Genomic DNA, 112415 nt, shown 5'->3' with positions numbered 1-112415 from the left:
CACAGACCAAGATCGACATAGTGCGGATTCTGGTTCGCCGGGATGTGCGGATTGCGCGGCACGCCCAGCGCCTCGTACTGCGTGTCGGTGAACAGCGGCGGCAGGCGGTCCCGGGTCGGCTGGTCGAGATGGCAGGCGGCGCAGTCGGCCTTGTGCACGTCGTTGAACGCCAGGTAGCCGCGCATTTCACGCGGCGTCAACCGTGCCTTGCCCTGCAGCCAGGCGTCGTACTTGCTGGTGAAGGCGTGAAAACTCGGAGCTTCGATCTGATAGCGGGCGATGGCGAACAAGGCTTCGGCCACCGCCTGCTTCGGGTCACCGAACACATTGGGGCCGAACAACTGGAGGAATTGCGGCGCGTAGGCCTGATGCTGCAGGATCGCGGCGACGCGCTGCGGCGTGCCCGCGTCCATCTCCACCGGATTGAACAAAGGGCCGTCGGCCTGTTGCTGCAGGGTGTTGACCCGACCATCCCAGAACAGGCCGCCCGTGGGCACCAGGTTCTGCGCGGCCTGGGCCGTGCTTTGCGCGGTCTTGGTGGCCCGCTGACTGTCCTGCCCCAGCGCCACGAGCTGCTGCAGGGTGATGGTTTCGTTCTCCTCGTTGTCCGGGCCGATGGAGAAGGGCTGCTGGCGGTAGAGATAGGCCAGCGACGGCGGCGGGCGGAAGCCGGGCGAGCTGAGATGCGGCCCGCCCAACATCACCGGCCCGCTGCCCGGCGGGGGGTTGTACCCATTCGCCGGATCGTGGCAGGACGCGCAGGACTGCTTGCCCGAGGCCGACAGCGCCGGGTCGAAGAACAACTGCCGCCCCAGTTGCGCCACGGCCGAGAGGGGCTGTTGCGGCGGCAGCACCAGCTGCACCGGATGCGGGTTGCCGCCCAGCGCGTAGGTGATGCTGTCGACCGGATGCGTGAGCCAGGCTAGGGGCGCAATCGAGGGCTGCGCGTGCATCCCAAAAGCCAGACCAGCGCTTGCACAGGCCAACAGCAGGGTCGCGCCAGCCGCGATGCGGCGAAGCCTTTTGTGCCGCGTTCTCCCCCACCCTGCCTCCCCCACGCGTGAGGGAGGGGACGATGGCGTCGCCGCCACCGATGGTGCTCCCTCCCCACCCGTGGGGAGGGCTGAAGTCCGGGACTCCATCAGCTCTGCTTGGTGAAGAGCGACACGTTGAAGGTCGGCGCGGTGCTGCCGGCCGGGGGCTGGCTCAGCACGGTGCCCTGCGCCGGGTCGATGAAGACCTTGGTACCGGCCGACTTGCTGAAATCGAACAGGCCCATGATGGAACCCGCCGTGGCATCGAACGAACCGCCACCCAGGCGCTGGCCACCCAGCCAGTTGTCTTCGATGAAGCGCACGATGGACGCTTGGCTGATCGGGGTGTCGCTCACGTAGTTGGCCTTGGCCCAGGGCGAGATGACCAGGAAGGGGATGCGCGTGCCCGGACCGCAGCGGCCGTTGACCGGCTTGCCGTTCACGCCATTCATCGGCGTGCCGCTGCCGCAGACGCCGGCGCCGCCCAGCTGGTCGGCCTCGGCATCGAAGGACGCGCTGGTCGTTGTGGCAAAAGCGTGGTCATACCAGCCATCGGAATCGTCCCAGGTGACGATCACCGCGGTGCTGCTCCACTGCGGCTGCTGCTCCAGGAAGTTGACCACCTGGGCCACGAAGGCCTGCTCGTCGAGCGGATCGGAATAGCCGGCATGGCCGTCCTCGAAGGCCGGTGCCTTGAGGTAGGCGACCGCGGGCATATTGCCGGCCTTCACGGCGGCGAAGAAGTCCTGCAGGCCGTATTCGTGGTTGGCCGGATCGGTGGTCTTGTTGTCGGTTTCCAGAGTGTGGCCGATGGCCAGGGTCGAGCTCGGGCGGGCGTGGGTGGGGTTGGCCGTGCTCTTGTAGTACTGGAACCAGTTGTGGTGCTGGATGTAGTCGGCGACGGTGGAATTGACCACCGGCGAGAAGGTGCTGCGCTTGCAGCCGGTGGTGCCGTTGGGATTGGTCACGCTGAGGTTGAACCCGCCCATGAAGCCGCCCCAGGAGATGTTCTTGCCGTTGAGCAGATCGCCGATGTTCTTGCCCGACATGGCCACTTGATCGGTGGTGCTGGAGCAGATGTCGCCCGCAGGATCGACGTCGTTGATCATCGTGTAGCCGCCCTGCCCGTCGTTGATGTAATACGAGTAAGTCGCCATGGTGAACGGCTTCTTGCTGGTGGCACCGATGATCATGCCGTTGGTCTGGCCGCTCACCGCTTCGAGCGCGCCGGGCGTGGACGGGCCGTAGGTGTCGGTGTAGGCGTCGTCGCTCATCGCGAAGTTCTGCGCGTAGTTCCACAGCGCGGTGACGGTGTTGCCGTCGTAATAGCCCATGACCTGGCCGGTGGTGCCGAAGGCACCTACCCCGCCGGTCGAGCCCTTGCCGGTGTATTTGGGGAACAGGTCGGCCTTGCCGCCGTCGTAAGCCTGCTGCTCGGCGGTGTAGGCGTGGTTCTGGTCGGCGGTGGCGGCCTGGGTGCGGTCGAGGCGGAAGGGTTCGGCCGCACCTGCGCCGTTGGCGGTGTTGGTGGAGTTGGGGTTGTTGCTCAACAGATTGGCTTTGACCAGATTGTTGGGCGTGGTCGTGCCCGCCTTGGCCGTGAACGCGGGCTCACCCGTGGGATTGGTCGCGTTCGGATAGGTGGCGTAGTAGTGGTCGAACGACACGTTCTCCTGGTAGAGCACAACGACGTGCTTGATCGGCGTGGCGGTGGCGAGCGCGCGGGCCGCGGTGTAGCTGGTGCCGGGCACGGTGGCCACGGCGTCGGAGCCGCCGCCGCAGGCGGCCAGCGTGATGGCGGCCACGGCAACCGCCGAGGCCAGAAGGGTTTGGCGCAACATGGTGAACTCCCTGAATGCTCTGTCGAAGAATGAGGATCGCGTCCCGGGAACCGTCCCCGTGTCCGCAACGCCAGCGATTCTTAGAAGCGCAAATGTCGGTTCCGTGACCATGCAGCGCACAGCAACATCTTGTTGCACAACCTACAAACTGATGACAGTTTGTCGCAACTTGACATGCTGCGGTGCCCTGCCGACGGCTCAGCGCGCGAGGTTTTTCAGCGCCTGGCGAATGCCGTCATCGACGCCGCAGCCCTCGGGCAGCGTCTTGATGGCCGCGGCCGCTTCCCGCTCGGAATAGCCCAGCGCGATGAGCGCCTGCAACACGTCGGAGGTGCTGCCGGCTGCCGCTGTCGCGCCAATGCCCAGATCGGCGCCGAGCTTGCCCTTGAGTTCGAGCAGCAGACGCTCGGCGGTCTTCTTGCCGATGCCCGGCACCCGGGTCAGGCGGGCGGTGTCCTGCTGGGTCACGGCCTGGGCGATGTCGCTCACGCTCAGGCCGGAGAGCACGGCCAGGGCGATGCGCGGACCGATGCCGCTGATCTTGAGCAACTCGCGAAACGTGCCGCGCTCGGCCGCGGTGGCGAAGCCGTAGAGCAGGTGGGCATCCTCGCGGATGACGGTGTGGATGAGCAGGGTGACGGCCTGCCCCACGGCGGGGAGGTCGTAGAGCGTGCTCATGGGCACGTCCACCTCGTAGCCCACGCCGCCCACGTCGAGCAGAAGCTGCGGAGGGGATTTGTCGAGCAGGGTGCCGTGCAGTCGTCCGATCATGGGCAGACTTTAGCAGCGCCAGGAGTCTGCCGGGCTTGAGTCGCGTAGAGAGAAATAAGGGTGGGGGGGCCCGGTGGTGGCGGCTTTTTGCAGTACGCGACCTTCAAGCCCGGCGGGCTCCTCCTATTGATCCGGCCTGGAGAAGGAGGAACGGGTCATGGGCCTCGCCTTGCAAGCGTCTCCCCCTCCCAACCTCCCCCACGCTGTGGGGGAGGAGAAGACTGCGCTGCGCGTGATCTGCGTAAGCCCTCCCAACCTCCCCCACGCTGTGGGGGAGGAGAAGACTGCGCTGCGCGTGATCTGCGTAAGCCCTCCCAACCTCCCCCACGCTGTGGGGGAGGAGAAGACTGCGCTGCGCGTGATCTGCGTAAGCCCTCCCAACCTCCCCCACGCTGTGGGGGAGGAGAAGACTGCGCTGCGCGCGATCTGCGTAAGCCCTCCCAACCTCCCCCACACTGTGGGGGAGGAGAAAACGGTGCTGCGCGTGATCTGCGCAAGCCCCTCCCGACCGCCCCTACGCCGCGGGGGAGGCGTGTTGGCTCCCTCTCCACTTGTGGGGAGGGTTGGGGTGGGGTGCCGTTTCAGACTTCAACGTGCCGGATCAACAGGGCGACCAGCCGCTAACATTCGCGGATTGTTCTGCGACGACTTTCCATGACCCGACCTTCCTCCTACAGCCAAGAAGACCTCATCGCCTGCGGTGAGGGCCGCCTGTTCGGCCCTGGCAACGCCCAGCTCCCGCTGCGCGAAATGCTGATGATGGACCGCATCACCCGTATCGCCGACGAGGGCGGCACCTATGGCAAGGGGGTGATCGAGGCCGAGCTCGACATCCGCCCCGATCTCTGGTTCTTCGGCGTGCACTTCCAGGGCGATCCGGTCATGCCCGGCTGCCTGGGGCTGGACGCCATGTGGCAGCTCGTCGGCTTCTACCTTGGCTGGATGGGCGGGCCGGGCCGTGGCCGCGCGCTGGGGGTAGGCGAGGTGAAGTTCACCGGCCAGGTGCTGCCCACGGCCAAGCTGGTGCAGTACCGCATCGACCTCAAGCGGGTGATCAACAGCCGTCTGGTGATGGGCATCGGCGACGGCGCCATGATCGTCGATGGCCGGGAGATCTACACCGCCAAGGATCTGCGCGTCGGGCTGTTCACCTCCACCGACGGGTTCTGAGCCGAACGGCTGGTCCGTTCCGCAAGCAGCCCGATATTGCTGACTTGATGCCGGAACGAGACCATGCAGACACACTCCCCCGAAACGAGCGCCGAGCGCGATACGGAGCCGGCCGATTTCATCGGCGGTCTGCGGGACGTGGTGTTCCGCACCCGCGGCAAGACCTTCTGGTCCTATCTAAGCCCGGCCTGGACAGCGCTGACGGGCTATACCGTCGAGGAATCGCTGGGCCGCAACATCCTCGACTTCGTCTACCCCGACGACCGCCCCGCCAACAGCCTGCGCAAGCAGCAGCTCGAATCCGGCGAGATCAGCGCTTCGCGCCACACCAAGCGGCTGCTGCGCCGCGACGGCTCGTTCGTCTGGATCGAGGTCGATCTGCGCGTGCTGTACGACGACGAGGGCGCCTTTCTGGGCAGCGTCGGCACGATCCGCGACATTTCAGATCGCATTGCCCTGGAGCAAGCCGTCCGGCATGAGCGCGAACGCGCCAGCGTCACGCTCATGGCCCTGTCCGACGGGGTGCTGACGCTGGACCCGGCGCTTCGCATCGAATTTCTCAACCAGGCCGCGGCCGATCTGCTCGGCCTGAAACACGCCTCCGAGACGCTCGACCTGCCGGTCGACACCGTGCTCGCACTGGCCTCGCACGACCTGTGCGGCGTGCTGCATGACGCCCGCACCTCCGGGAGGACGCGCACCCTGGCCGACCGCTGCCGACACCCCGGCACCGAGGCCGACTGGGTCGAGGTCGATCTCACCCTCATTCCGCTGAGCGCGGCGCAACAGGGTTGCGTCATCGTGCTGCGGGACGTGCGCGAGCAGCGCGCCTTGCAGGCCAGGCTCCACCACCAGGCGCGGCACGACGCGCTCACCCAGACACTCAACCGCACAGGCATGCTCGACGAGTTGCGCCACGCCCATGCCACCTTTGCCGGCACAGGCGCGACGTTCAGCCAGATTCTGGTCGATCTCGACCATTTCAAGCTGGTCAACGACCACCACGGACACGCCACGGGCGACGAGGCCCTGCGGCAGGTCGCGCAGGCGATTCAGGGCGTGCTGCGCGCCGACGATCATCTCGCCCGATGGGGCGGCGAGGAATTCCTGTGTCTGCTGCCGCACACCACGCTCGAACAAGGCTTTGCCATCGCCGAGCGCATCCGCGGGGCGGTGCAGGCGCTGGAGCTCCGACATGGCGGCCAGCCCATTCCCTTGAGTGTCAGCGCCGGGGTGAGCGCCGCCTCGGCCGACCGTCAGGACACTCTGGAACAGGTGCTGCAACGGGCCGATTTCTCGCTCTACGAAGCCAAACAGGCCGGGCGCAACTGCGTGTGGCACGAGCGCATGGCCGGCCAGGGCGTGCTCGATCTGGTGAGCCAGGTGCAGGAGGCGCTGCGAGCCGACCAGCTTGAACTGGTGTATCAGCCCATCGTTTCGCTGGCCACGGGCGAGCGGGTCGGCCAGGAGGGCTATGCCCGCATCCGGCTGCGCGATGGCGTTGAAATCAAGGCCGCGCGCTTCATTCCGGCGCTGCAGCAGATGCACCGTGCCTACTGGGTGGACGAAAGAGTGATTCCGCGAGTGCTCGATGACGGCCTGCAAGGGCGCCTTCGGGGTGACAGCTTCGTCAACCTCTCCGCCGACCTGTTGCGCCGCCCCACCGTGATGCACGCCTTGCTCGACGGCTTTCTGCGACGCGCCGGGCGCGACTCCGGCGCGCGGCCGCTCGGGAAGCTCGTGCTCGAACTCGGCAATCGCCCGCTCCAGCTCGACGTCGCCGCCGTGCGCGCGGCGTTGCAGCCCTGGCTGGATGCGGGGGTGCGGCTGGCGGTCAATCAGTCGGGCTCAGGCCTGTCGACGATGGCGTATTGGACGGAGTTGCCCATCCACTTCCTCAAAATCCACGCCACCCTGCTGGAGCGTGCGGCTTCCACACCCAAGGCGCGCCTCATTCTGTCGTCCATCGTGCAACTGGCCAGGCAGCTCGACTGCGTGACCGTGGCCGAGCAGGTCGACCAGCCCGCCCTGGTCGACGTCGCCCGGGATCTGGGTCTCGACTGGCTGCAGGGCGATCTCACTGGCAAGGCGCAACACGGCCGCTGACACGCTCGGGGCAGACGGCCCCGACGCCCTGCGGGGGGCCGTCTGCCCGGACGGCGTTGGGGAATCCCCCGGGAAACACTTGCCGCGAATCGGGAGGACAATATCAATTTGTATCCAAATGTACCGAACGCCATGACTGCCGATCGCCTCTCCTCGTCTTCTCCCCTCGACACGCAACGCCGCAGACTGCTGGGCTGGGGCCTGGGTGCCGCCGGGCTGGCCGCCCTCGGAGCCGCCGCCCCTCATCTGGCCGCCTTCGCGGCCGATGCGGTGGACTTCATCCGCGGCCCCAAGGTGCCCGACGTGCCGTTCACCCAGGTGTCTGACCATGTCCACGTGATCTACGCCGCCGACGGCTTCCCCACCGAGAGCAATCAGGGCATGATGAGCAATATCACGGTGGTGAAGACGGCCAAGGGCCTGGTCGTGCTCGACACCGGCGCGTCGGTGCAGATCGGCGAAATGGTCATCCGGCAGTTGCCCCAGGTCAGCCAGCAGCCGGTGATCGCGGTCTTCAACTCCCACTATCACGGCGACCACTGGCTGGGCAACGATGCCTTCGTCAGCGCCTACGGGCAGGATCTGCCGGTCTACGCCATGCCGCAGACCCGCGAGCAGATCGAAGGCGCCACCGGCAGCGAATGGCAGCAGGCCATGCTCAAGTGGACCAACCAGTCCAGCGCGGGCACCCGCATCGTCGCCCCCAATCGCAACGTGAACCACGGCGACCTGTTCGATTTTGGCGATGTCACGCTGCGCGCGCACCACTACGGCACCGCGCACACCCCTGCGGACGTCTGCATCGAAGTGGTGCAGGACAAACTCACACATGTCGGCGACGTGATGATGAACCGCCGCATCGCCAATATGGACGACGGCTCCTACCCCGGCTCGCTGAACTACATGGACAAGCTGGCGCAGAACATCCCGGGCAGCAACTGGCTGCCCGGCCATGGCCATGCGGGACAGGAGGTGATGGTCTGGCAGCGCGAATTGTTTGTCGCGATCTGGGAGCACGCGCAGAAGGCCGCGCACGACATGGCGGGCCCTGAAGCCGCCATCGCCGCCGCCAAGGCCGATCCGCGCGTGGCGTCCAAGGCCAAGGACACGGCGGGCTGGGACAACAACATCGGCAAATACATCAGCCTGGCCTATCTGGAAGCGGAGCAGAGGGCCTGAGCGGGGTATTGACCAGCAGAATCTCGACACTGGCGACGTCGCTCGAACCGGCCTGAAGCTCAGCCGAGATCGCAGCCGCGGTGGCCGACATCTGCCGCGATCGCGCCTCGATCCGCACCCATTCGTCGGCCTGCACCGGCCGCCTGAAACTGCATTTGCGCACCCCTGCCAGCACCCCCACATGCGTGCCGCGCATGCTTTGCGCCTGCCGGTCGCCCACGAGCATGCCGGCGCCTGCCACCTGGGCCACGGCCTCGATCAGCAGGGCGCCGGGCACCATGGGCATGCCGGGAAAATGACCTTGGAGAATGGGAAGATCGGGCGGCCAAATCACGTCACCGATGTAGTGGTTGAAATCGAGCACGACAAGTCGCCGCACGAACAGGATCTCGCCCCGGTGCGGCAACACCGCTTCGAGGGCGTCCGTTCCCAGCTCGATGGGGTAGGTCAAGGAAGAGTGCATCAGGTCGAGTCCGTGGGGATAGGCCGCCTACGAGTCCAGGCACGGGGCCGAGTCGTCCAGGCCACAGCCCCACCCAGAGCTGCACCGCAGATGACATCCACAAGAACATGCTGTTTGGTCGCCATGGTTGAGAATACGATCAGCGCGCACCACAACAGACTGAGGCCCCGCAGACGTGCGCCGAAACCCAGGCCAGGCGCCATCCGGTCCAGCCAGATCGCGGTGAAAACGGCGGTGGCCACATGCAGGGAGGGACAGGCATTACCGGCAGCGTCCTTGCCGCGAAGGATGTCGAAACCCGGATGCCGCGCCCAGTCCACGGCATAGGTCGGCACCTCGGTGGGCCACAGATAGAAGATCGCCAGACCGATGAGGCACAGCGCGCCAGCGCGCAAGCCATAGCCCACGATCTCCCGCCGCGACGTCATCACCGACACCGGCAGGGAAACATAAACCCAGAGGGACAGATAGAACGGCAGCGTCCAGGGCTGCAGGCCGATCCAGACATCGACCGGCGTCATCGGCATGACCGTCGGCGAAATGCGCGGGTGCTGCAACAGGTAAAAATAGGCGAGGAAGAATGACCAGGTGAACGCGGTCGTGCCCAGCGCCTTGAGCCAGACGTGCCGAAAGAGCAGCCGCAGGGTGCGGGCCGTCAGCTCGCCCGCGCCAATCCGGTCCGAGCCGGTTTGTGAAAGGGCCATGGCAGCGATCCGGTCAATGGCGCACGCGACGTGCGATCAGGCTGGCATTGCTGCCGCCGAACGCAAAGGAGTTCGACATCACAGCGTCGACCGGACCGATCTCGCGGGCCTTCAAGGGCACGAAGTCGAGAGGGCAGCGCGGATCGGGATGGTGGAGATGCGCCGTCGGCGGCGCCCAGCCGCTGTGCATCGCCAGAATGGACAGCGCAAGCTCGACCGCGCCGCCGGCCCCGATGAGATGACCATGCACCGCCTTGGTCGAACTGACGGGCAGTGACGCGGCCGCGGCGCCGAACACGTCGAGGATGGCTTGCGATTCCACGATGTCTCCGGCATCGGTGGCCGTGCCATGCGCGTTGAGGTAGCCGATCTGCCCGGGCGCCAGACCGGCCTCGGCAAAGGCCTGACGCATCGCGGCGGCCTGGCCCTGAACCGACGGTGCGGTGAGATGATGCGCGTCGCTGCTGACGCCGTAACCCGCGAGTTCGGCGTACGGACGCGCCCCACGGCCGTGCGCCCGGGCGCCGCTTTCGAGGACCAGCGCGGCCGCACCTTCGCCCAGCACGAAACCACTGCGCTCGCGATCGAAAGGGCGGCAGCTCGTGGCAGGATCATCGCCGCGCACCCGCGCCAGAACCCTCAACGCATTCCAGGCGACGAACGAACCTGCCGTGAGCATCGATTCCGCCCCCATGACCAGCGCCGCATCGAGATAGCCATGCCGGATCGCCCGCATGGCCTCGCCGGCCGCCACCGCCGAGGATGCACACGCCACGGCATAGGTGTTGCCCTGGCCGCGCAGGCCATAGCGCAGGGAAACGGCCGCATGCGCGGCATTGGCCATCATGCGCGGAACCGACAGCGGGTGAACGACCGTGGCGCGCTTGCGCGAGGCTTCGCTGCCGTAAAGCGTGGTGTAGTAGCGCGCGAACATCGCATCCAGAGTGTGCGCCCCCGCAAAGCCCACGCCGACAAAGACGCCGAAGCGGTCGGCATCGGCCGGCTGCGGGCCGATACCCGCGTCGGCCATGGCCTGCTGTGCGGCCACCTGACCGAGCTGCGCGGCGCGATCGAGCCCGGCATCCTGGGCGTCCAGCAAGGTCGCCGGATCGACCGCTGCGGGGGCCATCAAGAGATGGGGCAGCCCTGCGCTCAAAGCCTCCGGCACTCGGCGAACAGCGCTGCGCGCAGCCAGCGCCGCATCGAAGCTCGATGGGCAGTCAGCCCCCAATGGGGACAGCATGCCCATGCCGGTGATGACCACCGGGTTCATGACGCCGAGACGGAGGAATCCAGCGCGTCGACCTGTGGCAAATGCCCGTGGTGGTGTGCCCGTACCTCGGCCTCGATCGAAGCCACCATCTCGCTGAAACGCAGAGTCTGGAACTGCATCGGGTCGGCGATCTGGAAGCCGAATCTGTCCTCGATCTCGAACAGCATTTCGACCAGGGCCAATGAGTCGAGTCCGAGGTCAGCCATCGTCAGATCGGGATGGTCGAACCGGACAGGATCGATCTTTGCATGGGTCACCAGATAGTTTTTGATGAGTTGTTCAAGCATTCCCCGATGTCCCGCCCTGTTTGTCCTGATGAATGTCGAAATGATGCTAACAGTGCCACCGGCGCCCCTCGCTATCGCACCTGCTCCACCGTCAACGGTACCTTGACGCCGCCTTTGAACTCCGACAGGGTGATGCTGGGGTCGGCGAGTTCGCCGGTGGCGGTGAAGTGGATGTCGCTGTCGGTCACTCCGTCGTAGTCGAGATGGCGGATGTACGGGAGATAGACCTTCGGGTCGCTCGACCTTGCCTTCATCATCGCGTGGGCCAGCACCATGGCCGCATCAAAGGCGTTGGGCGAATAAAGCTGGAAGGCCGCCGCGCCGAACTCGGCGTCATAGCGCGCCTTCCAGGCCCGGCCCTTGGGCAGCTCCGACAGCGGCGCGCCGCCCTGGGCGCAAATCGTGCCGTTCACCGCATCGCCCGACACCTTGGCCATGATGGGGGCGCAGATGCCGTCGCCGCCCAGCAGGCGCGCCGTCATGCCGATCTGGCGCATCTGCCGCAACAACGGACCGGCCTGGCTGTACATGCCGCCATAGAAGATCACCTGGGGATTGCGCGCCTTGATGCGGGTGAGGATGGCGGAGAAATCGGTGGCCTTGTCATCGGTGTATTCGCGGTCCACCACGTCCATGCCCAGCTTCTTCGCCGTGGCCGAAAACACATCGGCCAATCCCTGGCCGTAGGCGGTGCGGTCGTCCACCACCGCCACGCGCTGGACATGCAGGGTGTCGTGGGCATACTCGGCCAGCCCGGCGCCCAGGGCGTTGTCGTTGGCGATCATGCGAAAGAAGGTCTTGTAGCCCTGCTCGGCGATTTTCGGCGAGGTGGACGACGGCGTGATCTGCGGAATGCCGGCGGCGGCATAGAGGCGCGCGGCCGGGAAGGTGCAGCCCGAGGTCTGGTGGCCGACGACCCCGTTCACGCCCTCGTCCACCAGCTTTTGCGCCACCAGCGTGGCCTGGTCGGGCAGGCCCTGATCGTCTTCGGCGTCGATGGCCCAGTGCACCGCCTTGCCGCCAATGCGGGCGTGCTCGGCATTGAGCTTGTTCAGCGCCATCTGCACCCCGTTGACCGCGTCCTGCCCGCTGGCAGCCAAGGGGCCGGACAGCGGCACGGCCACGCCGATGACCACGCGCGGCTCGGCCGCATGGGCCGACAGCCCCAGACCGGCGAACAGCGCCAAAGACATTCCCGTCAATCGCAACGATGTAGGCATGAGGTTCTCCTTGAAAAATCCGGCCTGAAAACAACGAACCCGGATCATCAAGCAAGAACTGCGCACGGCATGTAAGCAGATGCATCCGCACTTACTGAGAAACACGCCGGGCCGCCCCAAGTGTTTCTCACCCCCTCGGGGGGCCTGACGCGCAGAGGCAGGTCTGGGGGCACTCAGCAGCCCGCCTTCAACCGATCAGCCGACCTCCGCGCACCCGCATGCCGCGCAGTTGCGCCGCGCTGAGCTTGCCGCTGGTCACGTCAACCTTGCCCGCACCTGCGGGCGAGGTTGACCGATGCAGCGCCGCCAGGCCGCGCTGCGCATGCGCGTGGCAGATCGCCAGCCCGAGGGCATCGGCCGCGTCCGGGCCGGGCTGGCCCGGCAAGGCCAGCAGCCGCGTCACCATCTCCTGCATCTGCGATTTGCTGGCGCGGCCGTAGCCGACGATGGACTTTTTCAGTTGCAGCGCGGTGTACTCGACCACTGGCAGCCCTTGCGCCACCAGTGCGGCAATAGCCGCGCCGCGCGCCTGCCCCAGCAACAGGGTGGACTGCGGGTTGACGTTGACGAACACGATCTCCACCACCGCCACATCGGCCTGCGCCTGCCGCGCCACCTCGCTCACACCGTCGAACAGCGTTTTCAGACGCTCTGGCAGCGTGCCCTTCGGAATGCGGATGGCGCCGCTGGCCTGATACCCAAGGCGATGCCCGTGGGCATCGATCACGCCATAGCCGGTGGTGTTGAGTCCGGGGTCGATGCCGAGGATGCGCATGGTGGCGCGCCTTGGCTCAGTGCCGGAAGTGGCGCATGCCGGTGAGCACCATGGCCATGCCGTGCTCGTCGGCGGCTTTGACGACTTCGGCGTCGCGCATGGAGCCGCCCGGCTGGATGACGGCGGAAATGCCGGCCTGCGCGGCGTTGTCGATGCCGTCGCGGAAGGGGAAGAAGGCGTCGGAGGCCATGACCGAGCCGGGCACGGGCAGGCCGGCATGCTCGGCCTTGATGGCGGCGATGCGCGCAGAGTTGACGCGGCTCATCTGCCCCGCGCCGACGCCGATGGTGGCGTTGTCCTTGGCGTAGACGATGGCGTTGGATTTGACGTACTTGGCCACGCGCCAGGCGAACAGCAGGTCGCGCATTTCGTCGGCGGACGGCTGGCGCTTGCTCACCACCTGGATGTCACCCGACAGCAGCAGGTCGGCGTCCTGCACCAGCAGGCCGCCGGTGACGCGCTTGTAGTCCAGCCGCTGGCCGGGCTGCGCGGGCCAGGTGCCGCAGGCCAGCAGGCGCACGTTCTTCTTGGCGGCGCAGACGTCGATGGCGGCCTGCGACACGGTGGGCGCGATGATGACCTCGACGAACTGACGCTCGACGATGGCCTGCGCGGTGGCCGCGTCCAGCTCGCCGTTGAAGGCGATGATGCCGCCGAACGCGGACTCGGGGTCGGTCTTGTAGGCGCGGTCGTAAGCCTCCAGCAGGCTGGCACCGTAGGCGACGCCGCAGGGGTTGGCATGCTTGACGATGACGCAGGCGGGCGCGGCGTCGAACTGCTTCACGCATTCCAGCGCGGCGTCGGCGTCGGCGATGTTGTTGTAGCTGAGCTCCTTGCCTTGCAGCTGGCGGGCGGTGGCGATGCTGGCCTCGCGCCCGCCCTGCTCGACGTAGAAGGCCGCGTTCTGGTGCGGGTTCTCGCCATAGCGCAGGTCTTGCTGCTTGACGAAGGACAGGTTGAACTGGCCGGGGAAGGTTCCACGCTCGCCGTCGTCCTGCAGCGCGGACAGGTAGTTGGAGATGGCCGCGTCGTACTGGGCGATGCGGTTGAACGCCGCCACCGACAGGCGAAAGCGCGTGGCGTCGCTCACCTTGCCGGCCTCGCGCAGTTCGCCCACCACCACGGCATAGTCGGCCGGGTCGGTCACCACGGCCACAAAGCGGTAATTCTTGGCGCCCGAACGCACCATGGCCGGGCCGCCGATGTCGATGTTCTCGATGGCGTCGTCGAGCGTGTGCGGCTTGGCCACCGTGGCCTCGAACGGATAGAGGTTGACGCAGAGGATGTCGATGGCGGGCAGGTCGTGCGCATCGGTCTGTGCCACATGCTCGGGCAGGTCGCGCCGTGCCAGCAGGCCGGCATGCACCTTGGGATGGAGGGTCTTCACGCGGCCGTCGAGCATTTCCGGGAAGCCGGTGTAGTCGGCCACCTCGAGCACCGGCAAACCGGCGTCGCGCAGCATCTTGGCGGTGCCGCCGGTGGACAGCAGGCGCACGCCCAGGGCGTGCAGTTCGCGGGCGAAGTCGAGCACGCCGGTTTTGTCGGATACGGAAATCAGGGCTTGCATGGCAGCGGGTCAGGTGGTTGAACGAAAGGAAACGAACAAGGTGAAGGGCGCAACGAAGGCGCATGGCCGTTGGCTTTGCACCTTCTCACTCGCCCGGCTTGAGCAGCTTGTGTTCGGCAAGCTTCTTGCGCAGGGTGTTGCGGTTGATGTCGAGCCAGCGCGCCGCGAGCGACTGGTTGCCCTCGGCATGCTTCATCACGGTGGCCAGCAGCGGCTTTTCCACCGCGGCCAGCACCATGGCATGAATGCCGTGCGGCTCGGAGCCGCCGAGGTCGTCGAAGTAGGCCTCGAGGCTGTCGACGACACATTGTTCGAGCGTGGTCTTGCGGGGAACGGCAGGCATGGCGGGACGCGAGGATGCGGGGGTTCAGGCAACCAGCGGCGCAGCGGGCTGCGCGGCTGGATGTGAGCCGGGGTCGAGAAGGCCGCGCAGCGCCGCGAGTTGCTCGGCCGCGCTCTGCAGGGTGTTGAAGTGTCGGCGGAAGGTCTCGCCGCCGGGCAGGCTGGCCACATACCAGCCCACATGCTTGCGCGCGGTGCGCACGCCAATGGTTTCGCCGTACAGCGCATAGTGGTCGTCGAGGTGGGCGAACAGCCAGTCGCGCCATTGCGCGGGCGCTGGGTCGGGCAGCAGCGTGCCATCCGCCAGATACGCGGCCACCTGGCCGAACAGCCAGGGCCGGCCCATGGCGGCACGGCCGATCATCACTGCGTCGGCGCCGCTTTGCCGCATCACCGCGGCAGCCTTCTGCGGTGAGTCGATGTCGCCGTTGGCCACCACCGGAATGCCCACGCCGTGCTTCACGTCGGCGAGCGTGGCGTATTCGGCTTCGCCGCCATAGCCCTGCTCGCGAGTGCGGCCGTGCACCACCAGCATCGCGGCGCCTGCGGCTTCGGCCATGCGGGCGATGCGCGGCGCGTTACGCGCGGCTTCGCACCAGCCTGCGCGCATCTTGAGTGTGACCGGCGCGTCGAACGGGCGGGCGGCCGCCACCGCAGCCTCCACCAGCCGCGCGGCGAGGTCTTCGTCCTGCATCAGCGCGGAACCGGCCCAGCGGTTGCACACCTTCTTGGCGGGGCAGCCCATATTGATGTCGATGATGTCGGCGCCGCGCTCCAGGTTGTAGCGGGTCGCCTCGGCGATCTGCTCGGGGTCGGTACCGACGATCTGCACCGCGATGGGCGCAGCCTCGCCGTCGTGATTGGCGCGCCGCGAAGTCTTGAGCGTGTCGCGCAGATCCGCGCGCGAGGTCACCATCTCGCTCACGCAGTAGCCCGCCCCCAGTTGCCGCGCCAGGCGTCGGTAAGGCCGGTCGGTCACACCGGCCATGGGGGCGGCGAAGACGCGGTTGGGCAGCCAATGCCGCCCCAGACGCAAGCCCCCCGCAGACGCCGAATCGGGCGCAGACGTTGCAGGCGTGGGCAGGCTGGACATGGGAAAGTGCGCAATGCGGCGTTTGTTGCGACGATGGGAGCGGCGGAGCTTGTTGCAAGCCTGCTGCTTTTTTGAGCGGTGGATTTTAGGTCAAGCGACCATCGGCGCCGCCGTCGCGCCGGGTGAGGCGGGTGATCGGCACGTTTGCACCGTGCGCGAGATGCGGCATACTGGCATCAAACAGGCCGACTTCCCGGCACCACAACACCCTCACTGCACCCATGAAACTTCCGCCTCGCGCCCTGCTCCTGGAGTACGGCATCAACCTCCTCGCCCCCTGGGTGGTCTACAAACTCACGGCGCCCCAACTGGGCGAGATGGGCGGGCTGATAGCCTCGGGGGTTCCGCCGCTGCTGTGGGCGCTGGGCGGTCTGCTGCGCAACCGGCGACTGGATGCGCTCAGCGGCTTGGTGCTGCTGGGCATCGTGATGTCCGTCGTCGCCTCGTTGCTGGGCGGCGATCCACGCCTGCTGCTGATGCGGGAATCGCTGGTTTCGGGGTCGATCGGGCTGGCCTTTCTCGTGTCGCTCGCGTTCGGACGCCCGCTGGTCTTCTACCTGGGGCGGGCAACGGTGGCACGCGAGTCCGCGCAGGAGGCCGCGCGCTTCGAACAACTCTGGGACAACAACGCGGGCTTCGTCCGGGCCATCCGCCTCATCACGGCGATGTGGGGAATCGGCCTCTGTGGCGAATTTCTCTTGCGCGCCTGGATGGTGACGCACTGGCCCATCGACCGGGTGCTGATCATCTCGCCGACCCTGGGCTACATCGTCTATGGCGGCCTCGCCGCGTGGACAGTGTGGTACCGCGCCCGCATGGCCACACGGGCCAAGGTGGCGGCGAAGACTCCCTATTGACCCAGAGCTGAGCGGGATGAAGGGTTCATGGGCAAGGCCATGCAACGGCCGCTCCACCTTCCAACCTCCCCCACGGCGTGGGGAGGCGTGTTGACTCCCTCTCCACTTGTGGGGAGGGCCAGGGTGGGGAATGCTGTCTCGAACCTCAACGGGCCGGATCCATCGGGCGATGCGCCCCCAGTCCGTCGCGCGGCCCGCCGGCGGATGCCGAGGCCTGGTCTTCGGCCCTCGACCGTCGCTCGGCAATACGGTTCCACACGGCCTGTTTGCCTGCATCGTCCAGATCGATCCAGTCGCCGATTTCCTGCAGCGTGCGGGCGCATCCCAGGCATAGCCCGGTGGCGTGATCCAGCGTGCAGACGTTGATGCAGGGCGACGGCACGGCCATGGGTCAGCTCGCTTCGTGCCCCAGCGGACGGGGCGCGGGCGGCGCGGTCACCTGACTCGGGGCCACCCCCAGCCAGCGCGGCAGATCATCGGGCCGCAGGGGAAAGACCGCGTGCGGATGGCCGGCCGCAGCCCAGATGCGGTCGAAACGCCAGAGGCTGTCATCCACCAGGGCAAGGGGCTCCTGGGTGTGACCCACCGGGCTGACCCCGCCGATGGCGAAACCGGTGGCGGCGCGCACGAAATCGGCATCGGCCCGCGCAAGCTTGCCCACCTGCGCGGCCACGGCCTTTTCGTCCACCCGGCGGTCGCCTGCGCACACCACCAGGACGGCGCGGTCGCTTTCGACATGCCGGAACACGATGGACTTGGCGATCTGGCCCAGCGCCACGCCGAGGGCGTCGGCCGCCTGCTGCGCGGTGCGGGCGGCATCGTCGAGCATGACGGGCCGCTCGGCATGGCCCAAGGCCGTCAGCGCGTCGATCACGCGCTGCACGGAATCGGAAGGAGATGAAAGGGCGGTGGTCGGCATGGTTCGAGGTTTGTCGGCGTTCACGTTGTGCAGGCGGGCTCGCCCTGCCCGGCGGCCCCTTTGGCGAGCAGGGCCTTGCCCGCGCGGCTGTTGTTCGGGCGGTTGATGGCGCGGGTGATGAAGTCGCCCGCCTCGACCACGGCGCGCAGGTTCACACCCGTGTCGATGCCCAGCCCGTGCAGCAGGTAGAGCACGTCCTCGGTGGCGACGTTGCCGGTGGCGCCTCGGGCATAGGGGCACCCGCCCAGACCGGCGACGGAGGAATGAAAGCTCGCCACGCCCATGTCCAGCGACGCCAGGATGTTGGCCAGCGCCTGGCCGTAGGTGTCGTGGAAGTGACCGGCCAGCCGCTCGATGGGAAAGGCTGCGGCGCTGGCCTCGAACACGGCCTGCACGGCGCCCGCGGTGCCGACGCCGATGGTGTCGGCGATGTCGATGGCGTCGCAGCCCAGATCGGCCATGCGGCGCACCACCTCGGCCACGGCGCCCGGCGCCACGTTGCCCTGGTAGGGGCAGCCCAGCGCCACGGAGATGCTGCCGCGCAGCTTCACACCGGCGTTCCTGGCGGCCTCGGCCACGGGACGGAAGCGCTCGATGGATTCGGCGATGGAGCAGTTGATGTTCTTCTGCGCGAAAGCCTCGCTCGCGGCGCTGAACACCACGACCTCGCCCACACCCGCGGCCAGCGCGGCTTCCATGCCCTTCATGTTCGGCACCAGGGCCGAATACAGCGTGCCGGGACGACGCCGGATGCCCACCATCACCTCAGCGCTGCCGGCCATCTGCGGCACCCATTTGGGCGAGACAAAGGCGGCGGCCTCGACATTGGGCAACCCGGCGGCGGACAGGCGGTCGATGAGTTCGACCTTCACCGCCGTGGAGACCGGTTCGGCTTCGTTCTGCAGCCCGTCGCGCGGGCCGACTTCGACGACTTCGACGTGACGCGGCAGGTGGGTCAGTGTGACCTTGGACATGGAAGACTCCTCAAACAACCCGATTCAGATTCAATAACCCAGCCGCATGTCCACCACGCCGCCCGGCCGGTCACCGCGTTCGATGGCGGCAATCTTGCGCATCACCTGCGCCGCGGAAGGCCCCACCAGGGTCTGCGCGGCCACGTGCGGCGTGACGCGCACCCGCGGGTGGCTCCAGAGCGCATCGGCCGTCGGCAGGGGCTCGGTGGCAAACACATCGAGCAAGGCGCTGGCCAGATGCCCGCCGTGCAGCAGATCGAGCAAGTCGTCCTGGTCGATCACGGCGCCCCGGCTGGCGTTGATGACGTGCGCGCCCTGCGGCAGGCGGCTCAGAGCAGCGTAGTCGAGCAGGCCGCGGGTGTCTGCGGTCAACGGCAACAACACCACCAGCACCCGGGTCTGGGCCAGAAATTCATCGAGCCGGTCGAGCGCGAAGAGGGGGCACCCCAGCCCGCCCGCGGCGTCCGACTGCCCGCTGCGGCTGCAGGCCAGGATGGGAAAGTCCATCGCCGCCACGCGCCGGGCGGCCGCCGCGCCCATCTGCCCCAGCCCGAGAAAGCCCACGGTGAAGCTGGCTCGTGGCGGCAGGGCGAGCGGCTCCCACTGCCGCCTCGCCTGTTGCGAGGCATAGTCTGTCATGCGGCGATAGGCGTGCAGCACGCCCTCGGCGACATAGTCGGCCATTTGCCGCCCCATGCCGGCGTCTTCGAGCCGGATGAGCGGCACACCGGGATGCAGGCGGTGCAGCGCCGGGGCGATGGCGTCCACGCCGGCGCCCAGATTGAACACGGCGCGCAGCCCCATCTGTCCCTGCAGCCAGTCGGTCGGCGGCTTCCACACCAGGGCGAAGTCGGCCTGGGCCTCGGGCTGCCTGCAGGCATCGATCACCTCGACGGCCAGGCCGGTTTCCTGGGCATGTTGCATCAGCGCCTCGCGCCAGCGGCGGAAAGGTTCGTCCGGGTCCCAAACCGCCAGTTTCATGCCTGCAAGTCCTCGATCTTTAAGACTTCGATGCGCAGCAGTTCCACCCCTTCGCTCACCTGATCGCCGACGGCGTGGAGCAGTTCGCTCACCTGCCCTGCCGCCGGCGCGACCAGGGTGTGCTCCATCTTCATGGCTTCGAGGACCAGCAGGGGATCACCGGCCTGCACCGTATCGCCCGGCTGCACATGCAGGGCGATGATCTTGCCGGGCATGGGCGCGGTCAGCCGCCCGCCCGCCGAGCCCGCGTCGGCGCTGCCCAGATCGGCGCCCAGCCACTGCAGCGTGGCCTGCTCGCCGTCCGAGAACACCTGAAAGGTCCTCTCGCCCATGAGGACCCCATCCATCTGCGCGCGCTCGGTGCCGAGCGTGAGCACCAACGAGAACGCCTGCGTGGCGCGGTCCACCCGTTTGAGGCGCGCGGCGCAGGCGAAGGGTTGCGGCCGCGCCGCGCCGGGTGTCTGGAGGCGCAGGGGCTGACCCGCCCACGACGGCCACAGCGTGCAGTCCAACGGCCCCCAGGGACTGTCGAAGCGCAGCGGGCGCGGCGGCAGCACGCCGTTGGAAAACCCGTCGCGGGCCGACCAGGGATCGTCAGTCTGCTGCGCGCGTTCGCCTTCGAGCAGGGCGCCGATGGCGGCGGCGCAGGCCAGCGCCAAGGGCATGGACGGCGGCGCCAGCAGTACCTCCTGCTGACGGGCGATCAGTCCCGTATCGACCACGCCCTCGGCGAAGGCCGGGTCGCCCAGCAGGCGGTGGAGAAACTGCACATTGGTCTGCAGGCCGGCAATGCGGGTGACCTCCAGCGCCTGGCGCAGACGATGGCGCGCCTGCTCGCGGGTCTCGCCCCAGGCGATGAGCTTGGCGATCATGGGGTCGTAGAACGGGGTGATGGTGTCCCCTTCGCGCACCCCGCTATCGACTCGAATGCCATGGGCCTGCGCGGGGCCGAACGCGACATGCGGCGGCAGCGCCAGCCGTCGCAACGGGCCGGTGGACGGCAGAAACCCGGCCTCGGGATGCTCTGCATACAGCCGCGCCTCGATGGCATGGCCGGTACAGCGCACCTCGTCCTGGCCGAGGGGCAGCGGCTGGCCTGCGGCCACCTGCAATTGCCACGCCACCAGATCCAGCCCGGTGATCAACTCGGTGACGGGATGCTCGACCTGCAGCCGCGTGTTCATCTCCATGAAATAGAAGGTCTGCGGCACCCCGGCTTCGCTGCATTCCACGATGAATTCCACCGTGCCCGCGCCGACATAGCCCACCGCGCGGGCTGCCGCCACCGCGGCCGCGCCCATGTCGCGCCTCAGGCTGTCGGGCAAGCCTGGGGCCGGCGCTTCCTCGATGACTTTCTGGTGGCGACGCTGCATCGAACAGTCGCGCTCGAACAGCCAGAGCGCATGGCCCTGCTGGTCGGCAAAGACCTGGATTTCGATATGACGCGGGTTGCGCACCAGGCGCTCGATCAACACCGCATCATTGCCGAAGCTGCTGCGCGCCTCGCGGCGGCACGAGGCCAGCGCCGCATCGAACACCTCCGCGTCGTGCACCTCGCGCATGCCCTTGCCGCCGCCGCCCGCGCTCGCCTTGATCAGCACCGGAAAGCCGATGCGCTGGGCCTCGGCCTTGAGCAGCGCGTCATCCTGCGCCGCGCCGTGATAACCGGGCACCAGGGGCACGGCGGCGGCCTGCATCAGCCGCTTGGACTCGGCCTTCAGCCCCATCGCCTGCATGGCCTCGGGCGGCGGGCCGATGAACACCACTCCAGCCTCGGCGCACTGCCGCGCGAAGCCTGCGTTCTCGCTGAGAAAGCCATAGCCGGGATGGATGGCCTGCGCGCCGGTGTCGCGTGCCGCCTGCAGGATGCGATCGCCCCGCAGATAGCTTTGCGCCGCCTCGGCCGGCCCGATGCACACCGCCTCGTCGCAGGCCGCCACATGCGCAGCCTGCGCGTCGGCCTCGGAATAAACCGCCACGGTACGAATGCCCAGTCTGCGGCAAGTGGCGGCCACGCGGCAGGCGATCTCGCCGCGATTGGCGATCAGGATTTTCGAGAACATCTCAGCACTCCAAACACTGGGCCGCGGCAAGATCGCCTGCGACGGCGCTACGCGCCTGCAGTCGATTTGGCTTCGCCGCTTCGTCCCGGCACAGCCGGGACTGGTCGCCGCGATTGGCGATCAGGATTTTCGAGAACATCTCAGCACTCCAAACACTGGGCTGCGGCAAGATCGCCTGCGACGGCGCTGCGCGCCTGCAGTCGATTTGGCTTCGCCGCTGCGTCCCGGCACAGCCGGGACTGGTCGCCGCGATGGGCGATCAGGATTTTCGAGAACATCGTCGGTCTCCGGCGCGTGGACAGCCTTGGCGGTCCTTATTGATCCGGCATGGAAAGTATGAACGGGTCATAGGCCTCGCCATGCAAGGGCCTCCCCCACGCTGTGGGCGAGGCGTGTTGGCTCCCTCTCCACTTGTGGGGAGGGCCGGGGTGGGGAGGATCTGTTTCAAGTTTCAACGTGCCGGATCAATAGGGTGTTTTGTCTTTGAACGGCACATCGCTTGCGCCATGCCGTGGCGCCACGGCGACAGGTTCGGGTCTGCCGCTGAACACCCGCGCCATTCGCCTCAGCATGGCGCGCACGAAGTGAAAGCTTTTGCGCGCCAGCCAGATCATGGCGATCAGCACCAGCGCCAGGGCGATGAAGAACAGCACCGGATGCAGCCAGGCCAGCCACAGGCCGCCCAGCACCAGCGCGTCTTCGCCGAACGACGCACCCACGTTGGAAAACGGTTCGGGCGAGGTGTTGATGGCCGCGCGGGTGGACAGCTTGGTGCCGTGGCTCACCGCGGCCAGGCCACCGCCCGCCGCAGCGGCCAGCGCCGCGATCAGGCCATGATCGAGCCCGAACACGCTGGCGGCGAGCACCGCCCCGGCAGGAATGCGCAGCAGGGTGGAGATGAAATCCAGCAGACTGTCCACACCGGGAATCTTGTCGCCGACGAACTCAAGCAGCGCCAGCATGCCGGTGATGCCCACGGCCACCGGGCTGGCCAGGGGTTGAAGGCCGGACGGCAGTTGCACCCAGCCGCCCAGGCCGGCCACGCCGACGGCGAACATGACCAGAAAGGCCCGCAGGCCGCTGGCCCAGCCCAGTGCGGCGGCAAGGGCCAGGAGCTGCAGGGTGTCGAGCGTGGGCGCGTTCATGGTCGGACCTCAGGGTGCAGGGCAATCATTTTTTGCCCCGGCGCGGCATTCGGCATGGGCGAGGCTTGCGCACCGGCATGCAGGCCGAGGTGGGCGAACAGGGCGCGGTCGGCATCGACCTCGGCATTGCCAGTGACCAACAGCGTATCGCCATAGAAGATCGAGTTGGCGCCCGCGAGAAAGCACAGCGCCTGGATGCCGTCGCCCAGTTCGCGCCGCCCGGCGGAGAGCCGCACCCGCGCCGTGGGCATGGTGATGCGGGCTGCAGCCACAGTGCGCACGAACTCGAAGGGGTCGAGGTCGGGCGCGTGTTCGAGCGGCGTACCGGCCACCCGCACCAGGGCGTTGATCGGCACCGATTCGGGGTGGGGATCGAGCCCGGCCAGCGCCGCCAGCAGCCCCGCGCGGTCGCGCCGCGTCTCGCCCATGCCGACAATGCCGCCGCAGCACACCGCCATGCCGGCCTCGCGCACATGCTGCAGGGTGTCGAGCCGCTCCTGATAGGTGCGGGTGGTGATGATCTGGCCGTAGAACTCGGGCGAGGTGTCGAGGTTGTGGTTGTAGTAGTCGAGCCCGGCCTCGGCCAGGCGCCGCGCCTGTTCGGGCCGCAGCATGCCCAGGGTCATGCAGGTTTCCAGCCCGAGCGCCTTGACGCCTTCGACTATCTCGGCCACGGCGTCAAGATCGCGGTCCTTCGGTTCGCGCCAGGCGGCCCCCATGCAAAAGCGCGCGGCGCCCGCCTCCTTGGCGGCGCGCGCGTTGGCCAGAACGAGGTCGACATCCATCAGCTTGCCTGCCTTCAGGCCGACGTCGTGATGCGCCGATTGCGGGCAGTAGCCGCAGTCTTCGGCGCAGCCGCCGGTCTTGATCGACAGTAGCGAGGAGAGCTGGATTTCGGTGGGATCGAAATGCGCGCGGTGCGCAATCTGCGCCTGCCAGAGCAGTTCGGGCAAAGGCAGATCGAGCAGCGCTTCGATGGCGGTGGGAGTCCAGCCGGTGGAAGGTTTCGGGGTCATGGAAAAGGGCGTCCTGGAGGGGTCAGTCAGCTTCGGGGTCGAGCCAGGCGGGCTTGCGCTTGGCGAGAAAGGCCGCGATGCCTTCGCGGCCGTCGGCACTGGCCCGCGCCACGGCGATGCGCTCGGCCGTGTCGGCGAGCAAGGCGTCGCTGAGCGGACGATGCGCCACCTCCGCCAGCAGACGCTTGGCCGCGGCCAGGGCCTGCGGCGAGGCATGGCGCAGGGCGGTGCACCAGCGCTGCACCTGGGCGTCCAGCGCAGCGGCATCATCGGCCACCTCGTGCACCAGACCGAGGGTTTGCGCGGTGGCCGCATCGAGCACTTCGGCGGTCAGGGTGTAGCGTTGCGCCGCGCGCGGGCCGATGGCGCGCAGCACATGCGGCATGATGGTCGCGGGCACCAGGCCGAGTTTCACCTCGCTCAGACAGAAACGCGCGGCTCGCACGGCCACCGCCAGGTCGCAGGCAGCCACCAGGCCGAAGCCGCCGGCGAACGCATCGCCCTGCACCCGGGCGATCACGGGCTTGGGGCATTCGGCCACAGCGCGCAGCATGCGCGCGAGCTGCAGGGCATCGTCACGATTCTGCGCCTCGGTGAAGTCGGCCAGTTGCTGCATATAGCGCAGATCGGCCCCGGCGCAGAACGCCGGTCCTTGCGCCGCGAGCACCACGCAACGGATTTCGGGCTCCAGGCCGAGTGCGACGAAGGCCGTGTGCAGCGCGCCAATGGTGGCGGCATCGAAGGCATTGCGCACCTCGGGGCGATGGAGGGTGACCGTGGCCACGGCGCCATCCCGCTGGACGATGACGGGTGGTTCGCTCATGGCTTGGGTGCGGCTTGCGCAGCGTCGCGCAGCATGTAGATCAGATCGAGCACGGGCGAGGGCTGGCCCAGGGCGGTGAGCGCCGCGGTGATCTGTCCGCGATGATGCGTGGCGTGGTTGAACACATGCGCGAGCGTGGCGGCAAACGGTGCGGTCATCGGCCGGCCCTGGCTGGTGGCGTAGTGGAAGGGACGGCCGAAGTCGGCCTCGGTCAGCTGCTCGATGTAGGGCTGCCAGGCCTGCGCGGCGTGCATCAGCCGCAGCGCCAGTTGGGCACGATCGGTCTCGGCCTCGTCGTCGAGGCTCAGGCCCGAGGGCGATACGCCTTCAAGGAAGCGGCGCTGCCACAGCAGGCCTTCGCCCACCAGCAAATGATTCAGTGTGCCGTGGATGCTTTTGAAAAACAGCCCGCAATCGCGCCGGTAGTCGGCATCCGGCAGCGGGGCGATGTGTTGTTCGAGCAGCCTGCGGGTGGCCCAGACGTGGTAGCGCGAGAGGGTGCGGAAGTGGTCGTGCAGCGGCATAGCGACTCCTCCGTCAGCCGTCGACGAGACTGGCGAGCACCGGCGCGCTGAGGGTCGGGTGGAACTCGATCACGGTGTAGCGCGCCACCCCGGTGGCATGAAACGGATCCTCGCGCACCAGCGCCTCGGCCGCCTCGCGGCTTGGCGCCCGGGCCAGGATCACGCCGCCGGTACGCGGCTCCTTGCGGCCCGACAGCAGGAAGCTGCCGTCCGCGTAGTGCCGCGCCAGGAAGGCACGATGGGCGTCGAGATGCGCGTCGACGGCGTCGAGCGGCTTCACATAGTCGAGCAGGATCAGGAACATGGCGGATGTGGATTGGAACGCAAAACAAGCAGCAATCGACCGGCTCACATGCGAAACACGCCGAAGCGGGTTTCTGCAATCGGCGCATTGAGCGCGGCCGACAGACCGAGCGCCAGCACGCGCCGGGTGTCGGCCGGGTCGATCACGCCGTCGTCCCACAGCCGCGCGGTGGCGTAGTAGGGGTGGCCCTGGGCCTCGTACTGGGCGCGAATGGGGGCCTTGAACGCGGCCTCCTCCTCCGCGCTCCAGCCGCCGCCCCTGGCCTCGATGCCGTCGCGCCGCACGGTGGCCAGCACGCTTGCCGCCTGCTCCCCGCCCATCACGCTGATGCGGGCGTTCGGCCACATCCACAACTGGCGCGGGCCGTAGGCGCGGCCGCACATGCCGTAGTTGCCGGCGCCGAATGAGCCGCCGATGATGACCGTGAACTTGGGCACCTGGGCGCAGGCCACCGCCGTGACCAGCTTGGCGCCGTGGCGGGCGATGCCTTCGTTCTCGGCCTTGCGGCCGACCATGAAGCCGGTGATGTTCTGCAGGAACAGCAGCGGGATGCGGCGCTGGCAGCACAGCTCGATGAAGTGCGCGCCCTTCACGGCGCTGTCCGAGAACAGGATGCCGTTGTTCGCCAGAATGCCCACGGGCATGCCGTGCAGATGCGCGAAGCCGCAGACGAGCGTGGAGCCGAAGCGGTCCTTGAACTCGTCGAACTCGGAGCCGTCCACGATGCGGGCGATGACCTCGCGCGCGTCGAAGGGCTTGCGGGCATCCAGCGGCACCACGCCGTACAGCTCGCTGGCCGCATAAAGCGGTTCGCGCGGCTCGCGCAGATCGAGCGCGGCCCGCTCGGCCGGCCGCAGCCGCGAGACGATGCGGCGGGCGATGTCGAGCGCATGGGCATCGTTCTGCGCCAGGTGATCGGCCACGCCCGACAGGCGGGTGTGCACGTCGCCGCCGCCCAGGTCTTCGGCGCTCACCTCCTCGCCGGTGGCGGCCTTCACCAGCGGCGGGCCGCCCAGGAAGATGGTGCCCTGGTTGGCGACGATGACCGACTCGTCGCTCATGGCCGGCACATAGGCGCCGCCCGCGGTGCACGAGCCCATGACCACGGCGATCTGCGCGATGCCGTCGGCGCTCAGGGTGGCCTGGTTGTAGAAGATGCGGCCGAAGTGGTCGCGGTCGGGAAACACCTCGTCCTGGTTGGGCAGATTGGCGCCGCCCGAATCGACGAGGTAGATGCAGGGCAGGCGGTTCTCGCGCGCGATCTCCTGCGCCCGAAGGTGCTTCTTGACGGTGATGGGGTAATAGGTGCCGCCCTTCACCGTCGCATCGTTGCAGACGATCACGCATTCGCGCCCGCTGACGCGCCCGATGCCGGTGATGATGCCGGCCCCGGGCGCCGCGTCGTCGTACATGGCCTGCGCGGCCAGCGGCGAGAACTCCAGGAACGGCGTGCCGGGATCGAGCAGCGCCGCCACGCGGTCGCGCGGCAACAGCTTGCCGCGGGCGACATGCTTGGCGCGGGCCGCCTCGCCGCCGCCCTCGGCCACGCGGGTCAGGCGCGCCCGCAGGTCGTCCACCAGGGTTTGCATGGCCGCAGCGTTGGCGGTGAACTCGGCGCCGCGCGGGTTGAGTCGTGATTCAAGCGTGGTCATGGGGCCTCAGGCTGTTCTGGCGGGCTGGAGCCCGAGCTCCTGCTGCATGGTTTCGCGAATCTTGAATTTCTGCACCTTGCCCGTGATGGTCAGCGGAAAGCTCGGCACGAAGCGGATGTAGCGCGGGATCTTGTAGTGCGCGATTTTTCCCTTGCAGAAATCGCGGATGTCGTCGTCGGTGGGCGTGGTGCCGGCCTTGGGGATGATCCAGGCGCAGAGTTCCTCGCCGTACTTCGGGTCGGGCACGCCGACCACCTGCACGTCCTGGATCATCGGATGGCTGTAGAGAAACTCCTCGATCTCGCGCGGGTAGATGTTCTCGCCGCCGCGGATCACCATGTCCTTGATGCGGCCGACGATGTTGACGTAGCCCGCGGCATCCATGGTGGCGAGGTCGCCGGTGTGCATCCAGCCTTCGGCATCGATGGCCTCGTGCGTCTTCTCCGCGTCGCCCCAGTAGCCGTGCATCACCGAGTAGCCTCGGGTGCAGAGCTCGCCGGTGGAGCCGGGCGCCACGGTGTCCCCGCTGGCCGGGTCGACAATCTTCACTTCAAGATGCGGCTGCACCTGCCCCACCGTGCTCACCCGCTTGTCCAGCGGGGTGTCGGTGGAGCTCTGGCAGCTCACCGGCGCGGTTTCGGTCATGCCGTAGGCGATGGTGATTTCGGAGAGGTGCATGTCGCGCACCACCCGCTTCATCACCTCGATCGGGCAGGGGCTTCCCGCCATGATGCCGGTGCGCAGCGTGCCCAGATCGAACTCGGCAAAGCGTGGATGATCGAGCATGGCGATGTACATGGTCGGCACGCCGTGCAGACCGGTACAGGCCTCCTCCTGCACGGTCTGCAGGGTGAGCAACGGATCGAAGCCATCGTTCGGATAGACGATGGTGGCCCCGTGCGTCAGGCAGGCCAGGTTGCCCAGCACCATGCCGAAGCAGTGGTACAGCGGCACCGGAATGCACAGCCGATCTTCGGCGGTGAGCTTCATCGCCTCGCCGATGAAATACCCGTTGTTCAGGATGTTGCTGTGGGTCAGCGTGGCGCCCTTGGGAAAGCCGGTGGTGCCGCTGGTGAACTGGATGTTGATGGGCTCATCGGCGGAAAGCATCGCCGCGGCCTCGGCCACCGCCGGGTCATCGGCGCTGCCGCGGGCGATCCAGTCGGAAAAGCGCAGCATGCCGGGTTCCTCGGCCTGGCCAAGATGCACCACCAGCTTGAGATCAGGCAGGCGTGCCGCGCGCAGCTCGCCGGGGGCGCAGGTGGCCAACTCCGGGGCAAGCTCGCGCAGCATGGCGAGGTAGTCGCTGGTCCTGAACGAGGTCATGGTGACCAGCGCCTTGCAACCGACCTTGTTGAGCGCGTATTCCACCTCGGAGGTGCGATAGGCCGGGTTGATGTTCACCAGGATCACGCCAACTTTGGCCGTGGCCAGCTGCATCAGCACCCACTCCACGCTGTTGTGCGCCCAGATGCCCACACGCTCGCCCTTGCGCAAGCCGCTGCGCAGCAGGGCGCTGCCCAGGCGGTCCACCTCGCGCTTGAGCTCGGCATAGCTCAGCCGAACACCCTGGTGACGCGACACCAGGGCCTCGTGCAGGCCCTGGCGCTCGGCCATGGCGTCGAAAAAATCACCGAGGGTCTGGGTGATGAGCGGCTGCTCGGTGGTGCCGCAGGCGTAGGCCTGCACCAGAGGGGTTGGATCGGTCATGAGAGTCTCCCTGAGATTGGATACGCCCGCAACTGCGCGCGGGTCGGCTATCGGTTCAGAATCCGCCCGTCTCCAGCCAGTGCTCGAGCTGGAGAAGACGGTCCACGCCCCAGAAGGGCTGATCGTCGACCACCAGATAGGGCGCGCCGCACATGCCTTCCTGCAGGGCGCGGTCGCAGTTGGCCTTGAGCTGGGCCTTGATGGCCGGATCGGCGGTATGACGCGCCACCCCATCGCTCGCCAGCCCCTGCTCGGCCGCCAGGGCTTCGAGTACCGGCAATTCAGCGATGTTGCGGTTGTGGACGAAATAGGCGGCAAAGCAGCGATGCAGCCACGGCGCGGCCTGCGCGGCCTGATCGCGCTGCAGACCGATGAGCACCCGGGCGGCCTGATAGGTGGCGATCGGGAACGGCGCGGGCTGGACGTAGGGCACGTTCAGGAAACGCGCCGAGCGCGGGATGTCGATGCGGGCATAGTCGCCCTTGAGCGGCTGATCGATCAGCGGCCTCGACCCGGTCGCCTGGAACACCGGCCCGAGCAGGACGGGAACCCACTCGATGTCACGCAGATGGCGCGCCGCGATGGCCTCGATCTGCGTGCTCGCCAGGTAGGCGTAGGGCGAGGAGAAATCGAAAAAAAAGGTGATCGGACTGACGGGCATGGACGTGTCCTGCAAGGTTGGAAGCTCGGATCGGGTTGGACATTCAGAGCGCGCGGGCGATCAGCATTTTCTGCACATCGCTGGTGCCTTCGTAAATCTGGCAAACCCGCACATCGCGCCAGATGCGCTCGACGGGAAAGTCCGCCACATAACCGTAACCGCCGTGGATCTGCATCGCCGCGCTGCACACCCGCTCGGCCATTTCGCTGGCCATCAGCTTGGCCATCGCAGCCTCCTTCAGACAGGGCTCGCCTGCATCCTTCAGGCTCGCGGCGTGCCACAGCAACTGGCGAGCGGCCTCGATCTGCATCGCCATCTCGGCCAGGCGGAACTGCACCGCCTGATGCTCGGCAATGGGCTTGCCGAAGGCGCTGCGCTCGCGCGCATAGCGCAGCGCCGCCTCGAAAGCCGCACGCGCCATGCCGACCGACTGCGCCGCAATGCCGATGCGCCCGCCCTCCAGGCCAGAGAGCGCAATCTTGTAGCCCGCGCCCTCGGCGCCGATGCGGTGGCTCACCGGCACGCGGCAGCCGTCGAAGCGGATCTGCGCGGTGTCGCTGGCGGACTGGCCGGTCTTCTCCTCCAGGCGTTCGACGATGTAGCCCGGCGTGTCGGTGGGTACGAGAAAAGCGCTGATGCCCTTCTTGCCCGCGGCCCGGTCGGTGGCGGCCAGCACGATGGCGACCTGTCCGTTCTGGCCGCTGGTGATGAACTGCTTGACGCCGTCGATGACGTAGTGGTCGGCCTCCAACACGGCAAGCGCCGGGCCGCCCCTAGCTTGCCCTACCCCCTCGGGGGGCGAAGTCGGCAGGCCGACTTCTGGGGGCACATGACGTGCCGTCGTGCGCAGGTTGGACGCATCCGACCCCGCCTGCGGTTCGGTCAGCGCGAAGGCGCCGATCCACTCGCCGCGCGCCACCGGACGCAGCCACTGCTCCTTCTGCGCCTCGCTGCCCCAGGCCATGAGGATGGAGCACACCGGGCAGTTGTTCACGCTGACCACGGTGCTGGTCGCGCCGTCGGCCGCGGCGATCTCCTCGATGGCCAGCGCCAGCGACAGGTAGTCCAGCCCGGCGCCGTCCCACGCTGTGGGCACGGCGATGCCCAGACAACCCAGTTGCGCCAGGCCCCGCAAGGCCTCGCGTGGAAAGCGGCTTTCGCGCGCCCACTGCGCCGCGTGCGGGGCGATTTCTGCCTGGGCAAAATCGCGCACCGCGTCGCGGATCATGCGGTGATCGTCATCGAGCAGCATGGCAGCATGGGGGCGGTGCAAGGAAAAGATCTCCCTCTCCCAGCCTCCCCCACAGCGTGGGGGAGGAGCAGCCAGCCGCTCCCTCCCCAGACGTGGGGAGGGTTGGGGAGGGGAGTGTTCTGGTGCTCACAGCAACTCCACCGCCATCGCGGTGGCCTCGCCGCCGCCGATGCACAGCGCGGCCATGCCCTTCTTCAGCCCGCGTTGCCGCAATGCACCCAGCAGGGTGACGACGATGCGCGCGCCCGAGGCGCCGATGGGGTGGCCCAGCGCCACCGCGCCGCCATGCACGTTGACGATCTCGTGCGGCAGCTTGTACTCGCGCATGGCCGCCATGGTGACGGCGGCGAAGGCTTCGTTCACCTCCCAAAGGTCGACATCGCCCGCCTGCCAGCCGGCCCTGGCCAGCGCCTTGGCGATGGCGCCGACCGGCGCGGTGGTGAACCATTCCGGCGCCTGCGCATGCACGGCGTGCGACACGATGCGTGCCACCGGCTTGCAGCCGAGTCTGTCGGCGGTGGACTGGCGCATCAGCACCAGCGCCGCGGCGCCGTCGGAAATGCTCGACGAGGTCGCCGCGGTGATCGCGCCGTCTTTCTTGAACGCCGGCTTGAGGCCGGGAATCTTGTCGAGCTTGGCCTTGAACGGCTGTTCGTCGCGGCTGATCTGCACCTCGCCGCCGCGACCGGCCACGGTGACGGGCGCCATTTCCCACGCGAAGCTGCCGTCCTCGTTGGCCTTCTTGCTGCGCTCGGTGGACGCGATGGCGAAGTGGTCCATCTCCTCGCGGCTGAAGGCATACTTATCCACGCATTGCTCGGCGAACACGCCCATGGCCTTGCCGCGGTCGTAGGCATCTTCCAGCCCGTCGATGGCCATGTGGTCGTAGAACTGCGCGAGACCGTACTTCACGCCCTTGCGCACGAAGGCCAGATGCGGCGCGTTGGTCATGCTCTCCATGCCACCGGCCACCATCACGGACGCGCTGCCCGCGGCCAGCATGTCGTGGGCGAACATCATCGCGCGCATGCCCGAGCCGCACATCTTCGAGAGCGTGACCGCGCCGGCCGACTGCGGCAGCCCGGCCTTGAGCGCCGCCTGACGCGCCGGGGCCTGACCCTGGCCGGCCATCAGGCAGTTGCCCATGAGCACTTCGTCCACCTGGTCGCCGCCCACACCGGCGCGCTGCATGGCGCTAGCAATGGCGGTGGCGCCCAGCTCCCAGGCGGGCAGGGCGGCGAAGTCGCCGAGCAAGCCGCCGATAGGCGTGCGCGCGGCAGAAACAATCACGATGGGATCAGTCATGTCGGAGTCTCCATAACGGGTTGAGTGGCTTGGTTTTCGATCGGGTGGGCGCGGGCATGCCGGAAGCGGCGCGCCGCGTCATAGGTGAAGACGTCGTACAGGTGGCCGTCGCGGATGCGGCTCTGATGCTCCTGCCAGAAGGCCGCGTCGAGCAGGTCGGCATGGTGCTTCATGAAGACGGCGCGCACCTTGGGGTTGCCCAGCAGGAACTGGCCGAAGGTCTCGGGAAAGACGTCGTGCGGGCCCACGGCGTACCAGGGCTCGGCGGCCATCTCGTCTTCTTCGGTGCGCGGGGTCGGCACGCGGCGGAAGTTGCAGTCGGTGATGTACTCGATCTCGTCGTAGTCGTAGAACACCACCTTGCCGTGACGGGTGATGCCGAAGTTCTTCCAGAGCATGTCGCCGGGAAAGATATTGGCCGCCACCATGTCCTTGATGGCGTTGCCGTATTCGATGACCGCGGCTTCGAGCTGGACGTCGTCGGACTCCTGCAGGTAGATGTTGAGCGGAATCATGCGCCGTTCGATGTAGCAGTGGCGGATGATGATGGTGTCGCCGTCGTATTCGAGCTGCGAGGGGCAGAAGGTCTCGATCTCCTTGATCAGCTCGGGCGAAAACCGGGCGCGCTCGAACGCCACGTTGGAGTATTCCAGCGTCTCGGCCATGCGGCCCACCCGGTCGTGCTGTTTCACCAGCAGGTACTTGCCCTTGATCTTGTCGCGGGTGGTGTCTTTCTGCGGCGGATAGAAATCTTTGATGACCTTGAACACGAAGGGAAAGGACGGCAGCGTGAACACCACCATCACCATGCCCTTGATGCCGGGCGCCACGATGAACTGATCGCTCGAATGCCGCAGGTGATAGAGAAAGTCGCGGTAGAACAGGGTCTTGCCCTGCTTGGCCAGGCCCAGCGCGTTATACAGCTCGGCTCGCGGCTTGCGCGCCATGAGGCTGCGCAGGAACTGCACATAGGCCGACGGAATCTCCATGTCCACCATGAAATAGGCGCGGGCGAAGGAGAACAGCAGCAGCAGATCGTCCTCGCTGAGCAGCACCGTGTCGATGTAGAGCTGACCGCGCTCGTTGTGCAGGATGGGCAGCGCCAGCGGGAACTCGGTGAAGCCGTTGATCACTTTGCCCACCGCATACGCGCCCTTGTTGCGGAAGAACAGCGAGTCGAGCATCTGGATCTGGAAGTTGGCGCGCAGACGCACGTCGTTGCCGAAGCGCCGGCGCACGGCGGCAATCACCTGCGTCACGTCGCGGTCCAGATCGTCGAACGGCAGCGCGAGCTGAAAGTTCTCGATGGCCCGGCGCAGACAGCCGTGCAAGGCCTCGTGGGTGTGCGGGTAATACACGCGGAAGGTCGGCTTGGCCGCGGGCTCTTCGTTCTCGATGTATTCGGTGGACACCGCCGGGCGCACGAACAAAAACTCGTTGTTGAAATGCTCGCGCCGCAGGATCTTGGTCGTCACCGAGTTGAAAAAGGTCTCGGCCAGCTCGGGCTGGTGGTGATTGGTGAGCAGGCCGATGTAGTGCAGCTTGGCCTGCTGCCAAAGCTCCATGGGCTGGTTGCCGGCATCGAGCTCCTTCTGCAGACGCTCGGTCGCCTCGTCCACCCGCTGGTCGTAAAAGGCGATGCGCTCGCGTTGCGCCGCCTGCTGCCCGGCCCAGTCGGCACGCTCGAAGCGCTGCTTCGCCGCCGCACTCACCTGGCGGAACAGCCGGTAATGGCGATTGAAGCCATCGAGCATGGTGCGCGCCATGGCGAACGCCACGGGAGAATCGAGGCGAGGCGGAAACTGGTTCATCGCGCAAGAAAGGTCCGGGAAGGGACACTCACTGTAAGCCCGTACCGGCGACGCGGTAAAGACAGGGGCCGTGCTAGGCTTTTTGCCTTGCGGTCGCGCGGCTGAGCCCGACTGCGACCTTCCATCAAGACTGGAGAACCGCCATGCCCGGACTGCTTCCGAACGTCGACCCCGACGGCCTGCTCGACTACTCGGTGGTCTACACCGACCGCGCCCTGAACCACATGTCGCAGCGCTTCCAGCAGGTCATGCGCGACCTGTCGGCCATGCTGCGGCAGGCCTACAACGCGCCTCACGCGGCCATCGTGCCCGGCAGCGGCAGCTTCGGCATGGAGGCGGTGGCCCGCCAGTACGTGCAAGGCGGACGGGTGGTCATCGTGCGCAACGGCTGGTTCAGCTATCGATGGACGCAGATCATCGAACAGGGCCGTCTCACCGACGCGGCCAATGTGACCGTCTGCAAGGCCCGCCGCACCGGCAGCGGCGCGCAGGCACCGTTCGCGCCCGCGCCGATCGACGAGGTGGTCGCCACCATCCGCCGCGAGCGCCCGGCCGTGGTGTTCGCCCCGCACGTGGAAACCGCCGCCGGCATGATGCTGCCCGACGGCTATCTGCAGGCCGTGGGCGCGGCCACCCGCGAAGTCGGTGGCCTGTTCGTGCTCGATTGCATCGCCTCCGGCGCCATGTGGGTGGACATGGCCGCCTGCAACGTGGACGTGCTGGTCTCCGCCCCGCAAAAGGGCTGGAGCGGCCCGCCCTGCTGCGGCATGGTCATGCTGAACGACCGCGCCGCGCAGCAGCTCGACGCCACCCAGAGCGACAGCTTCACCTGCGACCTGAAGAAGTGGCACCAGATCATGCAGGCCTACCTGAACGGCGGCCATGCCTACCACGCCACCATGCCCACCGACGCCCTCACCCAGGTGCGCGACGTGATGCGCGAGGCCTTCGACACCGGCCTGCCCAGGCTGCGCGAGCAGCAGATGGCCCTGGGCCGCGCCGTGCGCGACAGCCTGGAACGCCGCGGCCTGGCCAGCGTGGCGGCGCCCGGCTTCCAGGCGCCCGGCGTGGTGGTGAGCTTCACCACCGATCCGGACGTGCAGACCGGCAAGAAGTTCGCCGCCGCCGGGGTGCAGATCGCCGCGGGCGTGCCCCTGGCCCTGGATGAAGGCCCCGACTACAAGAGCTTCCGTATCGGCCTGTTCGGCCTGGACAAATGGGCCGACGTGCCCGCCACGGTGCGCCGGCTGGATACCGCGCTGGACGCGGCCGGGCTGCGCACGCAGGCGCAACCGCAACCCGCCTGATCGCAGCCCCCACGGCGGGGCAGAGCCCCGCCTGCCCCCCGAGGGGGCGGGGAAAGCCTGGGGCGGCCCTGCGCTTTCCCGCGTGCCAACTAACGCCGCGGACCATGCTCGTGCGCGCCGCATCGGCCGCGGCCTGACACGCATGTGGCTCACGCTGTTTCCGCGAACAGTTCCCGCCCGATCAGCATGCGGCGGATTTCCGAGGTGCCCGCGCCGATCTCGTACAGCTTGGCGTCGCGCCACAGCCGGCCCAGCGGATACTCGTTGATATAGCCGTTGCCGCCGAACACCTGGATGCCCTCGCCGGCCATCCAGGTGGCCTTCTCGGCGCACCACAGAATGACACCCGCGCAGTCCTTGCGCACGCTGCGGGCGTGGCCGTCGCCCAGCGCGTCCAGGTTCTTGCCCACGGTGTAGAGCAGGCTGCGCGCGGCCTGCAGCACGGTGTACATGTCGGCCAGCTTGCCCTGAATGAGCTGGAACTCGCCGATGGCCGTGCCGAACTGCTTGCGCTCGTGCACGTAGGGCACCACGTTGTCCATCACCGCCTGCATGATGCCCACCGGCCCCGCGGCCAGCACGGCGCGCTCGTAGTCGAGCCCGCTCATCAGCACGCGCGCGCCGCCGCCCACGCTGCCCAGCACGTTCTCCGCGGGCACCTCGCAGTCCTGGAACACCAGCTCGCCGGTGTGGCTGCCGCGCATGCCCAGCTTGTCGAGCTTCTGCGCCACCGAAAAGCCCTTGAAGCCCTTTTCCACCAGGAAGGCGGTGATGCCCTTCGGCCCGGCCGCCGGGTCCGTCTTGGCATAGACCACCAGCACGTCGGCGTCCGGCCCGTTGGTGATCCACATCTTGCTGCCGTTGAGCACGTAGGCGTCGCCGCGTTTGTCGGCGCGCAGCTTCATGCTCACCACGTCGCTGCCGGCACCCGGCTCGCTCATGGCCAGCGCGCCCACATGCTCGCCGCTCAGCAGCCTGGGCAGGTATTTGGCCCTCTGCGCGGCGTTGCCGTTGCGGCGGATCTGGTTGACGCACAGGTTGGAGTGCGCGCCGTAGCTCAGCGCCACCGAGGCGCTGGCGCGGGAGATTTCCTCCATCGCCACCATGTGCGCCAGGTAGCCCATGCCCGTGCCGCCGTCGGCCTCGGGCACCGTCACCCCCAGCAGCCCCAGGTCGCCGAACTTGCGCCACAGGTCCATCGGGAACTGGTCGGTGCGGTCGATCTCCGCCGCGCGAGGGGCGATCTCCTTGTCGGCGAAGTCGCGCACGGCCTCGCGCAGGGCGGCGATGTCCTCGCCGAGTTGAAAGTCCAGTCCGGGCAGTTGCATGGGGTCTCCTCGGTTGTTCCGTTCGTTGCTGCGTTCAGTACCGCTTGGGCACCGGCGCGATGGTCTGCTGCATCACCGCGCAGAGTGTTTCGATGCCGTCCGCGGCATGGTGCACCACTTCGGCGGTGGTCACGATCAGCCGTTTGCCCGCCCGCACCACCCGTCCGTGAGCGCGCAGCTCGCCGCCGGCAAAGGCGGCCAGGAAGTTGATCTTGTACTCCACCGTGGTGACCTCGTCGCCCTCCGACGCCACCGTCATGGCCGCATAGCCCCCGGCCACATCGGCCAGCGCGCCAATGGCCCCGCCGTGGAAGCCGCCCTGCTGCTGATTCACCCGCGCCGAATGCGGCAGCCGCAGCTCCGCCTCGCCGGGTGCCAGCCGCAGCAGCTCCACGCCAAGCGTGCTCATCATGCCCTGGCGGGCGAAACTCTGGCGAACGGCTTCCTCCTGCGCGGGCGAGAGGGCGGCGGGGGCAGTCGTCATGGGTAAGGTCTCCGTTGGGGCTGCTCTGTCGGCAGGTTCTGAAAGCTATCTTACCTTCCGTTTACGTCAACGTGAATAGAGGCCCATGCAGCATGACGTCTGGAGGCGGGTGCCGCGCACCGCCGCTTTGCGCCCTGCGAGGTGATTACACTGCGCAGCCCTCCTCGCCCAGCCGCGTACCCGGTCCTGGCTCACTGATTCCCCATGATGTCTTCCCCACACGGCACCCTCGGCATTGATTTCGGCACGTCCAATTCAGCGGTTTCATGGGCCGTTCCGCAAGGACTGTCGCGCCTGATTCCGCTGGAAGGCGATGCGCTGGCCATGCCCACGGCCGTGTTCTTCAACGCGGAAGACCATCGCACGCATTTCGGCCGCGACGCCGTGCAGCACTATCTCAGCGGCACTGAGGGACGCCTGATGCGTTCGCTCAAGAGTCTGCTGGGCAGCCCGCTGCTGCTGGAGAAGACCGTGGTCAACCACCGCCAGATCAGCTTTCAGGACATCGTGGCGACCTTCCTGGCCGAGTTGCGCCACCGCGCAACGCAGGCCCTGGGCAGCGCCCCCACGCGAGTGGTCATGGGCCGGCCGGTGCACTTCGTCGACGACAACCCGGAGCGCGACGCCCAGGCGCAGCGCTCGCTGCACGAGGCCGCCCTGGCGGTGGGGTTCGAGCAGGTGACCTTCCAGCTTGAGCCGATTGCGGCGGCGCTCGATTACGAACGTCGCCTGTCTCGCGAGAGCCTGGTGCTGGTGGTCGATCTGGGCGGCGGCACATCCGACTTCACGGTGGTGCGGCTGGATCCGCAGCGGAGCGCGCAACGCGACCGCAGCGCTGACGTGCTCGCCACGTCGGGGGTGCACATCGGCGGGACCGATTTCGACCACAAGCTCAGCCTGGAGCGGGCCATGCCCCTGCTGGGCTACCGCCACCTTGGACCTCAACTGCGCGAGGTGCCCAGCCGCGTGTTCTTCGATCTCTCGACCTGGCACCTGATCCAGTGGCTCTATCTGCCCCGTGCGATGAGCCAGGCGCAGGCCCTGCGCGAAGACTATGCCGAGCCTCGCTTGCACGAGCGGCTGATGACGGTGCTGCACCACCGCGCGGGGCATCGGCTGGCGCATGAGGTCGAGCAGGCCAAGATTCGCTGCTCGCAGGACGATGCGGACGCGACGATCGCGCTGCCGTTCATCGAGAAGGGCTTGCAGAGCACGCTCAGCCCCGCCGATCTGCGCGATCATCTGGCGGACTTGCTGTCGCGCACCGTGGCCTGCGCCCGCGAATGCGTGCAGCGCGCGGGACTGGGCACGGCTGCCATCGATGCGATCTATCTCACTGGCGGGTCGAGCGCGCTGCGCCCGTTTCAGCGCGCGCTGCAGGCCGAGTTCGCCGACGTGGATCTGGTGGTGGGCGACCTGTTCGGCGGCGTGGCCTCGGGCCTGGCGTACAGCGGCGACTGAGCCGTCGCGTCCACGCTGCCCGCGCCGGAAAATCCTCAAAATTTCACGGTTCTGCCTCCCCATTCGAGGCGCAACGCGGCTCCGGCGCCCATGACGCCACGACAATGACGCCAACGATGCCCCATGGCGCCACCGCCGCCCGGCCCCCATCGCTCGCCTTCCATCAAGACAACCACGCCGCAGACCCTGAGCGTTCAGCATGACGGACCCCACACTCCAGTCCTTACGGCCTGAGGACTCCGCGTCCTCTTTACCGCCGGATGCGGTGGATCTCAGCATGACCATCGACCGCGCCAGACTTCTGCTCGACCGCGCGCCGTTGGTGTTTCTCGGCGCCATGACGGCGGCGGTGGGCATGGCCTCGGTGCTGCAGTCCCATCAATCGCCCGAGGCGCTCTGGGCTTGGGTGATGGTCGTACTGGGCGTTCACCTGCTGCGGCTGGCCGTTTCGTACCGGGCCAGCCAAAAGGGCGTGCTGGAGCGAGCCCCGCAGCGCTGGCTGTTTCGGCTGCGGCTGAGCGTATTCGCTGCCGGAGCGGTGTGGGCGCCGATTCCTCTCTGGCTCTACCCGGCGGCCGCACCGGCGCAATGGTTTGCCACGCTGGTGCTGTCAGCCGTAGCCGGAGCTGGCATGGCAACGCTGGCCATGGACACGGCCTCGGCCATGTTGTTCATCCTGCCGTTCGCCGTGCCGGTCATCGCACGCCTGGTGCTGGCGGACCTGCCCTTGCTCCAGATGGCCGGCGTGCTGTCGGCGTTCTATGCGATCTATCTGTTTTCGGCCTCCTGGCAGATGCAGAAGATGTTCCGCGAACTCACGCTGCTGCGTGCGCAGGCGGCCAAGCAGGCGCGTGTGGATCATCTGACCGGGCTGCCCAACCGGGTGGGCCTCCGCCTCGATCTGGAGCGTGCGCTGGCGCGGTCGCAGCGTGCCGGGAGCGTCGTGGCCGTGGGCTATATCGACCTCGACGACTTCAAGCAGGTCAATGACCGCCACGGTCATGCGGCCGGCGACGCACTGCTGCAGCAGCTCGCGCAGCGCTGGCGCCAGGAGTTGCGCGCCTCTGAATCGATTGCGAGGCTGGGAGGCGACGAGTTCGTCATTCTGATCGAAGACCTCGATGCGGAGGTGCGGCAGGCGCAGATCGAGGCCGTGGCCATGCGCATCCACCGTGCCGTGGAGGCGCCCTTCGCCGTCACCGGAACCCATGCGCCAGCGCGCGTGGGCATGACTATGGGGGTGGCATGCTTTCCCGATCATGGCGAGACGCCGGACATGCTGCTGCGCCAGGCCGACGCGGCGATGTACCAGAGCAAGCAGCGCAAGACGACGCGCGCTAAGTGGTGGCAGTTAAGCGAACGCAGCGAGCCCACCTGAACCGCAGCAGCTGGCCCCGGGCCGCCCCCTCACGTCGACCAGACGCGCGGCACGCAGGCCTCCAGACCCCAGCCCACCCGCCGCCATGCGGTCCAGACCGCGCGGCACAGCGCGGCCACCGGCTCGATGCGATGCCCCAGCACCCGCACGGCGATGATCTGCGCATGCGGCGCCGTCGCCCCCCACAACACCTCATCCACCGCCGCCGCATCGGCCGCCTGCCTGGCGGTCTCGATCAGGGCGTCGCGGCGTTGCGCGGCCAGCGGGCTGCCTGCGGCGAACAACAGCGTCGCCAGCGCGGTATGGCCGCGCAAGCCGCCGGGCCCGTGAAGCAGCACCTCGTCGTCCCCCGCGATGCAGCCGCGCTCCAGCCAGATGCCGGGCAGTTCGACGTGCTGGGTGAAACGTCCGGCGCGGAAGGCGGCGTCGCCCGCGGGCAGGCCCAGCGCCAGCAGATCCCAGGCGATCAGCTCGGCGCCCGGTGCGAGGTGAAAGCGGCTGCGGTTCTCGCCCAGGCATGCGTCGTAGGCTAGCGTCTCCAGGGGCAGCCATTCCAGCCGGGCTCCGGAGGCGAGACGGGCTTCCAGGGTTTGCCGCGCAGGCGCGCCGGTGCTGCGGTAGAAGCGCCCAGCCCCCGGCGTGGTGACCAGGGCGTGCGCACCCGCTTGCACCGACAGATCGATGTCCAGAATGTCGCCCCCCACCAGCCCGCCCGGCGGATGCACGAGCACCTGATGGCAGATGCCGGGCGCTTCGGGATAGTGGCTGGCCAGCGCGCGCAGGCCGCCCTCGTGCCGGTGACGCAGCACCGTTCGCTCGGCCTCGGAGGAGAACTGCAAGTGCAACCGTGAGTGCCAGGGCGCCATGGACCAACTCGGACAAGGGGACGGGAATCGCCGCCGTGGCCCCTGCGGCAAGGGCGCTCTTGAAAGACGGCGGGCGGCTGCGGCGTTTGTACCAGAGGGAATACGATGATCGCTCCCTTCTGCCCCACGGAGTGTTTCACATGGCGACCCACAGGCCCACGTTTCAATGGGACGATCCGCTGCAGCTCGACGCCCAGCTCGGCGCCGACGAACGCGCAGTGCGCGACGCGGCGCAGGCGTATTGCCACGACCAGCTCGTGCCGCGTGTGTTGAGCGCGTTCCGGCACGAAACCACCGATCCGTCGATCTTCGGCGAAATGGGCGCGCTCGGTCTGCTCGGCGCGACGATTCCCGAGGCCTATGGCGGCGCCGGGCTGAACCAGGTCAGCTACGGCCTGATCGCCCGTGAGGTCGAGCGGGTCGATTCGGGCTACCGCTCGATGATGAGCGTGCAGAGTTCGCTGGTCATGCTGCCGATCTTCACCTTCGGCACCGAGGCGATGAAGCAGAAGTATCTGCCGCGGCTGGCCCGCGGCGAATGGATCGGCTGTTTCGGGCTGACCGAGCCCGATCACGGCTCCGACCCCGGCGGCATGAGCACGCGCGCCCGTGCCGTGCCCGGCGGGTATGCGCTCACCGGCAACAAGATGTGGATCAGCAACAGCCCGATCGCCGATGTGTTCGTGGTCTGGGCCAAGGACGACGCGGGCGAGATTCGCGGCTTCGTGCTCGACAAGGGCAGCAAGGGCCTGAGCGCTCCGGCCATCCACGGCAAGGTCGGCCTGCGCACCTCGATCACCGGCGAGATCGTGATGGACGGTGTGTTCTGCCCCGAGGAAAACGCCTTCCCCGAGGTACGCGGACTCAAAGGCCCCTTCACCTGCCTGAACAGCGCGCGCTACGGCATCGCCTGGGGCGCGATGGGCGCGGCCGAGGACTGCTACGCCCGGGCACGGCAGTACGTGCTCGACCGGCAGCAGTTCGGCCGACCGCTGGCGTCCAATCAGCTCATCCAGAAAAAACTGGCCGACATGGCCACCGAGATCAGCCTGAGCCTGCAAGGCGCGTTGCGGTTGGGACGCATGAAGGACGAAGGCACGGCGGCGCCCGAAGTCACCTCGCTGCTCAAGCGCAACAACTGCGGCAAGGCGCTGGAGATCGCCCGCGCCGCGCGCGACATGCTCGGCGGCAACGGCATCTCAGACGAATTCGGCGTAGCCCGCCATCTGGTGAATCTCGAAGTGGTGAACACCTACGAAGGCACGCACGACATCCACGCCCTCATCCTCGGCCGGGCGATCACCGGCATCGCGGCGTTTTGAAGACGCCCTACGCTCGCCGCCAGTCCACCGTCGCCGGACGTCCCGGCAGATAGAGCCTGGCGTTGGCCGCGGGGGTTGCGGCGACGATCTTGCCGCCACGGATGACCAGCAGGCGCGTGGCGCGCAGACGAATGGCCTCGGCCGGGTCGCCCGCCTGCAGCAGCACCAGATCGGCGCGGCAGCCCACGTCCAGGCCATAGTCTTCGAGCCCGAGGATGCGCGCCGGAGTGGTGGTCACGGCGTCGAAGCATTGCCGCATCGCCGCCTGGCCGGTCATCTGCGCCACATGCAGGCCCATGTGGGCCACTTCGAGCATGTCGCCACTGCCCCCGGCGTACCAGGGGTCCATCACGCAGTCCTGACCGAAGGCCACCGGCACCCCTGCGGCCAGCAGCTCGGGCACGCGGGTCATGCCGCGGCGCTTGGGATAGCTGTCGTGCCGTCCCTGCAGGGTGATGTTGATGAGGGGGTTGGCAATGGCCGCGACGCCGCTCTCGGCCATCAGCGGCATGAGCTTGCTGACGTAATAGTTGTCCATGCTGTGCATGGAGGTGAGATGCGAACCTGCCACCCGACCCTGCAGGCCGAGACGGTGGGTGTGCAAGGCCAGGGTTTCGATGTGGCGGCTGAGCGGGTCGTCGGACTCGTCGCAATGCAGGTCCACCCGCAGCCCGCGTTCGGCGGCCAGCTCGCACAGCAGGCGCACACTCTCGGCGCCCTGCTCCATGGTGCGTTCGAAATGCGGAATGCCCCCCACCACGTCCACCCCCAGGTCGAGCGCGCGTTGCAGATTGCGCAAGGCATGGGCCGAGCGCAGCAGCCCGTCCTGCGGAAAGGCGACGAGCTGCAGGTCGAGATAGGGCTTGACCCGCTCGCGCACGTGCAACAGCGCCTCCACGGCCAGAAGACGATCGTCACACACGTCCACATGCGAGCGTATGGCCAGCAGCCCCTTGGCCACGGCCCAGTCGCAGTAGGCCAGCGCGCGTTCGACGATGGCGTCCTGCGTGAGTTGCGGCTTCAACTCGCCCCACAGCGCAATGCCTTCGAGCAGGGTGCCGCTCTGGTTGACCCGCGGCAGGCCGTAGCTCAGCGTGGAGTCGATGTGGAAGTGGGCGTCGACGAAGGCCGAACTCAGCAACTGTCCCGAACAATCGATTTCCTGCCCGGCCTGAGCCTGCAGCCGTGGCTGCAAGGCCGCGATGCGACCGCCCTCGACCCCGAGGTCCACCCCGCTTCGGCCATCGGGCAGCGTGCAGTTGCGCAGCAGTAAATCCAGCATCAGGACCGTTCCATCGAGAGTTCCGCGAAGGCCGCAGAGTAGTCGTGGAGCGGGTTCGCGGCAAGCGATGCCGCGCTGGGACAGTCAGCCTGGATGGAACGTCCAGGCATCCATGCTCAGGCTGCCGTAGTGCACGCCGCCGGCATGATGGCGCGGGCGGGCGCCCGCACCGGCGGCGCCCAGCGCCCAGAACAGGGGCAGGAGATGCTCGTCGGTCGGATGGGCGCGTGCGGCGTGCGGCGCCCTGCGGCGATAGTCAAGCAGCGCTTCGGTGTCGCCACGGTCGATCATGCCGCGGACCCAGTCGACGAAAGCCTGCACATAGGGCGCTGGCGCTTCGTCGGTGGGGGCGGCCGGGTCAAACTCGCGCAGGTTGTGGGTGAGGCTGCCCGTGCCCAGCAGCAGCGCCCCTTGGCCGGTCAGTGGGGCCAGTGCGGCGCCCAGCCGGTAGGCGCCGGCGGCGTCGAGCGGCCAGGGCATGGCCAGCGGCACGACGGGCACGTCGGCCTCGGGATACATCAGCCGCAAGGGCGACCAGATGCCGTGATCGAGCCCGCGATGCGGGTCTTCGTGCACCGGCCAGTCCGCCTCGCGCAGCAAGCGTTCCACCCGCGACGCCCACTGCGGCGCGCCGGGCGCGGGGTATTGCAGGGCGTAGAGCGCGCGGTCGAAGCCGCCAAAGTCGTGCACGGTCTCGGGCCGGGCGCTGGTGCCCACCGTCGGCTCGCGCGCCATCCAGTGCGGCGAGAAGGCGAGGATGATCTCGGGACGCGGCAGAGCCCGGCCGAGCGCCTGCAGCATGGGCCCGGCCGTACCCGGCTCCAGCGGCAGCATGGGCGAGCCGTGGGAGACGAACAGCGTGGGCAGCGGCGAGGCGGTCATGGCGGGGGCTATCGCGTTCAGGACGTGGTGCGCACGCCTTCGACTTCCACGCGCACGGCCACGTCGTGACCCAGGCCGGCGCCGAAGGCGGTCATGCCGAAGTCCATGCGGTTGATCGTGGCGGTGGCGACGAAACCGCTGAGATAGCCGCCCCAGGGTTTGGGCAGATAGGGCACATCGCCCGCGCCGATGAGCTTCACGTCGAAGGTCACGGGATGGGTCACGCCCCGCAGGGTGAGGTTGCCGTACAGCTTGCCGTGGGTCTTGTCCTGCGGCACATAGCGGGAGCTGACGAAGTGGATGTCGGGATGCGCCGCGGCGTCGAAGAAGGGCGCGGCCAGCAGGTCGGTGTCGCGTTGCGGCAGAAAGGTGTCCAGGCTCTTGGTGGGAATGACGATGTCGGCCTTGTCTTTCTCGGGATGGGCCGGGTCGAAGGTGTAGGTGCCGGTCACTTGCTTGAACACGCCGGTAAAGCGGCCAACCCCGGCGTGGCCGAGGGTGAACTGCACGCCGGAATGGTCGGGGTCGACCCGGTAGCTGCCCGCCGGATCGGCCTGCTTGTGGGCATAGGCCTGCGGCGCGGTCGATTCGGCTGCCCAGACGGGCGCTGCGCCCAGTGCCAGGGTGAGACTGGCGAGGAGTACGGAGACGGCCGACTTGCGGGGGAAAGCGTGCATCATGACAAAACCCTTTCGAGGAGGTGTGCTGGGAGAAGACATCGTTATTGGGGGGAGACGACGAGATGAACCTGCACCGGAATGGCCGCAGCCACCACACTGGTGTCCGACCACGAGCCCGTGCCGAGGCCAAAGGCGGTGCGATCGAGATGGAAGTGCGCATCCATCACGAGGTTCTTGCCGTCTGGATGGGTGCTCACCAGCACTCGCAGCGGCTGACTGTGGCCCTTGGCGCTGAACGTGCCGCTGAGCCAGTAGCGCCCGGGCCCATCGGGCGCGAAGCTGCTGGAGACAAAGCGCGCCTGCGGGTCGGCCTGGGCCGCGAGCCAGTCGGCCCCGGTGAGCAAGGCGTTGGTCTGGGCGCTGCCCGCATCGATGCTGGCGGCCTGCACCGCCACCGCCACATGCGACCCGGCGAGATCGCCCGGCATGAAGTCGACCTGCGCGCTCACCGTTTTGAAGCGCCCTTTCATCGGCACGCCCATCTGCGTGGCGCTGAACGTCACGTTGGACGCGGGCAAGGCATGGGTATAGGCCACGGGCTGGGCCCAGGCCGGTGCGCTGCCCGAGATGGCAAAAGCCAGGACAAGGGTCTGGACCCAACGACGATGCAACATGGCGATCTCCTCACGATCCGAGTTTGGGCAACATGCGTGCAAGCACGCCGTCGCGGTCGATGAACTGGTGTTTGAGGGCCGCAGCGACATGCAGCACCACCAGCCCAGCCAGGGTGTAGTTAAGCGTGGCGTGCACCAGCGCCAGCAGGTGCGCCAGCGGCGGGCTGGCCGGGAGCAGACTGGGCAGCTTCCACACCCCCCACCACACCACGGGTACACCGGCCGCCGAACTCAGCGCCCAGCCGGTGACCGGGATGAACAGAATGAGCCCATACAGCAGGCCATGCATCCACTCGGCCACGCCCTGTTGCCAGCGTGGCACGCTGGCGGGCAGCGGCGGTGGCCGATGGGTGGCCCGCCAGAGCAGGCGCAGCACCACCAGCAACAGCACCGTGATGCCGAACCACTTGTGCCAGGCGTACAGCTCGATCTTGAGCACCGAGAGCGGCAGGCCGTGCATATACAGCCCGAGAGGAAAGAGGCCGAAGATCAGCAGCGCGATGAGCCAATGCAGCGCCTGCGCGGGCAGGGTGTAGCGGGCGCCTTGCGCAAGCGGCACGGATTTCATGCGTCGTCCTCCGTGCCGCCGGCCTGCTCCAGCACCTGCCGCAGCGCGTGCAGCGCCTGCTGTGTCGGCCCGAGCAGGGTGCTGTCGAAACCCGCAAGCGCCTTGGCCATATAGGCCACATGCGTAGGGAACACCGCCTCGAAAAGCGCCTGCCCCTTTTCGGTCAGACGCACGATCTGGCCGCGGCCATCGTGGGGATCAGGCAAGCGTTGCACCAGAGATTTGTCCAGCAGACGATCGACCACGCCCGTCAGCGTGCCTTTGGTGATGAGGGTTTTTTCACCGAGCTGCTTGGGATTCATGCCCTCGGTATTGCCCAACGTGGCCACCACGTCGAACTGGGCCGGCGTCAGCCCCATGCTGCGCACATGCCCAGCGGACAACCGCTCGAAGGCCTGATACGTACGCACGAGTTCGCGCACCAGGGGGAGGAAGGGAGAGGTCGGTTTCACGGGCAGGGCGTGCGGGTAGCGAATGCATGGAATGAGTCCATATTAGTTCTCATGCGAACTACATTCGCCAGCAGGGTCATTGCGAGACCCGTCGCCGCCCTCAACCCTGGAGACGTTCGCTGGCCGGATCGATCTGCGGCCCGCGATAAGTAAAGTCGCTGATGTGCACCGTCACCTGCTCGGGCGTGATCAGCACCACGCCATAGCCTGGCGCTTCATGCGTGAACAGGTCGGTGCCGGAGAGGAAGTCCAGCCCCGACTGATGCGCCGTCGCCGGCAGCGTGGAGAAGGGAATGCCGTGCCAACTGCCTGAAATGGGACGATGGATGTGCCCGAAAAACAGATGGCGGATGTGGCGGTACTGACGCAGCAGCTCGCCAAAAGCCAGCGCATCGTCGGCGACGAGGTTGATCTCGTCGAAGGCCTCGATGCCGACTCCGAACGGCGGGTGGTGCATGAACAGAAAGACCGGCGCGCCGTCGGCCTGGGACGCATCGAGCCTGGCCCGCAGCCAATCGACCCGGCCCGCGTCGAAGTAACCCGCCGATCGACGCCCCTGCGTGGCGTCGCCAATCACCGTGTCGAGCAGGATGAAGCGGCCGACCGAGGTGTCGTGCGTCCACTGCACAAAGCCACTCTCGTCGACGGGCACCTCGGGAAAGGCCGCACGAAAGCGGCTGCGCGCATCGTGGTTGCCGATAAGCAGCAGCACGGGCAAGGGCAGTGCCCGCAAGGCCTCGCGCAGACTGTCATAGGCGGCCGCCTCGCCCCAGTGCGTGAGATCGCCGGTGATGACGCACAGTTCGGCATCGGCATGCTGAACGCGAATGTGGTCGATCGCGGCCTGCAACCGTGCCAGCGGGTCGACGCCGTAGAGGGTGCGCCCCGGGGTGGTCAGATGGGGATCGGTGAGATGGATGAGTTTCATTCCGGCGCTCAGGCAGGCAACTCTGCCGGAAGCAGCCGCATGGCGTCGAGCTGCCAGCCCACGTGCACCCGGCTGCCGATGGGCAACTTCAGGGCCTCGTGGGTCGACAAGTCGGCGAGCACGCGCTGGCCGCCATCGACCTCCACCCGCAGGCGGGTGATGGCCCCGAAAAACGTACTTTCGCGCACCGTGCCCTGCAGCACCGCGCCCTGCGGCGCGTTGCCGTCTACGGCCTGCAGTTGCACCCCTTCAGGACGCAGATAGAGATGAAGGGCGCTGTCGGGCTGCAGCCCGCGCGCACGCGGCGTGTGCAGCGGACGGTCGAGTACGGAAATCACGCCCTGATCGGCATCGACGACGCGCGCCGGCAGGCGACTGGAGATGCCGATGAATTGCGCGACGAAAGGATGGGTAGGCTCCTGATAGATCGCGGCGGGCGCGCCGACCTGCACCATGCGCCCTTCGAACATCACCGCCACCCGGTCGGAGATGGACAGCGCCTCCTCCTGATCATGCGTGACGAATACCGTGGTGATGCCGGTCTCGCGCTGGATGCGGCGGATCTCCTCGCGCAGCTGCACCCTCACCTTGGCATCGAGCGCCGACAAGGGCTCGTCAAGCAGCAACAGGGTTGGCTGGATGGCCAGCGCGCGGGCCAGCGCGACGCGTTGCTGCTGCCCGCCGGAGAGCTGATGGGGATACTTGTCGGCATGCGCCGAAAGTCCGACGAGTTCGAGCATGTCGCCAATGCGGCGCGTCTGTTCTGCAGCGCCGATTTTGCGCACCCGCAGGCCGAAGCGCACATTGTCGGCGGCGCTCATATTGGGAAACAGGCTGTAGGCCTGGAACACCATGCCCATCTGCCGTTGATTGGCCGGCAGCGCGGTGATGTCGCGCCCTCCCACCACCACCCGCCCTCGATCCGGCTGCTCAAAGCCGGCAATGATGCGCAGCAGCGTGGTCTTGCCACACCCCGAAGGGCCGAGCAGTGAAACAAACTCGCCGCTGGTCAGGTCCAGCGAGATGTCGTGCAGTACGGTGCGGTCGCCATAGCGTTTGGCCACCTCTTTGATCTCAAGCGTCGCCATCAGTGCGCACCTCCGAGTTGCGCCTGCCCTTTGCCGCGCCCTGAAAGCAGCACGCCGAGCATGGCCAGCCAGGTGATGAGGAAGCTCAGCAGGGTGAGTGCCGCCGCTTCCGTCGCCGAGGTCTGGCCGATGTAATTGATATAGACCGCGAACGTGTTGAACAGCAGCACGTTCGCAAAGGTGAACTCGCCCATCACGATGGCGATGGTGAGCAGCGCCGCACCCGCCAGCGCGCTGGCAAGGTTGGGCACCAGGACACGCAGCAGAAAGGCGCCCCAGCCCGCGCCCAGGCTGTGCGAGGCCTCGGTGAGGGTGCGCAGATCCAGTGCGCGCATGCCCACGTCCAGCGCCCGGTAGGTGTAGGGCAACGCCAGAATGACATAGGGCACGACCAGATAGTTGGCGGTGCCGACAAACCAGTCCGGCCCGTGGAATAGCGCCGTGAGCCCGGCAACAAGAACGATGGGCGGGACGACAAAGGGCAGCACCGAAATAAAGTCGAACAGTGGCTTCATGCGCGGCGCGCGCAAATGCATCCAGAACACGGCCGGCACCAGCACCACCAGACTGAGCGCGATGGTCTCCAGCGCCAGGCGCAAGGACAGCCAGAGGCTGTCCCACATCTCGCTCTTGTGCACCAGACTCACGTAGGCGTTAAAGCCATAGCGGGACCCGCCCTCCCACAGGCTGAAAACCCCCGTGGCCACCAGCGGAACGGCAAAATAAAGCCCAGCCAGCAGCAGCACGATCACCCCGGTCGGGTGCATGCGGCGCGCGCTCATTTGCCGCTCCAACGGCCCGCGCGGCGCGCGGCCAGCGCGTACAGCAGCATGACGCCCACCATCACCACGATCATGCCCAGCGCCAGCGCCGCGCCGGTCTGCGGCGCAAGCATCACATTGCCCGAGAGCACATTGCTGATCTCGATGGGAACGAGCGAAATGATGCCGGAGGTCAGCGCATAGGGCGTGGCGTAGGCCGAGAAGGCATTGCCGAACAGCAGCAAGTAGGCCGACAGCAGCGAAGGCAGCAGAATCGGCAGTCCGACGTGGCGCCAATACGTCCAGCTACCGGCGCCCAGGCTTTCCGACGCTTCGCGCCACTCGCGGCGCAGTCCTTCGATGGCGGGGATGATGACAATGATCATCAAGGGCACCTGAAAATACGCGTACACCACGATCAGTCCGCTCATGGAATACAGACTGAAGCCAGTGCCATACAGGTCGATGCCAAGATTCTTCAGCCACAGCGTGACCATGCCCAGGCTGCCCAGCGTGGCGATGAACGCGAACGCCAACGGCACGCCGGCAAAGTTCGCCGCCACCGCGCTGAACGAGGTCACCAGCGAACGCAAGCCCCGCGGCGCCTGCGGCCGCAGAAGAAAATAGGCCACCAGTCCACCAACGATCAACCCAACGGCCGCCGAAACCGCCGACAGCACGATGGAGTTGATGAAGGCCTTGACCGTCTGCGGCTGCCCGAGCGCTTCGACATACTGCAGCGTCAGACCATGGTCACCACTGAACGCCTGCGAAAACAGGCGCAGCGTGGGCAGCAGCAAGAAGACGGCGACATAAAGCAGAAAGGGCCCGATGAAAATCATCGCGCCCCAGTGCCCGCCGCGCGGGCGAACAGGCTGGGTGCCCGCGGCGCTCCCAGCCTGCTCCATGGCAGGCCGCTGCATCAGACGTGAACCATCTTGGCCCAATTGGCCTGCAGCGTGGCTTTCGCCTTTTCAGTCTGTTCCTTGTTCGGGAACTGGGCCTGCTTGTACGGCTCGGCCGGCGGGAGTTTGTCGAGCAGGGCCTTGGGCACCACACCGCGCGCCACCATGTCGGAGAAGCGGGCCGGGTGCGCGAAGCCTTCCAGGTAAATGAGCTGGCCGGCATCCGACATCAGGAACTCTTCCCACAATTGCGCCGCCTTGAGATTGGGCGCGAACTTGCTGATGGCCTGGCAGTAGAAGCCGCCCAGAGGATGGCCGCCCGTCGGCAGCACCGTCTCGATGTCCACCATGCCCTTGTTCTTCTGGCCATCGGCGAGATTGAGATAGTCCCAGTTGACGACGATCGGCGTCTGACCCGAGACCAGGCTGGCCGAGGTCGCGTCGGACGGATTGAAGTTGCCGGCCTTGGCCAGCTTGGCGAAGAACTCGATGCCCGGCTCGATGTTGTCGAGCGAACCGCCGTTGGCCAGGGCTGCCGCATACACCCCGGAGAACGCCGCGGCGGCACCCAGCGGGCTGCCATTGAGCGTGACCATGCCCTTGTATTCCGGCTTGAGCAGATCGGCCCACGACTTCGGCGGATTCTTCACCACCTTGCGATTCACGCCGAGCGAGATGACACCGAAATAGTCGCCCCACCACAGGCCACCCGCGTCCTTCATGTTGTCGGGAATGCTCGCCCAAGTGGCAACCTTGTAGGGCTGAAACAGACCTTCCTGCACACCCGCGAGGGCGAACGACGGTCCGACGTCCACCACGTCCGGCCCGCGGCTCTGTCCCTTGAGCGACTTGATCGCCTGCAACTCCTGCGCCGAGCTGGCGTCGGGCGAGGCGCTGTTGACGTGAATACCGTAAAGCTTGGAGAACTCGGCAATCATCTGGCCGTAGTTGGCCCAGTCAGGCGGCAGTGCGATGACATTGAGCTTGCCCTCGGCCTTGGCCGCGGCGATGAGCGCCTTGTCAGCCGGCGTGGCGGCCGCTGCAAACGCTTGTCCGACAAAGCCGGGAATGAGGGCAGACCCGAGACTGGCGCCCGCAGCGCCAGCGGTGAGTTTGAGGAAGCTGCGGCGGGTGTCGCGTGAACGGCTGGTCATGGAATGACTCCAGGTTGTTATGAAGAAAACCAAAAAAGCGTAGATACGCCAGATGACACATTGATGACGGTAATTCTGCGGCAAAAAATTGCGGCGGCATAGTCGTCCCTTTCTCTATCCCTTTCCCTTATGGTCGCGCACATCAGAGGATGCCCAAGCGGCCGATTGTGACTGTTGCTAGCCCTTGTTGCAGCGCTTGCATTTCGTCGCGGACATAACCTCTCAGCACAGCCACTGCGCCGTACGAAGGCCGCCCGGCTCATCGCTATCCAGTGGTAGACACACGGTGTCGATCAAACACTAGCGCGCCAAGACTGACGCCCTTCATGAATAGCATCCCACATCTCCCCGAATTGACAAAGCGCGGTCGCGAATGCAGCATCTCGCCACGCATTTTGTATACATTCATCAACCTGTCACATAGGCGTCAAGTCGGCCTACTAGAGTGACCCTTCCCCAGCCCGACACAAGCGCGACGAGACATATCGTGTTGTCGTTTGAATTTCACCTTCCCCGATCGATGGAGTGACCATGAGAGCAAGACACGTTTTCACCCTGGCCAGCATTGGCCTAGCCTTCAGCCTTGGCGGCATCACCAGCGGTCAAGCCGCCGAAAGAATCAAAATCCAGTTCTGGAACGCCATGAGTGGCGAACTGGGCAAGACCGTGCAACATGTCGTCGATGAGTTCAACGCCTCGCAAACGCAATACGAGGTGATCTCGGTCAACAAGGGCACCTATCCCGACACCATGATGTCGGCAGTTGCCGCATTCCGCGCCAAAAACCCGCCCGACATCGTGCAGGTCTTCGATGTGGGAACCGCCACCATGATGTCGGCCAAGGGCGCCTACGTTCCGGTCTACGAGCTGATGGCCAAGGAGCACATACCCTTCTCCACCAGCCAATTCATCGGCGGAGCGGCAAGCTATTACTCCAATGCACAGGGCAAGCTCGTGTCGATGCCGTTCAACTCATCAGCACCGGTTCTGTTCTACAACAAGGACCAGCTGGCCAAGGCCGGCGTGCAGCCGCCCAAGACCTGGCAAGAGATGGGTGAAGTCGGCAAGAAGCTGATGGCCAGCGGCTCCAAATGCGGATTCACCACGGGGTGGCCTGACTGGATTCAATTTGAGCAATTCTCGCTTTGGAACGGCATACCCTACGCCACCCAGGACAACGGCTTTAAGTCTTCCAAGAACGTCAAGCTATTGCTCAATGAAAAGCCTTATGTACTACACGTCGCCGATCTGGTTGATTGGTCGAAGGCTGGCATCTTCAAATATGCCGGCGCAGCCAGCACCAACGCCACGCCACTGTTCAACAGTGGCGAATGCGCCATGTACATGGACAGCTCATCCGTACTTTCGTCCATCAATGCCGGGGCCAAGTTTCCTTTCGGCATTGCCCCGATGCCTTACGACGCCAACCTGAAGACGGCACCTCAGAACAGCGCAGTAGGCGGAGCCTCGCTCTGGGTGATGCGAGGTGTTCCGGCCAATCACTACCCTGGTGTCGCGAAGTTCCTTGAGTTCCTTGGCTCAGCGAAGACCCAGGCGTACTGGGCCAAGGCGACCGGCTATATACCAGTGAGCAATGCAGGTTTCGCCCTACTCAAAGCAGAGGGCTACTATGAGAAAAATCCTGGCGCGATGGTGGCAGTCAGTGAGTTGACCAACAAGCCTCCCAAGCCTTTCACCATGGGTGTCCGTCTGGGTTACTTGCCACAGATTCGCGACAACATCCGCGCCGAACTTGAAGATGCGCTAGCGGGCAAGAAAACAGCACAACAAGCCATGGACGCCGTGGTGAATAAGGGTGACAAACTCCTGGCACAGTTCGGACAGACAGCGGGCCAGTAAAACGTGAGTACATCACGCTCTGGCGCGACCTCGGGGGCTCGCATGCGTCCGAGGAAGTCACCCAAGGTCGTGGATGCAGCGCCGTTTCCGCATCGCGTCCTGCCCTACTTTCTTCTCGCGCCGCAACTTGCCATCACGGTGCTGTTCTTCGTCTGGCCGGCCGTACAGGCACTCTCGGGCGCTTTCTATCAGGCCGATCCGTTCGGGCTGAGCAAGCAGTTCGTCGGGCTGAGCAATTTCGCCGCCTTGTTCGAAGAACACAGCTACCTGCGCGCCTTCCGGGTGACTGCGATCTATGCCATCACCTCCACCGTGCTGGCCATGGGACTTGGGCTGTTGCTGGCCGTGCTGACCGACAGCCTGACCCGAGCCCGAGGCGTCTATCGCACGCTGTTCATCTGGCCCTATGCGGTCGCGCCAGCCATCACCGGTTCGCTGTGGGTGTTCATGTTCTCGCCGCAAGTCGGCGCGGGTGCGCAGGTGCTGGCCACGCTGGGTGTGAACTGGAACTACATCCTCGATGGCAATCAGGCGCTGCTACTCATCATCGCCATGACCGCCTGGCAGCAGATCGCCTACAACTTCCTGTTTTTCACCGCCGGGCTGCAAGCCATCCCAGCGTCGTTGCTCGAAGCGGCGGCACTCGATGGCGCCGGACCCGTGCGCCGTTTCTGGACCATTGTCTTTCCACTGCTGGCACCGACAAGCTTCTTCCTGCTGGTAATGAACAGCGTATTCATCCTTTTCGACACCTTCGGACTGATCAATATCGTCACCAAAGGCGGCCCGGGTGAGTCGACGCAAACCCTGGTCTACAAGCTTTATCAAGACGGCTTCCAGAACCTCAATCTCGGCTCCGCAGCAGCTCAGTCCGTAGTGTTGATGGCCTTGGTCGCCGGGCTCACGATTGTGCAATTCCGCTATATCGGCAGAAAGGTACACTACCAATGAAGAGCGGATTGCTTCGCTCGGCTGGGCTGCGCCACCTCGTGCTCGTCGCCATGGCTGTCGTGGTCGCGCTGCCGCTCTACCTTGCGGTCGTTGCGGCCAGCCATCGACCGCAGGCCCTGCTTGGGCACTTCCCCCTCCTGCCTGGCGGCATGTTGCTCGACAACCTTCGTTCGGTACTGGAAAAGGGTCTGCCAGGCACCATTCCCGTGTGGCGCATGCTGCTCAACAGTTTCATCATGGCGCTGGGCATCACCATCGGCAAACTGTTCATCTCCATCCTTTCGGCCTACGCGGTGGTGTACTTCCGGTTTCCAATGCGCATGGCCGCGTTCTGGCTGATTTTCTTTACCCTGATGATGCCCATCGAGGTTCGGTTCTTCCCGACCTATCAGGTCACGGCCAACCTGCAGCTGCTCAACAGCTACAGCGGTCTCATTCTTCCGCTCATCGCCTCTGCGACTGCCACTTTCCTGTTTCGCCAGTTTTTCATGACACTGCCGCGCAGCCTTACCGATGCGGCGCGCATCGACGGCGCCGGGCCAATACGTTTTTTCCTGGATATGGTGTTGCCTCTATCGCGAACCAATATTGCAGCCCTCTTCGTCCTTGTCTTTGTCTATGGCTGGAACCAGTATCTCTGGCCGCTGCTCACCACCACGGACGCCGGCTACACCACGGTCGTCATGGGCATGCAGGGCATGATCAACGCTGGCGCGGCGTTTGCCCTGCCGCGCTGGGATCTGATCATGGCCACCGCTTTACTCGCTCTGCTGCCACCTGTGATCGTCGTGCTCCTGATGCAGCACTGGTTCGTCAAGGGCCTGACTGATTCTGACAAATAACTTCCATGGCCACCCTCGTTCTCAATCAAGTCACCAAGCAATTCGGTGACACTAACGCCCTACACCCCTGTTCTCTCGACGTGCCGGACGGCGAGTTCGTCGTGCTCGTCGGCCCATCGGGCTGCGGCAAAACCACGCTGTTGCGCATGATTGCGGGGCTTGAAACGCCAAGCGGCGGCGACATCCTCATTGGTGATCGGCGCGTCAACGACCTCGAACCCAGCGAGCGCGACATTGCCATGGTGTTTCAGAACTACGCGCTCTATCCTCATATGAAGGTCCGAGACAATCTGACCTATGGGTTGCGACTGCGCGGCACCGACAAGACCGAAGTCAACCGCCGCGTGCAATGGGCTGCCGGTCTGCTCGGTCTGAGCGATTTGCTCGACCGAAAGCCCTCTGCACTCTCAGGCGGACAGAGACAGCGTGTTGCCATGGGGCGCGCCATTGTGCGCGAACCCCAGATTTTCCTTTTCGACGAACCTCTCTCCAACCTGGATGCACGGCTGCGCAACCACATGCGTGTCGAAATCAAGCAGTTGCACCAGCGCTTGAAGACGACCACTGTTTTTGTCACGCACGATCAGGTCGAGGCCATGACATTGGCGCAGCAGGTCGTGGTGATGAATCAGGGTCGGATCGAGCAGGTCGGCGCTCCAGCCGAGGTGTATGCCCGCCCGGCAAGCGTGTTCGTCGCAGGCTTTCTTGGCTCCCCGGGCATGAATCTGTTCAACGCGGTACTCGACTCGGATCGCACCATCTTGCGCATTGCTCAAGCACCTGATCTGCATCTGGACGCCACGATCAAGGCAGAGACTCGCGAGCTGATCGTAGGTATTCGTCCGGAGGCGATCATCCCAGACCCACAAGGCAACTGGCAGATGGATATCACGCTGCGCGAAGCGCTCGGCGCGGAAACCATCCTCCACGGCTCCATTGGAGAGCAACCTTGCGTGGTGCGGGTAGCAGGCGACGCCCCCTGGCACGAAGGGCAGCGCCTAGGCATGAACATCACAGCAGAGGCTCTGCATGTGTTCGACCGAGCCTCGGGAGCGCGCCTCAGCCCTTGACTCGACAGCCTTCTACCATGTCGGGATGACTACGGTGGCAGAACAATCTTCTTCAACTCTCTCGTGCGACGTCCTGGTCGTGGGGGGCGGCATCAATGGGGCGGGCATCGCCCGCGATCTGGCGGGACGGGGCTTGCAGGTCGTGCTGTGCGAACGTGACGATCTCGCGGCGCACACCTCCTCGGCCTCCACCAAGCTGATCCACGGCGGGCTGCGCTACCTCGAATACCGCGAGTTCGGGCTGGTGCGCAAGGCGTTGCAGGAGCGCGAGGTGCTGCTGCGAAGCGCGCCGCACATCATGTGGCCGCTGCGCTTCGTCATGCCGCACGCGCCTGCCATGCGCCCGGCCTGGTTGATCCGTGCCGGACTGTTTCTATACGACCATCTGGCGCGGCGCGAATGGCTGCCGGGTTCGGGCAGCCTCGATCTGCGTCATCACGCCGCGGGCAAGCCGCTCAAGCCGGACTACCTCCGCGGTTTCATCTACTCCGATGGATGGGTTGACGATGCCCGGCTGGTCACCCTCTGCGCGGTCGATGCCGCCGAGCGCGGCGCCACCGTTTTGACCCGCACCACCTGCGTGGAGGCGATGCGCCACGGCGCGCAATGGCAAGCCACGCTGCGCGACGCGGCAGGTGCCGAGCTGCACGTGAAGGCCCGCGCCCTGGTCAACGCGGCCGGTCCGTGGGCCGAGCAACTGCTCAAGCAGGCGGTGCGCAACGCCGACGGCCATCCGCCCATCGAGCGCCGGTCGCTGCGTCTGGTTCGCGGCAGCCACATCGTGGTGCCCAGGCTTTTCGCGCACGACCACGCCTACATCTTCCAGGCGGGGGACGGGCGCATCGTGTTTGCCATTCCCTACGAACGCCACTTCACGCTGATCGGCACGACCGACGTCGAAGTCGCCCAGCCCGAGGGCGCCGAGACTTGCAGCGACAGCGAAGCCGCCTATCTCTGCGCCGAAGTCAACCGCTACTTCCGCGCCGAAGTCCAACCCGGGCAGATCGTCTGGCGATACGCCGGCGTGCGCCCGCTACTGGAAGACCACGCCGGAGACGCCAAGGCCGCCACCCGCGACTACAAGCTCGAACTCGACCGCGACGGCGCCCCGCTGCTCACCGTCTGGGGCGGCAAGATCACCACCTTCCGCAAGCTCGCCGAACAGGCTGCCGACCAACTCTGCCTCGCCCTCGGCGACCCACGCCAGGCCTGGACGCACAGCGCATCGCTGCCTGGCGGCGATCTGTCAGACTGGATCGGCGACGCCCAGCGCCCGGATGCCGACTTCGCCCGCTTTCTGCAGGCCGCGCAGCACCGCTACGCCTGGCTCGACCCGCATCTCGTCCATCGACTGGCCCGCGCCTACGGCAGCCGCATCGACCGGGTTCTGCGCACCGCCGAAGGCCAGCCCGCCATGAAGCTCCAGGACCTGGGCGGCGAAATTGCGCCCGGACTGTACGAAGCCGAGCTGCGCTACCTGCGGCAAACGGAATGGGCCCTCAGCGCCGATGACGTGCTGTGGCGCCGCAGCAAACTCGGCCTGCATCTGGGCGCCGCCCAACAGCAGACCGTACGCGACTGGTTCGCCCACGCCAGCCCCTGTTGATCGAGCGCCTTGACGCTTGAGGCGGCCCATCCCCCGCCTGCGGCAAGGGTTGGGAGGGACTGTGGACCTTGCTGCAGGCCCAAGTCCAGGGCCGTCGCTGCCGTTACGCGAAGAAATACCCCTAGGGGTACATGGTCAACACATCTGGTTACCCAGAACGGCTTGGGCGCCCCGGAGAATTTCAGGCATTTCAGATAGTCCTGAAACTTCAGAGACGCCACATGCACCTTCCCGACCTCACACAACGCTTCGTCCTGCATTTTGGCGAAATGGGCAGCCGCTGGGGCATCAACCGCACCGTCGGCCAGATCTACGCCCTGCTGTTCGTCAGCGAACGGCCGCTCAATGCGGATGAAATCGCCGAGTCACTCGATTTTTCCCGTTCCAACGTCAGCATGGGCCTGAAGGAGTTGGGCGCCTGGAAGCTGGTGCGCATGCAGCACCTGCCCGGCGACCGCCGCGACTACTACTCGGCCCCCGAAGATGTCTGGGCCATTTTCCGCACCCTGGCGGAAGAGCGCCGCAAGCGCGAGATCGACCCCACGCTGTCCATGCTGCGCGATGCGCTGGTGGCCCAGCCCGACAGCGCACCCGAGCAATACGCGCAGCAGCGCATGCGCGAGATGCACGACCTCATCGAACTGGCCACGCAGTGGTTCGATGACATCCAGCGCATGCCCAGCGACGACGTGCGCCAGCTCATGCAACTGGGTGGCGCGGTGCAGAAGCTGCTCGCATTCAAGAGCCGCGTCAAACAGGTGGCCACTGGCAAGCGGCAGGAGGCTGGGCCACAGCCCCTAGCGCAGAGCGGCGAACGCTGACATGTGCCCTGCAGCCTGCTGGACGCTGCGTGTCGATCTGCCGCCGCCGCGCTGATCGCGCCCCACACCTTCCGACATCCCCTGCCGACGCGCCCGCAGACGCGAACCGGCCTTCGACCGCCTCAGGAGTAATCATGGACTGGCTTCACAACCCGGAGCTTCTCGCCCGGGCGCAGTTCGGCTTCATCGCGCTGTTCCACATTCTCTGGCCGCCACTCACCATCGGGCTGGCGCTGGTGCTGTTCGGCCTGGAGGCCGCCTGGCTCAAGACCCGGAACGTCTTCTACTACCACCAGACCCGCTTCTGGACCCAACTGTTCCTCATCAACTTCGGCGTGGGCGTGATCAGCGGCATTCCGATGGAGTTCTCCTTCGGCACCAACTGGGGACCGTTTTCCACCGCGTCGGGCGACTTCATGGGCAACATCCTCGGCTTCGAAACCGCGATGGCCTTCATGCTCGAAGCCGGCTTCCTCGGCATCATGCTGTTCGGCTGGAGCCGCGTCGGGCCGAAGATGCACCTGTTCGCCACCGGCATGGTGGCCTTGGGCAGCACCCTGTCGGCGTTCTGGATCATGGTCGCCAACTCATGGATGCAGACGCCCGCCGGAGTGAAGCTGCTGGATGGCAAATTCGTCATCACGCACTGGTTCGACGCCGTGTTCAACCCCGACCTTCCCTACGGCTTCGGCCATATGTTCACCGCCTGCGTCGAACTGAGCCTCGTGGTCATGGCCGGGGTGAGCGCCTACTACCTGCTGCACAGGCGCCACGTCGACTTCTTCCGCCCGGCGCTCAAGTGGGCGGTGCTCGCCCTGTTCATCGTCGCTCCGTTGCAGATCTTCATCGGCGACGCCGCGGGCAGTGCACTGGCCGACAGCCAACCCGCCAAGCTCGCCGCCATCGAAGCGCACTGGCACACCAACAAGCCCGGCGCAGGTGCGCCGTGGGCCCTGCTGGCCATTCCCAACCAGGCCGAGCAGAAGAACGATTGGGCCCTTGAAATCCCAGACGGCCTGAGTCTGATCGCCACCAAGACCCTCACGGGCAAGGTCATCGGCCTCACCCACTTCAAGCCCGACGATCAACCGCCCGTGTGGACACCCTTCTACGCCTTCCGCGTCATGGTCGCCGCGGGAGTGTTCGTCGCCTTCATGGCCTTCTGGACACTGTGGATGCTCTGGCGCAAGAGCGAACACATGAGCGCCGCACGCATCAGCGACAACAAGTGGCTGCTTCGGGGCTGGCTGCTCGCCATTCCCGCCATCTACGCCGCGGTGGAAGCCGGCTGGCTCACACGCGAAGTCGGCCGCCAGCCGTGGATCGTCTACGGCCTCATGCGCACCAGCGAAGGCGTCAGTCACCTGCCCGCAAGCGCCGTGCTGTGGTCGTTCACCATGTACGCCCTCTTCTATGGCGTGATCGGCGTGGCCGCCCTGGTCTTTGCCAGCCGCATGATCCGCGAAGGCCCCAGTTTCGGCGACCCGCCGCACCCGCCCATCACGGCGCACAGCGCACCCGCCAGAGCCCACGCCAAGCTCGCCACCACGGAAGGACCCTGACATGGACTTCAACAACCCGCAGGAACTGCATCATGTTCTGGCCACGGTGTGGTTCCTCATCGTTGGCCTGTTCATGGTGTTCTATGTGGTGCTCGACGGCTTCGATCTTGGCGTGGGCGTGCTTTCGCTGTTCGTCGGCGAGCGCCGCCGCAAGGTCATGATGGCCAGCCTGGGCAGCATCTGGGACGCCAACGAAACCTGGCTCGTCGTCATCGGCGGCACCCTGTTCGGCGCCTTTCCACTGGCCTACGGCACCGTGCTGCACGGCCTCTACATTCCCATCATCCTCATGCTCCTGGGCTTCATGCTGCGCGGCGTGTCCTTCGAGTTTCACGAACTCTCCAAGCGCAAAACCTTCTGGGGCGCGATGTTCGGCGTGGGCAGTCTGCTGGCCACCATCGCGCAAGGGTTTGCGCTGGGCGGGCTGCTCAATGGGGTGAACGTGGTGGACGGCGTGTTCGCGGGCAGCATCTGGGACTGGTTCTCGCCCTTCAGCCTCATCGTCGTGTTCGGCGTGGTGGCCGGCTACGCCATGCTCGGCTCGACCTACCTCATCATCAAGACCCAGGACGACATCCAGGCCAACTGCTACCGGCGCGGCCAGTTACTCGCCTGGGTCATGCTCGCCGTCGGCGCCGTGGTCACCGTGTGGACGCCACTGCAATTCCCGCAGATCTTCGCCCGCTGGCTGAGCACGCCCAACCGCTACTTCTTCGCCGTGCTGCCCACGCTGGCCGGGCTGAGCTTTTTCATGCTGTTGCGCGCACTGAAGCGGCAGAGCGAGGTGGCGCCTTTCGTGTGGACCATGTTGATCTTCCTGTTCTCCTTCGCGGGACTGGCCGCCACCTGGTACCCCTACATCGTGCCCGGCTCAGTAACCATCGACCAGGCCGCCTCGGGCACCAGCACCCTCGTCTTCATGCTCATCGGCATTGGCATGCTCATTCCCGTGATGATCACCTACAACGTCTACCAATACATCGTCTTCCGCGGCAAGATCGACCCGGATGCGGAGCATGCGTATTGAGCCAAACTACTGCCGGACCATGCGGATTGGCAAAATCGGAGCGGAGCACTTCGAGCGCATTCACGCGAAAGGCAATCGGGTCAGGGTCTGTTCACGCTATTTCTGCACAACGTGTTCAGCCAATGTGGCGACTTGGGCATGAGCCTCAAGAAGTTGCCTGAGTTCGGGATGCGCTCCTCTTGAGCCGATCGCGCGTGATGCGGGATGTACTTTTACAGCTCAAATCCGGGTTGATTCACCGCCGCGTTGAGGGCAAAGTGCCGTTGACCAAGCGTCATGGCGTTTGGACACAAGATCGTGCCGCAGATCTGGCCGGGGTGGAGAGGCCGGATGCGCTGCCGTCAAATGCCCGAGGTCAGGGCAGCGTTGGGCCGGACATTGGGCGTTTCCTTGGGCGGATACCTCGACCGACTCACGCTGCGGAATCGTGCGGCGTCACGGACATTCGCACCTCGCAGGAACTGCTGGGGCATTCGGATGTCAGCACCACCATGATCTACGCCCCTGTTCCGAAGGTGGCTGCGGGCGGCGCAGCCAGCCCGCTGGATCGGCTGCTCGTCGGCTGAATCCTGGGTCATTCTGTGGCCGCAATTGCGAAAAAACCCGCACAAGGCGGGTTTCTGTAAGCAGCAAAGCGCGACAGCGAATCAGCGCTTGGAGAACTGCTTGGCGCGACGGGCACCGCGCAGACCCACTTTCTTGCGCTCCACTTCGCGGGCGTCGCGGGTGACGAAGCCTGCCTTGGACAGCGCGGGCTTGAGGGTGGCCTCGTAGTCGATCAGCGCGCGGGTGATGCCGTGGCGCACCGCCCCGGCCTGGCCGGTTTCGCCGCCGCCGTGGACGTTGATCTTGATGTCGAAGCTATCGACGTTCTCTGTGAGAACGAGGGGTTGCTTGACGATCATGATGGAGGTCTGACGGCCGAAATACTGCTCGACGTCTTTCCCGTTGACCGTGATCTTGCCGGTGCCCTTCTTGATGAAGACCCGGGCCACGGAGCTCTTGCGACGGCCTGTGCCGTAATTCCAGTTTCCGATCATCGCCTGTCCTTAGATGTCGAGGGTCTTGGGCTGTTGGGCGCTGTGCGGATGCTCGGCACCCCCATAGACCTTGAGCTTCTTGATCATGGCGTAACCGAGCGGGCCTTTGGGCAGCATGCCCTTGACTGCCAGTTCCAGCGCACGGCCGGGGTGACGCGCCTGCATATCCTTGAATTTGGTGGCGTAGATGCCGCCGGGATAGCCGGTGTGACGGTAGTAGGTCTTGTCGTTGGCTTTGTTGCCGGTCACGCGAATCTTGGACGTGTTGACGACAATGATGAAGTCACCGGTATCGACGTGCGGGGTGTAGATGGGTTTGTGCTTGCCACGCAGACGGAGGGCCACTTCGCTGGCGACCCGACCGAGAACCTTGTCTGCGGCGTCAATCACGAACCACTCATGCACGACTTCGGCCGGTTTGGCGCTGAAGGTTTTCATGGTTGTTCCTAGGATGTTGAGCGAGCTGTTTGGAACCCACCAGTGATGTGCGGCCACGAATCTCATCGATGGGCGCCGCGCCCGCCGGCATGGGTTTTTCTGGCCCTCGCTCCAAGCCAAAATGCGCCATTATAGGCAAATGAGCCAGTGCGGCATAGGCAAGTGCTTGATTTTCTGAAATGTTGTGGTTTTGTGGGCCTTCCGCAGGGCCTGGCACGCCCTTTTGTCTTGAAATCGGGCCATGACCGCCTAAACTATGCTGCATTGCAGCAATTTCTGTTTGGCCCGCCCCATGACTCTGCCCCCTGAGACGCCCCGGTTGGATAGCGCTGGCAGCGTGCCGGTCGTTCTCCCTTATTTCAACCAGGCGCGTGCGCCCATCATCCCGATCCGACCCATCGGACCGGAACACCGCGGCCAGCTGCTGCAGCATTTTCTGGCGCTGAATGCCGAAGATCGCTACCTGCGCTTCGGCTACGCCGCCAGCGACGAGCGCATTCGTGCCTATGTCGAGTCCATTCGTTTCGGCGTGGACGAGATTTTCGGCGTGTTCAACCGCAAGCTCGACCTGCTGGCCGTGGCACATATCGCCATGGAGGCCGGGCAGACGGATCGTGCGGAGTTCGGCGTTTCCGTGCTGCCCAGGGGGCGCGGGCTGGGCATAGGCACGCGGCTGTTCGAGCGTGCCGCGGTGGATGCGCGCAACCACGGGTTGCGCGTGCTTTACATGCAGTGCCTCAGCAGCAACGGCGCCATGCTCAAGATCGCCCGCCGTGCGGGCATGAAGGTGCGCAACGACGGCGGCGAAACCGAAGCGCACCTGGAGTTGCCCGACGACACCTATCAAAGCCATCTCGACGCGCTGGTGGAAAACCAGACCGGCCAGATCGACTACTGGATCAAAGTGTTCATGCGCCAATGGCGCTGTTTCTGGCTGTTCGGCCGCTGTCCCGATCCGACCTGACCTCAGAGCTTGTGAATGTTTCGGGCATGGCTGAAAGGTTCACAAGCGCTCAAGGCAGCCAGCGGGCGACGGCGATGGTGCGCCAGCCGTTGAACTGCTGCCACACGACCATGAGGCTCCCCGCCGCGTTCACCGCCAGCGCGGGCAGACTGGCCTGCACCGTGACCGCCGGATCGGACACGGTTTGCGGTGCCTGCCACCGCGAATGCGTCACGTCGTAGCGCGCGGTCTGCACCTGCATGCCGCTGGGCCCGTCCTGGTACCAGGCGCACCAAAGATGGCCCGCCGGATCGGCCGCCAGGACCGGGTTGCCTGCGCTGCGCTGCGTGGGGTCGTCGATCTGTTGGGGCGCCGACCATTGCGAGGCGCCGTGCTCATGGCGGGCGGCCAGTATCGCGTCGCGCACCGCGCCGCTCTGGGCCGACCGGGCCTGCTCCCAGACCAGAGTCAGACTGCCCGCCGCATCCGCGGCGAGGACGGGCGCTAGCGCGGGCCCGGTGAACGCCGGGTCTTGCATGAGCTGGAGGGCGCCGCCGCGCGCGACCGCTGCGTGCCCCGTGGTCTGCAGCGGGCTGACGGCAATGCGCCGACGTGCGTCGCGTCCCTGCACCCAAGCGGCGACGATGCGCTCTTGCGAGGTGGCCACGAGCGCGGGCATCACGCCCACCTCCCCGGCCGGACTGAGCCGACCCGGCGCACCCCACGCCCGCGCGTTCGGCGGCAAGGACGCCGCATACACCGACTCGCCACCCGGCGCCCCTTGCTGCCAGGCCGCGACCACCCGTCCCTGCGGCGTGGCGGCAATCACCGGGTTGTAGGCGTTCGCGCTGCCCTGGTCGATCCGTTGCGCGGCCAGCCAGCGCCGCTGCGCCTGCGCCCAGTGCGCGGCGTAGATCGCGGTATGGCGTCCGTCGGGCTGCTGCCAGACCACGGTGACGTTGCCCTGGGCATCGGCGGCGAGCTGCGGGTTGGTGGCGTTGCCAGGCAGTTGCGGAAGGTCGAGCCGCTGCGGAACGCGCCAGCGGTCACCGTGGGGGCCTTCACTTCGCGTGGCGAAGATGGCGCTACGCCCGTCGATGGCCTGGAACCAGACGGCGGTGAGCCGCCCTTGCGGGTCGGTGGCGATGGCGGGAATGCTCGACGAGCCGGCCTGCGGCCCCTGCAGATCGAGGGCCTGGGGCTTGCTCCAGCTCTGCGTCTCCGGGTTGAAGCGTGCCGAAAGAATGGCGCGCCGACCGGCATCGTCCTGGAACCACACGGCGACGAAACCGCCGTCTCGCGTCGCCACCACTTGCATGCCGCTGACGGGCAGATCGACCTGATGCGCGGTACGGCTGTCGTCGATCTGCGTCGGCGGCTGCCAGGCGCTGCAGGCCGTCGTGAAGCGGCTGCGCTCGCTCGATGGCGAAGTCAGCGCCAGGGTGTAGGTGGTGCAGCCAACCAGCGGCACCAGAGGCTCGATCACCGCCTGACCGGCCGAGACGCGCACCCGCCCAGGCACCGTGGTGCCGTCGGGGTTGCGCAGCTGCAGATCGCCCGCCGTGAGCGATGTTGCCAGCCCAGGCGGCAACCCGCGAAAGCCGGGCGTCTCGGTTCGGGACACGTCGCTGGCGCCGTTGGCGGGCATCGGCTGGGGCACGCTCTGCGCCTGTGCCGCACAAGCGAGCGCGCTCGCGCCGCACAGCACGAGAGATGGCCAAAACAACCGCCAACGGAGACGGCCGCGCATCACAGCCGCCCCATGAGTTTCATCAGCCAACGGGTGCGCTGCCCGTAGGGCGGCGCCACCAGGCCGACGCCTGACAAGCGGGACTGATACAGCACCGGCTTGAGCTTGCTGAAGGTGTCGAAGCCCCAGCGCCCGTGGTAGCTGCCCATTCCCGAGGCGCCGATGCCGCCGAAGGGGAGTCCGTCCTGTGCAAAGTGCAGCAGGGTGTCGTTCACCGTCACGCCGCCGGCATGCGTTTGCAGCAGGGCCTCGGCGGTGCGGCGGCGGTCGTGGTCGAACCAGTACATGGCCAGCGGACGGGGCTGGCTGCGCACATGCGCCAGCGCCTGCGCCAGATCGTCATACGCCAACACCGGGAGCAGCGGGCCGAAGATTTCCTCGTTCATCAGGCGCAGCGTGGCCGGTGCATCGCAGACCAGGGCCGGTGCCAGACGGTGGCGCAGATCGTCGGCCTGCACACCGTCGAACAGGGCGTGCACATGCGCTCCGGCGGCGCGAGCCTCGCCCAGCAGGCCGAGCAGGCGGCTGTACTGGCGATGGTCGATGATGCTGGTGAAGTCGGGGCTGCGCAGCCCCTCGGGATAGAGCCTTTGCGCCTCGGCGCGGCAAGCGTCGATCAAGGCCGCCTGCTGGCCGCGCGGCACCAGAACGTAATCGGGCGCGATGCAGGTCTGCCCCGCATTGACCAGCTTGCCGAACAGAATGCGCCGGGCCGCGTGCACCAGGTCGTAGCCCGGCGTGATGACGGCGGGCGACTTGCCGCCCAACTCCAGCGTGACCGGGGTGAGATGGGCCGCCGCCGCCGCCATCACACGCTTGCCCACGCCGGTGGAGCCGGTGAACAGCAGATGATCGAAGGGCAGTGCGCTGAACGCCGCGCCGATGTCGGCGTCGCCCTGCACCACCGCCATTTCGTCGGCCGCGAAGGCCTGCGCGGCCCGCTGGGCAAACACCGCGCTGAACGTCGGCGTGTACTCGGACAGCTTGACCATGGCGCGGTTGCCCGCGGCCAGCGCCGCCGTCAATGGCGCCGCCGCCAGCACGAGGGGGTAATTCCACGGGGCGATGATGCCCACCACGCCCAAGGGCTGGGGGAGCACATGCGCGCGCGCCGGAAGAAACCAGCGCGACACGGGCGCCCCGCGCGGACGCATCCAGCGCGGGCCGTGGCGCAGCGCATCGGCGATGCCCGTCAGGCTGGGGACCAGTTCGAGCAGCCCGGTTTCGGGCGGCGGGCGGCCGCCAAAATCGGCGTCGATGGCTTCCGCCCATTCGGCGGCGTGGGTACGCAGCAGAGACTGCAAGCGCCGCAACCGGTCGTGGCGCACGGCCCAGGGCGGATAGGGCTCGGCGTCGAACCCCGCCCGCAGCACACTGTAGGTCTGCTGGAGCGACGCGGCAAAATCGGGAGCACGATCCATGAAGGCAGAAACACGGGGAATAGGTGGGCCGATGGTATGACGGGCTCGGGCCTGGCGCACGGGGGCATCCGAGCATGCCCGCCCAACGAAGCCCTCGCGCCGCCCAGAAGCGCGGCCACGGCGCCGTCACAAATCCACAATGCCAATCAGGGTATCCGTTTGTGACCCAAGCAGTAATTGCCTAAGCAATAAACTGCATGGCATGAATTCTTCCAGCCCTTCCCGTACCGAGCCCCCCGCGCCGCGGTTCTACGACGGCACGCAGTATTGCAAGGAGCAATCCGTCGGCTTCCTGATGAAACGCTGCATCGCGGTGCTGGTTCGCAATCTGGAACATCAGTTGCAGGCCCTCGACCTGACCGGCACGCAATGGCATCCGCTGCTGCATGTCCACCTCGGCTGCGACACCGTGGCCGCCTGCGCCCGGGAAATGCAGACCGATGCCGGCGCGATGACCCGCATGCTCGACCGCCTCGAAGCCAAGGGCCTGCTGACGCGCGAACGCAGCAGCAGCGACCGGCGCGTGGTCAATCTGGCGCTCACCCCGCGCGGCACCGAAGTCGCGGCGCAGATTCCACATGTGCTTTCCGAAGTGCTCAACGAGCATCTGCGGGGCTTCAGTCCCAAGGAATTCAGCCAGCTCCTCACCCTGCTTCAACGCTTCATCGACAACGGCGAAGCGCTGGCCGAAGCGCATCAGGCCGGGCCCGGCCCCCAACTGGTCATGCAAGACCCCACCGCAAAACCCCATAACGACAAATCCGACTCCTGACCCGTTCCCATCATGCTCCATACCTCTTTGATCTCATCGCGCGGCGTGCGGCGTGCCGCGCTGGCGGGCCCTCTGCTGGCCGCGCTGCTGCTGGCGGGCTGCGCCAGCACCGGGGGCATCGCCCCCACGGCCCACCTCACCCCGCCGCAGCAACTCGGCCTGCAGCCTGTGCAGACGGCATTTCCCAAGACCGACTGGTGGACGGCTTTTCACGACCCCGAGCTCGACCGCCTGATCGCCACCGCCCTGGCCGACAACCCCAGCCTGCAAGTCGCCCAGGCGCGGCTGGCACAGGCCCGTGCGCAGGTGCAGGGAGCCGACAGCGCCCTCAAGCCCAAGCTGGGCGCCGCGGTGGGCTCCACCCGCGAGCAGTTCAGCGCCAACGACATCTACCCGCCCCCGCTGGGCGGCGGCTGGTACACCGAAAACCAGGCGATGCTGCAAGGCAGCTGGGAGCTGGACTTTTTCGGCAAGAACCACCAGACCCTGCAGGCCGCCATTGGCGAAGCGCACGCCGCCGCTGCGCAAGATCAGGCCGCGCGCGTGCTGCTCGCCTCCAATGTGACCAGTGCCTACGTCAACCTCGCGCGCCTGATCGCCGTGCAGAACGTGCTGCAGCAAACCCTGCAGCAGCGCGAGCACATGCTGAAGCTGGTGCGCGACCGGGTGAACGCGGGGCTGGAAACCACGGTGCAGGAGAAGCAGGCGCTGGCCGAAGTGCCGCAGATCCGCCTGCAGATCGACCAGACCGGGGTGCAGATCACGCAGGCGCGCAATCTGCTGGCCGCGCTGACCGGCCAAGGCCCGCAGGCCACGGCCACGCTGGCGCCGCAGCTCGATGCGCTGCCGACCCTGGCCCTGCCCGACAGCCTGCCCGCCGAACTCATCGGCCGCCGCGCCGACATCGTCGCCGCCCGCTGGCAGGTCGAGGCGGCGCTGCACGGCGTGAAGGCCGCACGCGCCGCGTTCTACCCCAACGTCAACCTCACCGCGTTTGCCGGCTTCACCGCGCTGGGCTTCAGCGACTGGCTGCAATCCAGCAGCCAGACCCTGGGGGTCGGCCCGGCACTGACCCTGCCGATTTTTGAAGGCGGCGCGCTGCGTGCACAGCTTCGCGGCAAGGCGGCGCAGGCCGATGCGGCCATCGCGCAATACAACGGCACGCTGGTGGATGCGGTGCATGAAGCGGCCGATGCCATTGCCTCGCGGCAATCCATCGCGCAGCAGATCGCGCAGCAGCAGCAGGCGCTGGCCGCCGCGCAGGACGCTCTTCGGCTGGTCGATCAGCGCTACAAGGCCGGGCTCTCGAACTACCTCACCGTGCTGAGCGTGCAGTCGAACGTGCTCAAGCTGCAGCAGGCCGGCGTTGACCTGAGGGCACAGGCCCTGGCCGACGATGTGGCGCTGATCCGCGCCCTGGGCGGTGGCTACAAAGCCAAGGAACTGCCCGCCAGCGCCCCGGCAAAGCCCTCCTGACGCGCGCACCGACCCCTCCCTCAAAAAACGATTCGAATCCCCACGGAGTGCATCCATGAGTACCACTGACAACAACAAGACTGAAGGCGCGGCCCAGCCCGCCAGCAACGGCAACGGCAACGGCAAGGCTGCCAAACGGCGTCGGCTGATGCTGAGCGCCATCGGCATTTTCGTCATCGTCGGCGCAGCCTATGGCGGCTACCACTACTGGGAGTCGCTGCGCTACGCCTACACCGACGACGCCTATGTGCAAGGCAATCTGGTGCAGGTGACCCCGCAGGTCGGCGGCACGGTCATCGCCATCGACGCCGACGACACCCAGCTCGTCAAGGCCGGCCAGCCCCTGGTCCAGCTCGACGGCGCCGACACCCATGTGGCGCTGCAACAGGCCGAAGCCCAGCTCGCCCAGGCTGTGCGCCAGGTGCGGGTGAGTTTCGCCAACAACGGCACGCTGTCGGCCCAGGTCGCGGTGCGCCAGACCGATGTGAACGTGGCGCAGGCCAGCGTGGCCCGCGCCGAAGACGCGCTGCGCCGCCGCCAGGAGCTGGCCGGCACGGGCGCGGTCGGTGCGGAAGAACTGCGCCAGTCGCAGATCGCCCTGCAGTCCGCCCAGGCTGCGCTGACCACCGCGCAGGCCGGGGTGAAGGCCGCGCAGGAACAACTCGCCGCCAGCGAAGCGCTCACCGCGGGCACCGTGATCGCCAGCAACCCTTCCGTCAAGCTGGCGGCGGCCAAGGTGCGCGAGGCTTATCTGGCCTATGAGCGCACCATGATTCCGGCGCCGGTCAGCGGCGTGGTGGCGCGCCGCACGGTGCAACTCGGCCAACGGGTCGGCCCCGGCACGCCGCTGATGTGGGTGGTGCCGCTCAATGATGTGTGGATCGACGCCAATCTGAAGGAAACGCAGCTGCGCGACGTGCGCATCGGCCAGAAGGCCACCGTGGTCGCCGACACCTATGGCGGCAGCTTCACCTACACCGGCCATGTCGTCGGACTGTCGGCCGGCACGGGCGCCGCCTTCTCGCTGCTGCCGGCGCAGAACGCCACGGGCAACTGGATCAAGGTGGTGCAGCGCCTGCCGGTGCGCGTGGCGCTCGATCCCCAGCAGCTCGCCAGCCACCCGCTGCGCGTGGGCATGTCCACCGAAGTGACCATCGACATCACCGACCACAAGGGTCCTCTGGTCACCGATGAACCGCCCACCAGGCCCGCCGCACGCACCGACATCTACGCCGCCGACTGGCAAAAGGCCGACACCCTGGTGAACGCCATCATCGCCGCCAACGCGGGCGGCAAGCGCTGAGGAGGCGGGCATGGCCACCACGCAAGACATCGAAGAAAGCGCGGCCGGCGCCACGCCAGACCCGGTCGCCGCCAAGGGCACGCCCTCGCACATGACGCCGTTGACCGGCAGCGCACTGGTGCTCGGCACCATCGCGCTGTCGCTGGCCACCTTCATGAACGTGCTCGACACGTCGATCGCCAACGTCTCGATTCCGGCGATTGCGGGCGACCTGGGCGTGAGTTCGTCGCAGGGCACCTGGGTGATCACCTCGTTCGGCGTGGCCAACGCCATCGCGGTGCCGCTCACGGGCTTCGTCACCCAGCGCTTCGGCGCGGTGAAGGTGTTTCTCACCAGCATCCTGCTCTTCACCCTGTTTTCGTTTTTGTGCGGACAGGCGCCCAGCATCGAGATCTTGATTCTGTTCCGGGTGCTGCAGGGCGCTTCGGCCGGGCCGATGATTCCGCTGTCGCAGACGCTGCTGCTGTCGAGCTACCGACCGCAGCGCGCCGGCATGGCCATCGCCATGTGGTCGATGACCACGCTGATCGCGCCCATCATGGGGCCGCTGCTGGGAGGCTGGATCACCGACAACATTTCCTGGCCGTGGATCTTCTACATCAACGTGCCCGTGGGCCTGCTGGCCGCGGCCGTGACGGCGTCGATCTATCTGCGCCGCGAAACGCCCATCCGCAAGCTGCCGATCGACTGGACGGGCCTGGGCCTGCTCGTCATCTGGGTGGGCTCGCTGCAGATCATGCTCGACAAGGGACAGGAGCTCGACTGGTTCTCCAGCCCGGTGATCATCGCCCTGAGCGCCGCCGCGGTGGTGGGCTTCGTGCTGTTCCTGATCTGGGAGCTCTACGACGATCACCCGGTGGTCGATCTCTCGCTGTTCAAGATCCCGACCTTCACCCTGGGCACCATCATGCTGGCGCTGGCCTATGGCATGTTCTTCGGCAGCCTGGTGCTGCTGCCGTTGTGGCTGCAGGAGTTCATCGGCTACACCGCCACCGACGCCGGTGAGGTGCTGGCCTGGGTGGGGCTGTTCGCGCTCGTCCTCTCGCCCATCATCGGGCGCTATCTGCCGGTACTCGATTCGCGCTGGGTGACCACGTTCTCCTTTGTCGTGTTTGCACTGGTGTTCTACATGCGTTCGCAGTTCACCACCGGCGACAGCTACTGGGAATACTCCATCCCCACGGTGATCCAGGGCGTGGCCACTGCGACCTTCTTCATCCCGCTGCTGGGCATCATCCTCGGCGGACTGCCACCTCACCGCATCGCGGCGGCATCGGGCCTGTCGAATTTCGCCCGCATCACCGCGGGCTCTTTCGGCACCTCGATCTACACCACTTGGTGGACCAATCGTGCCGACCTCCATCACGAGCAACTGGTCAGCCACATCTACACCGGCAGCCCGGTGCTCGAACCGATGCTCCACGGCATGCAGGCCCAGGGCTTTACGCAGGAACAATCTCTGGCCGTGATCAACCGCCTGATCGACCAGCAGGCCTACACCATCGCCGTGGACGACATGTTCCGTCTCAGCGCCTGGCTGTTCATCGCCCTGATCGCTCTGGTCTGGCTGATCAAACCCTCCAAGAGTTCCGCCGGTGGTGACGCTGCCGCCGGGGCGCATTGATGCCCCACCCAACACCCGAAAAGAGGTCTCGATGTCTCACTCACTCACTCACCACCCCGCCGACCCCATGCATGACGCGACACCCACCCGCACGGCTCGCCTGCGCCGCCCGGCGCTGGCCGCGGCCCTGGTGATGGCGGCCTGCCTGGCGCCCGCCCAAGCCGCCGAACTCTCCTTGCTCGGGGGAATCGACAAGGGCGACGAATACCGCAACGCCACGCTGGCCCTTCAATCCGCACCAATCTGGCGGCATGATTTCGCGCACAGCAAGCTCGACGTGGTGCTCGAAGCCTCGCTCGGCCAGGTATCGAGTTCGACGGGTTCGGGTTCGCGCCATCTCACCCACGTAGGGCTCACCCCGTTTGCGCGCTGGTGGTTCGCACCGCAGACCGCGATGGAATTCGGCATCGGCGCCAACGTGTTTTCTGGCACCACGCTCGGCGCCAAGACAATCTCCACCGCCTATCAGTTCGGCGACTCCATCGGCCTGCTCCACCGCTTCGCCGGTACGCCCTGGACCGTCGGGGCGCGCCTGACCCACTACTCCAACGCCGACATCAAACGCCCCAACCCGGGGCAGGACTATCTGCAGTTGCGGGTCGGGTACAGCTTCTGATCTGCCCAGGGACAGCCCCGCATCTCCTTGAGCGGGGCCGGGGCCGCAGGAGGCCGAGAGGTGCTGCGGCACAATGCGGGCACCATGCTTGAGAACCTCCCCGAACCCACCCGCATCATCGCCATCCGCCATGGCGAAACCGACTGGAACGCCGCCGCACGCATCCAGGGCCATACCGACATTCCGCTGAACGCGCGCGGCCTGGACCAGGCCCGACTCGCCGCCGGAGCCCTGGCCGATGAGCCCATTGCCGCGGTCTACGCCAGCGATCTGCAACGGGCCTGGCAGACAGCCGAGGCCATCGCCGCGCCGCATGGCCTGAGCGTCATCCGCGACTCCAGCCTGCGTGAACGCTGCTTCGGCGCGTTCGAAGGCCACAGCTTTGCCGCGCTGGAGCCGCAGCATCCCGAGCTTTGCGCGCGCTGGCGCCATCGCGACCCTGACTTTGCCGCACCCGGCGGGGAATCGCTGCGCGATTTCGCCGCACGCGCCCAGACCGCGCTGCGGACCGTCGCTGCGCGCCATCCGGCGCAGCTCATCGTCGTGGCCGTGCACGGCGGCGTGCTCGACGCCTTCTACCGCGCCGCCACCGGGCAGGACTTGCAGGCCCCGCGCAGCTTCGAGCTGCGCAACGCAGCGCTCAACCGCTTGCTGTATGCCCAGGGCCAGCTCACCCTGGTGGGCTGGGGCGACACCGCCCATCTCGATCGCAGCCTGAACGAAGGTGTGGAGTAATCGAGATTTCGCCCCGATTTTTGTCCTGAATGAATGAGGCTGAGCGCAGTGTCTCGCTAGACTGCGGGCTCAATATCCCTTTTCGTGCAGCCCGCCGTCATGGTCGCATTCCGTCCTCGCCTGTTCGCCCCCCTCGTCGGTCTCACCCTCGCGCTGAGCGGCATGTCGGCCTACGCCGGACTCGGTCGGCCGCTGTCGCAAGCGCCCCAGGACGGCCAGCCTGTCACCCAGGTTCAGCGATTCACGGCGAAGGCCGCCACCGGCGCCTCGGCTGACAGCGCCTCCACGGTGCAGTCGCAAACGCTGCAGACCCCACAGGGCGTGACCGTGACCGAATACGCCAATCCGGCGGGCGTGGTGTTTGCGGTGACCTGGAAAGGCCCGTTCAAACCCGATCTGCAGCAGTTGCTCGGCAGCTACTTTTCGCCTTACGTCGACGCGGCCAAGACGCAGACGCAGCAGCTCAATCTCTCGCTGGTGACGGGAAGCGACATCGTCGTGCACAGCGCGGGCCGCATGCGCGGCTTCCTCGGCGTGGCCTGGGTGCCCTCGCTGGTGCCCGCCGGGTTCGATCCGTCCACCCTGCAACCCTGAACGGGCGGCGTCCATGCATTCCCGATCGCGCTCGGCCAAGCGGCTTCGTCGCATCGCGGCGCTGGCCGCATTGCTGTTGAGCGGCTGCGGCGGTGGAGGCGGCGGCTCCTCCCCCGCGCCGACCGCCTCGCTCACCAGCCCCGCCGTCGGAAGCAACGTAGCGGCCGTCAGCATCCGCCAGCTCGAAACCAACACCTCCACCCTCACCGCCAATACGCCCTATGTGGATGTCACGGTCTGCGACACCCAGGGCAACTGCCAGACCATCCACGACGTGATGGTGGACACCGGCTCCGCCGGCTTGCGGCTGTTCACGAACAAGGTCAGCCTGAATCTGCCCGGTCTGCCGTCGAACGGCGGCACCCTGGCGGCCTGCGCCCAGTTCGCTTCGGGCTACGCCTGGGGCAGCATGCACCTGGCCACGGTGCAGATCGGCGGCGAGGTCACGACCTCGGCCATCCCCATCCAGTTCATGAACGACCCCACGCTGCCCGTCGCGCCGGCCAGCTGCGAGGCGCAGGGCACGGACTTCGCCTCCCGCTTCGCGCCGGTGGCCAATGGCATCCTGGGCATCAGCAATTTCATTCACGACTGCGGCTTCGGCTGCACCGAGGCCACGCCCGCCGACCAGCGCCCGGCGATGTATTACAGCTGCGCCAACGGCATCTGCGCCCAGACCAGTGCCGAACTTGCGCAGCAGGGCACCAACCCTGTTTCGGCCTTCGCGGCGGACAACAACGGCAGCATCCTGAACCTGCCCGCCGTGCCGGCCAGCGGCGCGGCCAGCGCCACCGGAACCCTGGTCTTCGGCATCGGCACGCAGACCAACAACGCACTGCCCTCTAGCGCCCAACTGTTCCCCATCAATCAAGACGCCTACATCAGCGGCCGCATCGACGGCGTCTATGGCCGTGGCTTTATCGACAGTGGCTCCAACGGCTACTTCCTCGACCTCGACTCCAGCGTGCCCCGCTGCACGCCGAATGCCGCATCGAGCTGGTACTGCCCCAGCAGCCCGGTCGCGCTGACGGTGCAACTTCGCGGCGCGGCCAGCGCGCAGAACCTGCTCATCGGCAACGCAAACGCCATGTTCGCGCAGAAATACACCGCCCTGCCCGCGCTCGGCGGCACCGCCGCCATTGCGCACTTCGCCGATCTCGGGTTGCCGTTCTTCTACGGACGCCCCATCGCCACCGGGCTCGAAGGCACCGACGCCAGCGCGCCCTATGGCTATTGGGCGTTCTGAAGCTGGCGTGCTGCGCCGTGGCATCTGTCACTGACAAGCGATTCAATGCGTTCTTCATCCCCCACGACCTGCCCTTGAACTGAAGCAAAGGCCGCGACGATGTTGCCAAACCCCCGTCTGATCTTGCTGCGCCGCCTGTCCATCATCGCCGTTCTCGGCACTGCCATGCTGCTCGCCGCATGCGGCGGCGGCGGAGGTGGCAGTTCGCCAGCCTCCGCACCGACGGCTCCGAGCTACAACACCGATCTCAGCAACGTCGTTCCGGGCGACAACACCAATCTGGGCGGAGTCGCTGGCCAGCCCTCCGCCTCGGGCACCAACGTCGTCCCGGTGAACATCAAGCAGTTGCCGGGCAGCAGCACGCTCACGGCCAACACGCCCTATGTCACCGTGACGGTCTGCGCGCCCGGGGGCGGCTCGTGTCAAGCCATCCCGAATGTGCTGATCGACACCGGCTCGCAGGGCTTGAGGCTGTATGCCGGTGCACTGCAAGGCAGCACCCTGAGCGCCCTTCCCGCGATCTCCAGCGGTGGCGGCACGCTGGCTGCCTGCGCGCAGTTCGCCTCGGGTTATATGTGGGGCAGCATGCGGCAGGCCATCGTGCAGATCGGCGGTGAAACCACCGCCTCCGCCATCCCGATTCAACTGATGGGCGACACCACGCTGCCTTCCGTACCTGGCGCCTGCACCGCACAAGGCGGTACCGATTTTTCCAGCAGTTTTGCCAATGTGGCCAACGGCATTCTGGGCATCAGCAATCTCAAGTACGACTGCGGCAGTGCCTGCGCACGAAGTACCAGTCCTGGGGTGTATTACGCCTGCACCAGCAGCACTTGTTCCGGAGCCACCGCACCCCTCTCCCAGCAGGGCATCAACCCCATCGCCGCTTTTGCCAACGACAACAATGGCAGCATCCTCGCGCTGCCCGGCGTGCCGCTTCCCAATGGCGCGGCGAGTGCGAACGGCACTCTGACTTTCGGCATCAACACCCAGACCAACAACACCCTGGGCGCCGGACAGATCTACCCGCTCGACAGCGCGGGCAATCTGTCGCTGACGGTGAACGGCACGGCGCAGGCGGGCTTTGTGGACAGCGGCTCCAACGGCTATTACCTGGCGCTGAGCGGCGTGCCGACCTGCGGTTCGGCGTTTTACTGTCCGACCCAGCCTTTCAGCCTTGCGGTCGGTCTGCAACTGGCCAGTCAGGCGTATGGCCCGGCACAGACCGTCGTGATCGGCAATGCGCAAAATATGTTCCAGACGCAGAACACCGCGCTGCCCGCCCTGGGCGGAACGGTGGCAATCAACGGTTTCGTCGATCTGGGACTGCCGTTTTTCTACGGCCGATCGATCGCCACGGGCCTCGAAGGCACCAACGCCAGCGCACCGAACGGCTATCTGGCGTATTGACCGCGCTCAGGCGCCGAACAGATCGCCACCCTGGCGTTGCGGCGCCGCCAGGCCGAGATGGGCGTAGGTGGCGGCGGTGGCGATGCGTCCGCGCGGGGTGCGCTGCAGATAGCCCTGCTGGATGAGATAGGGCTCGATCACGTCTTCGATGGTGTCGCGCTCTTCGCCGATGGCGGCGGCCAGATTGTCCAGCCCGACGGGGCCGCCGTCGAAACGGTGCACCACGGCTTCGAGCAGTTTGCGGTCCATGACATCGAACCCGCGCGGATCGACATCAAGCATCTGCAGCGCGGCATCGGCCACGGCTGCGGTGATCTGCCCCGCGGCCTTGATCTCGGCAAAATCGCGCACCCGGCGCAGCAGGCGGTTGGCGATGCGCGGGGTACCACGGGCGCGACGCGCGATCTCGGCGGCGCCGTCGGAATCGATGGCGGCGCCGAGCAGCCGGGCCGACCGCGCCACGATGCGAGTCAACTCCTCGGCGGTGTAAAACTCCAGGCGCGCGACGATGCCGAAGCGGTCGCGCAGGGGGTTGGTCAACATGCCCGCGCGGGTCGTGGCGCCGACCAGGGTGAAGGGCTGCAGGTCGATCTTCACGCTGCGCGCGCCCGGCCCTTCGCCGATGAGAATGTCGATCTGATAGTCCTCCAGCGCCGGATACAGGATCTCCTCGACCACCGGCGAGAGGCGGTGAATCTCGTCGATGAACAGCACGTCGTTGCGTTCGAGATTGGTCAGCAGCGCCGCCAGATCGCCCGCGCGCTCGAGCACCGGGCCGGAGGTCGAGCGCAGGTTCACGCCCATTTCTCGCGCCACGATGTGCGCCAGCGTGGTCTTGCCCAGCCCGGGCGGACCGAACAGCAGCACGTGGTCGAGCGCTTCGGCGCGCTTGCGTGCCGCGCCGATGAAGATGTCGAGCTGTTCGCGCACACGCGCCTGGCCGACATAGTCGTCGAGCTGCTGCGGGCGCAGCGCGCGCTCGGCCACGGCCTCCTGCGGCGACTCGGCCGCAGCATCGATCACGCGGGCGGGGCTGGCGGCAAAGGCATCAGGTTGAATGGGCACGGCAGATCCGACGGGTAACTGGGAATCCGCACAGCATAGACCATCGCGAGCCAGGGCGAAGCGAGCGCCGCGAGGCCAGCCGTCGGCCTTTACCCTCGCAGCAAGGCCTCCTCGGCCAGAGACAGCGCATCGGGCAGACCGGACAGCACCACGGTGTCGCCCTCCTGCAGCAACAAGGTCGGAGCCGGTCGGAGCACCTGGCCGTTGCTGCGTCGAACTTGCGTGACGCGTGCGCCATCGCGACTCACCATGCGCAACATCTGCCCCACGGCTGCGGCCTCGGCGGTGAGGGTGACCGACTGCAGACGCGGCTGCTCGGCCTCTTCCAGCGAGGCATCGTCGCTGCCGTGAAACCAGTCGCGCAGCAGCCCGTAGCGTGCGGCACGCGCATGCCGCACGCGCTTGAGCACGCGCGGCAACGGCACGCCCACCAGCGCCAGGGTGTGCGACGCCAGCATCAGCGAACCTTCCAGAATCTCGGGCACCACTTCGGCCGCGCCGGCCTGGCGCAGCGCTTCGAGCGGGCCGTCGTCCATGGTGCGAACCACCACCGGAACATGCGGCGCGTGCTCGCGCATGAGATGCAGGATGCGCAGCGCCGAATGCGTTTCGGCATAGGTGATGACCACGGCGCTGGCCCGTTGCAGCCCCGCCGCCTGCAACGTGGCCAGACGGGTGGAATCGCCGTACACCACGTTCTGCCCGGCCGCCTTGGTCTGCGCCACGCGGTCGGGATCGAGGTCGAGGGCGACATGGGCGATGTGCTCGGTATCGAGCAGGCGCGCGAGATTTTGGCCGCAGCGGCCAAAGCCGCAGATGATGACGTGGTTCTGCGCCTTGATGGAGCTGCGCGCGATATTCGTGAGCTGCAACGAGGCCAACATCCAGTCGGCCGATGAAATCTTGAGCACGATACGGTCGATATATTGACCCAGCAGCGGGGTGTAAAGCATGGAGATGACCATGGCCGCCAGCACCGGATTGAGCACTTCGGGGGGAATGAGCTTGTCCCCCGAGGCGATGTTGAGCAGCACGATGCCGAACTCCCCGGCCGGCGCCAGCCACAGCCCGACGCGCAGGCTCAGACCCGGCGGCGTCTTGCGCAGGCGTTCGATGCCGAACACCAGCGCAGCCTTGATCACCGGCGGCAACACCGCCAAGAGCAGCACCAGCCACCACTGCGCGAGCACCAGACGCCAATCCAGCAGCATGCCGATGGTGATGAAGAACAAGCCCAGCAGGACGTCACGGAAGGGACGGATATCGGCCTCCACCTGCGCGCGGTAGGGTGTCTCGGCAATCAACATGCCGGCCAGAAACGCCCCCAGTGCCATGGACAACCCCGCCATTTCGGTGATCCAGGCCAGTCCGAGCGTGAGCAGCAGCAGATTGAGCATGAACAACTCATCCGACCTGCGTCGCACCACGATGCGCAGCCAGGGCTGCAGCAAACGCCCGCCCGCCAGCAAGATGACGGCCAGCACCACCACGGCCTTCAGCAAGGCCCCCGCCAGCAGCCAGGAGAGGTTGTCGCTGTGCGAGGCCAGCGCGGGAATGAGGATCAGCAAAGGCACCACCGCCAGGTCTTGAAACAGCAGCACGCCGATGATGTGCCGGCCGTGCGGCGAATCGAGCTCGATCTTCTCGGCCAGCAGCTTGACCACGATGGCGGTGGACGACATGGCGAAGGCCCCGCCAATGGCGATGCCCGCAGCCACCGGCTGCGTCCAGAACGTCGGCATGGCATAGGCGAAGGCCAGACTGGTCAGCAGCACGGCGGCCATGACCGCCAGCACCTGCGTGGCGCCGAGCCCGAACACCAGAGAACGCATGGCCTTGAGCTGGCCCAGGCTGAATTCCAGCCCGATGGAAAACATCAGGAACACCACGCCGAACTCGGCCAGGTGCTGCATGCCCGCCGTGTCCCCGGCCAGCGCCAGCGCATTGGGACCGATGACGACGCCCACGGCCAGATAGCCAAGCATCGGCGGCATGGACAAGGCGCGAAACAGGGCCACGCCCAGCACGGCGGCAACCAGGTAGAGCAGGGTGAGTTCGAGGCCGGTCATTGAGGCGTCAGGGTTTCGGACGGACAGTCTGTATCGATCCGATACAGCATAAGTCATGCCCGAAACGCGGGTTCGACCGGCTCTGCGACCGCGGCTTCAGGCCTCCTCTGGCGGTGCCTCGGCCCCGGCTTCGCTGGCCGCACCGGGGTCTTCGGGGTCGTCGGTGAGGGTGAGCAGGATGTCGGCATACCAGGCGCAGTTCAGGCCCAGCGATTCGTCTTGCTGAAGGTCGCGACCGCCCATGTCGATGCGCGCGGAATGCACACCCAGCAGCGTCCAGTTCAGATCATCGCGGGTCTGAGCGCCGCGCATCACCACGGGGGCGCCACTGGTTCCCCGGTGGGTGCGTCCGTCCGTGAGAAAGTAGCCCTGCCCCTGGAACCGCAGGCCGAACGATGACGCGATCACCGCCTGCCGGGCCACCGGAAGATGATGCAGGGTGTCGTGAAATCCGAGCGGAAACCCCACGATCAGCAGCGAATCGCCCACCTCCACGGCGTCGAGCGCCCTTTGCAGATGCGCTGGGGTGAAGCTGCGGATCGCCGGCGCCTCGGGCAGCGCTGCGCGGTCGAGTTCGAGCACGGCCACGTCGATGTCGCCGCCGGCGTCCTGACCCTGCCGCCACAGACGCTGTCCTTCGCGGTACAGCGGCGCCGACAGCTGGACCTGCTGGGTGAGGTTTTCAGCGTCGGTGTGAAGCTCGATTTCGATGCGGTTGGGATGATGGCCCGTGGCGTCATCGAGCAGGACGTGGCGGCTGGTGACCAGAAAGAGTCGCTGTTCGCGCGAAAAGAAAAATCCACTCGCGCCCGTCAGCAAGACTGCGTCGATGAACGTCGTCACCCGGGCTGTGGTCAGAAGCAGAGGCTCGATCAAGTGCACGTCCTTTATGTGAGTGTTGTGCCATGACGCGCATTCTGCCGGAGCCCTCGATGCGCCAGGCATGGGAGACCGACTATAATGGCAGCGTAGTAACGCAAAAGCAGGTCGTTTTGTAGAACAAGGTCTGAACCCGGTCGGCTGATTTCAGCTGGTTGCGGCCCGATTGAATTCCCCAAGTGATTTCTGGCGTGTTTCTGCACTGCGCGGGCATGTTGCTGCGCAGATCACTTTTAGGAACTCAAGAAAATGGCTATGCAAACTGGCTCCGTCAAATGGTTTAACGAAAGCAAGGGCTTCGGCTTCATTGCGCAAGATGGCGGTGATGCCGACCTGTTCGTGCATTTCAGCGAAATTCAAGGCAATGGCTTCAAGACCCTGGCCGAAAACCAGCGCGTGCAATTCGAAGTCAAGCAAGGCCCCAAGGGCCTGCAGGCCTCGAACGTGACGGCGCTGTAATCACGCCACACGATCTGAACCCGCAAGGGTTCAAACAAAAAAACCGCAGCCTCGGCTGCGGTTTTTTTATGGCCGCCTCCGCCCTCAGGACGCGGGCTTCAGACTCAGAATCCACCGGGCCAGGTCGAGCGCCTGGTGCGGGTTGAGATAGCCATCGGGCGCATAGGCCGGCATCGGGATGACGCCCCAGCTGCCCTGATGGCCGTTGAGAATCGCGTCTTGCAAAATGGCGGCGGCATGGGGGTTGTGCGCATAGCGCTGTGCCACCGCTCGGTAGGACGGCCCCACTTTCTTGTGATCGATGGCATGGCAGGAAAAGCACCCCTCCGACTGCGCAAGCTGCTGCATCTCCGACGCAGAGGCCGCCGAGGCGGCGCGAGCCGCCCCCAGCGCGATCAACGCTCCCAGCCCCCAGACGCGCCAGCCCTTCACTTGAATTGCTGTCCCATGGTGGCGCCCTTGGAAAGCTGGGTGAGATAGGCCACGAGGTCGATCATTTCCGGGCTGTTGTAGCCGGGCGGCTTGCCCATGATCCCCGAACGCACGCAATGCACGATCTGCCGCTCCAGGGTATAGACGGCCTGCTTCTTGCCTTTGAACTTCGGATACTTCGCAGCCGCCCCGATCAGGCTGGGCAGATGCGCGCCCGAAGGCGCCGTGCCTTCAGACTTGCCACCATCAGTATGGCAGGCGGCGCAAGTCATCAGATGACTGCTGAAGGCGTTGGGCGGCACCCAGGTCTGCTTGGTGCCGAAGGTGTCGTTGGCGAAGATCTGCGCACCCTGGTCGGCAGCCTCGTCGATCGAGGCCACCTTGGCGGTCGCGGTGAATTTGCCTGCGGGCGCCGTGGCGGCCGAGGCGCTGCCAGCGCCAAACATCAGGGCGGCGGCCAACAGCACGGAAGCCAGGGGGCGGATGGCAAACGGATGTTGCATGATCGGTCTCCTCTCGCGCGTCGGGCGACCGCCCGGCGTATGAAGCCGATTGTGCGGCCTTGGCTTGCGCCGCGCGGTGAGCAGATGCGTACAGATGTTGCAGGGTGTGGCAGTCGACTCAAGCACGACTCAGCCGTGCGATCTGGCCATCCTGCCACCGGGCCAGTGCGACCACGCCCAGCGTGGCGCCGATCAGGGCCATGAACATATCGGACTGGGTGTCCCACGGGTCGCCCTGGGTGCCGAGAAAATCGGTGGCGCCGCCACCCAGCGCCAGTGCCGTCCACCATTCGATCAGTTCGTAGAAGGCACTGATCGCCAGCGCCACGCAAATGCTCAGAAAGGCCGCCATGCGGGCGCTGCGCACATAGCGCGCACGCAGCAGGATCTCGCGGGCCACCAGGGCCGGCACCAGCCCCTGCATGAAGTGGCCGATCTTGTCGTAGGGGTTGCGGCCGAGGTGAAAGGCGTGCTCCATCCAGTCGCCGAGCGGCACGCGGGCATAGGTGTAGGTGCCACCAAGAATGAGCACCAGGGCGTGGACCGCGATGAGCCAGTAGAGCAGCGGCGTGAGCGGAAAGCGCCGCCAGGTCCAGGCCATCACCGGCAGCGCGATCAACACGGGCGCCACTTCGAGCAGCCAGGTGCCGCGGTCGTATGGTGAAATGGCCGAAACGCCCAGCGCCAGTGTGACGAGGGCGCCGAGCACGAGGGGCAGCAGCATGGGTTTGGACATCCGCTTCGTTCTCCAGCGTCATGACAGTCGCCGCAGAATAGCGCGGGCGCGGCGCCACACCTGGGCCTTTGCGGCCCCGGCAGCATTCGGCCACGACCTGAACCCGACGCGATGAGAACCCCGACACTCACCGAGCCGCATGCACAAAGCGCTGAGGCCGTGGCGCGGGCGCTGGGCGTGTCGCCCGATCATGGCCTGACGGACGAAGACGCGGCCCAGCGTCTGCGTTTGCATGGGCACAACCGTCTGCCCCAAGCCGCGCCCCGCGGCTGGGTGCGACGTCTCGGCGACCAGTTCCGCGATTTCATGATTCTGGTGCTGCTGGCCGCCGCCGTGTTGTCGGGACTGATGGGTGATCTGGCCGACACCATCGCCATCCTGGTGATCCTTCTGCTCAACGCGGTGATCGGTGTGGTGCAGGAGTGGCGGGCGGACCGGGCCATGCAGGCCTTGCGTCAACTCGCCGTGCCGCATACGCGGGTGAGACGCGACGGCCGGATCGCATGGATCGAGTCCGGCCAACTGGTGCCCGGCGACGTCGTGCTGCTCGAAGCCGGCGACGGCGTTCCCGCCGATCTGCGCCTCGTCGAGGCGGCGCAACTGCGCGTGGATGAATCGGCGCTGACCGGCGAGTCCGCCACCGTGATGAAGCACGCAGACGCGCTGCGGGCTGCGGCCGATCTGCCGCTGGGCGACCGGCTGAACATGGCGTTCCAGGGCACGCTGGTCAACCAAGGCCGCGGCACCGGGCTGGTCGTCGCCACTGGCGCCCACAGCGAACTCGGACGCATCGCCGCGCTGATGCAATCGGCCGGCGATCGCAGCACTCCTTTGCAACAGCGGCTGGCCGCGTTCGGCAAGCGGCTGTCGCTGGTCGTGCTCGCGATCTGCGCGGTCATCTTCCTGGCCGGTGTGCTGCGCGGCGAACCCCCGGCCCTGATGGCGCTGACCGCGATCAGTCTGGCCGTTGCGGCCATCCCCGAAGCCCTGCCCGCCGTGGTCACGGTGCTGCTGGCGCTGGGTGCGCGCACCATGGCGCGGCACCACGCGCTGGTGCGGCGGCTGCCCGCGGTGGAGACGCTCGGCTCGGTCACCACCATCTGCTCCGACAAGACCGGCACGCTGACGCTCAACCGCATGCAGGTCGAGCAAGCGCAGACCTGGGGCGACCTTGCCGAAAACGAACTGTGGACCGCCGCCGCGCTTTGCAACGATGCCGTCGCCGCGCCACAGGCCGGCGGTGACGGCGCGACTTGGGCGGGCGACCCGACGGAGACCGCCCTGGTCGCCCAGGCCGAGGCAGCAGGCCTGGCCGTACAGGACTTGCGGCGCCAACTGCCCCGCCAGAGCGAGCTGCCGTTCGATGCCGAGCGCAAGCGCATGACCACCGTGCATCACGACGCCGCGGGCGGCGTCTGGCTGGCCTACACCAAGGGCGCGCCGGAATCGGTGCTCCCGCTGTGCCGCGAGGCGCTGACCGCCCGCGGGCCGCAGCCGGTAAACGCGGCCCAGGTGCTCGACGCCGCGCAGGCCATGGCGGCGCAGGGCATGCGCGTTCTGGCCGTGGCCCGGCGCCGCATGGACGCCGCCCCCGCCATCGACGCCGTGGAGGGCGACCTGAGCCTGATCGGTCTGATCGGCCTGCTCGACCCGCCGCGCGCCGAAGCGCGGCCCTCGGTGGCCGAGTGCCTCACGGCGGGCATCGTCCCGGTGATGATCACCGGCGATCATCCGGCAACGGCGCTGGCCATCGCCCGCGGTCTGGGCATCGCCGACGCGCACAGCCGCGTGCTCACCGGCAGCGACCTCGCGACGCTCGACGACACGGCCCTTGCCGGGGTGGTGCAGGACGTGCGGGTCTATGCCCGGACCGACCCGGCGCAGAAGATCCGCATCGTGCGGGCGCTGCAGCAGCGCGGCCAGTTCGTCGCCATGACCGGCGATGGCGTGAACGACGCCCCGGCACTGCGGGCGGCCGACATCGGCGTGGCCATGGGCAGGGGCGGCACCGACGTGGCGCGCGAAGCCGCCAGCCTGGTGCTGCTCGACGACCACTTCGCCACCATCGTCGCCGCCGTGCGCGAAGGCCGGCGCATCTACGACAACATCCGCAAGTTCGTGCGCTACACCATGACCAGCAACTCCGGCGAGATCTGGACGCTGTTTCTCGCCCCCTTTCTCGGTCTGCCCGTGCCGCTGCTGCCCATTCACATTCTGTGGATCAATCTGGTCACCGACGGTCTGCCGGGCCTGGCGCTGGCCGCCGAACCGGCCGAGCGCGACATCATGCTGCGGCCGCCTCGCCCGCCCGGCGAAAGCGTGTTCGCACAAGGCCTTTGGCAGCACGCGCTGTGGGTCGGACTGCTGATCGGCGGGCTCTGCCTTGGCGTGCAGGCCTGGGCCGACGCCCAGGGCAATCCCCATGCCCAGACTCTGGTGTTCGTGGTGCTGACCTTCACGCAGATGGCACATGTGCTGGCCATTCGCTCCGAGCGCGAATCGCTGTTCACCCTGGGCCTGCGCAGCAATCTGCCGCTGCTGGGCGCGGTGGCGCTGACCTTTGTGCTGCAGCTCGCTGTGGTCTATGTGCCGGCGCTGCAAAGCGTCTTCCACACCCAGCCGCTTTCGGCGGGCGAACTGGGGCTCAGCCTGGTTTGCGCCGCCGTGGTCTTCGGCGCGGTGGAGCTGGAGAAGGCGTGGCGCCGCCGTGGCTTCGCCCGGGCGGGCATTGCGCAGGCCTGATGCGGCAGAGGGCGGGCTCCCGCAGCCCCCCCCTCAAAGCCCCGCTTTGCGCAGAATCTCCCGCGCTGGCGCCCCTTGCAGAAACTGCGCGAACCGGGCCCGGTCTGCCGCGGCATCCGGCCGGGTGTCGGCGGCGGCAAACGCGGCGACGATGTCGATGGGCGCATAGCTGTCGTCCCCCGGCTGCAGCTCGACATAGCCGCCAAGCTGCCCCTTGACCGCCAGCAGTTCGGTGAGATTGAGAAATCCGGCGTCAATCTGGCCCGAGGTGAGATAGGCGCTGACCTGCGACACGGTCTGCACGAACTTGAGCCGGTCGTACAGCGGGCCCCACAAGCCCTTGGCCCTGAGCCATTGCCCGGCGGCGCGGCCGTAGACCGCGTGCTGCGGGTTCGGCAGCGTGATGGACTGCATGGCCGCAAGATCGCGTACCGGATCGGTGATCGGGCGGGGACTGCGCCGCCCCAGCAGCTTGCGCCGCCAGGCCAGCACCAGCTTGCCCTGACCCAGCGGCACGCGCTGCGGCCCATGAAAATCGCGGGTCTGGTCGATAAAGCCGGCATCGCCGATCAGCACATCCACCCGTCCGCCGGCGCTCGCCTGGGCAGCGATCTGCTGCAGATTGCCGTAGCTGCGCTCGACCGCGATGCCGGTCTGCCGGGTGAATTCGGCGCACAGCGCCTCGACCGGGCGACGGTAACCCGCACCCGCCACGAGCAGTAAGGCTGCCGCCGGTTCCGCGGCGCGTACGAAGGCAACGGGCCCGAGGCACAAAGCCAGGGGAACGATGAGAGCATGACGGCGGTTCACGGGCATGACGGGCCTTTCGATCGGTTGCGTGGTGGTTTGGCGGCGCCGGGTTTCGCTTGGCGGCAACGTGCCTCAGTGCTCGACCGAAGCGGTCTTGACCAGAGCGAACAGCGCGTCGCCCGCGGTCAATTGCAGGGCGGCACAGGCAGGCTGGGTGATTTCGCTCCACAGGCCCTGACCGTCCGACAGCGTGAGCCGCACCAGGACGTGGCCCGGCCGACTGGGGCCGAGGCTGTGAAGCCGCGCCGGAAGGTGGTTGAGCATGCTGAGGCCTTGCGGCACATGGCGCGCCAGGGCAACGTCGCGGGCGTAGATGCGCAGCCGGGTGAAGGCCGTGGCGGCGCTGCCGGGATAGGTCAGGCTTTGGCCGTCGATCTGCAGCTGCGCCAGGCCTTCGCCCAGGCGATGGGTCGGGCCTTCGAGCACGGCCACGGGGCCGAGGCGGTCGAACAGGGGCGAATCCGGGCGCATCAGGGCCTCTTGCAGCGGCTCCACGCGCACGATGCGTCCGGCCTCCATGAACACCACGCGCCGTGCCAGCCGCTCGATCTCCTCGGGCGCATGCGTGACCAGCACCATGGGCAGGCCGAGCGTGCGGCCAAGTTGATCGATGAGATCGAGCAGCTCGTCCTTGGCGCGCCAGTCGAGCGCCGCCAGAGGTTCGTCGAGCAGCAGCAGCCGGGGCTGCGACAACAGCGCGCGGGCAAGCGCCACGCGCTGGCGCTCGCCGCCGGACAGCGCGGTGACCCGGCGGTCGAGCAGCGGGGCGATGCCCACGTCGCTGGCCCGCTGCTCCAGAACCTGCGTGTTCAGGCCTTCGGGCGAGCGCCGCGCGGCAAACGCAAGGTTGCCCCGCACCGTGAGATGCGGAAACAAGGCGGCATCCTGAAACACATAACCCACTTCGCGATGCTGCGCCCGTACCAGGCGGGTGTCGTCCTGCCAGACCGTGCCCGCCAGGTGCAATCGGCCTCTTGCGCCCGGCAGCAAGCCAGCCAGGGCGCGCAGCAGGCTGCTCTTGCCGCAGCCCGACCGGCCGAAAAGCGCCGTGACGCCGTCCAGCGGCCAGGAGAAATCGCCCGTTTCCAGGGTGAACGAACCCAGCCGCGCCCTCAGGTTGCCGCCGAGCTGCGGTGTTGCGTGGGCCGGTGTCGATGCCGTCATATCGGCTCCGATTCTCCGCGCCGGTACAGGCCGTAAACGATGGTGAGCACCACCACGGCGAACACCAGCATCAAGCCGGAGAGGATGTGAGCCTGGGCATAGTCCATCGCCTCGACATGGTTGTAGATGTCGATGGACACCACCCGCGTCTTGCCCGGGATATTGCCCCCCAGCATCAGCACCACGCCGAACTCGCCCACGGTATGCGCGAAGGTCAGCGTGAGCGCCACGATCAGCCCGCCGCGCGACAGCGGCAGCGCCACGTGAAAGAAGCGATCCCACCAGCCTGCGCGCAGCGTGGCCGCCGCATCGAGCAGGTTGCGCGGCAGGCTCTCGAACGCGCGCAGCAAGGGTTGCACCATGAAGGGCAGCGAGTACACCACCGAGCCGATGACGAGGCCGATCTTGTTGAAGGTGAGCTGCCCCTCGTAGCCCAGATGGTGCAGGAACTGGGTGACCACCCCTTGCGGATTGAGAAACACCAGCAGGTAGAAGCCGAGCACCACCGGAGGCAGCACCAGCGGAATCGCCACCACGGCCTCCACCACCGCGCGCAGTGGCGAGCGCCAGTGCGCCAGCCACCAGGCGATGGCCAGTCCGGGAACCAGCAGCACCGCCGTGGCGATGCCCGCCACCTGCAGGGTCAGCCACAGCGGGCCGAGATCGAGGGCGTGGCCGAACAGGGTCATGCGTCACCGGGCGAGGGTTGCAACATCATCAGGGCATGGTATAGCCGTATTTCTCGATGACCTCGCGCGCCTTGGGGCCGCGCAAAAACGCGAGATAGGCCTTGGCCTCGGCCTTGCCTACCCCCGGCTTGAGCACGATGGCGCTCTGGTCGATGGCGCCATAGTCGGCCTGCGGCACCGTCCACCACTCGCCCTGGCCCGAACCTAGGGCCTGCGACAGGGCGACGAAGCCCAGTTGCGCATTGCCGGTGGCGACGAAGTCGAAGGTCTGTCCGATGTTGGAGCCCTCGACGATTCTGGGTTTGAGGCCGTCGTAAAGCCCCATCTTGTTCAGCGCCTCGACGGCGGCGGTGCCGTAGGGCGCCGTCCTGGGATTGGCAATGGCCAGATGCGCGAAGTCGCGCTTGCGCAGAATTGCCTCTCCCTGATCCTTGACCGGCAAGGTGGTGCTGTAGAGCACCAGCGTACCGCGGGCATAGATGAAGTTGCTCGCCGCCACCGCGTAGCCATCTCGCGCCAGTTTGGGCGCCGTGGTGTCGTCGGCGGCCAGCAGAATGTCGAACGGCGCGCCATTGCGGATCTGCGCCGCAAACTGGCCCGTGGCACCGAAGGCGTACTTCACCTCGACGCCGGATGTCGCCTTGAAGGCCGCTCCGATTTCCTCGGCCGGTTTCTTGAAATTGGCGGCAACCGCCACCGTGATGGCCTGAGCCTGCGCCGTGGCCGTCAGCACGAAAGGCAGGCCGAGCACGAGCACCGCGCGGCGCAACATCGTCGTGAATGGTTTCATCAGAACACTCCGTCAGTTTGGGTTACACGAAGAGGAAAAAGACGGCCCCACAGTAAGCCCGTGGGGCCGTCAAGCGAGATGGGACGCTGGGCCCACCCCGAGGATGATCGCCCTGTCAAAGCATTCGATGCCCTTCTCATTTCGGATTTTCATTGTATTTCAATAAATATATCGCAGGACCATTCACAGCCCTTTGTGCCTTACGCCACGAAAGCGGCTGTGATCGGCAAGCATGCGACGGCCTACAGCCGCGCCGACGTTGAACCTATACTTGCCGCAGCGCCGATTTGCCCTGGGCTTGCGGGCGCGTAATAAATACCGCTAAAACAGCGCAGACCACCGGCGGTTTTCGCTGCATTGCCAGCGCCGCCGGTTTTGTTTTTGCAGGAACACCCATGAGTGCTTCGCCCTCCGCCCTCGGTGACGTCACGCCGCAGCGCATGGCGTTCGAGCAGCCGCTACCGCTTCAAAGCGGCGCGCAGTTGCCGCCTTACGAGTTGATGTTTGAAACCTACGGCACGCTCAATGCCGAGCGCAGCAACGCCGTACTGGTCTGCCATGCGCTCAACGCCAGCCATCACGCCGCCGGCACGCATGCGGGCGACCCCAAGAGCGTGGGCTGGTGGGACAACCTGATCGGCCCCGGCAAGCCGCTCGACACCCGCCGCTTCTTCGTGCTGTGCGTGAACAATCCGGGCTCGTGTTTCGGCTCGACAGGGCCCATGAGCCTCGACCCCGCGACGGGCCAGCCCTGGGGCAGCCGCTTCCCCGTCGTCACCGTCGAAGACTGGGTGGATGCGCAGGCGCGGCTGCTCGACCGCCTGGGCATTGCCCGTCTGGCCGCCGTGATCGGCGGCAGCCTGGGCGGCATGCAGGCGCTGAGCTGGACGCTGCGCCATCCCGAGCGCGTGGCCCACTGCGCGGCGATCGCCACCGCGCCCAGCCTGTCGGCGCAGAACATCGCCTTCAACGAGGTGGCGCGCCGCGCCATCATCACCGACCCCGACTTTCACGGCGGCGACTTCTACGCCCACGGGGTCGTGCCCAAGCAGGGCCTGGCGGTGGCACGCATGATCGGACACATCACCTACCTCAGCGACGACGCCATGGGGGCCAAATTCGGCCGCGCGCTGCGCAACGGGGTGTTGGGCTACGGCTTTGGCGTGGACTTCGAAATCGAAAGTTATCTGCGCTATCAGGGCGATAAATTCAGCGGCTATTTCGACGCCAACGCCTACTTGCTCATCACCCGGGCGCTCGACTACTTCGACCCGGCGCGCGCCAGCGGCGGCGATCTGGCCCAAGGCCTTGCCGCTGCGCGGGCGCGATTCCTGCTGGTGAGCTTCACGACCGACTGGCGCTTCTCGCCGCAACGCTCTCGCGAAATCGTGCAGGCGCTGGTAACCAACCGCCGCGCCGTGACCTATGCCGAAGTCGATGCCCCGCAAGGCCACGACGCCTTCCTCATGGACCACCCGCATTACCACGGCGTCGTGCGCGCCTGGTTCGACCGCATCGCACAGGAGCTTGAAGCGCAAGAAAACGCCGGGCCGCCCCAAGTTTTCTTGCCCCCCTCGGGGGGCGGTCTGGGCGAAGCGCAGACCTGGGGGCAATCATGACCACCCCCCTGAGCGTGATTGCCGACCTGGTGCCCCACGGCAGCCGGGTGCTCGATCTGGGCTGCGGCGACGGCCGCATGCTGGCGCATCTGCGCGACACCCGCGGCTGCACGGGCCTGGGGGTGGAGATCGACCCTGAAAAGCTGATTGCCGCCGCCGGGAAAGGCGTGGATGTGCTGCAGTACGACCTCGAGCAGGGCTTGTCCATGTTTGGCGACCGCAGCTTCGACGTGGTGCTGCAGATCGACAGCCTGCCCAATATCCGCCATACCGAAAACGCGCTGCGCGAGACCGCGCGCGTGGGCCGATTGGGCATTCTCAGCTTCGCCAACTTCGCCCACTGGAGCATCCGCCTGCAAATCCTGACAGGCCGCCTGCCGGTAACGCCCGAGCTGCCTTACGAGTGGTACAACACCCCGAACCTGCGCGTGGCCACCTATGCCGACTTCGAACGCCTGGCCGCCCATTGCGGGCTGCGCGTCGTCGATGCCTTTGGGGTGCGCAATGGACGGCGCATCAGTTTCGCCCCCGGGCTGCTGGCCTCAGAGGCGGTGTTCTGCGTGCAGGGGGTGTGACGGGCCCTGCCGGAGGGGCGTCAACCCGTCAATCGGGTCAACGCCCCGGCAGTTCGGTCGATGAACTCGTTCACTGTCCCCTTCACTGACCCCGATAGGCGGGCAGTTCGATGACGTAGGTATCGACGGCGGCGCTGGGGTTGATCACCGGGCTGTTGGGGTTGGCATCGCCCCAGTCGCTGGCCACCAGGATGCGGGTGCCGCTGGGGCTGATCACCAGATTGGGCTGGGCCCAGTAGTTGCTGGTCTTGGCGTTGCTGTAGTTGCCCGTGCTGCGGTGATGGGCCACGCGGTAGACCTTGCCCGTGTCGATATTGGCCAGCACGATCTCCTGGTCCAGGTAGGTCTGGGCCGCGCCGGAGACGGTGGGCTGGTAGCCGTTGCAGTTGCCCGTGCTGCCTGCCGGACAGCCGGTGATGGCCAGCGCCACCCAGCCCGGCGCGCGGCTGCGCCCGGACAGCAACCCGCCCGTGCGCGGGTAGCCGTCGCCAGTGGATTCGCCAATGATGGTGCTGACCACGCCGGTGGTGAGGTTGGCCGCCATCAGGTTGCCGCTGCCCGCCGGACCGTCGAACTGCACGGCCACGAAGACGTCGTTGCCCGCGGCGTTCTGCAGCAGGTCGCCGTGCTCGGTGCCGCCAAAGGCGATCTGGCGCTGCACGGCACCGGCCTCGCTGAGCACGCTCACCTTGGTGTCGTCGCCCAGCATGAGGCCGCGTCCGCTGGGCAGGGCCTGGGCGACATTGCCTTCGTGGGTGCCGTAGGTGGAGATCTTGTTGGTGCTCAGGCGATAGCTGAACTGGCCTTGGAGGGCCGCGCCGCCGGGACCGTTCTTCTCTTGATACACGCCGAAGCCGAACAGGTCGCCGTCGGCACTGGCGGCGAAGGGGTCGCCGCCGCCGCCGATCTTGCCGCTGGTGGGGGTCAGCGCGGCGTTGCCGGTGAAGCTCTTGAGCACGGTCTTCTGTCCGGTGTTGACGTTGTAGGCGACGAGCTCGCGCAGGTAGGTGCCGCCACTCTCGCGGTTGTCCACGTAGCGCAGCAGCGCGGGATTCACGGGATCCCAGTAGACCTGCTCGACGTCGGCGGGGTTGATGTCGATGAATTTGATGAATTTGTAGGTCTTGCCGTCAAACAGGGCATGCCCGCTCTGCCCGCCCGACTGCGGCGAGGTGATGTAGAGAAAGAGCAGGGATTCGTCGCAGTTCCAGGACTGGATGGTGGGGTACACGGGCACGGCCACGCCGGCCTTGAAATCAGACGCCACGTCGGTCACGCGCACGATGCGGGTGTTGCCGGGAAAATCAGGGTCGGCCACGCTCACGCCCTTGGCGGGCTTGGCCAGCGCCGTGTACGGCCGCAGGGCCTTGCCGTAGTCCACCAGACCCGACGCAGGATTCGAGGAGGCGGTGCCGCAGGTGGTCGCGACAGGTGGCGTCGTGGGCGTCGTGGGAGTCGTGGGAGTCGTGGGCGTCGTGGGCGTCGTGGGCGTCGTGGGCGTCGTGGGCGTCGTCGGAGTCGTCGGAGTCGTCGGAGTCGTCGAGCTTTGATTCGAAGAAGTGGCTCCGCCAGTCACCACCGGCTGCGGGCTGGCGATTGCCGCGGTTCCCGGGGCGGCCGCAGTATTGGCGGCCAGCTCTGCACCGCCGCCACCGCCTCCACAAGCGGCCAGCACAGCAGAGGCGCAGGCCGCGGCCACCATCGCTTTGAGAAATGAAACGTTCATGACAACTCCCTCACATGGACCCAACGACACCGACACTTGCAGTCAGCATGTCGCTGGACAACCCCGAACGCCTTCAGCGTCATTTTTTTCACTGAACTCGCCCGCAATATATGGATAAATAATGGACGTCTTGTTACATCGAGACTGGCCGACTTCCTTCGTTCAGCCCTCTGCCCTCGAACGTCCTCATCTCGATGCCGTCGATTCCCGTAGGAAATCATCGGCAAATGTCGCATTCGATGGGCTGAATTGTCGAATTTGTCCGGGTCCGAATCGATCAGCACGCCCCCCATTACCGCGTCGGAAAAGGATGATTTCCCTGTCAGAAATTTCTGATAGTCTGATGCCGTTCTGATCATTTCCTGCGGCGCTGGTTTTTGGGCGACAAAAATGACGCCGATCTCACGGAGCGGTCGCTGACCATGAAAGCTGTGCTCTCCTCGGACGATACCGATCCGACTCCCGCTCCGGGGCGCGAGGCCATTTCGGCTGTGGACGACTGGCGTGTTGCCTTCGATCTACCCGAACTGGTCGATCAGTTGCCCGGTTTCGTATTCCGTCTGCGACACGGCGGAGACCCGTTGCAATGCGATTTCGCCAGCGCCAACTGCCATGAGGTCTGCGGGCTGCCGATTGGTGAACTGCGCGATCTGGCGCAGCGCATCATCGACCGGATCGACCCGCAGGACCTCGCCCCCTTTCACGCCAGCTTGCAGGCCAGCGTGGCATCGGGGTTCTGGAACTGGGAGGGACGCCTTCACACCCAGCATGGGCTCAAGTGGGTGAACGTGCGCGCCCGCACGCGTAGTCTCGATGCGCTGACCGCCGAGTCCACCGGCATCATGCTCAACGTCACCCACAGTCACCAGCGCGAATCGCAGTTGCTCACACTATCGAGCGATTTGCGACAGGTGGCCTCGCATCTGGAGTCGGTACGGGAGGCCGAACGGGCGCGCATGGCGCGCGACCTGCATGACGATCTAGGACAGGTGCTCACCGCCTTGCAGATGGATGTGGCTTTGCTGCGTCGGCAATTCGGCGCTTCCGACTCGACGGATCTGTTCGGCAATGTCGACAAGCTCATCCGCACCGCCGCGGAAGCAGGACGGCGCGTGGCGGCCGAGCTACGTCCCAGCGTGCTCGATCTGGGGCTCAAGGCGGCGCTGCGCTGGATGGCCGAGCAATACGCCAAGCGCTACGACTTGCGTGTGATCACCGATCTGAGCTACCTGTGCGAGGTGGACGACTTGATCGCCACGGAGCTGTTCCGCATCGCGCAGGAAGGCCTGACAAATGTGGCGCGTCATGCCAAGGCACGCCAGGCCTGGGTGCGCTGCGTCGATGCGCAAGGTGGGCAGATCTGCATTTCCGTGGAGGACGATGGTCTGGGCTACACGCCGCAGCACGCCTCCCCCAGCCGCCCTTCACTGGGCCTGCGCGGCATGCGCGAGCGCGCCGCGGTGTTCGGCGGCAGCTTCCAGCTCGACGCTTCGCCGCATGGCGGCGCGCGGGTGAGAGTGTGCATGCCCGTGACCGAGGAGCCCGCCCATGGATGAACCGCGCGTGCTCATCATCGACGACCATGCGCTGCTGGGCGAGAGCCTGGCGCGCTTTCTCGGCTCCAACGGCATGCAGGCCGTATGGTGCGGCGACATCGTCCAGGCCATGCAGGCCATCCGCGAACAACCCTGGAGCGTGGTGCTGCTCGATCTGTCGATGCCGCAGGGCAATGGGCTCGATCTGCTCAAGCGCATCAAGCTCGCCCATCCCGCGTTGCCCGTGCTCATCCTGAGCATGCATCCCGAGCAGCAGTTTGCCCTGCGTGCCCTGCGCGGCGGGGCCGCCGGCTATCTGACCAAGGGCTGCAGCCCCGATGTGCTCGTCGAAGCCATCCACAAAGTCATTCACGGCGGACGCTATCTCACCCCGGGCGTGGCCGAGCAGCTGGCCAATTACATGAACGAAGGCGACGCGGCCGAGGAGCCCCATGCCCGCCTTTCCGATCGCGAGATGCAGGTGTTCATGCGGTTGGTCGAAGGCAAATCGGTCAATCAGGTCGCGGATGAGTTGCACATCAGTTGCAAGACGGTGAGCACCCACAAGACCCGGCTGATGCACAAACTCGCCCTCGACAACGACGCCGATCTGGTGCGTTACGCCATGCACCAGGGCATCGTGAGCTGAGGCCACGCTGAACTTGTCTTTCGCGGTCGCCCTAAGGCGCCGCCAAGACACGACGCGCCGCGGTTTTTATACTGCCGCTGATGCAAACCCCCTACTCGCCTGACCGCGCGGTGCAACTCGCGCGAGACACTCTGGATATCGAAGCCCGCGCCCTGGTCGCCCTGCGCGAGCGCCTCGCCAGCCCGCCCCTCTCGCGTGCCTTGGCGCAGGCGGTGCAGTGCATTCTGCAGAGCACCGGGCGTGTGGTGGTTTCGGGCATGGGCAAGTCGGGCCATGTGGGCCGCAAGATCGCCGCCACCTTCGCCTCCACCGGTACACCGGCCTACTTCGTGCACCCGGCCGAAGCCAGTCACGGCGACCTCGGCATGGTGACGCGCGACGACGTGTTCCTGGCCCTGTCCAACTCGGGCGAGACCGAGGAGCTCACCCGCATCGTGCCTCAGGTCAAGCGCCTTGGCGCCACCCTCATCAGCATGACCGGCCGCACCGACTCGACCCTGGCGCGACATGCCGACATCCTGCTCGATTGCGCGGTCGAACAGGAAGCCTGTCCGCTCAACCTGGCCCCCACTGCGAGCACGACCGCCCAGCTCGCCCTGGGCGACGCCCTCGCCGTCGCCCTGCTCGACGCCCGGGGCTTCGGCCCGGACGACTTCGCCCGAACCCATCCCGGCGGCAGTCTCGGACGCCGGTTGCTCACCCACGTTCGCGATGTGATGCGCCACGGCGAAGCCGTGCCCACCGTGTCGGGCGACGCGCCTTTCACCGCCGCCCTGATGGAAATCACCCGCAAGGGCCTGGGCATGACCGCCGTGGTCGATGCGCAGGGCGTGCTGGCGGGCATCATCACCGACGGCGATCTGCGACGGCTCATCGAGAAGGGCGCCAATCTCAACACGCTGCAGGCGAAGCAGGCCATGCATCCGCAGCCACGCACCATCGGACCGGACGCGCTGGCGGTCGAGGCCGTGCAGCTCATGGAGCAATACCGCATCAATCAGTTGCTGGTGGCCGATCCGCAGGGCCGCCCCGTCGGCGCACTGAACACGCACGACCTGTTGGCCGCCAAGGTCATCTGACAGAGAGCCCGCCCCCGCCATGGACGCCACGCCACGCCTCGCCTTCGACCCGGAACTCATCCTCGACGTCCTCGACGTCCGCCTGCTGCTGCTCGATGTCGACGGCGTGCTCACGCCCGGCGATCTGCTCTACGGCGCCCAGGGCGAGGAGCTCAAGCGCTTTTCCACCCTCGATGGGCACGGCCTCAAGCTGCTGATGAGCGCGGGCGTCGAGCCGGTCATCCTCTCCGGGCGCGACAGCCCCGCCTTGCGCGCCCGCATCGCCGAACTCGGCCTGAGGCACAGCGTGCTGGGCAGCGGTGCCAAGCTGCCGGCGGCTCAGAATCTGCTCGACCAGCTCCAATTGAGCTGGGAGCAAGTGGCCATCATCGGTGACGACTGGCCCGATCTGGCCCTGATCGCACGCGCGGGGTTCAGCGCCGCGCCGCCGCAAAGCCACCCCGAGGTGCTGGCCCGCGTGCGCCACATCACCCATGCGCCGGCCGGACTGGGCGCGGTGCGCGAAATCTGCGATCTGCTGCTGACGGCACGAGGTGCCTACGCGGCCTTGCTGCAGGACGCGCTCGACGGCAAACCGCACACGCCACCGCGGCAGTCCGACCCCATCACCGGCACCCTGGCTGAACCCGGCGCGGTGCAGTCCAGCGCCCGCTGAAAGGCCGCCGACCATGCGCACGAATCTGCGCCAGCTCTGGCTGCGTCTGAGCGCCTGGACGCCCATCCTGTTGCTGGCCCTGGCGGCCGGGTTCAGCTGGTGGGTGGCGCAGGTGGTGACACGTTCCGAGCAAGGGCCCAGGCGCGGCGCGGCGCACTCCGCCCTGCCCGACTATATGCTGCGCGAATTCTCGGCCACCAGCTACAACGCCCAGGGCCAGCTGGGTGCGGTGCTGCGCGGCACACAGATGGTTCACCGGCCGGACACCGACACGTTCGACATCACCGCGCCGCAGCTTCGCGCGGTCAACCCCGAGGGCATCGTGACCACCGCCAGCGCGCTGCGCGGCTTGTCCAACAAGGACGGCAGCAATGTGCAACTGTTCGGTCATGCCGTGGTGCAGCGCAGCGGCGTAGCGAACCAGCCGCCGCTGATCGTGCGCGGCGAGTTTCTCAACATCTTTCCCCATCAGCAGATCATTCAGTCCAACCGGCCGACCGTGGTGCAGCAGGGGCAGACCGTGTTCTCCGCCAACACGGTGGACTTCAACGGTATTGCCGGCACCTCGTCCATGCAGGGACGGGTGAAGGCCGTCATCGTTCCCGGCCAGGCGACGCAAGAGGCCAAGCCATGACGGCACCCATCGTCTTGCTCACCGGCGCGTCGAGCGGCATTGGCGCTGCGCTGGCCGCGGCATATGCCGCCCGCGGCTGGCGGCTGGTGTTGATCGCGCGCCGCGCCGAGCGCCTTGAGCAGGTCGTGCGCGAGGCCGGACTCGACCCTGCCGATGCCAGCCGCGTGCGGCTCATCGCCGCCGACGTCCTCGACATCGACCGTCTTCGCACCGAAGCCCACGCGCTGCTGCGCACCTGGGGATGCCCGCAGGTGGTCATTGCCAACGCCGGCATCAGCCACGGCGTCGACCTGTCGCACCCGGACGATCTCGATGTGGCGGCCCACATCATGGACGTCAACTGGAAAGCCGCCCTGGCCACGCTGGCCCCCTTCATCGCCCCGATGCAGGCGCGTGGCAGCGGCGCGCTGGTGGGCATCGCCAGCGTCGCCGGGGTGCGCGGCCTGCCCGGACACGCGGCCTATTGCGCCAGCAAGGCAGCGCTCGTTCGCTCGCTGGAGAGCCTGCGGGTCGAACTGCGGTCCAGCGGCGTCAAGGTGGTCACCCTCAGCCCAGGTTATGTGGCTACGCCGATGACCGAGGGCAACCGCTTTCGCATGCCCTTTCTGATGCCTCCGGCCGCCTTCGCCCAACGCGCCCTGAGCGCCATCGACGCGGGCCGCGCCTACATCACCATTCCGTGGCCGATGGGCGTGCTGAGCAAGCTGCTGCATAGCGTGCCGCGGGCCCTGTTCGACCCCTTCGCCGGACGCCACGGCCGCAAGGCGCGCAAGGCGCCCAGCCCGCCCTGAGTGGTGGCCGCGCCGCGGCTCAGCCCTTCGCTGCGAGTAGCGAGGCGTCCAGAATGTCCAGCGCCTCGGCGAACACAGCCTCTGAAATGGTCAGCGGGAACAGGAAACGCACCACGTTGTAGTCCACGCCGCAGGTCAGCAGGATGAGCTTGCGCTTGAGCGCCTCGGCCTGGACCCGCTTGGTGAAGTCGGCATCGGGCTTGCCCGTGACCGGATCGTTGAACTGCGCCGCCACCATCGCGCCCAGGCCGCGCACGTCGGCGATCTGCGGCACCTCGCCGCGTCGCGCGTTCAGCCGGGCCTTGAGCTGGTCACCCAGCTTCTGCCCGCGCGCGGGCAATTGCTCGTCACGCATGACGTCGATGACCGCGTGCGCGGCCGCGATGGCCAAGGGGTTGCCCGCGTAGGTGCCGCCCAGGCCGCCGGGAGCCGGCGCGTCCATGATTTCGGCACGGCCGGTCACGGCCGACAGCGGCGTGCCCGCGGCCAGCGACTTGGCAATGGTCATCAGATCGGGCAGGATGCCCGCCTGCTCGAAGAAATGCTCCATGGCGAACAGCCGGCCGGTGCGACCGAACCCGGTCTGCACTTCATCGGCAATGAGCACGATGCCGTGCTGATCGCACAGCTCGCGCAACCACTTCAGCGCCTCCAGCGAAATGACGTTGAACCCGCCCTCGCCCTGGATGGGCTCGAAGATGATGGCGGCCACGCGCGAAGGTTCGATATCGGCCTTGAAAAGATGCTCCACCGCCTTCTTCACCTCGGCCAGCGGCACGCCTTCTGCCGGGAAGGGCGCGTGATAGATCTCCGGCGGAAAGGGACCGAATCCGGCCTTGTACGGCTGCACCTTGCCGGTCAGCGACACGGCAAACAGGCTGCGGCCATGAAAGCCGCCGCCAAACGCGATCACGCCGCCGCGCTTGGTGTGGGCGCGGGCGATCTTGACGGCATTCTCCACGGCCTCGGCGCCGGTCGAGAACAGCGCGGTCTTCTTGGCGTGGGTGCCGGGGGTGAGGGTGTTGAGCTGCTCGGCCAGCGCGACATAGCTTTCATACGGCACGACCTGGTAGCAGGTGTGGGTGAAGCGCTGCAGTTGCGCCTCGATGGCGGCGACGATCCTGGGATGGCGATGACCGACGTTGAGCACGGCGATGCCGCCGGCGAAGTCGATGTAGCGCTGGCCTTCGACGTCCCAGAGCTCGGCGCCCTCGGCGCGGTCGGCATAGAAGCCGGCCATGACGCCAACGCCGCGCGGGGTGGCGGCGGCGCGGCGGGCTTGCAGTTGTTCGTTCAACGAGTGGTTCATGGTGGAGTCTCCGTGGGGGTTCACAATCTCCCCACCCCAACCCTCCCCACGGGTGGGGAGGGAGCAGAACCTTGCTCCTCCCCCACACCGTGGGGGAGGTTGGGAGGGGGGTGTTGCGTGGGCTTTACTTCGCGCCGTCGATGCGTATCCAGGTGGTCTTGAGTTCGGTGTACTTGTCGAAGGCGTGCAGCGACTTGTCGCGGCCGTTGCCCGACTGCTTCACGCCGCCGAACGGCACGGTGATGTCGTCCTCGTCGTACTGGTTGACGTGCACGGTGCCCGCCTGCAGCGCGCGCGACACGCGCACCGCACGGTCGATATTGCGCGACCAAACCCCGGCGTGCAGGCCGTAGGCGCTGTCGTTGGCCAGGGCGATGGCCTCGTCCTCCGTCTTGAAGCGGATGACTGACAGCACGGGGCCGAAAATCTCCTCGCGGGCGATCTTCATGCTGTTCTTCACGCCGTCGAACACGGTGGGCGCGACGTACTGGCCTCCCGTCTCCTCCAGCGCGCGGCAGCCGCCGGCCACGCACTTCGCGCCTTCGGCGATACCGGCCTGGATGTAGCCGAGCACGGTCTGCGTCTGGGTTTCGTCCACCAGCGCGCCCAGCACGGTCGAGGCATCCAGCGGGTCGGCCGGGTGGTATTGCGGGGTCAGCGCGGCGAGCTTCTCGACAAAGGCGTCGGCGATGCTCTCTTGCACCAGCAGACGCGAGGGCGCGTTGCAGCTCTCGCCCTGGTTGTAGAACATGCTGCCGATGGCCGTGCTCGCGGCGCGATCGAGATCGTCGAAGTCGGCGAACACGATGTTGGCCGATTTGCCGCCGAGCTCGTTGTACACGCGCTTGAGGTTGCTGCGGCTGGCATAGTCGAGCATGCGGCGCCCGGTGCGGGTGGAGCCGGTGAAGCCGATGGCGTCGACGTCCATGTGCAGCGCCAGGGCCTCGCCGGCCTCGTGACCGAATCCCGGCACGACGTTGAACACGCCTTCGGGCAGACCCGCTTCGAGGGCCAGCTCGGCCAGACGCAGCGCGGTGAGCGGCGATTTCTCGGAGGGCTTGAGCACCACGCTGTTGCCCGCGGCCAATGCAGGCCCCAGCTTCCACGAGGCCATGAGCATCGGGTAATTCCAGGGCACGATGGCGCCGACCACGCCCATGGCCTCGCGGGTCACCAGGGCCAGGGCACTGCTGCCGGTGGGAGCGATTTCGTCGTAGATCTTGTCCACGGCCTCGCCATACCACTGGATGCACCGGGCCGCGGCCACCACATCGGTGGACAGGCTGTTCTTGATGGGTTTGCCCATGTCGAGCGTTTCGAGCAGGGCGAGTTCGTCGCGCGCAGCCCGCAGCGCTGCTGCAAAGGCCACCAGCACCTTCTTGCGCGCGGCCGGCGGCTGGCCAGCCCAGCGGCGGTCGGCGAAAGCGGCACGAGCCGAGGCCACGGCACGGTCGACGTCGGCTGCCTTGCCCCGGGCGACGCGGGCGATCACCTTGCCATCGACGGGCGAGATGCAGTCGAACAGGCTGCCATCCGTCGCGGCCCAACGGCGGCCGTCGATCACCATGCGGCCGTCGATGCCGCGAGCCAGCAGGTCGTCGGCCCGCTGGTGCCAGATGCGGTTGAAGTTCTCGGTCATGCGAATCTCCTGAGTGATGTGTTTACGTCTTATTTTTCTGTAGCGCCATGATGGCGTAGTGTTTGCGGACCCGGGTGTGGTTCTCCCAGATGCCGCTGAATCCGCCGGGCACGACAAACGCGTCCCCGGCCTGGAAGGTCTGCGCCGCGCCGTCGTCTGCGGTGAGGGTCATGCGCCCTTCCAGCAGCACGCAGAACTCTTCTTCGTGCGGGTCGTAGCGCACCCGCCAGGCGCCGGGCTCGCCCTGCCAGATGCCTGCGGAGAACTGGCCGGTGCCGTCGGAGTAATGATTCCAGGCCAGCTGCTGCGGATTGCCGCGCAAGATGCGCTCGGGTGCAGGCGCGAAAGCATCGGGCTGCACCCCGGACTGAGCGAAGACGATGGGGCGGAGCGTCATGGTTCGAGAGGTGGGGAGGACGAGGCCTCCCCGGTGAAGGCAAAGGCGGCTTGCGCCAAGCGGTCGATCAGCGTCCTTCTGCGGTCATCAGGCGGGTGCCAAAGGGCTGACTGGTCTCGTCGGCATCGTGCCGCAAGGCGGCTGCCACCTGACGGGCCCGCTGCCGCTCGCGACGCGCCATCAACAGGCTGCTGACCGCCACCGCGATGATGACCAGATAAACGGTGATGGCACCGACCACATTGATGGTCGGGCTCAGCCCCAGACGGGCCCGCGAGAAGATCACCACCGGCAGGGTCGTGGCGCCCGGCCCGGACAGGAAGGCGGAGATCACCACTTCGTCGAGCGAGAGCGAGAACGCCAGCAGCCACGCCGAGACCAGCGACTGCGAGATGGAGGGCAGGGTAACCAGGGCAAAGACCTGGAAAGGCCGGGCTCCCAGATCCATCGCCGCCTCTTCGATCGAACGGTCCATCTCCTTGAGGCGCGACTGGATGACCACCGCAGCATAGGAGATCGCCATCACCGTGTGGCCGATGTAGATGGTGAAAAACCCCTTCTGCGGATAACCGAACGACTTCTGCACCGTGACGAAGAACAGCAGCAGCGCCAGCGCGATGACCACCGTGGGCATGACCAGCGGAATATTGATCATGAAGTTCAGCAGGCTCTTGCCGGCAAAGTGCCGATAGCGCACCAGGGCGAACGCGGCCAGCGTGCCGAGCAGCACCGACGTGGTCGCCGTGGCCAGGGCCACCTTGAGCGACAGCAGCAGGGCACGGATGAGTTCCTGATCGTGGAACACGGCCCCATACCACTTCAGCGTCCAACCACCCCACAGGGTGACCATGCGCGAGTCGTTGAAGGAATAGACCACCAGCACCACGATGGGCAGGTAAAGAAACAGGTAGACCACGAGCATCCAGGTCAGGGGCAGCACCGCGGTCTTTTTCATCGCGCGCCCTCCAGGCTCTTGGTCTGATACTTGTTGAACACCGCGATCGGCAACAGGATGAGCACGATCATCACGATGGCCACCGCCGAAGCGCGCTGCCAGTCGAGGTTGAGGAAGAACTCGTTCCACATCACGCGGCCGATGTTGAGGGTGGACGGGCCCGCGAGCAGTTCGGGAATCACATACTCGCCCACCGCCGGAATGAACACCAGCAGGCTGCCTGCGATGATGCCCGACTTGGACAGCGGCACGGTGACCAGCCAGAAGGTCTTGAGCGGCGTGGAACCCAGATCCATCGCGGCTTCGACGAGACGGTGATCCATTTTCACCAGCGTGGCGTACAGCGGCAGAATCATGAAGGGGATGTAGCCGTACACCATGCCGATCATGAAGGAGAAGTTGGTGAACAGCATCTGCAGCGGCTCATGAATGATGCCGGTCCACAGCAGGAACTGGTTGATGAGCCCGTTGATGTCGAGCAGATTCTTCCAGGCGTAGATGCGGATGAGAAAGGACGTCCAGAACGGCAGCATGACCAGCATCAAGAGCCCGGAGCGCACCGTCGGCCTGGACCGCGCGATGAAGTAGGCAAACGGATAGCCGATGATCAGGCACAGCACCGTGGTGAGGAAGGCCCACCACAGCGAATACAGATAGGTGACGACATACAGACTGTCGCGCAGCAGCGCCAGATAAGGCGAGAAGCGCATGTGGACCTGCAGGGTCTCCTGTGCGAAAGACATCAGCGGATCGAAGCCCACCCCCAGCTCATTCGTCTCGGAGACGCTGATCTTGAGCAGGATGAGGAAGGGCAGCAGCAGGAAGGCCAGCAGCCAGACCTGCGGTATGCCGATGACCAGTTGGCGGCCCCAGTTCCAGGCCCGGCGCGGCTTGGTAAGCGGCACGGGTTTTTTCTCGTCCATGATGGCGTAGCTCCGGTTCTCAGTCCACGATGACCACGGGTGCGTTTTCCGCCCAGTGCGCGGTCACGGCATCGCCGACCTCGAACGGGTCGGCGTGACGATCGGTGTTGGAGATGGTCACGCGGACGCGCCGCTGGCTGGACAGCAGCAATTCATAGGCGGTGTAGCTGCCCATGTAGGAGCGGCCCGATACCGTCGCCAGCAGGACGTTGTAGGGTTGGTGCTGATGCCCCTCGCTCAAGGTCAGTTTCTCGGGGCGCAGGGCAATGCCCAAGTCCATGTTGAGCGTGCCGCTGATGCCGTGGCCGATGTGGAACAAGGCATCGTCGGTCTGCACTTCGCAGTGATCGTGCTCATCGGTGACGAGCTTGCCGTCGAACATATTGACGTTGCCGATGAAGTCGGCCACGAAGCGGGTCTGGGGATGTTCGTAGATTTCCGACGGCGTGCCCAGTTGCTGGAACTGGCCATCACGCATCACCGCGATGCGGTCGGCCATGGTCATGGCCTCTTCCTGATCGTGGGTGACCATCACGCAGGTCACACCGACCTTGCGCAGGATGTTGACCAGTTCGAGCTGGGTTCGCTCACGCAGCTTCTTGTCGAGCGCCGCGAGCGGTTCGTCGAGCAGCAGCAGTCTGGGACGTTTGGCCAGGCTGCGGGCCAGGGCTACGCGCTGCTGCTGACCGCCTGAGAGTTGGTGGGGCTTGCGCTTGGCGTAGGGCTTGAGCTGAACGAGTTCGAGCATCTGCTCGACACGCGCGCTCACATCGCTCTTGGGCATGCCGTCGCGGCGCAGGCCGAAAGCGATGTTGTCGAACACCGTGAGGTGCGGAAACAGCGCGTACGACTGGAACATCATGTTGATCGGCCGCTCGTAAGGCGGCATCGCGGTGATGTCCTCGCCCTCCAGAAAGATCTGGCCCGAGGTGGGCGTCTCGAAACCGGCCAGCATGCGCAGCAGGGTGGATTTGCCGCAGCCTGATGAACCCAGCAGGGCGAAGATCTCGCCCTTGTGAATATCGAGATTGATGTTGTTGACCGCAACCACTTCGTCGAAACGGCGGGTCACACGATCGATCTTGAGGAAGGGCGTATCGCTCATGGCGTTGGGGCGTCCCGCAAGGGGACAGTGCGAAGGATGGTTGACGGACCCGGCCGCCATGCAGGCGCGCGGCGGCCGGATCGACTCAGGTCACAGACCCGTCTTGAACTTGGTGTACAGGCTGGTGCCCAGACGGCGCTGCTCCTTGGTGTAGACCTTGGGCGGGATCAGCTTGTTGACCATGGCCGGCGACAGGAACACGAAGTCGTTGTCCTTGATGCTGGCATCCACATACGGCAGGGACGACGGCACCGGGTTGGCATAGGTCACCGTGTTGGTGTCGGCCGCGGCCACCTTGGGCTCAAGCACATAGTTCATCCACTTGTAGGCGTTGTCGAGGTTCTTCGCGTCCTTGGGGATGGCCATGGTGTCGATGAAGATCACGGCGCCGTGCGTGGGCGGGAACACCTTGATGTCCTGCTTGTTCTTGGCGGCCTTGGCACGCGCGGCGGCGATGCCCATGTCACCCGACCAGCCCACGGACGCGCAGATGTTGCCGCCGGCCAGATCGTTGATGTAGCCCGAGGACGAGAACACCTTCACGTCCTTGCGCACCTTGGTCAGCATCGCATAGGCCTTCTTGAAGTCTTCGGGGTTCTGCGTGTCTTGCGGAATGCCCAGATAGTTGAAGCCGGCTTCCATCAGGTCGAGCCCGGAGTCGAGCATGGAGATGCCGCAGGACTTGATCTTGTCGGCGTACTTCGGATCGAACACCAGCTGCCAGGGATTGGCCGGCATCGGCTCGTTGCCCAGGGCCTTCTTCACCTTCTCGACGTTGATGCCGACGGTGGTGTAGCCCCACATCCAGGGAATGAGATATTTGTTGCCCGGGTCGACCGCGGCGAGCTGCTTCATCAGCTCGGGGTTGAGGTTCTTGTAGTTGGGAATCTTGGACTTGTCGATCGGGTGCAGCAGATCGCCCTTGATGTCGATGGCCGCCCAGTTCGACGACGGCACCACGATGTCATAGCCCGTATCGCCCGCCACCATCTTGGCGAACAGGGTTTCGTTGGAGTCGAAGGTGTCGTAGCGCACCTTGATGCCGGTGTCTTTCTGGAAGCCGGGCACCGTGGTCGGGGCGATGTAGTCGGACCAGTTGTAGATGTTGAGCACGCCGGCCGCCTGGGCCGGGGCGGCAGCGCCGAAGGTCAGCGCCGCGGCACTCGCGAGACACGCCGCCAGCAGCTTGCCGCTGAACGACTTCTTCTTCTGCAGATTGTGTGACATGAAAACCTCTCAAGTTGTGTGAAGACGAGTGGAAAACGACAGGTGAAACAAACTCCCCTTTGCAATTCCCGTACCAGTATCCAGGGCTGGACTGAGACAAGAATGGCGATTTATACCAAGCCCTTGGCACGCAGACCAGCCAGCGTGTCGTCCAGGCTGCGGCGAATGCGACGGATCATCTCGTCGATCTCCGCATGCGTCATGACCAGCGGCGGGGCGATGATCATGCGCTCTTCCACGGCGCGCATCACCACGCCATTCTTGAAACAGTGGTCGCGGCAAATGTAGCCCACGCCCAGATCGGCCGGGAACAGCGTCCGGCTGGCCTTGTCTTTGTAGAGCACCAGCCCGGCGACCATGCCCAGGGCGTCCACGTCGCCCACCAGCGGATGGTCGGCCAGGGTGGCGAACTGCGCCTTCAGATAGGGTCCGGCATCGGCAGCCACGCGCTCGACCACGCCTTCCTCGCGCAGCGCGTTGATGTTGGCGATGGCCACGGCGCAGCAGGTCGGGTGTCCCGAGTAGGTGAAGCCGTGGTTGAAGTCGCCGCCCTGCTCGATCAGCACCTGGGCCACGCGGTCGCTCACCAGCACCCCGCCCAGCGGCAGGTAGCCCGAGGTGACCCCCTTGGCGAAGGTGATGAGGTCGGGCCTGGAGTTGATGTGCGGATGCTGGCAGCCGAACCAGGTACCCAGACGGCCAAAGCCGCAGATGACTTCATCGGAGATGAGCAAAATGCCGTACTTGTCGCAGATGCGCTGAATCTCCGGCCAGTAGCTGGCCGGTGGAATGATGACGCCGCCCGCGCCCTGCACCGGCTCGCCGATGAAGGCGGCCACCTTGTCGGCGCCCAGTTCCAGAATCTTGGCTTCGAGCCAGCCGGCGGCGCGCAGGCCGAAGTCGTGGGCACTCTCGCCCGGCTGGCCGTGCTGCAGCTGGTAGGGCTGGTCGATGTGGGTGATGCCCGGCAGCGGCAGATCGCCCTGTTCGTGCATGCCGCTCATGCCGCCCAGCGAGGCGCCGCCCAGCGTGCTGCCGTGGTAGGCGTTGTGGCGGCTGATGAGGGTCTTGCGCTGCGGCTGTCCCATCAGGTCCCAATAGCGGCGTACCAGACGGATGATGGTGTCGTTGCCCTCGGAGCCCGAGTTGGTGAAGAACACGTGGTTGAACCCGGCGGGCGCCACCTGCGGCAGCAGCGCCGCAAGCTCGGCGGCCGGCGCCGTGGTGGTCTTGAAGAAGGCGTTGTAGAACGGCAGGGTCTGCATCTGCCGCGTCGCCGCGCTCACCAGGTCTTCGCGGCCGTAGCCGAGATTGACGCACCACAGACCCGACATGCCATCGATGATCTCGTTGCCCTCGGAGTCCCAGATGCGCACGCCCTCGCCGCGCACGATCACGCGGCTGCCTGCGGCGTTCAGACTTTGGGTGTCGGTGAAGGGATGCAGATGATGGGCCGCATCCTTGGCGCGCAGCGCGGCGGTGTCGAAAACCGGGAGGTCATTGGGTTTCATGCGAATCTCCGTTGGATATAGGTTTGTGGTTGAAGCTGCCTTTGCTGGCAGAGCCGCTCAGACATGCAGCAGCAGGTGCTCGCGCTCCCAGGGGCTGATGACTTTCATGAACTCGGCGTATTCGCTCATCTTCACCGCTTTGTAGATGCCGCAGAAGCGCTTGCCCAGAATGGCTTCGAGCTCGGGTGCATCGTCGAGCGCACGCACCGACTCCGACAGGCTCTGCGGCAGCGGAATGGCATTGGGCGCCGCGTAGGCATTGGTCTTCATTTCGGGCAGCGGGCTGATCTTGTTGACCATGCCCAGATAGCCGCAGGCCAGGCTGGCCGCCAGCGCGACGTAGGGGTTGGCGTCGGCACCGATGACGCGGTTTTCCATGCGGCGGTTTTCCGCATTGGAGAACGGCACGCGGATGCCCACGGTGCGGTTGTCCGCGCCCCACTCGACATTGGTCGGCGCCGCCGTATTGGCCACCAGGCGGCGATACGAGTTCACATACGGGGCGAAGAGCGCCATGACGTGCGGAATGTATTTCTGCAGGCCCCCGATGTAGTTGTGGAACAGCTCCGACGCACTGCCGTCGGGGTTGCTGAACACATTCATGCCGGTCTTGCGATCGACGATGCTCTGATGCACGTGCATGGCGCTGCCCGGCTCGCCGGCCATGGGCTTGGCCATGAAGGTGGCGAACATGTTGTGGCGCAGCGCCGCTTCGCGCAGGGTGCGCTTGAAGAAGAACACCTTGTCGGCCAGATCGAGCGGGTCGCCATGCAGGAAGTTGATTTCCATCTGCCCGGCGCCGACTTCGTGAATCAGGGTGTCGACATCGAGATCCATCGCCTCGCAATAGTCGTAGATGTCCTCGAACAGCGGATCGAACTCGTTGACGGCGTCGATGCTGTAGTGCTGGCGCGAGGTTTCGGCGCGGCCCGAACGGCCCACCGGCGGGCGCAGCGGCTGGTCAGGGTCGGTGTTCTTGTCGACCAGATAGAACTCCAGCTCGGGCGCCACCACGGGCGCCCAGCCCTTGTCGGCGTAGAGCTTGAGCATGTTCTTCAGCACCGAGCGCGGGGCGTAATCGACGGGCTCGCCGTCCTTGAAGTAGCAGTCGTGGATGACCTGCGCCGTGGGATCGGTGGCCCAGGGCACGACGCGCGCCGTGCTCGGGTCGGGCACCAGATTCATGTCGCGGTCGGTATCGGCGATCAGGGTGTCGAGACGCTCGTCCTCGGGCCAGTTGCCGGTCACGGTCAGTCCGATGATGCTTTCCGGCAGACGCATGCCACGGTCTTCGGTGAACTTGCTGCGGGGCAGGATCTTGCCGCGCGCCACCCCGGTCAGGTCGGGCACGAGGCACTCGATTTCGGTGATGCGTTGGGCGTTGAGCCAGCCTTCAAGGTCGTTGAAGGTCCATTGTTTGCGGTTGTCGCTGCTGCTCATGATGGGATTCCAGTTTGCGTTTCTTGTTTCTTGGATGATTCCAATGGACACGTCCACTTTGAACGCCAAAGGCGGACGCGGGGTTTGCTCAGGCAGCGTGCGCCAGTGTGTCCTCGCGCTTGCGCGCGGCGAACTGCCGACAGGCGTTGCCAAAAGCGGCATAGATCGCGCGCGACACGGGGTTTTGCGCGGCCTGCCATTCGGGATGCCACTGCACCGCCAGCAAAAAACCCGGCTCAGGGCTGTGGGCGGCGCGGTGGACGGGTTGATAGATGTAGGCCTCGGTCAGACCGTCGGGCGCGTGCGCCTGGGCCAGAAGATCGGGCGCGAGCGTCTGGATGCCTTGGCCATGCAGGCTGTTGACCTCCCAGGAGTCGGCCCCGACGATGGCCGCAAGCAGACTGCCGGGCACGGCCTGCAGGCGATGCGCGGGGCCGTATTGCCCGGCCGCGTCGAGCGCGTCATCTTCGCGGTGGTCATCGAAACCCGGCGTGTTGTGCACCTCCTGCAGCAGGCTGCCGCCGAGGGCCACATTGATCTCCTGGAAGCCGCGGCAGATGCCGAACACCGGAATGCCGCGGGCGATGGCCGCACGGATCAGCGGCAAGGTCGTGGCGTCGCGCGCCGGATCGGCCGGCGACTCGGGGTTGCTCAGGATCTGGCCGTAATGATGCGGTTCGATATTGGAGGGCGAGCCGGTGAACACCAGCCCGTCCACACCGTCGAGCACCGCGTCGATCGGCAGATCGGCCCCCATCGACGGCAATAGCTGCGGCAACACGCCGGCCAGCGGCAGCAGGGGATCGACATACTTCTGCGTCACGGCATAGGTTGGATGCCCGCCCACCATCTTCAGATCGGTGGTGACAGCGACGCGGGGATACGGAACGGGAGAAGACGGCATGATCGACAACGGGGCCTTCAAGGAGGTACGGGGTCAGTGGAGCGCGATTGCCGTTGGGGTGCAACACCCGATTCAACGGGCGACGGAGCTGGTGCATTTTCGCGCCCCCATTTGGTGCAGCGCAACAAGCTGGCGCACCACTTCAGAAACAAAAAATCCTAGGGTTTTCCTTAGGTTAGCGTGATTCGATAGACTCAATTTACCTGCCAACTGGTACTCTCGGAAGTGCCACTCCCCGCTTTTGTCATGGAGCCAGTTTCGGCTTCTTCGAGGCTTCCCGGGCGGCCTGACGCGGGGCGACAAGTCCACCGGGCCCTCATCACCACGCCGCATCATGCGACCACTCGCACTCTCCGAACTCCTGCTCACCGAACTTCAGCGCGTCGAAGGCGATGCCGGCCTGGCCCCGCCACTCAACCGCCGCCTGTATCTCTCGCTGCGCGGGGCCATTCTGGCGGGGCGCATCACCGCCGGGGTGCAACTGCCCTCCACCCGCGACCTCGCGCGTGACCTCAACCTCTCGCGCAACACGGTGATGTCGGCCATCAACCAACTCACCGCCGAAGGCTACCTCACCGCGCGCCAGGGCAGCGGCACCTTCGTCTCCGAGACCCTGCCCGAACTCGGCCCGCTGAGCCCCGCGAGGGGACGCAAGCAGACCCAGCCCCATGGCGCGGGCAGCTCGCCGCGCGAACTCTCGCAGCGCGGCAATCTGCTGACCGCGCAGTCGGGCTCGGTCGACTTCGAGGTGCAGCCCTTTGCTCCGGGCGAGATCGAGTTTGCCGAATTCCCCATTCAGCTCTGGCAGAAGCTGCAGGCCAAGTATTGGCGCAGCCTCGACCGCGACCTGCTCGACTATGGACAGGAAGGCGGCTACATGCCGCTGCGCGTCGCCATTGCGGGCTACCTCAGCCTGTCACGCTCGGTACGGGTGACGCCCGAGCAGGTGCTCATCACCTCGGGCACGCAGCAGTCGCTCGACCTGGCGGCGCGACTGCTCACCGATCACGGCGACGAGGCCTGGGTGGAAAACCCCTGCTACTGGGGCGCGCGCCGGGCGCTGCAGGCCGCCGGGCTGAAGCTCAAGCCCATCGATGTGGACCTGGAGGGCATGGCACCCTCGGCCACCGATTGGCAGCAGGGCCGGCCACGGCTGATCTACGTCACGCCCTCGCATCAGTACCCGCTGGGCCATGTGATGAGCTTGCAGCGCCGCCGCGCCCTGCTGCAGTTCGCCGCGCAGCAGCGCTGCTGGATTTTCGAGGACGACTACGACAGCGAGTTCCGTTTCGGCGGCCGCCCCTTCGCCAGCCTGCAGGGGCTGGACGACCATGCGCAGGTGCTCTACTCGGGCACGTTTTCCAAGGTGATGTACCCCGGCATCCGTCTGGGCTATCTGGTGGTGCCGACCGATCTGCTGCCCGCCTTCAACACCGGGCTCTACGACCTGTACCGCCCGGGTCAGCTCATGCTGCAGGCGGCGCTGACCGACTTCATCACCGAGGGCCATCTCAACACCCTCATCCGCCGTCTGCGCGTGGCCTACCAGGCGCGGCGCGACGAGCTGGCGCGGCGCATCCAGCGCTGCCTGGGCGAGCGGGTGCAGATCTCGGGCCAGGAGTCCGGCTTGCACCTTTGTTTGCTGTTCAACACGCCCGATGTGGACGACGAGGCCATCGCCCGCGCCGCCGACGCTCAGGGCATGACGGTGCGTCCGCTATCGCGCTATTACCTCGGCGAGCAGAAAAAGCGCGGCCTGATCCTGGGCTATGCCTATGTGCCTACCGAGCGGGTGCCGCCCTGGGCGCAGAAGCTGTGTCAACTCATTCGCAGCCAGTTGCCGGATTGAGGCTGCTCCTAGGCTGCGGCTTGCGCCACACCCGCCAGTTGTTCCATCCGGGCCTTGTCGTCTCGTAATGCGGACGCATCGCCCGAAAAGACGATCTCTCCTTCAGACAGCACGTAGGCGCGGTCGGCCAGTTGCAGCGCGAGAAAGGCGTTCTGCTCGACCAGCAGGACCGAAATTCCCTCCTCTTTCATGCGCCCCACCGTTCGCATCACCTCTTGCACGATCACTGGCGCCAAACCCTGCGAGGGCTCGTCGAGGATAAGCAGCTTGGGGTTGAGCAGCAAAGCGCGTGCAATAGCCAGCATCTCCTGCTCGCCACCTGACAGGCGTCCGCCTTTGCTGGTGCGGCGTTCATGCAGGCGTGGGAAAAGCTCGTACACGCCTTCGATGTTCCAGCGCCCCGGGGTTTCGTGCACAACAAGCAGGTTTTCATGCACCGTAAGGTGGCCGAAAATCTTACGGCCTTCGGGCACATAGCCCACACCCAATCCAGCAATGCGGTGTGGCGAGGCCCCGGTCATATCCTTGCCGAAAAATTTGATCTTGCCCCGCCTCGGCGGCGTGAGCCCCATGACAGAACGCATGGTCGTTGTTTTTCCAGCGCCATTGCGGCCAAGCAAGGCGACGAGTTCGCCTTCCCCCACCGTCATGGACACGCCTTTGAGGATATGGCTCTTGTCGTAGTAGGTGTGGATGTTGTCGAGTTCGAGGACTGCGGTCATGAGCGAGGATTCCTGTGAAGATGTCGCCGTGAGGCAGAGGGGTCAGGCCGCTTGACCGAGATAGGCCGCCTGCACTCGCGCGTTGCCGGCAATTTCGCCGGCCGTACCTTCGGCAAGCAGAGATCCGTTGTCGAGCACCGTGATGCGATCGGCAATGCCGAACACGATTTCCATGTCGTGTTCCACAAACAGCGTCGTGATGCCCCGATTTTTGTTCAGATCACGGATCAGGCCGGTCATGTGGTGCGTTTCTTCATCGCCCATTCCCGCCGTCGGTTCGTCGAGAAGAAGCAGCTTGGGCCGCCGGGCCAACGCAATGCCCACCTCGACCACCCTTTGGTCGCCATGGGACATTTCGCCTGTCACCCTGTTCGCTTTGCCGTCGATCTTCACCAGATGCATCAACTCGTCCACCTGGTCATCGATGCGCTTGCGCAGCGCGCG

The 112415-nt window shown here is 66.4% G+C and carries 108 protein-coding genes and 1 pseudogene (2 of these 109 cut by a window edge); 38 read left to right on the top strand and 71 right to left on the bottom strand.

Going from position 1 to position 112415, the window contains the following annotated elements:
- From BVH73_RS10030 to ruvA, 3 genes are all read right to left on the bottom strand, one after another.
- Window positions 1-1142, bottom strand: the 5' portion of a protein-coding gene (locus BVH73_RS10030; RefSeq protein WP_079418302.1) for a cytochrome-c peroxidase. 370 nt of this gene lie to the left of the window's left edge; only the first 1142 of its 1512 coding nucleotides appear in the window; the start codon lies at window positions 1140-1142; its stop codon lies beyond the left edge, outside the window.
- On the bottom strand, window positions 1142-2875 hold the full coding sequence (locus BVH73_RS10025; protein WP_079418300.1) for a phospholipase C: 1734 nt from the start codon (window positions 2873-2875) through the stop codon (window positions 1142-1144). The genes BVH73_RS10030 and BVH73_RS10025 overlap by 1 nt, the downstream gene beginning before the upstream one ends.
- Before the next feature lie 198 nt (window positions 2876-3073).
- A complete protein-coding gene (ruvA, locus tag BVH73_RS10020) occupies window positions 3074-3646 on the bottom strand; it encodes a Holliday junction branch migration protein RuvA (protein ID WP_079418298.1) in 573 nt (190 codons plus the stop codon).
- A 654-nt stretch (window positions 3647-4300) separates the two neighbouring features.
- Between ruvA and fabA the strand changes: the two genes are divergently transcribed.
- The 3 genes from fabA to BVH73_RS10000 all read left to right on the top strand — a co-directional run bounded on the left by fabA (window position 4301) and on the right by BVH73_RS10000 (window position 8101).
- Window positions 4301-4816, top strand: coding sequence for a 3-hydroxyacyl-[acyl-carrier-protein] dehydratase FabA (gene fabA / locus BVH73_RS10010; RefSeq protein WP_079418294.1), 516 nt, complete (start codon window positions 4301-4303; stop codon window positions 4814-4816).
- A gap of 63 nt (window positions 4817-4879) precedes the next feature.
- Window positions 4880-6922, top strand: a complete 2043-nt coding sequence (locus BVH73_RS10005) for a diguanylate cyclase domain-containing protein (protein WP_079418292.1) — start codon at window positions 4880-4882, stop codon at window positions 6920-6922.
- A gap of 132 nt (window positions 6923-7054) precedes the next feature.
- The gene (locus BVH73_RS10000; protein ID WP_079418290.1) at window positions 7055-8101 is read left to right on the top strand and encodes an MBL fold metallo-hydrolase; all 1047 of its coding nucleotides are present in this window, start codon (window positions 7055-7057) and stop codon (window positions 8099-8101) included.
- On the opposite strand, the gene BVH73_RS09995 is transcribed toward BVH73_RS10000, so the two are convergent.
- The 9 genes and pseudogenes from BVH73_RS09995 to dusB form a co-directional block, all read right to left on the bottom strand.
- On the bottom strand, window positions 8064-8564 hold the full coding sequence (locus BVH73_RS09995) for a 3-hydroxyacyl-ACP dehydratase FabZ family protein (RefSeq protein ID WP_079418288.1): 501 nt from the start codon (window positions 8562-8564) through the stop codon (window positions 8064-8066). The two genes, BVH73_RS10000 and BVH73_RS09995, sit on opposite strands and share 38 nt — an antisense overlap.
- Window positions 8564-9268 carry a phosphatase PAP2 family protein gene (locus BVH73_RS09990; RefSeq protein ID WP_079418286.1) on the bottom strand — a complete coding sequence of 235 codons (705 nt, stop codon included), beginning with the start codon at window positions 9266-9268 and terminating at the stop codon, window positions 8564-8566. Before BVH73_RS09990 ends, BVH73_RS09995 begins: the two co-directional genes overlap by 1 nt.
- Window positions 9269-9281: 13 nt before the next feature.
- Complete coding sequence (locus BVH73_RS09985; protein WP_079418284.1) at window positions 9282-10541, bottom strand: beta-ketoacyl-[acyl-carrier-protein] synthase family protein; 1260 nt, start codon at window positions 10539-10541, stop codon at window positions 9282-9284.
- Window positions 10538-10828: an acyl carrier protein gene (locus BVH73_RS09980; protein WP_079418282.1), complete on the bottom strand. Its 291-nt coding sequence runs from the start codon at window positions 10826-10828 to the stop codon at window positions 10538-10540. Before BVH73_RS09980 ends, BVH73_RS09985 begins: the two co-directional genes overlap by 4 nt.
- A 71-nt stretch (window positions 10829-10899) precedes the next feature.
- Window positions 10900-12048: a branched-chain amino acid ABC transporter substrate-binding protein gene (locus BVH73_RS09975; protein WP_079420515.1), complete on the bottom strand. Its 1149-nt coding sequence runs from the start codon at window positions 12046-12048 to the stop codon at window positions 10900-10902.
- Window positions 12049-12370: 322 nt separating this feature from the next.
- Window positions 12371-12823, bottom strand: a pseudogene (gene ruvC, locus BVH73_RS09970) (crossover junction endodeoxyribonuclease RuvC); the annotation flags it as partial.
- 16 nt (window positions 12824-12839) lie between these two features.
- A complete protein-coding gene (purH, locus tag BVH73_RS09965) occupies window positions 12840-14390 on the bottom strand; it encodes a bifunctional phosphoribosylaminoimidazolecarboxamide formyltransferase/IMP cyclohydrolase (RefSeq protein ID WP_079418278.1) in 1551 nt (516 codons plus the stop codon).
- Between the two features lie 85 nt (window positions 14391-14475).
- Complete coding sequence (locus tag BVH73_RS09960; protein WP_079418276.1) at window positions 14476-14733, bottom strand: helix-turn-helix domain-containing protein; 258 nt, start codon at window positions 14731-14733, stop codon at window positions 14476-14478.
- Between the two features lie 24 nt (window positions 14734-14757).
- Entirely contained in the window at window positions 14758-15768 is a 1011-nt protein-coding gene (gene dusB, locus BVH73_RS09955) for a tRNA dihydrouridine synthase DusB (protein ID WP_154048537.1), read from the bottom strand.
- Between the two features lie 278 nt (window positions 15769-16046).
- Here dusB and BVH73_RS09950 point away from each other — a divergent pair, with 278 nt between their 5' ends.
- Window positions 16047-16682: a VC0807 family protein gene (locus BVH73_RS09950; protein ID WP_079418272.1), complete on the top strand. Its 636-nt coding sequence runs from the start codon at window positions 16047-16049 to the stop codon at window positions 16680-16682.
- Between the two features lie 145 nt (window positions 16683-16827).
- On the opposite strand, the gene BVH73_RS09945 is transcribed toward BVH73_RS09950, so the two are convergent.
- From BVH73_RS09945 to aceK, 18 genes are all read right to left on the bottom strand, one after another.
- A complete protein-coding gene (locus BVH73_RS09945) occupies window positions 16828-17070 on the bottom strand; it encodes a DUF1289 domain-containing protein (protein WP_079418270.1) in 243 nt (80 codons plus the stop codon).
- 3 nt (window positions 17071-17073) lie between these two features.
- The gene (locus BVH73_RS09940) at window positions 17074-17601 is read right to left on the bottom strand and encodes a YbaK/EbsC family protein (RefSeq protein WP_079418268.1); all 528 of its coding nucleotides are present in this window, start codon (window positions 17599-17601) and stop codon (window positions 17074-17076) included.
- Window positions 17602-17621: 20 nt separating this feature from the next.
- Window positions 17622-18575 (bottom strand): hydroxymethylglutaryl-CoA lyase, encoded by a 954-nt coding sequence (locus BVH73_RS09935; protein WP_079418266.1) that lies wholly within the window; start codon window positions 18573-18575, stop codon window positions 17622-17624.
- A 30-nt stretch (window positions 18576-18605) separates the two neighbouring features.
- A complete protein-coding gene (locus tag BVH73_RS09930) occupies window positions 18606-19556 on the bottom strand; it encodes an NAD(P)-dependent oxidoreductase (protein ID WP_079418264.1) in 951 nt (316 codons plus the stop codon).
- Window positions 19553-21619 carry an acetyl-CoA carboxylase biotin carboxylase subunit gene (locus tag BVH73_RS09925; RefSeq protein ID WP_079418262.1) on the bottom strand — a complete coding sequence of 689 codons (2067 nt, stop codon included), beginning with the start codon at window positions 21617-21619 and terminating at the stop codon, window positions 19553-19555. Before BVH73_RS09925 ends, BVH73_RS09930 begins: the two co-directional genes overlap by 4 nt.
- Before the next feature lies 1 nt (window position 21620).
- Window positions 21621-21758 (bottom strand): hypothetical protein, encoded by a 138-nt coding sequence (locus BVH73_RS15795; protein WP_154048466.1) that lies wholly within the window; start codon window positions 21756-21758, stop codon window positions 21621-21623.
- Window position 21759: 1 nt separating this feature from the next.
- Window positions 21760-21897: a hypothetical protein gene (locus BVH73_RS15790; protein WP_154048465.1), complete on the bottom strand. Its 138-nt coding sequence runs from the start codon at window positions 21895-21897 to the stop codon at window positions 21760-21762.
- Window positions 21898-22083: 186 nt separating this feature from the next.
- On the bottom strand, window positions 22084-22764 hold the full coding sequence (locus BVH73_RS09920; protein ID WP_079418260.1) for a DUF4126 domain-containing protein: 681 nt from the start codon (window positions 22762-22764) through the stop codon (window positions 22084-22086).
- Entirely contained in the window at window positions 22761-23780 is a 1020-nt protein-coding gene (gene bioB, locus BVH73_RS09915; RefSeq protein ID WP_079418258.1) for a biotin synthase BioB, read from the bottom strand. The genes BVH73_RS09920 and bioB overlap by 4 nt, the downstream gene beginning before the upstream one ends.
- Before the next feature lie 22 nt (window positions 23781-23802).
- Window positions 23803-24603 carry an enoyl-CoA hydratase-related protein gene (locus tag BVH73_RS09910; RefSeq protein WP_079418256.1) on the bottom strand — a complete coding sequence of 267 codons (801 nt, stop codon included), beginning with the start codon at window positions 24601-24603 and terminating at the stop codon, window positions 23803-23805.
- Window positions 24600-25127 carry a DinB family protein gene (locus BVH73_RS09905; protein WP_079418254.1) on the bottom strand — a complete coding sequence of 176 codons (528 nt, stop codon included), beginning with the start codon at window positions 25125-25127 and terminating at the stop codon, window positions 24600-24602. The genes BVH73_RS09910 and BVH73_RS09905 overlap by 4 nt, the downstream gene beginning before the upstream one ends.
- Before the next feature lie 13 nt (window positions 25128-25140).
- A complete protein-coding gene (locus tag BVH73_RS09900; RefSeq protein WP_079418252.1) occupies window positions 25141-25431 on the bottom strand; it encodes a YciI family protein in 291 nt (96 codons plus the stop codon).
- Between the two features lie 44 nt (window positions 25432-25475).
- Window positions 25476-27083 carry a carboxyl transferase domain-containing protein gene (locus tag BVH73_RS09895; RefSeq protein ID WP_079418250.1) on the bottom strand — a complete coding sequence of 536 codons (1608 nt, stop codon included), beginning with the start codon at window positions 27081-27083 and terminating at the stop codon, window positions 25476-25478.
- A gap of 6 nt (window positions 27084-27089) precedes the next feature.
- Window positions 27090-28793 (bottom strand): AMP-binding protein, encoded by a 1704-nt coding sequence (locus tag BVH73_RS09890; RefSeq protein ID WP_079418248.1) that lies wholly within the window; start codon window positions 28791-28793, stop codon window positions 27090-27092.
- A 55-nt stretch (window positions 28794-28848) separates the two neighbouring features.
- On the bottom strand, window positions 28849-29454 hold the full coding sequence (locus BVH73_RS09885) for a 2-hydroxychromene-2-carboxylate isomerase (RefSeq protein WP_079418246.1): 606 nt from the start codon (window positions 29452-29454) through the stop codon (window positions 28849-28851).
- Between the two features lie 43 nt (window positions 29455-29497).
- Window positions 29498-30706 carry an acyl-CoA dehydrogenase family protein gene (locus tag BVH73_RS09880; protein WP_079418244.1) on the bottom strand — a complete coding sequence of 403 codons (1209 nt, stop codon included), beginning with the start codon at window positions 30704-30706 and terminating at the stop codon, window positions 29498-29500.
- Between the two features lie 126 nt (window positions 30707-30832).
- The gene (locus BVH73_RS09875) at window positions 30833-32011 is read right to left on the bottom strand and encodes an acetyl-CoA C-acyltransferase (RefSeq protein ID WP_079418242.1); all 1179 of its coding nucleotides are present in this window, start codon (window positions 32009-32011) and stop codon (window positions 30833-30835) included.
- Entirely contained in the window at window positions 32008-33822 is a 1815-nt protein-coding gene (gene aceK / locus BVH73_RS09870; RefSeq protein ID WP_079418240.1) for a bifunctional isocitrate dehydrogenase kinase/phosphatase, read from the bottom strand. The genes BVH73_RS09875 and aceK overlap by 4 nt, the downstream gene beginning before the upstream one ends.
- Before the next feature lie 143 nt (window positions 33823-33965).
- On the opposite strand from aceK, the gene BVH73_RS09865 reads away from it, so the two are divergent.
- Complete coding sequence (locus BVH73_RS09865; protein ID WP_079418238.1) at window positions 33966-35129, top strand: aminotransferase class V-fold PLP-dependent enzyme; 1164 nt, start codon at window positions 33966-33968, stop codon at window positions 35127-35129.
- Between the two features lie 149 nt (window positions 35130-35278).
- Here BVH73_RS09865 and BVH73_RS09860 read toward each other — a convergent pair whose 3' ends face one another.
- Complete coding sequence (locus tag BVH73_RS09860; protein WP_079418236.1) at window positions 35279-36457, bottom strand: isovaleryl-CoA dehydrogenase; 1179 nt, start codon at window positions 36455-36457, stop codon at window positions 35279-35281.
- Window positions 36458-36491: 34 nt separating this feature from the next.
- Complete coding sequence (locus tag BVH73_RS09855) at window positions 36492-36941, bottom strand: PaaI family thioesterase (RefSeq protein WP_079418234.1); 450 nt, start codon at window positions 36939-36941, stop codon at window positions 36492-36494.
- Between the two features lie 204 nt (window positions 36942-37145).
- On the opposite strand from BVH73_RS09855, the gene BVH73_RS09850 reads away from it, so the two are divergent.
- Window positions 37146-38402, top strand: a complete 1257-nt coding sequence (locus tag BVH73_RS09850; protein ID WP_079418232.1) for an Hsp70 family protein — start codon at window positions 37146-37148, stop codon at window positions 38400-38402.
- 277 nt (window positions 38403-38679) lie between these two features.
- Complete coding sequence (locus tag BVH73_RS09845; protein WP_169836770.1) at window positions 38680-39780, top strand: GGDEF domain-containing protein; 1101 nt, start codon at window positions 38680-38682, stop codon at window positions 39778-39780.
- A gap of 29 nt (window positions 39781-39809) precedes the next feature.
- Here BVH73_RS09845 and BVH73_RS09840 read toward each other — a convergent pair whose 3' ends face one another.
- Window positions 39810-40646 (bottom strand): urease accessory protein UreD, encoded by an 837-nt coding sequence (locus BVH73_RS09840; protein ID WP_079418228.1) that lies wholly within the window; start codon window positions 40644-40646, stop codon window positions 39810-39812.
- 140 nt (window positions 40647-40786) lie between these two features.
- On the opposite strand from BVH73_RS09840, the gene BVH73_RS09835 reads away from it, so the two are divergent.
- Complete coding sequence (locus BVH73_RS09835) at window positions 40787-41968, top strand: acyl-CoA dehydrogenase (protein ID WP_079418226.1); 1182 nt, start codon at window positions 40787-40789, stop codon at window positions 41966-41968.
- Between the two features lie 7 nt (window positions 41969-41975).
- Here BVH73_RS09835 and BVH73_RS09830 read toward each other — a convergent pair whose 3' ends face one another.
- From BVH73_RS09830 to BVH73_RS09780, 11 genes are all read right to left on the bottom strand, one after another.
- Entirely contained in the window at window positions 41976-43250 is a 1275-nt protein-coding gene (locus BVH73_RS09830; protein WP_079418224.1) for an amidohydrolase family protein, read from the bottom strand.
- Window positions 43251-43334: 84 nt separating this feature from the next.
- On the bottom strand, window positions 43335-44132 hold the full coding sequence (locus tag BVH73_RS09825; protein ID WP_079418222.1) for a dioxygenase family protein: 798 nt from the start codon (window positions 44130-44132) through the stop codon (window positions 43335-43337).
- Window positions 44133-44149: 17 nt separating this feature from the next.
- The gene (locus BVH73_RS09820) at window positions 44150-44812 is read right to left on the bottom strand and encodes a YceI family protein (RefSeq protein ID WP_079418220.1); all 663 of its coding nucleotides are present in this window, start codon (window positions 44810-44812) and stop codon (window positions 44150-44152) included.
- Between the two features lie 41 nt (window positions 44813-44853).
- A complete protein-coding gene (locus BVH73_RS09815) occupies window positions 44854-45426 on the bottom strand; it encodes a YceI family protein (RefSeq protein ID WP_079418218.1) in 573 nt (190 codons plus the stop codon).
- Between the two features lie 10 nt (window positions 45427-45436).
- Window positions 45437-45994 (bottom strand): cytochrome b, encoded by a 558-nt coding sequence (locus BVH73_RS09810; RefSeq protein ID WP_079418216.1) that lies wholly within the window; start codon window positions 45992-45994, stop codon window positions 45437-45439.
- Window positions 45991-46446: a MarR family winged helix-turn-helix transcriptional regulator gene (locus BVH73_RS09805; protein ID WP_245800315.1), complete on the bottom strand. Its 456-nt coding sequence runs from the start codon at window positions 46444-46446 to the stop codon at window positions 45991-45993. Before BVH73_RS09805 ends, BVH73_RS09810 begins: the two co-directional genes overlap by 4 nt.
- Window positions 46447-46546: 100 nt before the next feature.
- Entirely contained in the window at window positions 46547-47374 is an 828-nt protein-coding gene (locus tag BVH73_RS09800) for a phosphodiesterase (protein WP_079418214.1), read from the bottom strand.
- An 8-nt stretch (window positions 47375-47382) separates the two neighbouring features.
- Complete coding sequence (locus BVH73_RS09795; RefSeq protein WP_079418212.1) at window positions 47383-48462, bottom strand: ABC transporter ATP-binding protein; 1080 nt, start codon at window positions 48460-48462, stop codon at window positions 47383-47385.
- Window positions 48462-49244 (bottom strand): ABC transporter permease, encoded by a 783-nt coding sequence (locus BVH73_RS09790; RefSeq protein ID WP_079418210.1) that lies wholly within the window; start codon window positions 49242-49244, stop codon window positions 48462-48464. The genes BVH73_RS09795 and BVH73_RS09790 overlap by 1 nt, the downstream gene beginning before the upstream one ends.
- Window positions 49241-50146: an ABC transporter permease gene (locus BVH73_RS09785; RefSeq protein ID WP_218919028.1), complete on the bottom strand. Its 906-nt coding sequence runs from the start codon at window positions 50144-50146 to the stop codon at window positions 49241-49243. The genes BVH73_RS09790 and BVH73_RS09785 overlap by 4 nt, the downstream gene beginning before the upstream one ends.
- Entirely contained in the window at window positions 50146-51282 is a 1137-nt protein-coding gene (locus tag BVH73_RS09780) for an ABC transporter substrate-binding protein (protein ID WP_079418208.1), read from the bottom strand. Before BVH73_RS09780 ends, BVH73_RS09785 begins: the two co-directional genes overlap by 1 nt.
- Window positions 51283-51813: 531 nt before the next feature.
- Here BVH73_RS09780 and ugpB point away from each other — a divergent pair.
- The 9 genes from ugpB to BVH73_RS16165 all read left to right on the top strand — a co-directional run bounded on the left by ugpB (window position 51814) and on the right by BVH73_RS16165 (window position 61587).
- The gene (ugpB, locus tag BVH73_RS09775) at window positions 51814-53142 is read left to right on the top strand and encodes a sn-glycerol-3-phosphate ABC transporter substrate-binding protein UgpB (protein ID WP_079418206.1); all 1329 of its coding nucleotides are present in this window, start codon (window positions 51814-51816) and stop codon (window positions 53140-53142) included.
- A gap of 42 nt (window positions 53143-53184) precedes the next feature.
- A complete protein-coding gene (gene ugpA / locus BVH73_RS09770) occupies window positions 53185-54093 on the top strand; it encodes a sn-glycerol-3-phosphate ABC transporter permease UgpA (protein WP_079418204.1) in 909 nt (302 codons plus the stop codon).
- A complete protein-coding gene (ugpE, locus tag BVH73_RS09765; protein WP_079418202.1) occupies window positions 54090-54935 on the top strand; it encodes a sn-glycerol-3-phosphate ABC transporter permease UgpE in 846 nt (281 codons plus the stop codon). Before ugpA ends, ugpE begins: the two co-directional genes overlap by 4 nt.
- A gap of 5 nt (window positions 54936-54940) precedes the next feature.
- On the top strand, window positions 54941-56005 hold the full coding sequence (locus BVH73_RS09760) for an ABC transporter ATP-binding protein (protein ID WP_079418200.1): 1065 nt from the start codon (window positions 54941-54943) through the stop codon (window positions 56003-56005).
- Between the two features lie 25 nt (window positions 56006-56030).
- Complete coding sequence (gene glpD / locus BVH73_RS09755) at window positions 56031-57611, top strand: glycerol-3-phosphate dehydrogenase (RefSeq protein WP_079418198.1); 1581 nt, start codon at window positions 56031-56033, stop codon at window positions 57609-57611.
- Between the two features lie 221 nt (window positions 57612-57832).
- Entirely contained in the window at window positions 57833-58432 is a 600-nt protein-coding gene (locus BVH73_RS09750; RefSeq protein ID WP_079418196.1) for a GbsR/MarR family transcriptional regulator, read from the top strand.
- 134 nt (window positions 58433-58566) lie between these two features.
- Complete coding sequence (locus BVH73_RS09745; RefSeq protein WP_079418195.1) at window positions 58567-59994, top strand: cytochrome ubiquinol oxidase subunit I; 1428 nt, start codon at window positions 58567-58569, stop codon at window positions 59992-59994.
- Window position 59995: 1 nt separating this feature from the next.
- A complete protein-coding gene (cydB, locus tag BVH73_RS09740) occupies window positions 59996-61021 on the top strand; it encodes a cytochrome d ubiquinol oxidase subunit II (RefSeq protein ID WP_079418193.1) in 1026 nt (341 codons plus the stop codon).
- 179 nt (window positions 61022-61200) lie between these two features.
- Window positions 61201-61587, top strand: coding sequence for a hypothetical protein (locus BVH73_RS16165; protein WP_425444121.1), 387 nt, complete (start codon window positions 61201-61203; stop codon window positions 61585-61587).
- 81 nt (window positions 61588-61668) lie between these two features.
- Here BVH73_RS16165 and rpsI read toward each other — a convergent pair whose 3' ends face one another.
- Window positions 61669-62061 (bottom strand): 30S ribosomal protein S9, encoded by a 393-nt coding sequence (gene rpsI, locus BVH73_RS09730; protein ID WP_079418189.1) that lies wholly within the window; start codon window positions 62059-62061, stop codon window positions 61669-61671.
- Window positions 62062-62070: 9 nt separating this feature from the next.
- A complete protein-coding gene (gene rplM / locus BVH73_RS09725) occupies window positions 62071-62499 on the bottom strand; it encodes a 50S ribosomal protein L13 (protein WP_079418187.1) in 429 nt (142 codons plus the stop codon).
- A 292-nt stretch (window positions 62500-62791) separates the two neighbouring features.
- Here rplM and BVH73_RS09720 point away from each other — a divergent pair, with 292 nt between their 5' ends.
- Entirely contained in the window at window positions 62792-63463 is a 672-nt protein-coding gene (locus tag BVH73_RS09720; protein WP_079420509.1) for a GNAT family N-acetyltransferase, read from the top strand.
- Between the two features lie 49 nt (window positions 63464-63512).
- On the opposite strand, the gene BVH73_RS09715 is transcribed toward BVH73_RS09720, so the two are convergent.
- On the bottom strand, window positions 63513-65102 hold the full coding sequence (locus BVH73_RS09715; RefSeq protein ID WP_245800314.1) for an exo-alpha-sialidase: 1590 nt from the start codon (window positions 65100-65102) through the stop codon (window positions 63513-63515).
- 89 nt (window positions 65103-65191) lie between these two features.
- A complete protein-coding gene (locus tag BVH73_RS09710; RefSeq protein ID WP_079418185.1) occupies window positions 65192-66613 on the bottom strand; it encodes a coniferyl aldehyde dehydrogenase in 1422 nt (473 codons plus the stop codon).
- A gap of 202 nt (window positions 66614-66815) precedes the next feature.
- On the opposite strand from BVH73_RS09710, the gene BVH73_RS09705 reads away from it, so the two are divergent.
- The 9 genes from BVH73_RS09705 (at window position 66816) to BVH73_RS09665 (ending at window position 76389) form a co-directional block, all read left to right on the top strand.
- Window positions 66816-67385: a MarR family winged helix-turn-helix transcriptional regulator gene (locus tag BVH73_RS09705; protein WP_079418183.1), complete on the top strand. Its 570-nt coding sequence runs from the start codon at window positions 66816-66818 to the stop codon at window positions 67383-67385.
- Between the two features lie 12 nt (window positions 67386-67397).
- The gene (locus tag BVH73_RS09700; RefSeq protein ID WP_079418181.1) at window positions 67398-68861 is read left to right on the top strand and encodes an efflux transporter outer membrane subunit; all 1464 of its coding nucleotides are present in this window, start codon (window positions 67398-67400) and stop codon (window positions 68859-68861) included.
- Between the two features lie 55 nt (window positions 68862-68916).
- The gene (locus BVH73_RS09695) at window positions 68917-70164 is read left to right on the top strand and encodes an HlyD/EmrA/EmrK family protein (RefSeq protein WP_079418179.1); all 1248 of its coding nucleotides are present in this window, start codon (window positions 68917-68919) and stop codon (window positions 70162-70164) included.
- Between the two features lie 10 nt (window positions 70165-70174).
- Complete coding sequence (locus BVH73_RS09690; RefSeq protein ID WP_079418177.1) at window positions 70175-71788, top strand: DHA2 family efflux MFS transporter permease subunit; 1614 nt, start codon at window positions 70175-70177, stop codon at window positions 71786-71788.
- Between the two features lie 31 nt (window positions 71789-71819).
- On the top strand, window positions 71820-72404 hold the full coding sequence (locus tag BVH73_RS09685; protein WP_079420505.1) for an acyloxyacyl hydrolase: 585 nt from the start codon (window positions 71820-71822) through the stop codon (window positions 72402-72404).
- An 84-nt stretch (window positions 72405-72488) separates the two neighbouring features.
- Complete coding sequence (locus tag BVH73_RS09680; RefSeq protein ID WP_079420503.1) at window positions 72489-73139, top strand: histidine phosphatase family protein; 651 nt, start codon at window positions 72489-72491, stop codon at window positions 73137-73139.
- Window positions 73140-73238: 99 nt separating this feature from the next.
- A complete protein-coding gene (locus tag BVH73_RS09675) occupies window positions 73239-73733 on the top strand; it encodes a DUF2844 domain-containing protein (protein ID WP_079418175.1) in 495 nt (164 codons plus the stop codon).
- Between the two features lie 13 nt (window positions 73734-73746).
- A complete protein-coding gene (locus tag BVH73_RS09670; RefSeq protein WP_079418173.1) occupies window positions 73747-74979 on the top strand; it encodes a DUF3443 domain-containing protein in 1233 nt (410 codons plus the stop codon).
- A 99-nt stretch (window positions 74980-75078) separates the two neighbouring features.
- Window positions 75079-76389: a DUF3443 domain-containing protein gene (locus BVH73_RS09665; RefSeq protein WP_079418171.1), complete on the top strand. Its 1311-nt coding sequence runs from the start codon at window positions 75079-75081 to the stop codon at window positions 76387-76389.
- A 6-nt stretch (window positions 76390-76395) separates the two neighbouring features.
- Here the strand turns inward: BVH73_RS09665 and ruvB are convergent, their stop codons facing one another.
- From ruvB to BVH73_RS09650, 3 genes are all read right to left on the bottom strand, one after another.
- On the bottom strand, window positions 76396-77454 hold the full coding sequence (ruvB, locus tag BVH73_RS09660; protein ID WP_079418169.1) for a Holliday junction branch migration DNA helicase RuvB: 1059 nt from the start codon (window positions 77452-77454) through the stop codon (window positions 76396-76398).
- Between the two features lie 89 nt (window positions 77455-77543).
- Window positions 77544-79523 carry a monovalent cation:proton antiporter family protein gene (locus tag BVH73_RS09655; RefSeq protein WP_079418167.1) on the bottom strand — a complete coding sequence of 660 codons (1980 nt, stop codon included), beginning with the start codon at window positions 79521-79523 and terminating at the stop codon, window positions 77544-77546.
- 96 nt (window positions 79524-79619) lie between these two features.
- Entirely contained in the window at window positions 79620-80399 is a 780-nt protein-coding gene (locus BVH73_RS09650; RefSeq protein WP_079418165.1) for a S1 family peptidase, read from the bottom strand.
- A gap of 252 nt (window positions 80400-80651) precedes the next feature.
- On the opposite strand from BVH73_RS09650, the gene BVH73_RS09645 reads away from it, so the two are divergent.
- Window positions 80652-80861, top strand: coding sequence for a cold-shock protein (locus tag BVH73_RS09645; protein WP_079418163.1), 210 nt, complete (start codon window positions 80652-80654; stop codon window positions 80859-80861).
- Between the two features lie 84 nt (window positions 80862-80945).
- Here BVH73_RS09645 and BVH73_RS09640 read toward each other — a convergent pair whose 3' ends face one another.
- From BVH73_RS09640 to BVH73_RS09630, 3 genes are all read right to left on the bottom strand, one after another.
- Window positions 80946-81293: a c-type cytochrome gene (locus BVH73_RS09640; RefSeq protein WP_245800313.1), complete on the bottom strand. Its 348-nt coding sequence runs from the start codon at window positions 81291-81293 to the stop codon at window positions 80946-80948.
- The gene (locus BVH73_RS09635) at window positions 81290-81796 is read right to left on the bottom strand and encodes a c-type cytochrome (protein ID WP_079418161.1); all 507 of its coding nucleotides are present in this window, start codon (window positions 81794-81796) and stop codon (window positions 81290-81292) included. Before BVH73_RS09635 ends, BVH73_RS09640 begins: the two co-directional genes overlap by 4 nt.
- A gap of 118 nt (window positions 81797-81914) precedes the next feature.
- The gene (locus BVH73_RS09630; protein WP_079418159.1) at window positions 81915-82532 is read right to left on the bottom strand and encodes a DUF2238 domain-containing protein; all 618 of its coding nucleotides are present in this window, start codon (window positions 82530-82532) and stop codon (window positions 81915-81917) included.
- Window positions 82533-82643: 111 nt separating this feature from the next.
- Here BVH73_RS09630 and BVH73_RS09625 point away from each other — a divergent pair, with 111 nt between their 5' ends.
- Window positions 82644-85274, top strand: coding sequence for a cation-translocating P-type ATPase (locus BVH73_RS09625; protein ID WP_079418157.1), 2631 nt, complete (start codon window positions 82644-82646; stop codon window positions 85272-85274).
- A 33-nt stretch (window positions 85275-85307) separates the two neighbouring features.
- Here the strand turns inward: BVH73_RS09625 and modA (BVH73_RS09620) are convergent, their stop codons facing one another.
- From modA (BVH73_RS09620) to modA (BVH73_RS09605), 4 genes are all read right to left on the bottom strand, one after another.
- A complete protein-coding gene (modA, locus tag BVH73_RS09620; RefSeq protein ID WP_079418155.1) occupies window positions 85308-86090 on the bottom strand; it encodes a molybdate ABC transporter substrate-binding protein in 783 nt (260 codons plus the stop codon).
- A gap of 66 nt (window positions 86091-86156) precedes the next feature.
- Window positions 86157-87248, bottom strand: coding sequence for a molybdenum ABC transporter ATP-binding protein (modC, locus tag BVH73_RS09615; RefSeq protein ID WP_079418153.1), 1092 nt, complete (start codon window positions 87246-87248; stop codon window positions 86157-86159).
- Window positions 87245-87937, bottom strand: a complete 693-nt coding sequence (modB, locus tag BVH73_RS09610; protein ID WP_079418151.1) for a molybdate ABC transporter permease subunit — start codon at window positions 87935-87937, stop codon at window positions 87245-87247. Before modB ends, modC begins: the two co-directional genes overlap by 4 nt.
- Before the next feature lie 28 nt (window positions 87938-87965).
- Window positions 87966-88727 (bottom strand): molybdate ABC transporter substrate-binding protein, encoded by a 762-nt coding sequence (modA, locus tag BVH73_RS09605; protein WP_079418149.1) that lies wholly within the window; start codon window positions 88725-88727, stop codon window positions 87966-87968.
- 395 nt (window positions 88728-89122) lie between these two features.
- Between modA (BVH73_RS09605) and metX the strand changes: the two genes are divergently transcribed.
- Both metX and metW read left to right on the top strand, forming a co-directional pair.
- Window positions 89123-90346: a homoserine O-succinyltransferase MetX gene (gene metX / locus BVH73_RS09600; protein WP_245800312.1), complete on the top strand. Its 1224-nt coding sequence runs from the start codon at window positions 89123-89125 to the stop codon at window positions 90344-90346.
- Window positions 90343-90921 carry a methionine biosynthesis protein MetW gene (gene metW / locus BVH73_RS09595; RefSeq protein WP_079418147.1) on the top strand — a complete coding sequence of 193 codons (579 nt, stop codon included), beginning with the start codon at window positions 90343-90345 and terminating at the stop codon, window positions 90919-90921. The genes metX and metW overlap by 4 nt, the downstream gene beginning before the upstream one ends.
- Before the next feature lie 82 nt (window positions 90922-91003).
- Here the strand turns inward: metW and BVH73_RS09590 are convergent, their stop codons facing one another.
- Window positions 91004-92647 (bottom strand): hypothetical protein, encoded by a 1644-nt coding sequence (locus BVH73_RS09590; protein WP_079418145.1) that lies wholly within the window; start codon window positions 92645-92647, stop codon window positions 91004-91006.
- 422 nt (window positions 92648-93069) lie between these two features.
- Between BVH73_RS09590 and BVH73_RS09585 the strand changes: the two genes are divergently transcribed.
- The 6 genes from BVH73_RS09585 (at window position 93070) to BVH73_RS09560 (ending at window position 97990) form a co-directional block, all read left to right on the top strand.
- Window positions 93070-94203, top strand: a complete 1134-nt coding sequence (locus BVH73_RS09585) for a PAS domain-containing sensor histidine kinase (protein ID WP_079420499.1) — start codon at window positions 93070-93072, stop codon at window positions 94201-94203.
- Window positions 94196-94831 carry a response regulator gene (locus tag BVH73_RS09580; protein WP_079418143.1) on the top strand — a complete coding sequence of 212 codons (636 nt, stop codon included), beginning with the start codon at window positions 94196-94198 and terminating at the stop codon, window positions 94829-94831. The genes BVH73_RS09585 and BVH73_RS09580 overlap by 8 nt, the downstream gene beginning before the upstream one ends.
- 80 nt (window positions 94832-94911) lie before the next feature.
- Window positions 94912-95910: a KpsF/GutQ family sugar-phosphate isomerase gene (locus BVH73_RS09575; protein ID WP_079418141.1), complete on the top strand. Its 999-nt coding sequence runs from the start codon at window positions 94912-94914 to the stop codon at window positions 95908-95910.
- Between the two features lie 19 nt (window positions 95911-95929).
- Window positions 95930-96565, top strand: a complete 636-nt coding sequence (locus tag BVH73_RS09570) for a KdsC family phosphatase (protein WP_079418139.1) — start codon at window positions 95930-95932, stop codon at window positions 96563-96565.
- Window positions 96566-96578: 13 nt separating this feature from the next.
- Window positions 96579-97199 carry an LPS export ABC transporter periplasmic protein LptC gene (gene lptC, locus BVH73_RS09565; RefSeq protein ID WP_079418137.1) on the top strand — a complete coding sequence of 207 codons (621 nt, stop codon included), beginning with the start codon at window positions 96579-96581 and terminating at the stop codon, window positions 97197-97199.
- Complete coding sequence (locus tag BVH73_RS09560) at window positions 97196-97990, top strand: SDR family oxidoreductase (RefSeq protein WP_079418135.1); 795 nt, start codon at window positions 97196-97198, stop codon at window positions 97988-97990. The genes lptC and BVH73_RS09560 overlap by 4 nt, the downstream gene beginning before the upstream one ends.
- 19 nt (window positions 97991-98009) lie before the next feature.
- On the opposite strand, the gene gabT is transcribed toward BVH73_RS09560, so the two are convergent.
- From gabT to BVH73_RS09510, 10 genes are all read right to left on the bottom strand, one after another.
- Complete coding sequence (gene gabT / locus BVH73_RS09555; protein WP_079418133.1) at window positions 98010-99299, bottom strand: 4-aminobutyrate--2-oxoglutarate transaminase; 1290 nt, start codon at window positions 99297-99299, stop codon at window positions 98010-98012.
- A 124-nt stretch (window positions 99300-99423) separates the two neighbouring features.
- Window positions 99424-100938, bottom strand: coding sequence for an aldehyde dehydrogenase (locus tag BVH73_RS09550; protein WP_079418131.1), 1515 nt, complete (start codon window positions 100936-100938; stop codon window positions 99424-99426).
- Between the two features lie 22 nt (window positions 100939-100960).
- Entirely contained in the window at window positions 100961-101335 is a 375-nt protein-coding gene (locus BVH73_RS09545; protein WP_079418129.1) for a cupin domain-containing protein, read from the bottom strand.
- A gap of 67 nt (window positions 101336-101402) precedes the next feature.
- On the bottom strand, window positions 101403-102290 hold the full coding sequence (locus tag BVH73_RS09540) for an ABC transporter permease (RefSeq protein WP_079418127.1): 888 nt from the start codon (window positions 102288-102290) through the stop codon (window positions 101403-101405).
- Complete coding sequence (locus tag BVH73_RS09535) at window positions 102287-103213, bottom strand: ABC transporter permease subunit (RefSeq protein WP_079418125.1); 927 nt, start codon at window positions 103211-103213, stop codon at window positions 102287-102289. Before BVH73_RS09535 ends, BVH73_RS09540 begins: the two co-directional genes overlap by 4 nt.
- A 19-nt stretch (window positions 103214-103232) precedes the next feature.
- Window positions 103233-104318, bottom strand: a complete 1086-nt coding sequence (locus BVH73_RS09530) for an ABC transporter ATP-binding protein (RefSeq protein ID WP_154048462.1) — start codon at window positions 104316-104318, stop codon at window positions 103233-103235.
- Window positions 104319-104408: 90 nt separating this feature from the next.
- Window positions 104409-105545: an extracellular solute-binding protein gene (locus tag BVH73_RS09525; RefSeq protein ID WP_079418121.1), complete on the bottom strand. Its 1137-nt coding sequence runs from the start codon at window positions 105543-105545 to the stop codon at window positions 104409-104411.
- A 110-nt stretch (window positions 105546-105655) separates the two neighbouring features.
- Window positions 105656-107056, bottom strand: a complete 1401-nt coding sequence (locus BVH73_RS09520) for an aspartate aminotransferase family protein (RefSeq protein ID WP_079418119.1) — start codon at window positions 107054-107056, stop codon at window positions 105656-105658.
- 57 nt (window positions 107057-107113) lie between these two features.
- Window positions 107114-108496, bottom strand: coding sequence for a glutamine synthetase family protein (locus tag BVH73_RS09515; RefSeq protein ID WP_079418117.1), 1383 nt, complete (start codon window positions 108494-108496; stop codon window positions 107114-107116).
- Window positions 108497-108584: 88 nt separating this feature from the next.
- On the bottom strand, window positions 108585-109400 hold the full coding sequence (locus tag BVH73_RS09510) for a gamma-glutamyl-gamma-aminobutyrate hydrolase family protein (protein WP_079420497.1): 816 nt from the start codon (window positions 109398-109400) through the stop codon (window positions 108585-108587).
- A gap of 334 nt (window positions 109401-109734) precedes the next feature.
- Here BVH73_RS09510 and pdxR point away from each other — a divergent pair, with 334 nt between their 5' ends.
- A complete protein-coding gene (gene pdxR, locus BVH73_RS09505; protein ID WP_079418115.1) occupies window positions 109735-111249 on the top strand; it encodes a MocR-like pyridoxine biosynthesis transcription factor PdxR in 1515 nt (504 codons plus the stop codon).
- Window positions 111250-111257: 8 nt separating this feature from the next.
- On the opposite strand, the gene BVH73_RS09500 is transcribed toward pdxR, so the two are convergent.
- Both BVH73_RS09500 and BVH73_RS09495 read right to left on the bottom strand, forming a co-directional pair.
- Complete coding sequence (locus tag BVH73_RS09500; RefSeq protein WP_079418113.1) at window positions 111258-111971, bottom strand: ABC transporter ATP-binding protein; 714 nt, start codon at window positions 111969-111971, stop codon at window positions 111258-111260.
- Window positions 111972-112013: 42 nt separating this feature from the next.
- Window positions 112014-112415 carry the 3' portion of an ABC transporter ATP-binding protein gene (locus tag BVH73_RS09495; protein WP_079418111.1) on the bottom strand. 348 nt of this gene lie beyond the right edge of the window, so only the last 402 of its 750 coding nucleotides appear in the window; its start codon lies off the right edge, out of view; it ends in the stop codon at window positions 112014-112016.

Origin of the sequence: Thiomonas intermedia, from assembly GCF_002028405.1 — a bacterium.
Classification (GTDB): Bacteria; Pseudomonadota; Gammaproteobacteria; order Burkholderiales; family Burkholderiaceae_C; genus Thiomonas; species Thiomonas intermedia.
Note: the sequence above shows the minus strand (reverse complement) of the source record. Positions and strands in the feature narration are given on the sequence as shown.

Excerpts from the sequence above, each read along its gene's own strand:
- BVH73_RS10025 (WP_079418300.1), bottom strand. The coding sequence starts at position 2,875 with ATGTTGCGCCAAACCCTTCTGGCCTCGGCGGTTGCCGTGGCCGCCATC.
- ruvA (WP_079418298.1), bottom strand. The coding sequence starts at position 3,646 with ATGATCGGACGACTGCACGGCACCCTGCTCGACAAATCCCCTCCGCAG.
- fabA (WP_079418294.1), top strand. The coding sequence starts at position 4,301 with ATGACCCGACCTTCCTCCTACAGCCAAGAAGACCTCATCGCCTGCGGT.
- BVH73_RS10005 (WP_079418292.1), top strand. The coding sequence starts at position 4,880 with ATGCAGACACACTCCCCCGAAACGAGCGCCGAGCGCGATACGGAGCCG.
- BVH73_RS10000 (WP_079418290.1), top strand. The coding sequence starts at position 7,055 with ATGACTGCCGATCGCCTCTCCTCGTCTTCTCCCCTCGACACGCAACGC.
- BVH73_RS09995 (WP_079418288.1), bottom strand. The coding sequence starts at position 8,564 with ATGCACTCTTCCTTGACCTACCCCATCGAGCTGGGAACGGACGCCCTC.
- BVH73_RS09990 (WP_079418286.1), bottom strand. The coding sequence starts at position 9,268 with ATGGCCCTTTCACAAACCGGCTCGGACCGGATTGGCGCGGGCGAGCTG.
- BVH73_RS09985 (WP_079418284.1), bottom strand. The coding sequence starts at position 10,541 with ATGAACCCGGTGGTCATCACCGGCATGGGCATGCTGTCCCCATTGGGG.
- BVH73_RS09980 (WP_079418282.1), bottom strand. The coding sequence starts at position 10,828 with ATGCTTGAACAACTCATCAAAAACTATCTGGTGACCCATGCAAAGATC.
- BVH73_RS09975 (WP_079420515.1), bottom strand. The coding sequence starts at position 12,048 with ATGCCTACATCGTTGCGATTGACGGGAATGTCTTTGGCGCTGTTCGCC.
- purH (WP_079418278.1), bottom strand. The coding sequence starts at position 14,390 with ATGCAAGCCCTGATTTCCGTATCCGACAAAACCGGCGTGCTCGACTTC.
- BVH73_RS09960 (WP_079418276.1), bottom strand. The coding sequence starts at position 14,733 with ATGCCTGCCGTTCCCCGCAAGACCACGCTCGAACAATGTGTCGTCGAC.
- BVH73_RS09950 (WP_079418272.1), top strand. The coding sequence starts at position 16,047 with ATGAAACTTCCGCCTCGCGCCCTGCTCCTGGAGTACGGCATCAACCTC.
- BVH73_RS09945 (WP_079418270.1), bottom strand. The coding sequence starts at position 17,070 with ATGGCCGTGCCGTCGCCCTGCATCAACGTCTGCACGCTGGATCACGCC.
- BVH73_RS09940 (WP_079418268.1), bottom strand. The coding sequence starts at position 17,601 with ATGCCGACCACCGCCCTTTCATCTCCTTCCGATTCCGTGCAGCGCGTG.
- BVH73_RS09935 (WP_079418266.1), bottom strand. The coding sequence starts at position 18,575 with ATGTCCAAGGTCACACTGACCCACCTGCCGCGTCACGTCGAAGTCGTC.
- BVH73_RS09930 (WP_079418264.1), bottom strand. The coding sequence starts at position 19,556 with ATGAAACTGGCGGTTTGGGACCCGGACGAACCTTTCCGCCGCTGGCGC.
- BVH73_RS09925 (WP_079418262.1), bottom strand. The coding sequence starts at position 21,619 with ATGTTCTCGAAAATCCTGATCGCCAATCGCGGCGAGATCGCCTGCCGC.
- BVH73_RS15795 (WP_154048466.1), bottom strand. The coding sequence starts at position 21,758 with ATGTTCTCGAAAATCCTGATCGCCAATCGCGGCGACCAGTCCCGGCTG.
- BVH73_RS15790 (WP_154048465.1), bottom strand. The coding sequence starts at position 21,897 with ATGTTCTCGAAAATCCTGATCGCCCATCGCGGCGACCAGTCCCGGCTG.
- BVH73_RS09920 (WP_079418260.1), bottom strand. The coding sequence starts at position 22,764 with ATGAACGCGCCCACGCTCGACACCCTGCAGCTCCTGGCCCTTGCCGCC.
- bioB (WP_079418258.1), bottom strand. The coding sequence starts at position 23,780 with ATGACCCCGAAACCTTCCACCGGCTGGACTCCCACCGCCATCGAAGCG.
- BVH73_RS09910 (WP_079418256.1), bottom strand. The coding sequence starts at position 24,603 with ATGAGCGAACCACCCGTCATCGTCCAGCGGGATGGCGCCGTGGCCACG.
- BVH73_RS09905 (WP_079418254.1), bottom strand. The coding sequence starts at position 25,127 with ATGCCGCTGCACGACCACTTCCGCACCCTCTCGCGCTACCACGTCTGG.
- BVH73_RS09900 (WP_079418252.1), bottom strand. The coding sequence starts at position 25,431 with ATGTTCCTGATCCTGCTCGACTATGTGAAGCCGCTCGACGCCGTCGAC.
- BVH73_RS09895 (WP_079418250.1), bottom strand. The coding sequence starts at position 27,083 with ATGACCACGCTTGAATCACGACTCAACCCGCGCGGCGCCGAGTTCACC.
- BVH73_RS09890 (WP_079418248.1), bottom strand. The coding sequence starts at position 28,793 with ATGACCGATCCAACCCCTCTGGTGCAGGCCTACGCCTGCGGCACCACC.
- BVH73_RS09885 (WP_079418246.1), bottom strand. The coding sequence starts at position 29,454 with ATGCCCGTCAGTCCGATCACCTTTTTTTTCGATTTCTCCTCGCCCTAC.
- BVH73_RS09880 (WP_079418244.1), bottom strand. The coding sequence starts at position 30,706 with ATGCTGCTCGATGACGATCACCGCATGATCCGCGACGCGGTGCGCGAT.
- BVH73_RS09875 (WP_079418242.1), bottom strand. The coding sequence starts at position 32,011 with ATGACTGATCCCATCGTGATTGTTTCTGCCGCGCGCACGCCTATCGGC.
- aceK (WP_079418240.1), bottom strand. The coding sequence starts at position 33,822 with ATGAACCAGTTTCCGCCTCGCCTCGATTCTCCCGTGGCGTTCGCCATG.
- BVH73_RS09865 (WP_079418238.1), top strand. The coding sequence starts at position 33,966 with ATGCCCGGACTGCTTCCGAACGTCGACCCCGACGGCCTGCTCGACTAC.
- BVH73_RS09860 (WP_079418236.1), bottom strand. The coding sequence starts at position 36,457 with ATGCAACTGCCCGGACTGGACTTTCAACTCGGCGAGGACATCGCCGCC.
- BVH73_RS09855 (WP_079418234.1), bottom strand. The coding sequence starts at position 36,941 with ATGACGACTGCCCCCGCCGCCCTCTCGCCCGCGCAGGAGGAAGCCGTT.
- BVH73_RS09850 (WP_079418232.1), top strand. The coding sequence starts at position 37,146 with ATGATGTCTTCCCCACACGGCACCCTCGGCATTGATTTCGGCACGTCC.
- BVH73_RS09845 (WP_169836770.1), top strand. The coding sequence starts at position 38,680 with ATGACCATCGACCGCGCCAGACTTCTGCTCGACCGCGCGCCGTTGGTG.
- BVH73_RS09840 (WP_079418228.1), bottom strand. The coding sequence starts at position 40,646 with ATGGCGCCCTGGCACTCACGGTTGCACTTGCAGTTCTCCTCCGAGGCC.
- BVH73_RS09835 (WP_079418226.1), top strand. The coding sequence starts at position 40,787 with ATGGCGACCCACAGGCCCACGTTTCAATGGGACGATCCGCTGCAGCTC.
- BVH73_RS09830 (WP_079418224.1), bottom strand. The coding sequence starts at position 43,250 with ATGCTGGATTTACTGCTGCGCAACTGCACGCTGCCCGATGGCCGAAGC.
- BVH73_RS09825 (WP_079418222.1), bottom strand. The coding sequence starts at position 44,132 with ATGACCGCCTCGCCGCTGCCCACGCTGTTCGTCTCCCACGGCTCGCCC.
- BVH73_RS09820 (WP_079418220.1), bottom strand. The coding sequence starts at position 44,812 with ATGATGCACGCTTTCCCCCGCAAGTCGGCCGTCTCCGTACTCCTCGCC.
- BVH73_RS09815 (WP_079418218.1), bottom strand. The coding sequence starts at position 45,426 with ATGTTGCATCGTCGTTGGGTCCAGACCCTTGTCCTGGCTTTTGCCATC.
- BVH73_RS09810 (WP_079418216.1), bottom strand. The coding sequence starts at position 45,994 with ATGAAATCCGTGCCGCTTGCGCAAGGCGCCCGCTACACCCTGCCCGCG.
- BVH73_RS09800 (WP_079418214.1), bottom strand. The coding sequence starts at position 47,374 with ATGAAACTCATCCATCTCACCGATCCCCATCTGACCACCCCGGGGCGC.
- BVH73_RS09795 (WP_079418212.1), bottom strand. The coding sequence starts at position 48,462 with ATGGCGACGCTTGAGATCAAAGAGGTGGCCAAACGCTATGGCGACCGC.
- BVH73_RS09790 (WP_079418210.1), bottom strand. The coding sequence starts at position 49,244 with ATGAGCGCGCGCCGCATGCACCCGACCGGGGTGATCGTGCTGCTGCTG.
- BVH73_RS09785 (WP_218919028.1), bottom strand. The coding sequence starts at position 50,146 with ATGCAGCGGCCTGCCATGGAGCAGGCTGGGAGCGCCGCGGGCACCCAG.
- BVH73_RS09780 (WP_079418208.1), bottom strand. The coding sequence starts at position 51,282 with ATGACCAGCCGTTCACGCGACACCCGCCGCAGCTTCCTCAAACTCACC.
- ugpB (WP_079418206.1), top strand. The coding sequence starts at position 51,814 with ATGAGAGCAAGACACGTTTTCACCCTGGCCAGCATTGGCCTAGCCTTC.
- ugpA (WP_079418204.1), top strand. The coding sequence starts at position 53,185 with ATGCGTCCGAGGAAGTCACCCAAGGTCGTGGATGCAGCGCCGTTTCCG.
- ugpE (WP_079418202.1), top strand. The coding sequence starts at position 54,090 with ATGAAGAGCGGATTGCTTCGCTCGGCTGGGCTGCGCCACCTCGTGCTC.
- BVH73_RS09760 (WP_079418200.1), top strand. The coding sequence starts at position 54,941 with ATGGCCACCCTCGTTCTCAATCAAGTCACCAAGCAATTCGGTGACACT.
- glpD (WP_079418198.1), top strand. The coding sequence starts at position 56,031 with ATGACTACGGTGGCAGAACAATCTTCTTCAACTCTCTCGTGCGACGTC.
- BVH73_RS09750 (WP_079418196.1), top strand. The coding sequence starts at position 57,833 with ATGCACCTTCCCGACCTCACACAACGCTTCGTCCTGCATTTTGGCGAA.
- BVH73_RS09745 (WP_079418195.1), top strand. The coding sequence starts at position 58,567 with ATGGACTGGCTTCACAACCCGGAGCTTCTCGCCCGGGCGCAGTTCGGC.
- cydB (WP_079418193.1), top strand. The coding sequence starts at position 59,996 with ATGGACTTCAACAACCCGCAGGAACTGCATCATGTTCTGGCCACGGTG.
- rpsI (WP_079418189.1), bottom strand. The coding sequence starts at position 62,061 with ATGATCGGAAACTGGAATTACGGCACAGGCCGTCGCAAGAGCTCCGTG.
- rplM (WP_079418187.1), bottom strand. The coding sequence starts at position 62,499 with ATGAAAACCTTCAGCGCCAAACCGGCCGAAGTCGTGCATGAGTGGTTC.
- BVH73_RS09720 (WP_079420509.1), top strand. The coding sequence starts at position 62,792 with ATGACTCTGCCCCCTGAGACGCCCCGGTTGGATAGCGCTGGCAGCGTG.
- BVH73_RS09710 (WP_079418185.1), bottom strand. The coding sequence starts at position 66,613 with ATGGATCGTGCTCCCGATTTTGCCGCGTCGCTCCAGCAGACCTACAGT.
- BVH73_RS09705 (WP_079418183.1), top strand. The coding sequence starts at position 66,816 with ATGAATTCTTCCAGCCCTTCCCGTACCGAGCCCCCCGCGCCGCGGTTC.
- BVH73_RS09700 (WP_079418181.1), top strand. The coding sequence starts at position 67,398 with ATGCTCCATACCTCTTTGATCTCATCGCGCGGCGTGCGGCGTGCCGCG.
- BVH73_RS09695 (WP_079418179.1), top strand. The coding sequence starts at position 68,917 with ATGAGTACCACTGACAACAACAAGACTGAAGGCGCGGCCCAGCCCGCC.
- BVH73_RS09690 (WP_079418177.1), top strand. The coding sequence starts at position 70,175 with ATGGCCACCACGCAAGACATCGAAGAAAGCGCGGCCGGCGCCACGCCA.
- BVH73_RS09685 (WP_079420505.1), top strand. The coding sequence starts at position 71,820 with ATGTCTCACTCACTCACTCACCACCCCGCCGACCCCATGCATGACGCG.
- BVH73_RS09680 (WP_079420503.1), top strand. The coding sequence starts at position 72,489 with ATGCTTGAGAACCTCCCCGAACCCACCCGCATCATCGCCATCCGCCAT.
- BVH73_RS09675 (WP_079418175.1), top strand. The coding sequence starts at position 73,239 with ATGGTCGCATTCCGTCCTCGCCTGTTCGCCCCCCTCGTCGGTCTCACC.
- BVH73_RS09670 (WP_079418173.1), top strand. The coding sequence starts at position 73,747 with ATGCATTCCCGATCGCGCTCGGCCAAGCGGCTTCGTCGCATCGCGGCG.
- BVH73_RS09665 (WP_079418171.1), top strand. The coding sequence starts at position 75,079 with ATGTTGCCAAACCCCCGTCTGATCTTGCTGCGCCGCCTGTCCATCATC.
- BVH73_RS09655 (WP_079418167.1), bottom strand. The coding sequence starts at position 79,523 with ATGACCGGCCTCGAACTCACCCTGCTCTACCTGGTTGCCGCCGTGCTG.
- BVH73_RS09645 (WP_079418163.1), top strand. The coding sequence starts at position 80,652 with ATGGCTATGCAAACTGGCTCCGTCAAATGGTTTAACGAAAGCAAGGGC.
- BVH73_RS09635 (WP_079418161.1), bottom strand. The coding sequence starts at position 81,796 with ATGCAACATCCGTTTGCCATCCGCCCCCTGGCTTCCGTGCTGTTGGCC.
- BVH73_RS09630 (WP_079418159.1), bottom strand. The coding sequence starts at position 82,532 with ATGTCCAAACCCATGCTGCTGCCCCTCGTGCTCGGCGCCCTCGTCACA.
- BVH73_RS09625 (WP_079418157.1), top strand. The coding sequence starts at position 82,644 with ATGAGAACCCCGACACTCACCGAGCCGCATGCACAAAGCGCTGAGGCC.
- modA (WP_079418155.1), bottom strand. The coding sequence starts at position 86,090 with ATGCCCGTGAACCGCCGTCATGCTCTCATCGTTCCCCTGGCTTTGTGC.
- modC (WP_079418153.1), bottom strand. The coding sequence starts at position 87,248 with ATGACGGCATCGACACCGGCCCACGCAACACCGCAGCTCGGCGGCAAC.
- modB (WP_079418151.1), bottom strand. The coding sequence starts at position 87,937 with ATGACCCTGTTCGGCCACGCCCTCGATCTCGGCCCGCTGTGGCTGACC.
- modA (WP_079418149.1), bottom strand. The coding sequence starts at position 88,727 with ATGAAACCATTCACGACGATGTTGCGCCGCGCGGTGCTCGTGCTCGGC.
- metX (WP_245800312.1), top strand. The coding sequence starts at position 89,123 with ATGAGTGCTTCGCCCTCCGCCCTCGGTGACGTCACGCCGCAGCGCATG.
- metW (WP_079418147.1), top strand. The coding sequence starts at position 90,343 with ATGACCACCCCCCTGAGCGTGATTGCCGACCTGGTGCCCCACGGCAGC.
- BVH73_RS09590 (WP_079418145.1), bottom strand. The coding sequence starts at position 92,647 with ATGAACGTTTCATTTCTCAAAGCGATGGTGGCCGCGGCCTGCGCCTCT.
- BVH73_RS09585 (WP_079420499.1), top strand. The coding sequence starts at position 93,070 with ATGAAAGCTGTGCTCTCCTCGGACGATACCGATCCGACTCCCGCTCCG.
- BVH73_RS09580 (WP_079418143.1), top strand. The coding sequence starts at position 94,196 with ATGGATGAACCGCGCGTGCTCATCATCGACGACCATGCGCTGCTGGGC.
- BVH73_RS09575 (WP_079418141.1), top strand. The coding sequence starts at position 94,912 with ATGCAAACCCCCTACTCGCCTGACCGCGCGGTGCAACTCGCGCGAGAC.
- BVH73_RS09570 (WP_079418139.1), top strand. The coding sequence starts at position 95,930 with ATGGACGCCACGCCACGCCTCGCCTTCGACCCGGAACTCATCCTCGAC.
- lptC (WP_079418137.1), top strand. The coding sequence starts at position 96,579 with ATGCGCACGAATCTGCGCCAGCTCTGGCTGCGTCTGAGCGCCTGGACG.
- BVH73_RS09560 (WP_079418135.1), top strand. The coding sequence starts at position 97,196 with ATGACGGCACCCATCGTCTTGCTCACCGGCGCGTCGAGCGGCATTGGC.
- gabT (WP_079418133.1), bottom strand. The coding sequence starts at position 99,299 with ATGAACCACTCGTTGAACGAACAACTGCAAGCCCGCCGCGCCGCCGCC.
- BVH73_RS09550 (WP_079418131.1), bottom strand. The coding sequence starts at position 100,938 with ATGACCGAGAACTTCAACCGCATCTGGCACCAGCGGGCCGACGACCTG.
- BVH73_RS09545 (WP_079418129.1), bottom strand. The coding sequence starts at position 101,335 with ATGACGCTCCGCCCCATCGTCTTCGCTCAGTCCGGGGTGCAGCCCGAT.
- BVH73_RS09540 (WP_079418127.1), bottom strand. The coding sequence starts at position 102,290 with ATGAAAAAGACCGCGGTGCTGCCCCTGACCTGGATGCTCGTGGTCTAC.
- BVH73_RS09535 (WP_079418125.1), bottom strand. The coding sequence starts at position 103,213 with ATGGACGAGAAAAAACCCGTGCCGCTTACCAAGCCGCGCCGGGCCTGG.
- BVH73_RS09530 (WP_154048462.1), bottom strand. The coding sequence starts at position 104,318 with ATGAGCGATACGCCCTTCCTCAAGATCGATCGTGTGACCCGCCGTTTC.
- BVH73_RS09525 (WP_079418121.1), bottom strand. The coding sequence starts at position 105,545 with ATGTCACACAATCTGCAGAAGAAGAAGTCGTTCAGCGGCAAGCTGCTG.
- BVH73_RS09520 (WP_079418119.1), bottom strand. The coding sequence starts at position 107,056 with ATGAAACCCAATGACCTCCCGGTTTTCGACACCGCCGCGCTGCGCGCC.
- BVH73_RS09515 (WP_079418117.1), bottom strand. The coding sequence starts at position 108,496 with ATGAGCAGCAGCGACAACCGCAAACAATGGACCTTCAACGACCTTGAA.
- BVH73_RS09510 (WP_079420497.1), bottom strand. The coding sequence starts at position 109,400 with ATGCCGTCTTCTCCCGTTCCGTATCCCCGCGTCGCTGTCACCACCGAT.
- pdxR (WP_079418115.1), top strand. The coding sequence starts at position 109,735 with ATGCGACCACTCGCACTCTCCGAACTCCTGCTCACCGAACTTCAGCGC.
- BVH73_RS09500 (WP_079418113.1), bottom strand. The coding sequence starts at position 111,971 with ATGACCGCAGTCCTCGAACTCGACAACATCCACACCTACTACGACAAG.